The organism is Porphyrobacter sp. MBR-155, assembly GCF_040547625.1.
GTDB lineage: Bacteria > Pseudomonadota > Alphaproteobacteria > Sphingomonadales > Sphingomonadaceae > Erythrobacter.
On the sequence record NZ_JBEPQB010000012.1, the window covers coordinates 1 to 113550 of the forward strand.

The following is a 113550-nucleotide window of genomic DNA, read 5'->3' on the forward strand; positions in this document are numbered from 1 at the left end:
GAAAGTGATACCATCGCGCATCCTCCCTGAATCGCACGTCGGCAAGCCTCTGGGAATCCCTAAATGGACTCTTTCGTTCCGGTCAATCCACTAGGCCCACTTTTATGGAAAGTTTCATGGTATCTTCACTCCAATCTGGGTGAAGATATAATCGATAAATTCTCTTTGCTTCGCGCCGCGCCCACGAAATTCATTTAGTTCTTCTTTATTATGAAGGAGAGCCTTTATAGCAGCGCTAAGGGTCTGTTCGTTGAAGCCATTCGGTTTTAACGCATTGAGAAATGCATTGGCTTTGTAGGCACCTGACTTGAAAAGGAAGGCATCCAACTCTGGGATTATTATTGTCTTCCCTTCAAACATTTCTCGTCTGCCACCTGAACGTAGAGAGCCATGCGCTATCGTCGGCGACGCAGGCGGACGCACTGAAGGCGGATGGCCTGGCGCTGCTGAAACTGCAGCCGGGTCCGGTTTGACAGATTGAACAGGCTCGCCGCCGCCTTGAGCTGGCGCTGCTGGCAATGTCGGTGAGCCGTCAGTCTGTAACGAGGAACCCAGGCGCGCCGATTGATCGCCGATTGGGCGGGGATGAGCCGGCGGGAACGCAGAACCGGCCGGCGACGGCGCCCCTGGCTCGGCCCTGCGAGGCTGACTTTCGGCCTTAGCAGCCCGGACGTCTGACTGGCCCGATGATGATGAAACCGGCTGACTTGCCTTCTGACCGTTCTTGGCCGCCCTGACTTCTCCATCGATTTTGGAGCACCAAGATGCAGCGAGATCGCTGGTCCAGACATCACTGACTAGTGGCTGCGATTGTACCCACTCGACCACCGGCGAGCGGCCACGCTCATGAAGAACCCAAGGTCGATCGATAAGCCAGAACAGCCATTTCCGGAGCAACTCTTCTTGGGCTGACGTGAGGTTACAAAATTTTGAAACCTTACCGACGATGCGCCTTAGCGATGGCCTTTGCCCGCTCCGTTGACTTCGTTTCATCAACCTAACGGCAGTGTCAATCGCGCCGCAAGTCAAGCCGACCAGACTGGGCTCGCAAGGGTCAATTCGGCTGTTGCCGTTTCTATCAGCCAGATACTTATCGTATCTGGCCTCGCGCCCTCGAGCAGTAAGTGGGCGACGTGACTTGCGCTTGTTATAGCGACTAATGTTTTCAGTGACTACTGCAACCGGACTATTATCGGAGTTTTGGCTGGCGTTTACATCATCACTCATAAACTATGCTCCTATTCTTTCAGGAATAGGTAGATCACAAACTTGCCTGAACATTAAGTGAACGCACCGAAAACTCGTCTGTAAAAATCACTGTACACGCGGTATCGTTGTTTATTGATTCGAATATCAATGCAATGATGGATTTTAGGTGCAAACTTCTTTGAGTAGGTTTGCTCGTTGACCAGACGGTATGGCATTTTTTTCGGCATGAGTGTATTGCATCGAATTGATCTAGATCGGCAATACGCAGTCCCTTCTATTCCCTCACGATGTCACATTAGATTTGAACTCATATTTTTAAAAATGAAAAGTTCTTTTTTGAAGAGATTTGGGATTTTTCGACAGCCTACCTACAAGCTGGTAGATGGACCAACATCTCAAACAGCCACCAAAAGAACGCCTGCTTGATCAGTTCTATACTGACTCTAACGTAGCAGGCGTTCTATATGATTTTCTAAGGAGTAAATTCGACCTCAATGAGTTTCAGTTCATCGAGCCGAGCGCTGGGACGGGGTCTTTCTCGAGGTTGCTTCCACCGGGCAGCCTTGCCTACGATCTTGATCCAAAAGCGCCCGGAATTATCGAGGCAGATTTTTTGAAGGCGGAACTTCCTGAGACCGGAAAGCTCGGAGTCGTTGGAAACCCGCCTTTTGGTAAAAACAGCAGCCTGGCGATCCGATTCTTTAATCATGCTGCGCTGAAAGCAGAGCTGATTGCATTCATCGTGCCTGCAACCTTCCAGAAGATGTCTGTCCAGCGGCGCCTGGACCCTCACTTACATCTCGTGGCCGAAGCGCCCGTTCCGCATAATGCGTTCTGGTTTTGCGGGAAACGCAAACACGTCCCGACGGTTTTCCAGATATGGGCCAGAAGGGACGTAAAGCGAAATACGCAGCGCCCGCCTACGCGCCACCCGGACTTCGATTTCGTCAAGAACCCCTCCGATGCCGACTTCGTAATTCAGCGCGTTGGAGGCGACGCTGGCAAAATCCACCGCGACTTTGGGATGAGCTCACAATCTCACCTGTTTATCAGGCCCAAGGTCTCAGGCGTTGAAGTGACAATGCATTCGCTGGATCTTGCCAGCACGGCGAAGATGACGGCCGGAAACCCAAGCATAGCGAAATCAGAAATTGTACGTTTGTACACCGCCGCCCTCGCGTCGGGCATGCAATGGTAGCGCCCTTGGGCTGCGGGAGGCCAGATATCGGCATGCAGGGATTCGATATTCTCTTAACATAATTCCATTGATGCTTCAGGCGCCAGTAAGAGAAGCGAACAGATCATTTTCTGATTGCTTTACCTTCGAGCTGAGACCCTTGTGCCATTACATGGTGATTCCTTATGATCCTGATCCAAATAGAGTTACTACTTTCGGAACTTTGATTGACCACTTGATAAATTTTTTATGAGGTCTATTATAATCTATTATTTCTAGCGGTGATATGTGAATTTGTCGAACATCAACTGGAGAATCTTATGATCAAACAGGCCACGGGTAATTGCTTCTGGCGATATGATGAAGCAGATGAGTATCGAATTTACTTCGTCGGAAGATGCGATGATGGAAGTGAAGAATTATTCTACACAATCCGGACGTTTGAATTGGAGAAATTTCTCTCCGCCGCCGTCGTGATCGGCGAGCAGCAACACTTATGGGGAGATTGGCGGGCGTTAGCCGAGCAGGGCGAACATGAAGCTCTTGATAGAATTATCGCTTCTCTTGGGCCTGCTGCTTATCTTGAAAGTGTAGTTGACGTGGCCGCCGTTAAGCATCCGAGCCAAAAGAATGCTGTGATTTTGTCTGTACACCTAGCCCCAACGAGGCGGGTCCGTTTAATCAAGCATACATTTGGATCTGCGCAGTTGCAGACAGGTTTTCTGCAATGGTGGGACCGAGTCGATCCCGGAAAGCACCTCGGCCTTTGCCTCATAGGGCTTCTCGAAGGCAAGAACGTGATGGCGGAAAAGATGAACGCCATTGCCGACGCTCAACTCGCCTTTGGTCGCAAGCTCATGGAAGTCGTAATAGAGGCTATCGAAGAGGGGCGTGACGAAGCCTTCATTCCTGCACAATGGGGGCCTGACTGAAGGCAGCGATAGTCTCGATGCGGCGACATACCTTTTTCTGGCGAATATCCGCTTGTGCGGGAGAACATGGGTCCGCGGTTTAGCGAGGCGTCGGTAGTTGGAGTTGGCCTCAAACGGCACGACCAACCCATCGCTGAAAAGTTTGATTAATATTCGCTGTTACTGGGCCGTTCTGACAAAAGTCTTCAGCCATAGCGAGGGGCTGCAAGGATAAGAAAGCTCTCGAAAGAGAATGATCTTGCCGTAGCATGAGTCGAGCTGACGCTGTTGCTTGAGCTTACTGATCATGCAATCGACGGAAATGGCGATAGTCGGGACGCTCTGGCACCTTTCAGTTCGAGCGTGGTTGGATAATCGGGCAGGACGCCACGTATGAGCAGGCCCTCTCAGAGGGCGATCGGCATCATTCCCTTTGTCCGCCAGCGGTGCCATGGGCGCGGCGAAAAGGGTCTGCACGAGCAAGTCGGGTACGATGTAATCGGAGGCCTCGCTGCTGATCAGGATAGACCCAAGAGGCAGTCGTTAATAGTGTGCTTTGCGCGCCTGCGGCTCCGCAGCGTGAGGGAATCTTGCTCGCAAGGCCGCCGCGCTGAAAAAATCAAAGCCGCCGTCCACTAGCAGGGCAATTATGGCAACCTCTTGAATGCGGACGCCATCTGTGACGATAAGCGACTCATCGCCTCAACATCGCCAAAGGTTAGAATGACAGTAATCGCGCCGTGGTCGCCCTACCTTGAACAAGCCTTGACCGCATCAGCGGGTCGCATAGCCTTGGCCAAAGCCTTCGGCGACCTGGTCCGTGTCGAACAAGGGTTCAATCCGCACGAGCTTCCTGAGATTTTTGCGGCGCCTGAAGACGAGGGCGAGAACGACGCCTGCCGCCATCTGGTAACTATGGATGCCGCATTTTTGACGGCGCAGTTCTTACGGGAAAGGGTCGCTACCTTCGCGCGGCCGTTAGGCGGCGGCGAAGTTGTCCCGATCATGGCAAGCATGTGGGAGATCGACGATCCTTTGCCGAGGATGGCCACCGGTGCTTTCAACCTTCACGATTGGGCCAATCACGAGGCGCCGCTTACACACCGCATCTTGGTCGACAGCGCTGATTTTGACGATTGGCTCGCTGGTTTGGACCCGCCCGGCCGCCTGAGCGATCGCGACCTGGAAGCGGCCCTTGATCCACAGCTACGCGCCGCACGGGCGGTGGCTGCTCGCCGGGTGAAGGATGCTCTTGAACCTAAGGGGCGAAGCATCGAAAACGATGCGGGCGTCAGCTTATCGCAGTCCCTCTCGATCAGCGATGAGCTGCTTACACGCCCTGAGGTTGAAGCACTGGTGAAGCTTGGACGAAGTTCGATTTACGCCAAAATCAGAGATGACGGCTTTCCGGACAACATCATGCTTGGCGGTAAGGCCGTCTGGCGCAAAAGCGAAGTGATGGCGTGGGTCGAAGAGAAAGCTGCCCAGGGCCGGAGATCGAGAAGCTAGCGCGGTTTGCGGCGGGGGCTGTCGAGTATCTCATTGGCGGGCAGCGCATCCTCCATGATCATGTTCGCCCATCGTTGTGCCAGCTCGCGCCGACGTTCCATGTATCGCGCCCGGTTGTAACGCAGTTCGGTGGCGCTCATGCCAGCGGGCGTATGCGCCAGCATCAAATCGATGATCAGGCGATCGGCAAGCAACCGCACGTCAGCGCCCAGTTCGCGTTCGGCCTGTTCATTCATGATGGTCGAAAAGCTAGAGCGCCAGCCATGCGGAACATGCTTACCCTTGTAGCCTTCGCGGTTGTAGAGGTAACCGATCGCATTCTCCGTCATCGCCGAGGTGCCTGCACGGGCATTGGGAAAGACGTAGGGTGCACGGCCAGTAAGCAGGCGAACGACACGCAGTGTTTGGACAGCTTGCGACGATAGTGGGATTTTGTGGTCGAACGCCTCGTCGCTGCGCAGGTGCAGCTCCTGTTTGATCTTGTCGGCAGGAACCGTCCAAAGCGCCTCACTGATATCGGCTGACGGGTTCCCCCAATCAACGCCCCTGACCTCGCCCCATTCCAAGTGTCGCACCATGCCGGGGCGCTGGGCTGTAAGCGCGAGGAACCGACCTGCAAGCCTAGTGACAGGGGAAGCGCCCGCCCGGTCGACATCTCCGAGCATTCGTTTGATGGCGTCCACGTCCAGCAGCGCCGGATAGCGCTTGGAGGGCGGCAGGGGTGCTAGCGCGTCATTGATGTCGTTGGCCGGGTTCTCGAGGCCAGCCCCATGCGCATTCACATAGCGATAGATGGAAGCGACCCGCTGTTTCACCCGCCGAGCCGTCTCGATTGAGCCCCGCCCCTCGATCTTCTTCAACACCGAAAGCAGCAGTGGTTTATCGATAACGTCCATCGGCATCGTGCCCAAGTGCGGGAAAATGTCCCGTTCAAGGCTGGTGATCACGTCATTGGCGTGAACCGGTTTCCACTTTGGCTTCTGGACTGTGTGCCATTCACGGGCGGCCTGCTCAAAGGTCTGAAAGGTCCCGCTGCCGCCCACAAGCTTCGCACGCTTGGCAGCAATGCGAGGATCACGGCCTTCCCGCAGCAGCTTGCGGGCATCGTTGCGCTTTTCCCGAGCCTCGGCGAGCGAAACCTCAGGATAGACACCGATGGTAAGCAGCTGTTCCTTGCCCTCCTGTCGGTACTTGAAGCGCCATGACTTGTGATTCTTTGGCGAAATGTGCAGAAAGAGCCCGCCTCTGTCGGATACCTTATAGGCCTTGTCCTTTGGTGCTGCAGCGCGAACCGCCTTGTCCGTAAGCATCCAATACCCCCAATTGCTAAAGTTGTTACCCCCAATTTACCCCGACATGTATCTGGCTAGAGGGGGATTGGGCTGGAAAAGCTTGGACGCCAAAACCATGTATTGTAAAGGGCTTGCGATGGAACTTGGCGGGGATTGGACCGGATTGGAAAGCCCGGTGGCGGAGCGGGTGGGATTCGAACCCACGATAGGCTTTTGACCTATACACACTTTCCAGGCGTGCGCCTTCGACCACTCGGCCACCGCTCCGATTGCCCACTAGGACAAGAGCACGCGCCACTAGCCGCGAATGGATTGCTTCGCAAGGCGCGTAGTGGCACCACTATGCTTATGCGAACATTGCTTCTTGCTGCGACCGCAGCCTTCGCCCTTGCCCTGCCCGCTTCCGCTCAGGAAGAGCCGAAGGGAGCTCGTGCCCCGTCCGAGATCGTCGCCGCTGCGCCAGCCGCCGACTGGGTGGCGATTGCGGCGGAGGATCTGCTGGTGATGACCCTCTCGCCAGATAGCGAGGGCAAGCCACGGCAGGTGGTGATCCAGTTGATGCCTGCGCCATTCAGCCAGGGCTGGGTGCATAATATCCGCCTGTTCGCGCGCGCCGGGTGGTATGACGGGATCTCGGTCAACCGGGTCCAGGACAATTACGTCACCCAATGGGGCGATCCCAATTACGACAACCCCGAAGCGACGGGTGAGGCGAAGCCCTTGCCGAAGGGGCTGAAGGTGATGGGGGAGAGCGATTATGCGGCCGATCTTGGCTGGTTCTTCTTGCGAGGTTCCCCAACAAATTTTGACCTCTATGCACCTGCACCCGAAGCGATGCCGTTTCCATTTGTTGCGAAGGCCATCTCATATGATGCTGATCCATATGGGCAGATGACCGCGATCTGGAAGGGTTGGCCAATTTCTGTGGACGCCGTCGACAATGGCAGACATGGCCTTCAAGGAACTGCTTGGCCCGTCCACTGCTACGGCATGGTCGGCGTGGGGCGGAACTACTCGCCGGACACGGGCTCTGGCGCAGAGCTTTATACCGTGATCGGCCATGCGCCGCGCCACCTTGATCGCAACATCGCGCTGGTGGGCCGGGTGATCGAGGGGATGCAGCACCTCTCCAGCCTGCCGCGCGGGTCGGGGGCGCTGGGGTTCTACACCGCCGAGGAAGCCGCCAAGCGCACGCCGATCCTGACGGTGCGGGTGGCGAGTGATCTCGCCCCGTCCGAGCAACCAAGCTTCGAATACCTCTCGACGGATAGCGGCACCTTCGCGACCTACGCCAAAGCCATCGCCAACCGCCGCGATCCGTTCTTTATCGTGCCTGCTGGCGGCGCGGACATCTGCAACATCCGCGTGCCGGTGCGGCGGATGGTTGACGGCGGCTGAGCCCTTCTTCTCCTCCCCCCTTGAGGGGGAGGCCGGGTGGGGGTGTACGGCGGTTGTCGCTGGCGTGGTGCACCCACCCCCAACCCCTCCCTCAAGGGAGGGGGGCAGACAACCAATTACACCCGCTGCATCAACTCGATCCGGTTGCCGAAGGGGTCTTCGGTAAAGAACCGCAGATAGCCTGCCACCGGCTTGTCATCGCGGGTCACGCAGCCCGCCGCCGTCAGCCGCGCGCGCAAACCCGCAAGGTCATCCACCAGCAGCGCGGGGTGCGCCTTTTTGGCTGGGCGAAAATCGGGGTCGACGCCGATATGCACTTGCACCGCGCCGCTCGTGAACCAGCAGCCGCTCGCCGAAAGGTTGGCTGGCTTGGGCACTTCGGCCATGCCCAGCAGCCCGGAATAAAACGCGCGCGCCTGCGGCTCGCCCCCTTGCGGGATCGCGAGTTGTACGTGATCCAGCCCGATGATCGCCATCACTGCCGTTCCGCCTGCGCCACCGCATCGCTTGCCCTGAGGGCGGAGAGGATGCGGTTTAAATGCGCCACGTCCTGCACCTCGATTTCAATGTCATAGGTGGTGAAGGGATGATCCAGCTGGCTTTGCGCCAGACTAGTCACGTTGGCCTTGTTCTGCGCGAAAATCCCCGCCATTTCCGCCAGCGTTCCGGGCCGGTCGTACAGTGTCACTGACAATTGCCCCAACGCGCCGACCGAACGGCTGCCCCACGCCAGATCGATCCAGTCGCTATCCACCCCGCTGGCCAGCTCAAGGCAGTCGATGGCGTGGACCAGCACGGTTTCACCCTTGCGGCGGATACCGACGATGCGGTCCCCCGGCACCGGATGACAGCAATCCGCCAGTTCAAACGCGACACCGGGGGTCAGGCCGCGGATCGAGATCGCGCGTTCGCGCCGCGTCCAGTGTTCATCTGCCTCGATCCCGGCGGTGCAGCCGGGCACCAGCGCTTCCATCACCTCGCGGTCGGACAGCTTGGCCGCACCGATCGCATACATCAGGTCATCAGGCTCATCCATGCCGAGCCGTTCAATCGCGGCGCGGATGGCTTTTTTGCCGATCCGGGCCGGAACGCGGATCGCGATTTCATCGAACAGTTTCGATCCGATCGCCGCCACCTCGGCGCGTTCCTTCAGCCGCACCGAACGACGAATAGACGCGCGCGCCTTGCCGGTTACGACAAACCCCAGCCATGACAGTTGCGGCGCGGCGTGCGGGTTCTTGATGATCTCCACCACATCGCCATTATTGAGCGCAGTGCGCAGCGGCATATGCCGCCCGTTGATCTTCACCCCCGCCGTCGCCAGCCCCAGATTGGTGTGGACGGCGAAGGCAAAATCCACCGCGGTCGCGCCCTTGGGCAGCTGGAACAGCGCGCCTTTAGGGGTGAAGGCAAAGATACGATCCTGATAAACCGCCAGCCGCGTGTGTTCGAGCAGTTCTTCGGCATCATGGCTTTGTTCGACAATCTCGATCAGATCGCGCAGCCAGGCAACCTGCCCATCGGCCTTGCCATCCTGTTTATAGGCCCAGTGCGCCGCCAGCCCGAATTCGTTGCGGCGGTGCATTTCGCGGGTGCGGATCTGCACTTCGACCCGCATCGAATTTTCGTACATCAACGCGGTGTGGATGCTGCGATAGCCATTGGTTTTCGGGGTCGAGATGTAATCCTTGAACTTGCCCGGCAAGGCCTGCCAGGTGGTGTGCAGCACCCCCAATGCGCAGTAACAGTCCTCCTCGGTTTCGGTCAGCACGCGGAAGGCCATGATGTCCGTGACCTGTTCAAAGCTGACATGGCGTTCGGCCATTTTGTGCCAGATTGAAAAGGGGTGCTTTTCGCGGCCCGAAACCTCAACCTTCAACCCGGCTTCGGCAAGGCGTTGCTTGATCTTGAGCGCGATCGCATCAACCTGCCCGCCGTCCTGACTGCGCAATTGTTCCAGCCGGGTGTTGATGGTGGCGTAGCCTTCGGGCTCCAGTTCGCGAAACGCCAGCGCCTGCATTTCGCGCATATATTCATACATCCCCACGCGCTCGGCCAGCGGGGCGTAGATATCCATCGTCTCACGCGCGATGCGCTGGCGCTTTTCGGGCGATTTGATGAAATGCAGTGTGCGCATATTGTGCAGCCGGTCAGCCAGCTTGACCAGCAGCACGCGGATATCTTCGGACATGGCGAGCAGGAACTTGCGCAGGTTTTCCGCCGCGCGTTCATTCTCGGGCATCGCCTCGATCTTGGAGAGTTTGGTCACTCCGTCGACCAGCCGCGCGACTTCGGGCCCGAAATGCGCCTCGATATCCTCAATCGTGGCGAGCGTGTCTTCCACCGTATCATGCAGCAGCGCGGTGATGATGGTCGCCTGATCGAGCTTGAGGTCAGTCATTAACCCCGCCACTTCGACCGGGTGGCTGAAATAGGGATCGCCGCTCGCGCGTTTCTGGGTGCCGTGTTTCTGCACGGTATAGACATAGGCGCGGTTGAGCATCGCCTCATCGGCGTCAGGGTCGTAATCGAGGACCTTCTCAACGAGTTCGTATTGGCGCAGCATAGCGGACGGATATGGGCGCGGGGGCCAAACGGAGCAAGCGCGATATTGCAGTGCAATGCGAGAAGTGTTATAACGCACGTATGAACACGACGCTCAAGATTACGAAGATCGGCAACTCGGCTGCCGTGATCCTCACCAAAGAGGTGCTGGCGCAGCTGCGCGCCGAGGTGGGCGATACGATCCACCTGACCCAGTCGCCCGAAGGCTGGCATCTGACGCCCTATGATCCCGATTTCGAGCGGCAGATGGGCCTTGCCGAACAGATCATGCGCGAGGATCGCGATATCCTCAAGGTGCTGGCAAAGTAAGCGCCCCGCCTGATGACTGACCCCCGCGCCGAGCCGGTTTGGCTAGACAGCCGCATTGCCTATGCCGTCCACGACCGCCAGCTTGCCGAGCATGGCGGCGGCGTAGGCCTGCGCGATGCTGGCGCGCTGGAATCGGCGCTGGCCCGACCGATCAATCGCTGGAATTATGGTGAGGATGAACTGGCCCAGCTTGCCGCAGCCTACGCTTTCGGCATTGCCCGCAACCATCCTTTCGTTGACGGCAACAAACGCACGGCATGGATCATGGCGCGCCTGTTCCTGCTCGCTAACGCGGTCGAAATCACATTCGACAAGGTCGAAGCGACCAACACAGTGATCGCCCTTGCTGCAGGGGAACTCAGCGAAGACGAACTCGCCGATTGGTTCCGGCAGCGGGTGGTGGTGGTTGGGTGAGATGATGCTATGAAGCCAAGCACTCTTCAGTTGGAGCGAGACAGACCGTGAATATAGTCAGCAGCGAACCCTCCCGCTTGTCGATCAGGGAGCCGATCCCGGAGATTTTCGAGGCTTGGTATCTGCTATCTGCCGCAGCCGACGCGCATCTTAACGGTGATGTGGTCGCCGCAGCGACGCTGTTTGCCAAGGCCGATATGCCCGCTGTTTACGACTGGGCTTGGGCGGACTGGCAGAGGCCCAGCCTGAACATTCGCATTCCGAAGCCGGAAAATGACATCAGCAAGTTGCCGAAGTCAGAACTCGATCCCGTCCGTGCGCCGAAAAAAGCGACCAAACAGGCAGTGCTTGCGCGTGACGGGTATCGTTGCCGATACTGCGGCATCCCGGTAATCGATGCCGACATCCGCAAGCTCGTTAACGGACTTTATCCCGAGGCTGTCCCGTGGACGAGCAGCGCGCCGGAGCAACAACACGCGGCATTCTCATGCTTTTGGCTCCAGTACGATCATGTGATCCCACACAGTCACGGCGGGCGCTCGGACGAGAATAATGTCGTCATCTGCTGTGCGCTCTGCAACTTCGGCAAGCTGAACTATACCCTCAAGCAACTCGACATTGCCGATCCGCGACAAAGGCCGCCGGTGCCGACGCGCTGGGATGGTCTGGAGCGTTTGCGCGGCTCCGCCTAACTCCACGTCGCGCGTTATGACCACGTGGCTCTGGGCGGCAGGCTCATCAGGATTGCGTCGATGTTGCCGCCGGTTTTCAGGCCGAAGATCGTGCCGCGATCATAGACCAGATTGAATTCGGCATAGCGGCCCCGGTATTCGAGCTGACGGGCCTCATCCTCCGGCGTGAACTTGCTCCCCATGCGTTTGCGCACCAGCGCCGGGAAGATGGCGAGGAACGCCTTGCCAACATCCTGTGTGAAGGCAAAATTGCGATCGAACGCCGCATCATCGGCGCATTCGAGGTGGTCGTAGAAAATCCCGCCGACCCCGCGATGCACCTGCCGATGGGGGATGAAGAAATATTCGTCCGCCCACTTTTTATACCGTTCGTAATAGGTCGGGTTATGCGGATCGCAGGCGGCCTGCATCGCGGCGTGGAATTCCGCCGTGTCTGCTGCGTAAGGGATCGGCGGGTTCAAATCCGCGCCGCCGCCGAACCATGCCTTGGTTGTAGTCAGGAACCGGGTGTTCATGTGGACGGCAGGCACGTGCGGGTTGGCCATGTGCGCCACCAGACTGATGCCGGTGGCGACAAACCCCGGTTCTTCCGCACTCGCGCCGTTGATTGAACCGGCAAACTCTTTGGCAAAGCTGCCGCGCACGGTCGAGACATTGACCCCGACCTTTTCGAACACGCGGCCTTTCATCAACCCCTGCACCCCGCCGCCGGGATCGGGGTTGCCGTCTTCTTCGCGGCTCCAGGGCGTGTAGGTGAAGCTGGCGTCCGATCCGGCCTCGCGTTCGATCGCCTCGAACTCGGCGCAGATCGAATCGCGCAAGCTTTCGAACCACGCCCGCGCGCGCGCTGTCTTGTCAGACCAATCCATAAATCCCGTTCACCCAGAGCGTGTCGAAGGGCCGTCCTTCTCCCGAGAGGGCGGGTTAGACAAAAAGACATTGCTTCGACAAGCGTAGCATGAACGGTTTTTGTTGCGGGCCGAAAGAAAGTCAGCAAAGGAAATCCATGGTTCCCGCTATGTTCGCGCCCTTCCCGTTCGCCGGTCACGAAATGTTGCTCGGCCCCGCGCGCGCTCTATACTGGCCAGCCGAGCGCACGCTGCTGGTGGCTGACCTGCATCTGGAAAAGGCGAGCTGGTTTGCGAAAACCGGACAGATGCTGCCCCCCTATGACAGCCGCGATACGCTCGAACGGCTGGCGGACGCGGTGCGGATAACGGGCGCGCGGCGGGTGATAACGCTGGGGGACAATTTCCACGATGATGCGGGCGCATTGCGGCTGGACGCGCATTGCACCGGAATGCTGGAGGCGCTGACCCGCGCGCTCGAATGGGTCTGGATCACCGGCAACCATGACGAACAGTTGCCCAAAGGCTTTGGCGGGACGATTGTGGACGAACTGGAGGTTGGCGGGATCAAGCTGCGCCACGAAGCCCGCGCGGGCGAGACTGCGCCTGAATTGTCCGGCCACTACCACCCCAAACTGCGGGTGAATGTCCGCAATCGCCATATTGCCCGCCCTTGCGCGGTCGTGGGCCGCAGCACCACCGGGGCCGAGCGGATGATCCTCCCTGCCTTCGGCACGCTCACCGGAGGGATGGACGCCGCCGCACCCGAAATCCGCGCCGCGCTGCAACCCGCGAACCGGATCGAGGCGCTGATGCCCGCCAAGGGCCGGATTGCGCGGTTTGCGCTGTGGCAGGCGGGGGCATGATAGAGTTCGCACCGCTCCGCTACGGCCTCGGCACGCTCACCATTTGGCATGGGGTCATCTTCGTTGCGATATTGAGCCCCGTTATCATCGCGCGTGTCAGCGGCACCGCCGGGGAATCGACGCTCGAAGCATCAGTGCCCGGGCTGATGCTGGCCAGCTTCATGACTGTCTGGATGTACTTCCTTGCTGCGCCAACTGTCGGTCAAATCTATGGCGACAAGTACCCGTTTGCGATGGTCTGGCCGTCAGCGCTGGTGCTCGGGTGCATGATGGCGGTTGGCTTTTTCACTTTCGTACTGGTCAGCGACGGCAAGCCGTTAACGTTGGAACTCGCCGGGTTAAGCCTTTTCTCTGTTGTAATGTTCTCGGCGCTTCTCACCTTGTTCGTCTGCATCGCGCATTATGTGATGCCGCGGGCAGCAGGCTTCGGCCTGTTCGCCTTCCCCAAGCTCTCGTGGGGCGTGCAGCTTTAGGCACCGCAAGACTCCACCTAGCGCTCGCCTTCGTTTCGCACTAAGGAGCGCGCTGATACGTAAGCAACCACAGGAGAACACCCCATATCACGTCCACCCCGGCGCTCGATGGCCCCGCCCGTAAAAAGCGGCCCTCGGTTTGATACCATGATCAATGTCCCCAAGGTCCGCGTCATCGATGACGAAGGCGAAAACCTTGGCGTGATGTTCACCCGCGAAGCGATTGAGCAGGCCAACGAGAAAGGTCTGAACCTCGTCGAAGTGTCCCCCAACGCGGACCCGCCGGTGTGCAAATACCTTGATGTCGGTAAATTCCGCTATGAAGCGCAGAAGAAAGCCAATCTGGCGCGCAAGACGCAGAAGACGCAGGATATCAAGGAAGTGAAGATGCGCCCGAACATCGACACGCATGATTATGACGTGAAGATGCGCAACGTCACCAAGTTCATCGAAAACGGCGACAAGGTGAAGATCACCCTGCGGTTTCGCGGGCGTGAAATGGCGCACCAGCATCTTGGCATGGATCTGCTGAAAAAGGTGCAGGAAGACGTGGCCGAAGTCGCCAAGGTCGAAGCCTTCCCGCGACTGGAAGGTCGCCAGATGCTGATGGTGCTGGCGCCGAAATAGGCCGCAGCAAGTTACGACAACACAGCAAGGGCGCGGAACCGAAAAGTTCCGCGCCCTTCTTGTTTGGCGACCCTCCGTGGTCACTGAGGCAATGCCCCCAAAGCAAATGACATCCCGCAAATTCGAACCAAATCTTAATGAAACTCAATGATTAAGGGGTAAGGTTTGAAAGGGGATGGGATCGTGAAAATTATCCAGCGCATTGGCTATGCCTTGCTCTTTATCGCGCTCGCCTATGTCGCCTTGCACAAGTTCGTGAATGCCCCTGTGTCGAGCGACCATTCGCCAGACGACGTGCTGGAAGCACTGGCCACGCTCGACATCCGCAAACAGCCTGGCGAGCCGGGAACCACGGCTGAGGCCGCAGGGGGCATATTGCCGGAATTCCGGATGGTACGTTCGCGCGACTTCGTGGAATGGAAGGTGATGAGTGGCGACCTCGTGACCATGACCATGACCGCGCGGGTCGAACCGGGCTGGCTCCGGGGGTCATGGGTCAAGGCTGAGGTCGCGCGCGGAGACGCACCGGATTCACGTACGTCCCCCGCATTCCGCTCTGAAGGCATTACGCTTGGACTGTTCAAGAACGCGATTGGGGACACGCTTGATTTGATTGGCTCCCCAGGGTGGGGCGACCATTGCGATGCGGTTCACGCTGACATGCTGGCCGAAGACGGCGGCTTTATTGAGAACCCCTTGGGCATCTTTTCGATTGACGGGCACCTCAAGGAACAGGGCTGCGACATGGCCGCCCGCGAGGACACGTTTCAGCAGGTGTCGAATACCATGGGTAAAGCGGACGGTGCGATGGATAGTTCAGCACCACGATCGCCGCGTCCTGATGATGACGCCGTAGGCGAGAGCGGGTTTAAAGTTGTCTCTCCCTACTAGGGTCAGGGCAGGCTGCGTGTGTAAGATTTAACGCAGTCCGCTCTGGTGCGCTTACCATACTCGGTGCTAGCTGGAGCGCGTGGATCGGAACGCCAAGCCATGACCGCACGCCGGATCGGCCTTTTGCTCGGGCCTGCTGCATTCGCGCTCACCGCGCTGCTGCTGCCGCCTGCGGGGATGGCGCCGGGGGCGTGGCTGGTTGCCGGTCTGGTGGTGTGGATGGCTGCCTGGTGGATGACCGAGGCGGTGCCGCTGGCTGTCACCGCGCTGCTGCCGTTCGTGGTGTTGCCCTTGTCGGGCGTCGCCGATGCTCAGGCCACGGCCAGCACCTATTATTCGCCGATCCTGTTCCTGCTGTTGGGCGGGGCGTTCATCGCGCTGGCGATTGAACGCACCGGGCTGCACCGCCGGTTGAGCCTTGCGATCCTGCGCGCGGTAGGCGGGCGCGGCGGCGCGGGGACATTGCTGCTGGCCTTCATGATTTCCGCAGCGCTGCTGTCGATGCTGATTTCCAACACCTCGACCGCGCTGATCATGATGCCGATGGCGCTGGCGGTGTTGCAGGGGGGCGGGAGCGTCGCCTCTAACGATGCGCCGCCGCCGCAGGACGGCATCGCGGGCGCACTGCCGATGGGCATTGCTTTTGCGGCCAGCATCGGCGGGCTTGGCACGATCGTCGGATCGCCCACCAATGCGATTGCGGTGGGCCTGCTGGATAGCATTGCTGGGGTGCGGATCAGCTTTATCGAATGGTCGATGTACGGCGTGCCGGTGGTTGTGCTGGGCATTCCGCTGGCCGCGTGGATCATCGGCCGGGTGCAGCGCGTGGCCGACCACCCGTTCGACATCGCCGCCGCCCGCGCCGCGATTGACAGTCACGCCGCATGGGCCGCGCCGGAAAAACGGCTGGTGCCGCTGGTGTTTGTCACCTTCATCGGGTGGGTCACGCAGCCGTTGGTCGCGCCGCTGCTGCCCGCCGGATCATGGACCGATGGCACCATCGCGGTGATCGCCAGCCTTGCGCTGTTCCTGATCCCCGATGGCACGGGCCGCCCGCTGCTGGTGTGGAAAGAGGCCGACCGCGCGCCGTGGAGCGTGATCTTCATGTTCGGCGGCGGGTTGGCGTTGGCGGGCGGAATGCAGGCATCGGGGCTGGCTGATTGGGTCGGGCAGGCGCTGCTGCCGCTCGAACATTGGCCGCTGTTGCTGGTCGCGCTGGCGGTGGTTGCATTGGTGATCGTGGTGACCGAATTTGCCAGCAATGTCGCGACCGCCACCGGGATCGTGCCAGTGGTCGCCGCGCTGGTGGTAGCGTTGGGGGCTGATCCGGTGCTGCTCGCCCTGCCCGCCGCGCTGGCGGCCAGCTGGGGCTTCATGCTGCCCGCAGGCACTGGCCCCAACGCGATCGCCTGGGCCACGGGACGCATCAGGATCGAACGGATGGTGACAGCGGGCGCACTGCTGGATCTGGCAGGCATCGTGCTGATCGTGGGTGTGGTGTGGGGAATTGCAGCGCTTGTCTGAATATTGATTCGCCTGTCTGAAACCACCGCCGCTGCGCTTGCAACGCTGGTCGGCGCGCGATATTCGGTTGGCGATTGAGCACTGGCTGCGGAGAGGCGTTCCTGCGGAGGTTAGGAACGGGTGCCCTGCCCATTGCGACCAGCTCCCGCCTTCCTGGGAGCGTATGTCTAGGAAGGGCAATCTGCACATGACCGACGCTGTCGATGCGACCAATATCCCCACCCCGCGCCGCAAACCCAAACCCGGCATCAAGTCCATCGGCGGGCGCGCGTTAAAGCCATCCACCCTGATGATGGGCCACGGTTATGATCCGGTGCTGTCCGAAGGATCGCTGAAAGCCCCGATCTTCCTTACCTCGACCTTCGCGTTTGAAAGCGCCGCTGCGGGCAAGCGCCATTTCGAAGGCATCACCGGCCTGCGTGAAGGCGGCGCGGAAGGCCTAGTCTATTCGCGGTTCAACGGCCCCAATCAGGAAATCCTCGAAGGCCGGCTCGCCATTTGGGATGGGGCCGAAGACGCGCTCGCCTTCAGCAGCGGGATGACGGCGATCTGCATCCTGTTGATGGCCTATGCCAGCCAGAACGACGTGATCGTGCATTCCGGGCCGCTCTATGCCGCATCCGAAGGCTTTGTCGCCAAGGTGCTGAGCCGGTTTGGCGTCACCTATATTGATTTTCCCGCCGGGGCGACCCGCGCTGAACTGGACACGGTGCTGGCCAAGGCCAAGGCGCAGGCCGAAGCGCAAGGCGGCAAGGTGGCGATGATCTACCTTGAAAGCCCCGCCAATCCCACCAACGCGCTCGTCGACATCGAAGCCGTCGCCGCTGCGCGCGACCACGCACTTACAGGCACGCCCATTGCGATCGACAACACCTTCCTCGGCCCGTTGTGGCAGCGCCCGCTGGATCATGGCGCGGATATTGTCGCCTATTCGCTGACCAAATATGTCGGCGGCCATTCGGATCTGGTTGCGGGCAGTTTAGCTGGCGCGAAACGGTGGATGGACCCGGTGCGCGCGCTGCGCAACACGATGGGCGGGATCGTTGATCCCAACACCGCATGGATGTTGATGCGCAGCCTTGAAACGGTTGAACTGAGGATGCAGCGCGCGGGCGAAAACGCGACGAAAGTGTGCGATTTCCTGAAATCTCACCCCAAGGTCGAAGGGCTGGGCTATCTCGGCCTGATCAATGATGCGCGCCAGCAGGATATCTATGATCGTCACTGCCTTGGCGCCGGATCCACGTTCTCGGTGTTCATCAAGGGCGGAGAGGCGGAAAGTTTCGCCTTCCTCGATCATCTGACAATCGCCAAACTTGCCGTCAGCCTTGGCGGGACGGAAACGCTGGCGAGCCACCCGGCGTCGATGACCCACCTGTCGGTTCCGGCGGCGCGCAAGGCGATGCTGGGGATTACCGACAATCTCGTGCGGATCAGCGTGGGGATCGAGGATGCCGATGATCTGATCGCCGATTTTGCGCAGGCGCTGGAATATGTGTGAGCTTTCTCGCCCCGCTTGATAGAGTGCAAGCGAGGCGAGGGAGAAACCACCATGACCGACACACGCAAGCCCGTATTCCTGGTCCTTGGCGCAGGGGCCGGGATCGGGGGCCATGCCGCTGCGCATTTTGCCGCCGGGGGATACCACGCGGTATTGGCGCGGCGTTCTGATGAGGCCGGGCTGGCGCGGTTGGTTGGCGCAATCGAAGCCGCGGGCGGCAGCGCCAACGGCACCCTGCTCAACGCGGCGGACGATGGCACGATCGAGGAACTGGTGGCGCGCACCGAAGCCGATATCGGCCCGATTGCCTGCGCGCTCTACAATCTCGGCGCGCAGATTGGCACCCGCGCCCTGCCCGATACCCCGCACCGCACGTTTGAACTGGGTTGGCGGCTGGGCACCTATGGCGTGTTCCGGCTGGCCCACGCGCTGCTGCCGGCGATGGTCGAGCGGGCGAAAACAGGCGCGCATGGCACGCTGCTGGTCACGTCATCAACTGCGGCAGTGCGCGGCAATGCCGGACAACACAGCCACGCCGCCGCAATGGGCGGGCGGCGGATGCTGTGCCAGACATTGAACGCCGAATTTGCCCCGCACGGTGTCCATGTCGCGCACGTGGTGGTCGATGGCGCGGTTGATGCCCCTGACACATTGGGCAAGCTGCTGGGTGACAATTTCGCTGGCTTCAAGGCGGCGAAAGGTTCCGATGGCATCATCAATCCCGCATCCCTGGCGCAAACGTACTGGCACCTCGCCCACCAGCCACGCGATTGCTGGACGCACGAAATCGACGTGCGCCCGTGGAGTGATGTGGCGTGGTGGAACGACAACCCCGATCCGCAAATCGACAGCCGGGGCAAGGGGTTTGCGGGGCCGCAGGATACGCCATGAAGGCTTGCAAACAGGCTTTTATTCCGTAGGTTGGTCTGGTTCGAAATATCGGGGGATGTGACGATGGGGCTGGAATGTTGCGGACACCAACACGCTGATGGCACGCCGGAGGCGGCGTGGATCAACCCCTGCCTGTGCGGCGCGCCCAAAACGCAGGCGGCCTTTGACCGGATTGAAGCTGATCTCTCGCGGCGGCAGGCATTGGGCGGCACGGCGGCGGTGCTGGGGATGTTCGCCGGGTTCGGGCTAGCCCCCAGCTTCGCTCGCGCGCAGACGCCGGGGCGGCCCACGGTTCTGACCAATTGCAGCTATTTTGATGGCACCACCTTGCGGATGCAACAGGGCCGCGAAATCGTGGTCGAAGGTGGCAAGATCAGCGCGATCGTCAATGCCGGAACCGGGCCGCAAGACGCAGACCGGATCGACTGCGGCGGGCGCAGCGTTACGCCGGGGCTGATTGATAGCCACTGGCACGCCACCCTTGTCAGCGTCAGCCAACTGGCCGCTCTAACGCAGGATATCGCCTTCATCCACCTGATCGCCGGGCAGGAAGCAGGCGCAACCCTGATGCGCGGCTTCACGACTGTGCGCGACACCGGCGGACCGGCATTCGGGTTGAAACAGGCGGTGGATCGCGGCGTGCTGGCTGGCCCGCGCATCTTCCCGTCGGGTGCGATGATTTCGCAAACATCGGGCCATGGCGATTTCCGCCTGCTCAACGCCCTGCCCCGCATGGACGGCGATCCCGCAGATTACACTGAACGCACCGGGGTTGCCGCGATTGCCGATGGTGAAGCCGAGGTGCTGCGCCGAACGCGCGAACAATTGATGAAGGGCGCATCGCAGATCAAGATCATGGCGGGCGGCGGGGTCACTTCGCTGTATGACCCGCTCGACACCGCGCAATTCCTTGAAGAGGAAATGCGTGCCGCCGTGCGCGCGGCGGCGGATTGGGGCACCTATGTCTGTTCGCACGTCTACACGCCAGAAGGCATCCAGCGGGCGCTGCGGGCCGGGGTCAGGTCGATCGAGCACGGCCAGTTGGCCGACATCGCCACCATCCGCATGATGAAGGCTGAAGGGGCATGGTGGTCAATCCAGCCCTTCCTGTCCGATGAAGATTCCAATCCCAGAGCCGACCCGGTCCAGCAGGCCAAGGGCGAACAGGTCGCGCGCGGCACAGTGCAGGCGTTCGAGCAAGGCCGCGCCGAGGGGGTGAAGATGGCGTTTGGCACCGACATCCTGATGAACCCCGGTGGTTCAGCCAGTCAGGGGCGGCAACTGGCCAAGCTGACCCGCTTCATGGCCCCGTTAGAGGCCCTGCGCATGGCAACCGGCGCGGCGGGCGAGTTACTGGCAATGTCGGGCGAGCGCGCGCCCTATCCGGGCAAGCTTGGGGTGATCGAGCCGGGCGCGCTGGCAGATCTGCTGGTGTGGGACGGCAATCCATCAGCCAGCCTCGATTTTATCGGTGATCCGGCGAGCAACCTGAAACTGGTGATGAAGGGCGGGCGGGTGTTCAAGGAGAACTTGGCGTGATCCGGGCATCAATCGCCGCGCTGGCCGTGTTGGCAATACTGCCCGCTCCGCTGGCAGCGCAGGAGCCTGCCGCCCAATCGACCGATGATGACTGGTCTGGGCAAGTCACCATTTATGGCTGGGGCGCCGGGATCGGCGGGGATTTCACTCCCTTTTCCGGCGGGCCGGCATTGGAGTTCAACAAATCACTGGGTGAGGTGCTGGAAGATCTCGATGCCGCAATCTTCGCCACAGCACTGGCGCGCAAAGGCGATTTGGTGCTGCTGACCGATTTCAGTTACACCAAGAGTTCCAAAGACGGCCTTGTGCCGCCGGGCATTCCCGCCGCAGGAAAAGTTGCGATTCGCTCGCTCTCATTGCTCGGCGGCAAGCGGTTTCAGGCGAGCGATACGACCACCATCGACGTGCTCGGCGGCGTGCGTGTGTGGAGCCTTGATGGCAGGGTGGACGTCCCGCTTGCCGGGATCGCGCTGGCGCCGGACGATACCTTCGTCGATCCCGTCACCGCAATCCGGCTGAACAGCCAGATCGCGCCGCGCCTGTCATTGCTGGCCTATGGTGATGTCGGCGGGTTCGCAGTGGGCTCCGACCTCACATGGCAAGGCGTTGCGACCCTGAATTACCGCGCGGGAAAATCGCTCTACCTGTCAGCAGGCTACCGCCACCTTTACCTTGATCGGCCATCAGGCGGGACACGGTTTGAAGGCTATCTCAGCGGGCCATTGGCGGGTGCCACGCTGACATTCTGAAGCAACGCGCTATCCCCGCCATTCACGCCGTTCTTCGGCGGCGCGCAGCACTTCGTAGGATACCTGTATCGCCTGAAACTGCTTGGCCGCTTCGGCATCGCCGGGCTTTACATCGGGGTGAACTTCCTTGGCGCAGGCGCGGTAAGCTTTTTTGATCGCGGTAAAATCGGCGTCCGCTTCAAGCCCCAGCAATTCAAGCGCGCGCATTTCATCGGTGCTGCGCGAACCATCGCCCGATCCGGCCCAGCCGTAATACGCGCTTTCAGCGTAACCGGCGTTTTCGCGCTGTTCAGCACGGGTGCGTTCGTCCTTTTCGGCCTGCTCCAGCCCTTCGAAATAATCCCAGCCGGAATTATATTCTGCGGCGTGTTTCTGGCAGAAATACCACCGTTCGCGGCTGTTGGGGGCTTTGGGCGCAGGGCAATTGCCCGGCTCGGCGCAGCCGTGGCGGTCGCAGATGCGCACCTGCGTGGCTTCCTGCGAGGAGCCGTAGGCCCGCCAGCGCGGAAAGCCCCAGTCGAGCGAACGCTTGGCGCGGCTCATCGCGGGGCACCGGGGCGGCGGCGGTAAATGTTGTTGGTCGATGGCATTGGGCAGTCAATCTAGGCGAGGTGGCGGGGATTGGGAAGCGGTGAGACAAGAAAAACCAGTTGCAATGTGAAATGCTGCAATGCAATAGGCTGCAATACGATGGTTCGCCATTCGATCAGGAAAGACTTCAGGATGAGCCCGCAATTGACCCTTTCCAGCCTGTTTTCAGTGCTTGCGCTGGCGGGCCTCTGCGTGGTGACAAGTGCGCGCGATCTTGCCGGGATCGACGCCCCGGCTGCGGCTGCGGCTGCGCCCTATGCGGTGCAGGCCGAGCTTGCACCCGGCCTGCATTCACTCTGATCCTCAGTTAATGATGACCGAGGCGGCGCGGCGGTTCTGCGCCCACGCACCTTCATTCGATGCCAGCGCCACCGGGCGTTCCTTGCCGTAACTCACCACTGAAATGCGGTTCGCATTGACGCCAAGGCTGACGAGGAAGTTCTTCGCCGCAGTCGCGCGGCGTTCACCCAGCGCAAGGTTGTATTCGCGCGTGCCGCGTTCGTCGGCATGGCCTTCGATCGTGAAGGTCACTTGCGGATACTGCGCGAAATACTGCGCCTGTGCCTGCAAAGCGGCGGCATCTTGCGAATCGACGTTGTAGCGATCCGTATCGAAATAGATCGTGGTGGATGATCCAACCGCAACGGCGAAATGCTGCTGCGATCCGACCTGCGGGCCACTGGGCTGCACTGCCGGTGCAGGCTGGGTCACGGTGGGCGCCGGTTCGGGCGGCGGAGGCAGTTGTTCGGGCGCTTTCTTGGCGCAGGCGGCAAGGCTGGTGGCGGATGCCAGCAGCAGGATCGTGGCAAGTTTCGTGTTCATCGCTTGGTTCCTTTCATCGTAACAGGCTTATTCAAGGCCGGATCGGGCCCCAGGCGGGGTCGGAGGCGTCAACCGGGGTCGGCAGGCGGCGTTCGTTCTGGCCGGTCAGATCGACCTGCCAGATGCCCGAACGCCCGGTGTTGCGTTCGGTGCGGAAGAACTGGATGATGCGGCCATTGGGTGCCCAGGTCGGGGCTTCATCCTGCCAGCCGCGGGTCAACACCCGCATATTGCCGCCGCCGGTATTCATCACCGCGATGTTGAAGTCCCCGGCGATCCGGGTGAAGGCGATCTGGTCGCCGCGCGGGCTCCATTCGGGCGTGGCGCAGCGTCCGCCGAAAAAGCTGATGCGTTTCTGGTTGGTGCCATCCGCGTTCATCACATAGCATTGCTGGCTGCCCGAACGGTCGCTTTCAAACACGATTTTACTGCCATCGGGCGAATAGGATCCGCCCACGTCGATGCCGGGATTATCAGTCAGCTTGACGCTCGCCCCGCCGGTCGCAGGCACGCGGTAGATGTCGGTATTGCCCGCCACCGCCATCGAATAGAGGATGAAGCGGCCATCGGGCGACCAGCGCGGGGCGATGGTGGGATTGCGGTTTTCAGATACCAGCGTCTGCTTGCCGCTGCCGATGTCATAGACATAGATGCGCGGATTGCCGTCGACATAGGACAGATACAGAATCTTCGAATAGTCGGGTGAATAGCGCGGAGTAAGCGCGGTGGCGCTGCCAAGCGTCAGAAAACGGTGGTTGGCCCCGTCGCTATCCATGATCGCCAACCGCTTGACCCGGCGATCTTTCGGCCCGGTTTCCGCGATATAGGCGATGCGGCTGTCAAAGAACGGGCTTTCGCCGGTCAGGCGCGAGAAGATCAGGTCGCTGCACTTGTGCGCGGCGCGCCGCCAATCCGCCGGGCCGACCACCCAGCCTTCGCGCACCAGTTCATCCTGCAAGGCGACATCATAGAGGTAGCAGCCGACCACCAGCTTGCCATCATCGCGCGCGCGGACATAGCCGTGCACCAGCATTTCCGCGCTGCGCCCGCTCCATGTGGAGAAGGCCGGGGCGGTGATCTGGTTGAAGGCGGGCTGCGGCAGGCTGTCGGGGCCGACCGGCTTGAACAGCCCGTTATTGCGCAGGTTGGCAGTGATGACGCGGGCAACTTCGCGCCCCAGCGCGCCGGTGCCGCCCTCGTTGGCGGGGGTGGGGCGTTCGCGGTCGGTGGCGAAGGCCGGGATGGCGATGCCGATGTCCGACCATGCGTTTTCATCGGTGACGGTGAAGGAAATGCCTTCCTCCGCCTGCGCTGCAGAAGCATCGGTGGCGGTGGTTTCCACCCGGCCATCCTCGCTGATCGGCGCGCCAAGATCCTGCGCCATCCCCGTAGCGGGCATCGCGGCGGTCAGCAAAAGGGCGGCAAGCAATACGGGTTTCATCGTGATGTGTTCCTATCAAACCGAGCGCCCCGGACAGCCTTCCAAGCCTCGTAATATTCTTCCGGCAGGTCAAACGGCGCGGCCAGTTGCACTGCGCGAATGGCATTTTCCGCATGGCGCGCTGCCTGTGTGCGGTTGGCATCGTTGATCCCGCTCTGGTTGCGCACACGCGGGCGGCCTTTCAGGCTACCATCCGGGTTCAGGTCAAAGTCGACCAAAGTTACAAGTTGGTCAACCTCCAAACCCTGCGGCGCGGTCCAATGCGGCTTGACCTGACGCGCCAGCGCCTGCCCGATAGAGGCCTTGGCGCTCGCCCCGATCTGCGAAGCGGGGATGCGGGTTTCTGTCGTGGTGGTGGACGAACCGGCCCCGCCGAGGAAATCATCGCCAATCCGGCTCCCCCCCCCCGCTTCCGCCGGTTTGGCGGGCGCAGCGCTGGGCTTGGGCGCGGGGGTGCGGGTGGTGCGTTTCGGCTGGGGCGGCGGAGTAGCCGCGGCACGCTCGGCGCGTTCGGGCTGCACAGGATCGGGCGCAGGCGCGGGGGTATCGGACAGCGTCGGCGCAATCGCGGCGCGGCTTTCCGCCACGGGATCGGGCGCACTCGCCTCCAGCCCCACTTCGGTCGCAAGGCTCACCATCATGCGTTCGGGAAACACCGACACTTCGCTGCGCACCGCCTGCATCAACAGCACGGCCACCAGCACGCCGTGCAGCACCAATGCTGCGGCAAGGCCGACCTTCTCCTCGCTCCGGAACGCCATTTCACCCACCATGGTTCTGCAGTTATGGGGCCGAAACTGAACCATCCGTGACCAGCGAGATCGAAGTGAAGCCCGCGCGGCCCAATTCACCCATCACCGCCATCACCCGGCCATAATCAAGGCTGCGATCCCCGCGCAGCACAATCAGCGGCGGCTCCCCGCCCCGATCCAGCGTCTCAAGCGCGGCGGGAAGCCCGCCGGTCGGCACGGCGGTATCTTCTATATAGATGACCCCTGCGCGGTCGATCGAGATGGTGATCTGATCGGGGGTTTCCTCCACCGGCACGGCGCGACTTTCCGGCAGTTCCACCGGCACGCCGACGGCGGGCAGCGTGACCGTCACCATGAAGATGATCAGCAGCACCAGCATCACGTCCACTAGCGGCGTGACGTTGATTTCAGCCATCGCGCTGCGCCGCGTGCGCTTGCCCCGGCGGGAAGAGGATAGATTTATGGCCATTTTTGTTTTTCGCACGCCCCTCCGGGCGCGCGATCCTCGCTAGACGCGCAGCAAAGCTGCGCCCGCTGCGGGCGGGCAGTCGCCCTTGCGGCGGCGCTGCCGCCGATTGACACCAATCTTTTCATAACCGATCCAACTCGCGGCTCAGCCCGGTGTGCAGCTTGTCAGCAAAGCGTTGCAGCTTCGCTTCATACTGGTTCACCGACGCGCCAAAGCGGTTATAGGCAATCACCGCCGGGATCGCCGCGAATAGCCCGATGGCGGTAGCAAACAGCGCTTCGGCAATGCCGGGGGCGACCACGGCGAGGCTGGCGCTTTGCTGCGCGCCGATCTGGAAAAAGCTGTTCATGATCCCCCACACCGTGCCGAACAGGCCGACAAACGGCGCGACCGATCCGACCGTGGCGAGGAAATTGAGCCGTCCGGCGAGCTCATCGGCCTCCTCGGCGATCTGGCTTTCCATCACTGCGCTGACCCGCTGGCGGGTGGCGTCGCGATCAAACGGCTGCTTGGCGGTCGACCGCTTCCATTCGTCCAGCCCAGCGCCCGCCACACGCGCGGCGGGGACTTCCCTGCGCGCCTGTTTGGTCAGCAGGCCTTCGCGGTCGCGGTGCTCCCAGAACTCGGCTTCGTATGCGCGCGATTTGCGGGTCAGGCCGCCAAGCCGCAGGCTGAACGAGACGATGATCATCCACACCCAGATGCTGGCGAGGATCAGGCCCACCATCACCGCTTGCACGATGATATCGGCCTGCAGAAACAGTTCGACCGGATCAAGCCGGGTGGCAGCAGGGGCAGCGGCAACGGCGCTAAGCAGGGCAAGCGTCACGGGTTCAGATTTCCTCGTTCATGAATGTCTGGAAGGCAGCGCGCCAAGCGGCAGGCTGACGGCGCGGGCGACCGTCAAAGGTAATAAAGCCGACCCGCAGGTGGGCTTCGCACAAGGTATCATCTCCCCGCCTTGCAATCTGGTGCATCCGGCACGACGCCGCACCAAGTTCGGTGCAGCGGGTTTCGATCACCACATCATCGTCCAGCTTTGCGGGGCGCAGATATTTCAGGTTGACCTCGGACAGGGCATAGGCGCCCTCCCCACCTTCAATCGCGGCGCGCTGATCTATGCCGAGCACGCGCAACAGGTCAGAGCGCGCCCGTTCGAACCAGCGCAGGTAATTGGCGTGGTAGGTGATCCCCGACAGATCCGTATCCTCATAATAGACGCGCACCGCATAAAGATGCCGCGCACCATCAAGGATGCCGCCGGGGGGAGTGGGAGAGATCATCGCGGCTCGCATTAGCGCAGCCGGGAATCGCTGCAAAGCCGGGTGTTGCGATTTGTCGATGAATGGCAGTGGAACGGGGCTTAGCCCGCACTCGCCGCCGCGCAATCATCGGTTGCAATGCGAAGAAAATGCAGCCCGGATGGGCTGCATTAAACACAAATCATACGCCCCAATGGCTCGCCGCCAAAGATATGGACATGCAGGTGCGGCACTTCCTGCCCGCCATGCGCGCCGATATTGGCGAGCAGTCGGTAACCGGGTTCGACCAGCCCCTTGGCCCGCGCCACTGCACCCACCGCGCGCACAAACCCGGCGATTTCAGCATCCGAGGCCGTGGTCGAAAAATCGTCCCAGCTGACATAGCGGCCCTTGGGCACCACCAGCGTGTGCACCTCTGCCTGCGGGTTGATATCCTCAAACGCGAAAGCCCACTCGTCCTCGTAGACTTTGTTTGACGGGATGTCCCCACGCAGGATTTTCGCAAAGATATTGGCATCATCATAAGGCAGGGTCGGATCAATCGGCATTATTCGCTCCGTGATGCTTTTTCGGTGATGCCAGAGGTGCCTTCGCGGCGTTCGAGTTCGGCCAGCACCGCGGCCAGCTTGACCTCGCGCGCACCAAGCATGACAAGCAGGTGGAACAACAGGTCGGCCGCTTCCTCGACCAGATCGACCTCGTCCCCCGCAAGCGCGGCGATTACCGCCTCGGTCGCTTCCTCACCGAGTTTCTGGGCGATTTTGGAGAGGCCTTTGTCGTGGAGCTTGGCCACATAGCTTTCGTCCGGCGAAGCATGGCGACGCTCAGCGATAGCGGCTTCTAGGCGGGATAAGATGTCCATTGGCATGTCCATAGTGGACACGCGCGCGCAATTGAAGTCCCATCCCTTTGGTGAAGGGAGATTAACCGCGTGCTGGCAAGCCAGTCGCCCGCAGCGCCGCGTGGGCCTCGGCGATGGTGTGGGTGCCGAAATGGAAGATGCTCGCCGCCAGCACCGCGCTGGCATGGCCCTTGGTCACGCCGTCAACGAGGTGTTCAAGGCTCCCCACCCCGCCGCTGGCGATCACCGGGACGCTGACCGCATCGGCGATGGTGCGGGTGAGGTCGAGGTCATAGCCGCGCTGCGTGCCGTCCCCGTCCATCGAGGTGACGAGCAATTCGCCTGCCCCCAGCGCCGCGACCTGCATCGCGTATTCAACCGCATCAATCCCCGTGGGCTTGCGCCCGCCGTGGGTGAAGATTTCCCAATTCCCGCGCGGGGTGCGCCGCGCATCGACGCTGGCGACAACGCATTGGCTGCCGAACTTCGCGGCGATTTCGCCCACCAGTTCGGGCCGGGCAACGGCCGCAGAGTTGACCGCCACCTTGTCCGCGCCGGCCAGCAGCAGCGCGCGCGCATCTTCCGCCGAACGTACCCCGCCGCCCACGGTCAGCGGCATGAAGCACACCTCTGCTGTGCGCCGCACCATGTCTAACAACGTCCCGCGCCCTTCGTGGCTGGCGGAAATGTCTAAGAAACACAGTTCATCCGCACCCGCTGCGTCATAGGCGCGCGCCTGCTCCACCGGATCGCCCGCGTCCTTCAGATCGACGAAATTGACGCCCTTGACCACGCGGCCATTGGCGACATCAAGGCAGGGGATGACGCGGATGCGGACAGTCATTCACGGCTCCCCATCGCAATCGCCGCCGCCAGATCGAGCCGCCCTTCATACAGCGCCCGCCCGGTAATCACCCCCTCGATCCCCTCATGCGCGTGGAGCGCCAGCATATGGATGTCGTCCAGCCCCTTGACCCCGCCGCTGGCGATCACCGGAATGTCCACGCGGCGGGCGAGATCGACGGTCGCGTCGATGTTCACACCCTTGAGCAAGCCGTCGCGGCCAATGTCGGTGAACAATAGCGAGGCAACCCCCGCATCCTCAAACCGGCGGGCGAGATCCACGACCGGCACGTCCGAGACCTCCGCCCAGCCCTCGGTCGCTACATGGCCGTCTTTCGCGTCCACCGCGACGACGATGCCGCCTTCCCATTCGCGGGCCATGTCTTTCACAAATTCGGGGTTCTTGAGCGCGGCGGAGCCCATCACCACCCGCGCCACGCCGAGGTTGAACCAGCCTTCAACCGCCGCCGCATCGCGGATGCCGCCGCCCAGCTGCACATAGCCGGGGAAGGCTTCGACAATCGCCTCGACCGCCGCGCGGTTGCGGCTTTCGCCCGCAAAGCTGCCGTCAAGATCGACCACGTGCAGGTGCTCGGCCCCGGCATCGGCGAAGATCAACGCCTGCGCGGCCGGATCATCGCCATAAATCGTGGCGCGCTCCATGTCCCCTTCGGCAAGGCGGACGACCTGACCGCCTTTGAGGTCGATGGCGGGGAAGACGATCATGCCAAACTCCTCATGGATACCACTCCAAAAAGCGCCGGAGCACCGCCAGCCCGTAGCTCTGGCTCTTTTCCGGGTGAAACTGCACGCCCAGCACATTACCACGCGCCACCGCCGCCACCAGCCCCTCGCCGTGGTCGGTCATCGCCGCGACATCCGCACCGTTATCGGCAGCGAAGTGGTAGGAGTGGAGGAAATAGGCTTCCCCCTCCGCAATCACCGGGTGATTTCTGGCATGGGGCAGGATCGCAACGTCGTTCCAACCCATGTGCGGCACCTTGATGCTTGCGTCGGTCGGTTCGATCAGCCGCACCTCACCCGCGATCCAGCCAAGACCGGGGGTTTCGCCATGCTCCAGGCCGCGATCTGCGAGAAGCTGCATCCCCACGCAGATGCCAAGGAACGGCGCGCCGCCGACATGGACGCGCTCAGTCATCGCCTCGACCATGTGCGGGATGGCGCGCAGCCCTTCGGCGCAGGCTTTAAAACTGCCGACGCCGGGCAGCACGATCCGGTCAGCCGCGCGCACCACGAACGGATCGGCGGTGACGGTGACGTCCGCTCCCGCCGCCTTCAGCGCATTGTGAACCGAATGGAGGTTGCCCGCGCCGTAATCAATCAGCGCGATAACCTCAGGCATTTTTGTTTTCCGCACGCCCCTCCGGGCGCGCGATCCTCGCTACGCGCGCAGCACAGCTGCGCCCGCTGCGGACGGGCGCCAGAACGCTTTGGCGGCCTTGCGGCTGCTGCGCAGCCGAATTACCCACCCAATTGCCCCTTGGTGCTCGGCACGCTCTCGCCCTTGCGCGGGTCGCGTTCCACCGCCTGCCGCATCGCGCGGGCAAAGCCTTTGTAGATACTTTCGCAGATGTGGTGGTTGTTGCTGCCGTAAAGCAGTTCGATATGCAGCGTGATCCCCGCCGCCTGCGATACCGAATGGAACCAGTGTTCGATCAGTTCGGTATCCCACTCGCCCAACTTTTCCTGGGTGAAGCGCGCGTTCCATACCAGAAACGGGCGCCCGGAAATGTCCAGCGCCACCCGCGCCAGCGTCTCGTCCATCGGCGAATAGGCCGCGCCGTAACGCCCGATCCCGGCCTTGTCGCCCAGCGCCTGCGCGATGGCCTGACCCAGCGCAATCGCCGAATCTTCGGTGGTGTGGTGCTGATCGACGTGGAGATCGCCTTCGACTTTCATCGTCACATCGATCAGCGAATGGCGGCTGAACTGTTCGACCATATGATCGAGAAAGCCGATTCCCGTGGACACATCATAGGCGCCCGATCCATCAAGATCGACGTGGATCGCGATGCGGGTTTCGGTGGTGTTGCGCTCTATCGAGCCGGTGCGGGCGAGGATGTTGGCCATATTCCGGCGCTATAGCCCTCTCGCGGCCCATGACAAGCACCTGCCAAACCCGTGGGATCATGCTGCAAAGGGCTTGACCAAGCCCGCGCGTCCCGCCACGAATCCGCCCACCATGAACAGCGACACGCCCGACAGCCTGATCCCCTATGACGAAATCGTGCAGGAAGCCCTGCGCGCGGTGGTGGGCCGGGTGCTCGGATCAATCGTTGGCGGTGGCGGCGCACTGCCGGGAACTCACCATTTCTACATCACCTTCAAGACCGGCGCGCCGGGCGTTTCGATCCCGCCACGCCTGCGCGAACGCTTCCCCGATGAAATGACCATCGTGCTGCAGAACAAGTTCTGGGATCTTGAAGTGGGCGAAGACGGCTTTTCAGTCAGCCTCACCTTCAATCAGGTGCCGTCAAAACTGGTCATCCCGTTCGCCGCGATCACTGCGTTTGTCGATCCGGCGGTTGATTTCGGCCTCCAGTTTCAGGCCGCAGCCGAAGAATTCGCCCCGGAAACGCACGAGGATGCCGAAAACGACGGCACCGATCCCGATGGTGACGGCGATGGCGACGGATCAAACGTCGTGTCGGTCGATTTCGGGCGCAAGAAGTAGCGCCGATGGCGTGGGCCAAGCGGACAGGTGCACAGGTGAAGCGCAGCGCGAGTGCGCCCGTCCCGGCTGCGGCTGAAACCCCTGCCCCCGCAGATACGTCCACAGATGCACCGCCAGCCACCATTGCGGACAAATCACCGCCGTCCAGCCTGGTCGCTGGTACCAACCTGATGATCGCCGATATCGTGCTGCGCTCAGCGGGCAGCCTGCTGCGCAAACGGGCGGAAAAAGGCCTGTTGGCGGCCAGTTCCGATGGTGATTATGACAAGGCCGAGGCTGATCGCCTGATCGATGGCCGCTCGCTGGCTGCCAGCGTGGCATTGTGGGGGGCGAGCCGCATCGCCACCCGCTCGCCCTTGGGCCTTGTGGTGGTGGCCGGAGGCCTCGCCGCCAAACTGCTGTATGACCGGGGCAAACGGCTCGAAACCAACCGCCGCGCGCGCAAACGAACGGGCAACAACGGCTGAGCGCTCTTGATTTGTGCCCTCCTCTTGGGGCAACGGGCGCTATGGGCGATACCTCACACAATTCAGCCGACCAGCTTCACCGCCGCGGCCTGATGTTCATTCTGTCCTCACCGTCGGGTGCGGGCAAGACCACCTTGTCGCGGATGCTGCTCGCCAAGGACGGCGAGATCAAGCTGTCGGTATCAGCCACCACCCGCCCCCCGCGCCCGGGCGAGGTTGACGGCGTGCATTACCACTTCGTTTCAGACGATCTGTTCCAGCAGATGATTGACGAGGACGATTTCTACGAATGGGCCGAGGTGTTCGGCTATCGTTATGGAACGCCCAAGGGAATCATCCGCGCCGCCTTGAAAGACGGGCAGGATTTCCTGTTCGATATTGACTGGCAGGGCACCCAGCAGCTTTACCAGAAAGATCAGCAGGATGTGGTGCGGGTATTCATCCTGCCTCCGTCAATCAATGAACTCCACCGCCGCCTGCACAGCCGCGCCACCGACAGTGCCGAAGTGATCACCGCCCGCATGGAACGCGCGCGGGCCGAAATCAGTCACTGGGACGGGTATGATTACGTGATCATCAATGATGATATTGAGGTCTGCTTTGCCAAAGTCCGCGCCATCCTTGAGGCCGAGCGGATGAAGCGTCAGCGTCAGACCGGGCTGATCCCGTTTGTGCGTGGGCTGATGGGATAACCAAGCATGACATCTGCCACCGCCCACCCCGATGATCCGCACGTCGTCCACCGCAGCGGCTGGTTGAGGGCGGCTGTGCTGGGGGCGAATGACGGGATTATTTCGGTATCCTCGCTGATCATCGGTGTGGCCGCCGCAACGCCGCAGCCGCAGGCTGTTCTGGTTGCCGGGGTGGCAGGCCTATTGGCAGGCGCGCTGTCGATGGCGGCGGGCGAATATATCTCGGTTTCATCGCAGCGGGATTCCGAACAGGCGGATATCCGGCGCGAACAGCACGCGCTGGTGCACACGCCCGAGGCCGAGCAGGAAGAGCTTGCCGCGATCTATCAGAGCCGCGGGTTGAGCGCGCAAACCGCCGCCGCCGTCGCGCGCGAGCTGACCGCGCACGATCCGCTGGCCGCCCATGTGCGTGACGAACTGGGCTTGAGCGAAGCGCTCACCGCGCGCCCGTTGCAGGCCGCGCTTGCTTCTGGTGCGACGTTCAGCGTGGCGGCGGCGGTGCCGCTGATCGCGGCCTTTCTCGCCCCGGCGGCAGTGATTATCCCGGTGGTGGTGGTGATTTCCGTGATCGCGCTTGCGATCCTCGGCGCGCTTGGCGCGAAGGCGGGCGCTGCGCCGATCATCCCGGCCATGCTGCGGGTGATGGGCTGGGGCATTCTGGCGATGGCGGTCACAGCTGCGGTTGGCAGGTTGTTCGGGATCAGTGTTTGACTGGTTAGCCTGCTGGATTGGCTCCGACATTCCCCGCGCGCTGATGTTATACCAAAGCGCGATGAGCCTGACTCATCGCGCTTTGGTATAAGCCCGTGCGGCGCTTGAGAAATTCCAGCGCGTGATGCGTCAGCATCTTAGCGCGCTGGTATAAGCGCATCAGTAGAGCCAATGAATCGCCATGCATGCCGCAATGCCGACCGTGATATTCATCGGGACGCCGATCTTCACGAAGTCCATGAAGCGGTAGTTGGCCGCGCCGTAAACGAGTGTGTTGGTCTGATAACCAATCGGCGTAGCAAAGCTCGCGCTGGCCCCGAACATCACGGCGACCACCAAGGGGCGCGGGTCGATTCCGGCAATCGGGGCCAGGCTAATCGCAATCGGCGTCATGATCACCGCCACCGCGTTGTTGGTTACGGTTTCGGTGAGCAGGCTGGTGACGGCATAGATCGCGATCAACAGAATCAACGGTGTCATTGTCGTCAACAGGGGTTCAAGACTGGACACGATCAGTTCGACCGTCCCGGCATTTTCCAACCCCTTGCCGACAGCCAGCATCCCGAAGATCAATACCAGCGTATTACCGTCAATCGCGCCCCAGGCTTCTTCCGGTTCAAGGCAGCGGAACAACAGGACGATGCCGACCCCTGCCAAAGCGAGCGCTTCGATCGGCCATCCGAATGTCGCGGCCAGCAAAACAACCCCTGCCAAGGTGGCAATGGCGATAGGGGCCTTGGTCCGCCGAAACGCACGGACTTTCGCCTTGCTGACATCGGTCAGGCCGACATTTGCCTGCAGCGCCTGCGCGGCATCGTTGCCCGCTGCGATAAGCAACCGGTCGCCTGCCCGCACGCGCACATTGGCAAGATCGGGGCCAGCAACATGGCGGGGCCGGACAAGGCCAAGCACGCGAACCCTGAGCCGGGACAGCAGCGGGATATCGGCCAGTCTGCGCCCGATCATGGGGTGGGAAGGAGAAATTACCGCCTCCACCAGCCGCAGGTCTCGGGGTCGGTTTGGGCCAGCCGTTGTTACTCCGCCGCCAACACCCATCAGACCGACCTTGAAATCATCCGCTTCGGCAAGCGATGCAAGCTCGGTCGGGCTGGCGGTCACGATCAGTTGATCCCCCGCCGCAAGCAGCCAATCATCGAAACCATGCCGATTGATCGCCTTGCCCCGCTGGACGCCGATAAGACGCACGCCAGGGCGGCGAAAAACGGTGATGTCACCGATCCTGCGCCCGACCAGCAGGCTTTCCGGTGCCAGCACCAGGTGCGACAGAAACGCATCGCTCTCACCCTGATCGTCAATGGCGTGGGCGGCCCGGTCGGGCAGCAGAAACCTTCCTGTCAGGGTCAGCACTCCAAGCCCGGCCGCCGCGGCGCACAGGCCGACCACAGTGATCTCAAAAATCCCGAACGCCGCCAGCCCCTGTTGCTGGGCCACACCATCGACCAGCAGATTGGTTGACGTGCCGATCAACGTCAGCGTCCCCCCAAGGATCGATATATAGGACAAGGGGATCAGCAGCCGGGTGGCAGCAAGGCCGAGCACGCGGGCGAGGCGCTGAACGATCGGGATCATCACAACCACAACCGGCGTGTTGTTCATGAACGCAGAAGCCACGATGGTTCCGGCGCCAATCTCCGCCACCGCCAGCCGGGGTTTGCGCAAGGTGCGCCGGATGATCCAGCCCGAAACCTCCTCCAGAGCGCCAGTGCGCAGCAACGCGCCTGACAGCACAAACATCGCGGCAATCGTGATCGGTGCCGAATTGCTGAACACGCCCAGCAGTTCGCGCGGGGGCAGAAAGCCGAATAGCATCATCAACAGTCCGCCCGTGACCGCAATGATCACCGGCGGCCTGCGCTCAGTCGCGAAGGCCGCAAAAATGCCGATTAGCAGGGCAAGGCCGATATAGGGGCCAAAAGGGGTGACATAGTCCGCCAAAAGGGATTGCATCGCCAATCCCTACAACACCAGTTCAGCATGCGCCATCGGCTGCTGTTGCAGGCCGGCAATCCCGATCATCGCGCGCCCAATTGCCGACAAGAATGCACCCCTTGGCTGCCACCACAATGGGCTACCGCTACAGGATCGGTCACGCCTGGTAAATGCTGTAGAGCGGCTCGGGATCAAGGCCATCGCAACTGCGGCCAGAAAGCGTGTGGTCGCACCCTGCATGCCAGATCAGGTGGTGCGGTTCTTCTCCAGTTCCTTGAGCAGTTCTTCCAATTGCTGTTCGAAAATCGCGCCGCTATCACCGCCGCCGTAACTGATGGCACCGCTCGAAAAGCTGGTGCCGAAGGTCGCACCGATGCTGTGGGTCTGCAGGATGCCCGAGGCAAAATCGCGCTGGGTGAGCGTATCAAGGGGATGCATAAACGCGCCCCACACCAGATCCTGCGCCACTGCATAACGCGCATCGAGCGCGGTATCGAAATTGGCCTGCATCAACCGCTGCATCGCCCCTTCGGGCAGTTCGGCAATCAGCGCGATCGGGGTGATGATCCGCATCCGCGCCGCCGCCGTATCGGTGACGACGATCATCATGTGTTCTTCCAGCGTGAATTGCCAATTATTGCCGGTGCGCGTCGCCTTGGCATCGAGCGCCTTGATCACTTCATCCATCTGTTCCAGCGCGGCGGCGATTTCCGGCGCGATTTCGGCTGGCGGAGCGGCATCCTCACCCTCATCCGGAATGGCGAAATCCTCTTCGTCAGCAGGCGAAGCCGGCGCGGCCTCCTGCGCATAGGCACCGGCGGGCACCATCAGCGCAAGCGCGCAAGCGGAGGTGATCATCCTAGGCAGAAAATTGAACATCATGGCGCGGCCCTTCAGATGTTGAGTCGCGCCAATCTAGGCCTGGGTAACTGCTGCGGCAATCAGGAGAATTTTCCCGATTGCGCGATGCCAGCTTGCGGTGGTCAGGCGATCAGCCCTTGCCGCCCGGATCGGCGAAGTGGTTCGGCAGCAGCGCATTGACCACGCCGCCATCCACCGTCAGCGTGTCACCCACCACGTAATCGCCTGCGCGGCTGCACAGGTAGATCGCGGCCGCCGCCATATCCTCGGCAGTGCCGATCCGCTTGGCCGGGATGCCTGCCGCGCTGGCATCGGGCGCGTCCTTGGCGGCCTTGTTCATTTCTGACGGGAAGGCGCCCGGCGCGATCGAGGTGACGATGATGTTATCATGGATCAGCCGCGCCGCCATGCGCCGGGTCAGCTGGATCACCGCCGCCTTGGATGCCTGATAGGCGTAGGTTTCCCACGGGTTGATCCGCTGCCCATCAATTGATGACACGTGGATCACCTTGGCCGGATGCCCGGCCTTGCCGCCTTCGACCAGCAGATCGTGCAGTTTCTGGGTGAGGAAGAACGGGGTTTTGACGTTCAGATCCATCGTCCGGTGCCAGCCAGCCTCGGTAAATTCGAGGAACGGCTGCCCCCACGCTGCGCCGGCATTGTTGATGAGGATATCGAGCCGGGTCTCACGGCGATGCAATTCATCAGCCAGCGCGACCATGCCGTCCATCTGCGAAAGGTCGGCAGGAATGCCGATCACGCGATCCGCACCGAATTCGTCAATCGTGGCCTGCATCTGTTCAACCTTGCGGGCCGAGATGTAAACCCGCGCGCATCCGGCGGCGAGCAGGCCTTCGACAAACATCTTGCCGATCCCGCGCGAACCACCCGTGACCAGCGCGATGCGCCCTTCGAGGCTGAAAAGTGATTGAATGTCCATTTCGACTATTCTCTCCGTCATCCCGGACTTGACCCGGGATCCCGCTAACTTCGGACCCGCCGCGAGACAAAAGCGGGGCCCCGGATCAAGTCCGGGGCGACGATAAAAAGTCTAGTATCCGCTCAAGGTCGCCACGCGATTAGCGTGGAAAAAAGCATCGCCCAGAAATTCGGCCAAGGCGCGGTCGCGCTTCATATAAAGGCCGATGTCGTATTCGTCGGTCATACCAATGCCGCCGTGCATTTGCACCCCCTCCTGCACCGCGAGCCGCGCGGTCTTGGCAACCTTGGCCTTGGCAACGCTGGTCATCAGGTCGGCGCTTTCCGCACCGGCATCGAGCAATTGCTGCGCCTTGATCGTCACCGCGCGGGCGATTTCGACCTCGGAATAGAGATGGCTGGCGCGGTGTTGCAGCGCCTGAAACTCACCGATCAGCCGCCCGAACTGCTTGCGCTGTTTCAGGTAATCGACCGTCATGTCCATCGCCCCGCTGGCAACGCCCACGCCTTCTGCCGCAGCGCCAACCCGGCCCGCCAGCAGCATCGCATTGAGCACTTCGCGCCCGCCGTCGACCTCACCAATCACCGCATCGCCATCAAGCTCGACGTTGTCGAATTTGGTGTGGGTTGCCATCGACGAATCGACCAGCCGCACCGCGTCATGGCTCATCCTGCTGGCGTCTTTGGGCACCGCGAACAGCGTGATCCCATCGTCGTCATCGTCCGCACCAGACGTGCGCGCGGCGACCACGATCATGTCGGCGCTGCCGCCATAGACGACGAAGCTTTTGGAACCTGACAGCCGGAATCCGTTGCCCGAACGTTCGGCGCGGGTGGTGATGCGACCGGGGCGGTGCTTGGCGGTTTCGTCAATCGCCACCGCGAACACGCTGTCACCTGCGATCAGGCCGGGGAGGTAGCGGCCCTTCACGTCCGCCGATCCGTGCTTGAGCGCGGTTGCGGCGAGCACCGAGGACGTGAGAAACGGCGAGGGGGTAAGGTTGCGGCCGATTTCCTCAAGCACGATCCCGGCTTCGACATGGCCCATGCCCAGCCCGCCATCACCCTCGCCCACCAGCATCCCGGTAAAGCCCATTTCGGCCATCTGCTTCCAGAGGCCGTGGCCGAAGCCATCCTTGCAATTGCGGTCGCGCCAGTGGCGCAGTTGCTTGGCGATGTTGCCTTCTTCGGCCATGAAGCCGCGCGCGGTATCGGCCAGCATGGCCTGATCGTCGTTATGATACAGGGGCATTGGTTTTCCCTCTCTATGGTGCCCGTCACCCCGGCGCCAAGGTTTTTGGGGCAGGGGTGACGCTCAATGTTTCAAATTACGCGCCCGGCAGATCGAGAATACGCTTGGCGATCACGTTTAGCATCACCTCGCTGGTGCCGCCCTCGATCGAGTTCGCCTTGGTGCGCAGCCAGCCGCGCGAAGGCTTACCGCCGCCGGTTTCCTCGCTGTCCCATTCAAGGCTGCGCGAACCGCCCGCCGCCATCATCAATTCGTGGCGGCGCTTGTTCAGTTCCGTCCCGACATATTTCATCATATTGGGCTGCGCCGGGTGCGCCTTGCCAACCTTGATTTCATCGAGGAACTTCTCGCCCATCGCGGTGTAGGCCAGCGCATCGACATCGAACATCGCCAGTTCGGCGCGCAGCACGGGGTCAATGTCATCGCCGGTGCGGGCTGCCGCGCGCTTCATCACCGCGCCAATCGCAGCCGTGCGGTCGCCGCCGCCCGCGCCCGAAATCATCTCGCGTTCGTGGCCGAGCAGATATTTGGCCACATCCCACCCGCGATTGATCTGGCCGACATAGGCCGGACAATCATCGCCATAGGATTTGGGCACTGAAACATTGTCGAAAAAGGTTTCGCAGAACGGCGAATTGCCGCTGATCAACAGGATCGGCTTGGTGCTCACCCCTTCGCTCGCCATATCGAACAGCATGAAGGTGATGCCCTGATATTTGTCGGCCTTGTCGGTGCGCACGAGGCAGAAAATCCAGTCGGCGTGATCGGCGTAGGATGTCCAGATCTTCTGGCCGTTGACCACCCAGCTGTCGCCCTTATCCTCGCCAAAGGTCTGCAAGCTGACAAGGTCGCTGCCCGAACCCGGTTCCGAATAGCCCTGACACCAGCGAATCTCGCCGCGCGCGATTTCATTGAGGAACCGCTGTTTCTGCCCTTCGGTGCCAAAATGCAGCAGCGCGGGGCCAAGCATCCAGATGCCGAATGACGACAAGGGCGGGCGGGCGTTGATGCGGCTCATTTCTTCGCACAGCACCTTGGCTTCGGCCGGGTTCAGCCCTGCCCCGCCGTATGCTTGCGGCCATGCAGGCACGGTGTAGCCCTTGGCCAGACAGGCTTCGAACCATGCTTTTTGCGCGTCATTCTTGAACTTGGCACGGCGTCCGCCCCAATAGGCGTCATCTTCATCGCGGACGGGCTGGCGCATTTCAGCCGGGCAGTTCGCCTCCAGCCATGCACGGGTTTCGCTGCGGAATGTTTCCAGATCAGCCATGAGCCGATTCTCCTCTCGATAAGCTCCCACTTGACGCTTACGTTATCGGCATTCGCACGGCGCCTGCAAGCACTGATCGCCCGAACTGCGATGCCGTAGCGTCAGGCTTGCATGATTGACGGCCCGCACAATCGGTCTAGGTTCGAAACTGAAAACGGGAGAGAGAATTTGGCCGGATTCGGCGGGCTGAAAGCCAGCGCAGGCGGCTGCCTATGAGCGGCGGCGCTGGTTTAATAACAGGCAAATTGCCAATGCGCCTTAAGCTGATTCAGGGCTTTGGCGCGGTCGCATTCGGCGTGAAAGACAATGGTTTTTCGTTTTTCCTGCTGATTTTCTACAATCAGGTGCTGGGCATGGATGCAGCGCTGGTCAGCGTTGCTTTGCTGATTGCGCTGCTGGTCGATGCGGTGGTCGATCCGATCCTCGGCAACCTGTCGGATCGCACTTATACGAAGTGGGGCAGGCGTTTGCCGTGGCTCTATGCCGCCCCGATCCCGCTGGCCTTTTGCTGGGTGCTGATGTGGAGCCCGCCCAGCGGCGAAGCCCCCAGTTTTGCCGGATTGCTCGGTATCGCGATTGCCGTGCGCCTGCTGCTGTCAGCGTGCGAGGTGCCGTCAATCAGCCTGGTGCCGGAAATCACCGCCGATTACGATGAACGCACCACCTTGTTCCGATACCGCGCGATGGGCGGGTGGATCGGCGGGCTGGGCATGATGGTGCTGGCCTACACGGTCTTCATGCCCGGCGCCGAAGGGCTGTTGCAGCAGGACGGCTATTTCGTGTTTGGCATATTCGGCGCGATATTGATGGCGGTGTCGGTGATCGGGTCGGCTTTGGGCCAGCACAAACTGGTGGCTCGCCTGCCCGCAACCAAGCCTGCCCCGTTCACCATCAAGGGCGCGTTCAGCGAGATTACCGAGGCTTTTTCCGAACGCGCGTTCCTGATTTTCGCGGTTGGCGGGCTTGCCGCCTATGTCCATCAAGGCATGACCTTTTCGATCACCAATTACCTCAACCTGTTCGTGTGGCAGCTCACTCGCGCGCAGTTGATCCTCTATCCGCTGGTGCTGTTTGCATCAGTGGTGCTGATGTTCGTGATGATCGGCCCGCTGCACCGCCGCTTTGGCAAAGCGAAAAGCGCAGGCCTTGCGATGATTGTCGGCACCTCGATTGGCATTACGCCGTTCGCGTTGCTGTTGCTTGGCTTCTGGCCGCAACCCGGCAGCACAGCTTCAACCGGGCTGTTTTACGGTTTCGTGCTGATTGCCAATTCGCTCGGGATCATCTCGCTGGTATCGGCAACCTCGATGATTGCCGAAATTGTCGAGGCGTTTGAGGAACGCACCAACCGCCGGGCGGAAGGATCGTTCTATTCGGGTAACTGGCTGGTGCAGAAATGTGCGACGGGCGCGGGGATTTTTATGTCGGGGCAGATCATCTCCTTGTCTCAGCTTGCAACCGATGCCTCCCCCGGCACCGTGCCACAGGGGGTTATCGCCGATCTGGTAATCTATTACTGCGGTGCGATGCTGTTGCTGGCGGTAATTGCCGCATGGTGGCTGGCGCGCTTTCCGATCAGCCGCGAAGATCACGAAGCGCGGGTCAACCGGCTGGCCGAACGCCGAATGCGGGAAAATCGCGATGCCGTAGCGGCAGCGCCCGATGCGCCGCTCGCGCAGGAGGGAATCTTGCCCGCGCCCCAGAAATGAGAGCTTGGCGGGCGCACGAGGCTCTGCCACGGTTGTCCGCAGAGTCGATTGCAATTCAGGACGAGAGAGGAACATCCCCATGGATTTCGAACCCACCGAACGTCAGCTTTATTGGCGCAATCGCGTGCGCGATTTCATCGCCGCGCATGTGCGCCCGAACGTGGCGGTCTATGACCAGCAAGACCGCGAAGGCGATCGCTGGAAGGTGCTTCCGATCGTCGAGGAAACCAAGGCCAAGGCCAAGGAAGCCGGCATCTGGAACCTGTTCATGCCGCCGCGCAATGACAGCCATCACCATGTCGACGACAGCTTCGAATTTGAAGACCCCGGCCTCACCAACCTCGAATATGCGCTCTGCGCCGAGGAAATGGGACGCATCGGCTGGGCCAGCGAAGTGTTCAACTGTTCCGCGCCCGATACCGGCAATATGGAAGTGTTCCACCGCTATGGAACGCGCGAGCAGAAAGAGACGTGGCTGCGTCCGCTGATGAACGGGGAAGTCCGTTCGGCCTTCCTGATGACCGAACCTTTCACTGCGTCATCTGATGCGACCAACATCGAAACCCGGATCGAACGCGATGGCGACGAATACGTCATCAACGGGCGCAAGTGGTGGTCATCGGGCCTTGGCGATCCGCGCTGCAAGGTCGCGATTGTGATGGGCAAAACCGATCTTTCTGCCCAGCGCCACGCCCAGCAATCGATGGTGCTGATGCCAATTGACACCCCCGGCGTGAACATCCTGCGTCACCTGCCGGTGTTCGGTTACGATGATGCCCCGCACGGCCACATGGAAGTCGAGATGAAGGACGTGCGCGTCCCCGTCACCAATATGTTGCTGGGCGAAGGGCGCGGGTTTGAAATCGCGCAAGGCCGCCTTGGGCCGGGCCGCATCCACCACTGCATGCGCACCATCGGCGTCGCGGAAGAAGCGCTGGAGAAAATGTGCCGCCGCCTGCAGGAACGCGAAGCCTTCGGCAAGCCGGTTTACAAGCATTCAGTGTGGGAAGAACGCGTCGCGCGTGCCCGCATCGATATCGACATGACCCGCCTGCTTTGCCTGAAAGCCGCCGACATGATGGACAAGGTCGGCAACAAGGCGGCAAAGCAGGAAATCGCGATGATCAAAGTGCAGGCCCCCACCATGGCGCTGCGGATTATCGACGATGCGATCCAAGCGCATGGCGGCGGCGGCGTGTCGGAAGATTACGGTCTTGCGCGCAGCTACGCCAATCAACGCACGCTGCGGCTGGCCGATGGGCCGGACGAAGTCCACGCGCGCTCGATTGCGCATATGGAGTTCGCCAAGCACGCTCCGCAGCCCGGCCCCACGGCCAATGCGCTGCGCGGCGACCATGGGCGGGCCACCACTGACGGCGCGAGCTTCAGTTCGGGCGATATGGGTGTGGCGCGCTAGGCCAGTCAGGAAATCCGTTTGTGCTGAGCCTGTCGAAGCACTGCTTTTCTTCGAGCAACGGGTCATGAAGAAGAACAGCCCTCGGCAGGCTCAGGGCGAACGGAGATTTGGATCAATGGCAAAAGCCGCGATTCTTGAACAACCGGGCCAAGGCCTGACCATCGGCGAAGTCACCTTTGCCGACCCACTTCCGCATGAAGTGCTGATCGACACCAAGGCCTGCGGGCTGTGCCATTCCGATCTGCACTTCATCGATGGGCATTACCCCCACGCGCTTCCCGCTATACCGGGGCATGAAGCGGCGGGGATCGTGCGCGCGGTCGGATCGGAAGTGAAGACGGTGAAGCCCGGCGATCATGTCGTCAGCTGCCTGTCCGCCTTTTGCGGGCACTGCGAGTTCTGCGTAACGGGCCGCATGGCGCTGTGCATGGGCGCTGACACCCGCCGTGCCAAGGGTGAACCGCCGCGTATGCTGCGCGCCGATGGCTCACCCGTGGCACAGATGCTCAACCTGTCGGCGCTGTCCGAACAGATGCTGATTCACGAACACGCCTGCGTTGCGATCGACAAGGATATGCCGTTTGATCGCGCCGCCGTGCTCGGCTGCGCGGTGACGACCGGGGCGGGGACGATTTTCAACGCTTGCAAGGTGACGCCGGGTGAAACCGTGCTGGTGGTGGGCTGCGGGGGCGTGGGTCTGGCCGCGATCAACGCCGCCAAAATCGCTGGCGCAGGCAAGATCATCGCCGCCGATCCGCTGCCGGAAAAGCGCGCGCTGGCTGAAGTGCTGGGCGCGACCCATACCATCGACGCGCTGGCCGAGGATGCGGCCAAGCAGATCATCGCCATTTCGAATGGCGGGGTCGATTGGGGGATCGAAGCGGTGGGCAGACAAGCCTCGGCCGATCTTGCAGTGGCATCGTTGCGGCGCGGGGGAACAGCAGTGATCCTCGGCATGATGCCATTGGATTGCAAGGTTGGCCTGTCGGCGATGGATTTGCTCGGCGGCAAAAAGCTGATGGGCGCGCTGATGGGGATGAACCACTTCCCCATCGATCTGCCGCGCCTCGTCGATTTTTACCTGCGCGGGCTGCTCGATCTCGATACGATTATCGCCGAACGCATCCCGCTCGATGCGGTCAACGAAGGCTTCAACAAGATGCGCGCGGGGCATTCAGCGCGCAGCGTGGTGGTGTTTGACTGATGCCAGAAACGAACAACATCGATTACGACAAGGAAATGGTCGGCACGGTCGCAGTGACCGAGAAAGACGCGCTCGATCTCGCCGCGCTGACGCGCTGGTTCGAAGCCAATGTCGAAGGCTTTGCCGGCCCGATCAGCTACACCAAGTTCAAGGGCGGGCAATCGAACCCGACCTACCGGATCGACACGCCCAGCGCATCCTACGTGTTGCGCCGTCAACCGTTCGGCAAGTTGCTGCCATCGGCTCACGCGGTTGACCGTGAATATACCGCGATGACCGGGCTGTATCCCACCGGCTTTCCCGTCCCGCGCACCTATGGTCTGTGCGAAGATCCGGACGTGATCGGATCGAAGTTCTTCGTGATGAGCATGGCCGATGGGCGCAGCCTGTGGAATGGCGCGCTGCCGGGGATCGAACCTGCCGAACGCCGCGAACTTTATCACGCGCTGATCGACACGATGGCCGATCTGCACCTTAATCAACCCGACGCCATCGGGCTTGGCGATTATGGCAAGCCAACCGATTACTGCGCGCGCCAGATCGCCCGCTGGACCAAGCAATACAAGCTGTCTGAAACCGAGCATATGCCCGAAATGGAGCGGCTGATCGAATGGCTGCCGCAAACCATCCCGCCGCAGCACGGTTCATCCGTGGTGCATGGTGATTACCGGCTCGACAACGTAATCTTCCACAAGACGGAAGCCCGCATCATCGCGGTGCTCGATTGGGAGCTGTCGACGCTGGGCGATCCGATTGCCGATTTCAGCTACCTGATGCTCAACTGGTTCCAGCCCGCTGACGGGCGTGCGGGGCTGCTGGGGCTGGATCTGGCGGCGCTGGGCATCCCCACGGTCGAAGAAGCGGTCGAACGCTACGTCGCGCGCACCGGCTATCCCGTTCCGCCGATGGATTGGTATTTTGCCTATAACCTGTTCCGGCTTGCCGGGATCATGCAGGGGATCAAGAAGCGCGTGATCGATGGCACCGCGTCGTCTGCCCATGCGCAGGCGATGAGCGACCGCGTGCGCCCATTGACCGAGCGGGCTTACGAATTCGCCCGCGCCGCCGGAATGCCAGCGTAACGCTTGCCGTGTTCCCACAGTGCGGCTAGCAGCACCGACTTGCTGATTTCGCACCGGAGAACACCATGAGTGACACCCTGATCGCCGCCATCGAAGACGCGTGGGAAAGCCGCGCTGACGTCACACCCGGCAGCGATGTGCGCCATGCCGTCAGTGATGCACTCGCGCTGCTCGATAGCGGCGAGGCGCGCGTGGCAGAGCCTGACGGAAGTGGCGGCTGGAAGGTCAACCAATGGCTGAAAAAGGCCGTGCTGCTCAGCTTCCGGCTGAACGAAAACCGCGTGATGGAAGGCGGCGCAGCGGGTGAGGCGGCGTTTGACAAGGTGCCGCTGAAGTTTGCTGGCTGGGGCGAAAACCGTTTTAGCGAAGCGGGTTTTCGCGTCGTGCCCGGCGCAGTGGTGCGGCGCGGCAGCTTTATCGGCAAGGGCGCGGTGCTGATGCCGAGCTTCGTCAATATCGGCGCTTACGTTGGCGAAAACACCATGATCGATACCTGGGCGACTGTCGGATCATGCGCGCAGATCGGCGCGAATGTGCATATTTCCGGCGGCGCAGGGATTGGCGGTGTGCTTGAACCCTTGCAGGCCGAACCCGTCATCATCGGCGATGGCGCGTTCATCGGTGCGCGCGCCGAAGTCGCCGAAGGTGTGCGGGTGGGCGAAGGCGCCGTGCTGTCGATGGGCGTCTATCTTGGCGCATCAACCAAGATCGTCGACCGTGCCACGGGTGAAGTCCACATGGGCGCGGTTCCGCCCTATGCGGTGGTCGTCCCCGGATCGCTGCCGGGCAAGCCGCTACCCGATGGATCACCCGGCCCAAGCCTCTATTGTGCGGTGATCGTCAAAACGGTGGACGCGCAGACCCGTTCAAAGACCGGAATCAACGAACTGCTCAGAGACTGAGGGACGACCGCGCCCGGCAGGTTTGAGAACGCGCCCGGCGCGGTATCGCGGTAATCATTGTAATATGTTGCCGTTGGCTTACCTTACGGAAACCAATAGGAGAGTCGCATGTCCGAACAAGACGACACCGTCCACATCGAAACCGACGCCGCGCGCGGGTCAGTATCCCACACTGGCCTTCGCTATGTGCTGGGCTTCAGCCTTGCCTTCGCCGTGATCGCGATGAGCGCGGTGTGGATCATTCCGGCGATCTGGGGCTGATCACTGCGCCTTCGCGGGCGATGTGATCAGCGTCTCGATCGGAGCCATGTCCGCGACGCTCGCGGCAAAAGCTTCGGCCGCGCGCATCACCCGCAGCGCATTGCGGCTGGCGATCATCTCCAGTTCGGCTTGCGAATAGCCGCGCCGGGCCAGTTCAGCGAACAGCAGCGGATAGCCGCGCACGTCCTCGAAACCGACCGGGCCTGATGGCATCCCGTCAAAATCCCCGCCAATGCCAATCGACTCCACTCCCGCAATCTCGCGGATATGGTCGATATGGTCGGCCATGTGCGCAATCGTGGTGGCGGGTTCGGGGTTGGCTTTATCCCATGCGTCCATCGTCGCCGTTACCGTGTCGGGCTGCCCCTGAAACAGCGCCTTCAGCCGCGCCTCTTCGGCCGAACGGGTGGCAAACCACTGGCGGCGTTGTTCATTGAGGAACCCCGGCAACGCCACCACCATGACGATCCCGCCATTATAGGGCAGCCGCCGCAGAACGGAATCGGGCACATTGCGCGGATGACCATTGATCGCGCGCGCGCCCGAGTGGCTGAAAATCACCGGGGCCTGCGCCACGTCGAGCGCATCGAGCATTGTCGCCTCGCTGACATGGGAAAGATCGACCAGCATCCCCAGCCGGTTCATCTCGCGCACCACATCCTTGCCGAAATCGCTCAGACCCCCGTGCACCGGGGTATCGGTCGCCGCGTCGGCCCACGGGGTGTTGCTGTTGTGGGTGAGCGTCATATAGCGCGCGCCCAGCGCATAAAGCTGGCGCAGCACCGCCAGGCTCGATCCGATCGAATGGCCGCCTTCCATGCCCAGCAGCGAAGCGACTTTGCCATCGGCCATTGCGCGTTCGACCTGATCGGCGGTCTCGGCATAACGCAGCCCATCGGGGTAGCGCGCGATCAACCGCTTGGTGACATCGATCTGCTCGATCACCTGCTGCACCGCCTCGGCCTCATCGGGGTTGGAGGGGACATAGACCGACCAGAACTGCGCCCCGACCTTGCCTTGGGCAAGCCGCGCCAGATCGGTCTGCATCACGCTCGCTTGGGGATGGCTCTCGCCAGTGTGAGAGGTGTCCGCAAAATCAAATCCGTTGATCTGGTTCGCCACCCGCGCGCGCAGCTGGTTGGGGACGTCATTATGCCCATCAAACACCGGCGCGGCCTCCAGCGCGGCATTGGCGGTGGCGACCGCCGGGTCAGCCTCCTGCGCAGCAAGCGGGCTGACCAGCGCCAGCGCAGCGGCCAGAGCGATGAAAGACGGCGCACAGATTTGCATGGAGGAGGCTCCCGAAGGTAAACGCCCGCTGATCGGGGCAAAGACATTGGCAAGGGTGATAGCGCGGCTAAGCTGATCGAACAATTGCGCTGGAATTACCGGTGCGCCGCACAGGCCCAACCACCGCCAAAACACGACGGCGCGCGACCCATAACAGGCCGCGCGCCGCCGATATTGCGCAAGTGGCAAGGCACCGCGATGGTGCCCGGCACGCTTACTTGAGGTGCTTGGACACCGCAGCCGTCATCTGGAACATCGAGATCTGGTCTTTGCCGATCACCGCGCCCAGCTTGGCATCGGGATTGATCTGACGCTTGTCCTTGGTGTCCTGAAGGCTGTTCGCCTTGATGTATTCCCACACCTTCGATGTCACCTGAGCGCGGGTCATCGGACCCTTGCCGATGACCGCTTCGAGATCACCGGAAAGTGTCACGGGTTTCTGCAGTGCGTTGGTCGAGCCAGCCATATTCTACTCCCTTGTCATAGTGGCAGTTTAGTCAATCTCATCATCTTCCCAGCCCGCATCATCACTCCCGCCCCCGGTAAAGGTAGCGTGGAGCACTGCGCAGGCGGTAATCGTCCCTTGCAGCGATGCGAGCAGTTCCGCCCTCCCCGCGCCAGGCATCAGCACAAGCGGCAGGTCGGTAGCGAACAGTTGAAACAGATAGTGGCGCGTCTCACCCTCGGGCGGGTCGGGCAACAGCCATTCGGAATTGCCAAACGCGTTCTTGCCAGTGCGCGGCGGCACTTCGCCTTCAAGCAGCTTGCCGCGCTGCGCAGCGAGGCCCCAGACTAGCCAGTGGCACGCTGGTTCAGCGCCCCCCTTGGCCAAAGCGCCCGAAGCATCTTCAACGACCAGCACCAATTCGTGCGATCCGGGCGGCGGCGCGCTCCATTCCAGCGGCGGGGCGACGGCGTCTTCTTCCCACGCGGTGAAGCTGGCGTCCATTTCCTCGCCCGCGCCAAACGCCGGGCTGGTCAGCGCAAATCCGCCGCGCGCCATCGTCTGCGCCGATCCCAGCACCGCCACCGCAAGGCCGGGATGACGCGCGGGCGCAGGCACGTGCGCCGTGAGCCAGGCCGGAAAATCAGTCATGATTCTGTCGTTCCATCCCCCTCGTGCTAGTCCAGCCAGCGCCGAGAAACGAGACTTGGCAAGGCGGTTTTCGCCGGTTTTTGCGGAAAACTCAGCAAATGCAGGCAAAAAGGTCACGGTTTCAGCCCTATTGCACAGTTTGGATGCGCCGATCCTTGCTCTTGCACCGGTGACATTGCATCTCTTCGATGTAGAAAACAGGGCTTAGCCCGCCTCTGATCCTTTACGATTCCGGAGTTATCACTCGCCATGCATGTCGGTCGCACCGCATTGAGCTTCGTTCTCGCCGCCAGTCTTGCTGCCTGTGGCGGCGGCGGATCGTCAAGCCCACCGCCCAATACCGGCGGCGGGCCGACCCCTGCGCCCACACCAACTCCGACACCTTCAGCCTGTTCGCTGCGTGCCCAGCAGGATTTTGCCGATCAGGTGCTCAATGAATGGTATCTGTTCCCCGATCTGCTGGCCACGGTCAATCAGACCAGCGTCAACAGCCTGCAAGCCTACCTTGATGCGCGGGTCGCCCCGGCGCGGGCGCAGAACCGTGATCGCGGGTTCACCTTTGCAACCTCGATTGCCGAAGAAAACGCGCTGATCAATTCCGGCTCCAGCGCGGGCTTCGGCATCCGTCTGGCGTTTGATAATGCTGCACGCCGGGTATTCGTGGCGGAAGCTTTTGAAGGTGCCAACGGCCTTGCCGCCGGATTGGATCGCGGTAGCGAGATTACCGCGATCGGCACCACCAGCGCCAACCTGCAAACCGTATCCAGCCTGATGGCAAGCGGAGGCGCGCAGGCGGTGGTCGATGCACTTGGCCCGTCCACCGCAGGTACAACACGGGTGCTGCGCTTTGTCCAACCCGGCGGCGCAACCATCGAAAGCAGCATCACCAAGACCGATTTTTCGCTCGATCCGGTATCAGACCGCTTTGGCACGCTGATCCTCAATGATGGCGGCAAACAGGTGGGCTATCTCAACCTGCGCACCTTCATTGTTGCTGACGCCGCAGAACAGTTGCGCCAGGCCTATGGCCAATTCGCCGCGCAGGGCGTGACCGAATTGATCATTGACCTGCGCTATAATGGCGGCGGGCTGGTGAGTGTGGCCGATACGATGGGCGATCTGATGGGTGAAGGACGCATCGGACAGGTGTGGAGCCGCACCATCTTGCGCCCATCCAAGGCAGCCGAGAACGAAACACGATTGTTTCGCAGCGAAGTCAACGCGATTGCCCCCAGCCGTGTCGCCTTCATCGCCACCGGTGCGACCGCATCGGCAAGCGAGTTGGTCACCAACAGCATGATCCCCTATCTGAACGATAACATCGCGCTGATCGGTGCCAATTCGTTTGGTAAGCCGGTCGGCCAGTTCGGGTTTGATCTTGCCGCATGTGATCTGCGGGTGCGCGCGGTCACCTTCCAAACGGTCAACGCCAATGACCAGGGCGAATATTTTTCGGGTCTGGCTAGCGTAATGCCGAATACTTGCAGCGCGGGCGATGACCTCTCACGCGCGCTTGGTGATCCGCAGGAAGCCTCAATTGCGACCGCACTCGATTTTCTGGCCGGGCGCTCATGCGCAGCGCCGATTACCGGCGGGCAAATCGCAATTGCGGGCGGCGTGAATCAAACCCAGCGCGCGCGCGCCGGACTCGATCTGCCAGAGCACCAGATGCTGCAGCCCCAACGGCCCAATGCCGCGCAGTTCGAGATTCCGGGACTGTTCTAGGATCAGGGCGTATCAACCCCGCCGTTTACGGCGCGGCATCGCCCGTAAATGGCTGCCGGTCAGTATAGCCGCACCCGCGCAGGGTTTCGTCACCCAAGGCGATAGTGGCGACATAGGGATAGGTGCGGTCGCTCATCCCGTCACTGCACGCACCGGGCGTAAGCGTGATAGTGACTGCGGCCCCTTCCATCGTGCCCGAAAAGCCCAGCCCGTTGTTTCCAGCGAACCGCTCAACCGCAAAGTCATAGCCTTCGGGATGATCGGGGTTGGCATAATTTGCTTGCCCCCCTGATATCCGGACGCCCCAGAACGGTTCGGTTCCGGTAAGCGTGATCACCTCATCAGGTGCCACTGCGGCAAAGGTTTCGCCCGCGGGGTCGATGGTCTGTTTGGCCGGGCTGCAAGCGGTCAGGCCCATCAGCAGCGCAGCTGTGACCGGAAATGAAACCTGGTGGATTGTCATGGCACCGCCTCCCCTGCGAACGTTTAGCGAGAATAGACCCCCTCGCCCCGTTTGCAAGCCGCATCGGGCGCTGGATGACTGCCTCTACGCCAGCAGGCCACAATCCCGCGTTCTGACATGCCCGTCACTGCATCGCTGCCTGCAGCGCCGCGCAATCAGCCGACTGCCCGAAGTGGCTGGTGACAAAGAACCGATGAAGACGTTCAGGACATACGCCATTGGCTACTTCCCTATGGCGTTGGCCCGAAGCCACCTGAACGACACTCATGGTCGATATGCGGTGCATAGAAACTAAGATCAATCACCCCTGGCGCAACGGTCAGACCGAGCGGATGAACCGGACTATCAAGGAAACAACCGTCAAACGCTTAATACCAGCGCGCTAAGATGCTGACGCATCACGCGCTGAAAATGCTCAGGCGCCGCACGGGCTTATACCAGTTCGGCGTCGGGCACGATATCGACCCGCCAGCCAAGCCCCAACCGCCCGGCCAGCAGCTTTATATCCTTTTCGGTCGACTGGCCGCACAGCGCGGCGTGGCTGTGCGCCAGTTTCAAAACCAGCGCGGTGTCTTCCACCACCAGCCGGCTGACTTCGAGCGAGCGGCGCGACTGCGCGCCCAGCCGCCGGGCGATCCGCAGCGCCAGACCCCAGCGCACCGCTTCCTCCAGCGCCTCCTCGCTTGCGAGCGCGCGCACCCGGGCGGGTAGATTCAGCTGGTTGCCATTGGCGGAAATCGCAGCGGCGAGCATCGCGCGTTCCATGGCATTGATCCCCACCCAACGTTTGTGCAGCGCCCAGTTGATGGCTTGCGGCTGGCGGATGTTCGGTTCGATCTGCATTGCGGCGAGTGCCAGCATGGTTGCTGCCAGCCGCAGCCGTTCGCTGCCATGTTCGCGCGCGGGCGCCGCGTCGAGCGTCCAGGCTGCCAGCCGCGTCGCCAGCGTCGGAGCCGATCCGCGCTGGCTGGCAAACACCGCGATCCCGGCGAGCAGCGGGTCTTGCGCCTTGGTATGCGCTGGCAGGCGATCATAAATCAGCCCTTCGCGCAGACCCCATGATGAAAACACCACCTTTGCGGGTGCCAGCCGCGCCAGCAATGCCTGCAACAGCACGGCGGCATCGGGCAGCTTTTCAGCGCGCATCGCCGAAATCCGTTCGCGGCCTTTGATTACCTGGCTTTCGGTCGAGGCTAGGCCCTTTGCAAGTTCGTTCGCGGCATCGGAGTCGAGTTCGAACCCGTGCGGATCGCTGAGCGGGTATCCGCGCGCCGCCATCGCATAGACCGCCATCGCCCGCCACGTTCCGCCGACCAGATAGAGCGCGCCGTTCGCATCAGGCGCATTGCCCGATAGATCCCACCCGGCCTTGCGGATCGCCTTGTCGAGCGACTTGTCCATCTCTGCCCGCCCGCCCTTGCGGTGATCGGGCAGGCGCAGGGTGCCGAGCGGCAGCGTGCTGGCGCTGTCGGTCTGCCCGCCAGCAACGCGCACCAGTTCAAGGCTACCCCCGCCAAGATCCGCCACGATCCCGCGTGCTTGCGGGAACGCGCCGATCACCCCGTGGGCGCTGAGCAAGGCTTCCTGCTCGCCCGTGATGACGCGCGGCTGAAGGCCGATAGCCTGCAACTGCGCGACGAATTCAGGGCCATTGGCTGCATCGCGCACCGCCGCTGTGGCCACCGTTTCAATATCGGTGATGCCCAGATCGACCAGCAACAATGCAAACCGCCTCAGCCCGCGCATCGCCAACGCCATCGCTTCGTCGGCCAGCCTGCCCGCGCTGGCGATGTCACGCCCCAGTTTGGCGGTCACCTTTTCGTTGAGCAACACGGTGGGCGCGCGCATCGTGCCGCCATAGACGACCAGACGCACGGTGTTCGAACCGATGTCGATGATCGCACGTTCGGGCCTGCTTCCGGCAATCACGCTGCCAAGCTCACCCCGACGTTTTGGATAGGTCACTAGGCCGCCCCCCGGCGCATGGTCAGCTTGGGCACCGCGCCCGCTTCAAGCGCCCCGCCGCGCCCCGATAGCGACGGGTTGGTCATGAAATAGCGGTGGCAGTTGAATGGTTTTGCTCCGTCTTCCTTGGCTGCCGTAACCCGCGAATAATTGCCATCGGGGTGCAACCACCAGCTTTGTTCGGTATCAAGCATATTGGCCAGCAGCACCTGTTGCAGCACCTGATCATGCACGGTGCGGTTGAGGATAGGGATCAGCGCCTCAACCCGGCGATCCAGATTGCGGCTCATCATGTCCGCCGATGAGATGAACACCGCCGCCTGCGTGCTCGGCAGGGCGTGACCATTGGCAAAGGCATAGATACGGCTGTGTTCAAGGAAGCGGCCGATTATCGATTTGACCCGAATATTTTCCGAAAGGCCCGCCACCCCAGGGCGCAAACAACAGATGCCGCGCGTGATCAGTTCCACCTGCACCCCGGCATTGCTGGCGGCATAGAGCCGATCGATCACGCCTTCATCGGTCAGCTGGTTGCACTTGAACCAGATCGCCGCTGGCTTGCCTGCCTGCGCATGGGCGATCTCGATATCGATCCGGCGATAGATTTCGGCGCGCAGATCGATCGGCGCGATGTGGATGCGTTCGAGCGCATGGGGTTCGACATAGCCGGTGACGAAATTGAACATCTTGGCCGCATCGCGCCCCAGTTTGGGGTCGGCGGTGAAGAAGCTCAGATCAGTGTAAACCTTGGCGGTGACAGGGTGATAATTGCCGGTGCCAAAATGGCAGTAAGTGCGGAAACTTTCGCCCTCGCGGCGCACCACCATCGCCACCTTGGCGTGGGTTTTCCAGTCGGTGAAACCGTAGATCACCTGCACCCCGGCGCGTTCAAGCTTGCTCGCCCATTTGAGGTTCTGTTCTTCGTCAAACCGGGCCTTCAATTCGACCACGGCCGTGACCGATTTGCCCGCCTCTGCCGCCTCGATCAGGGCATTGATTACCGCGCTTTGTGATCCCGCGCGGTAAAGCGTCTGCTTGATCGCCACCACATCGGGATCGGCGGCGGCCTGCCGGATGAAATCAACTACCACTTCAAAACTTTCGTAGGGGTGGTGGATGATGATGTCCTTTTCGCGGATCGCGGAAAAGGCATCGCCGTCATGTTCGCGGATGCGTTCGGGAAAGCGCGGCGAATAGGCGTCGAACTTCAGGTCAGGCCGGTCTTCGCGGACGATTTCGGCCAGCCCGTCGATCCCGATCATCCCATCGGTCTTGATTACCGCGGCTTCATTGATGCCCAATTGTTCAAGCAGCAGCGCCTCGGCGGCAGGATCGAAATCTTCCTCCAGTTCCAACTGGATCACCTGCCCGCGGCGGCGGCGCTGGATTGCGCTGCGGAAGGTGCGCACCAGATCCTCGGCCTCTTCCTCGATTTCGATGTCGCTGTCGCGCAGCACGCGGAACAACCCGTCGCCTTCGATCGTGAAGCCGGGGAACAGCGCGCCGGCATAGCGCTGGATCAGCCGCGCGATCGAAATATACAGCACCCCGCTTTCGCCCGTCACCCTATGCGGCACCCGCACAAACCGCGGCAGCGCGCTGGGGATCAGCACCATTTCGATCAATTGTTCGTTTGTCTCGTCGCGGGTCAGCGTGAACAGCAGGCCCATGCCTTCGTTCTGCACGAAGGGGAACGGATGCGCCGGGTCGAGCGCCTGCGGCGTGATGATCGGCAGGATTTCTTCAAGGAAGAACGCTTTCAGCCACTTGTAGGCGGCAGGGCTGATGCGCTGTTCATCGGCAATGTGGATTTCAGCCCCGGCCAATCCATCGCGCACCGAACGCCAGATCGCTTGCTGGCGCTGCGACAATTCAGCCAGCTTTTGCCGGATCGCGGCGAGTTGCTGCGAAGGGCTACGCCCATCAAGCGACGGTGTTTCCAGCCCGCGCTGCACCTGCCCGACCAGCCCGGCCACGCGGATCATCATGAATTCATCAAGATTGCTGCCCGAAATCGACAGGAAGCGCAGGCGTTCCAGCAGCGGATATTGTTCGTTGCAGGCCTCTGCCAGCACGCGTTGGTTGAATTGCAGCCACGATAGCTCGCGGTTGAAATAGGGCGATTCGTCAGGGCCAAGTTCAACCATCTGCACGGTGCTTGTGCTGGCGGAAACATCCTCAGTGGCAATCGGTGACGTGCTCATCGCTTCCCTGTTCTGCCTCGCGCCGCTTGATCGATCACGACACTCGCAACCCCATGTTCGCTAGGCTGCAAGGTGTAAATCAGGAAGATGTGCTTGTCACACCAATGTCAATTTGACAGCTTGTGCTGACGGGCCACCTCTGGCGGCGCAGACCGGACATCATACCAGATCCCGGCTATCAGCAATCTGCGTGATCCCGCGTTTGCCATTGGCATCGCGGCCCAGTTGCACGATCACGTCGATCACGCTGGCGGCATAGGCGATGGTGTCTGTGCGGGTCAGCCCGATCCCGGTCTGCATCACCATCAGCGACAATTGTTCGAGCGCGCCGCGCAAGCTATTGGCGTGGATGGTCGAAAAACTGCCCGGATGCCCGGTGTTGATCGCGCGCAGAAAACTGACACTTTCCGCGCCGCGCAATTCGCCCAGCACGATCCGGTCGGGCCGCAGGCGCAAGGCGGCTTGCAGCAATTCATTGGCGGTGACTTTGGCCTCGCCCAGCTCGCCTTTGATCGCGACCAGGCCGACCGCGTTTTCTCCCGGAAACTTCAACTCGGGCGTGTCTTCGACCATCACCACCCGTTCAGCGCGCGGGATTTCGCCGAGCATGGCGTTGAGAAAGGTGGTCTTGCCGGTGCTGGTGCCGCCCGAAATCAGGATCGTGCGCCGCGCCCGGATCGCTGCGCGCAGAAACGCAATCGGCTGCGATTGCGGGTCGGGCAGGTCGACATGGCCCTCGCCCACCAGCGGGCCGGTGTCATAGGCATCAAGCGGCAAGTCGAGCCTGCGATGGCGGCGGATTGCCATTACCCAATGCTTGCGGCTGGCAGGCGGGCCGCAGAACTGCACCCGCGCGCCGTCTGGCAGGGTGGCACCCAGCAGCGGGTGTTCGCGGTTGATCCCTTGGTGCGAAACGCGCGCGACCTGTTCGGCGAGGCGCTGCACGAGCCGGTCATCAATTTCGGGGGTATCAATCCGCTGCATCCCCGGATTCGACGCATCCTCGATCCACACTTCGCCGGGTCGGTTGACCATGATTTCGGTCACAGTGTCACGATCAAGCCAGCGGCGGAACGGCGCGAGATAGGCGTCAAGATAGACGCTGCGTTCGGCACTCAACGCGGCGCTGTCAGGCTCCTCACCCATGCCCAGTCGGTGGATATCCGCGCTCATTGCTCCACTCAGTTGCCGACCGTGCTGAAATCGAGATCGCGCGCGGTGAACACCCGGATCGGTTCGCCCATGCGCACGCGGATGGTCGGGCTGATCTCGCCGTTGGCCTGCACCGCCGAACTCGCCGCGCCTTGCGCGCCGCCCGCAACGATCACGCCGCCGACGCCGCCGGTCGCAACCGCGCCCAGCCCGCCGATCACTGACAGCAGCAGGCCCGATCCAAAGCGTTTGAAGAAGTGGCTGTTGACGTCACCTTCCAGCCCGGTCGTCCCGTCAAACCCGATCGCGGGTGATGCAAGGTTGACCGAAGCGCCATCCGGCCGGATCAGCCGCGTCCAGATCACATAGGCGCGCCGCTGCCCTTGCTGCACGCCCGCCTGATACTGCCCGATCAACCGCGACGAACGCGGCACGAGAATGCGCTTGCCATCAAAACTTCGCACATCCTGGCTCACCACCGCGCGGACAAAGCCCGGAACATCGGTGTTGATCGCGGTTTCAAGGATCGCGGGGATCAGCGTGCCTTCGGTCACTGTGGTCGAAGGATTGGTCATCGGCCGCGCCTGTGCAGGCGCGCCGCCCACCCCGCCGATACGGCTGGCAAAGGCGGCCGCACCGCCGGTGCCTGCCACATCACCCGCCGCGCTGCCTGCCGGTGCGCCCAACGGAGCCTCGGCAAGGCGCGAGGCGCTGGCGGCGCGGCTGGCGTCGAACACCAATTGCGGGCTGGCATAGGGATTGATCGCCGCGCCCGGCATCATCGCGGGGTTATTGGCCAGAACGGGCGCTGGCGCGGGATCGGGCTGCGGTTGGGCTGGTTGCAGCGCAGGATCGGCCACGGGCTGCACCGTCGCAGGCGCAGCGGCCTGCGGCGGGGCCACGGCGGGATTGCCGATCCCCTGCGGTTCTGGCGTGCGTGCCGAATTCATCGCCCAGAACGTGGTCGCGCCCAAAAGCGCGACCAGAGCCACCCCAACCGCTAGCCCAAGGCTGTCACCTTTCGCCTTGCGGTCGGTAACAGCCGGGAACGCCGCGCGGCTGGCGAGATCGATGATTTCCGCCGATTCGCGCTCCCGCGGATCAACCGCTTCGCTACCTGCTCCATCGCCCTTTTTCGGCGGTAAACGCATGGCCAGACGCATTATTCGGTCTCCTTGGCGAAGTGAATGTGGTTCGAAATCATCACGATCCCCGCTTGCCCGACAGCCCGGCGCTGCGCGCCGACGGAGCGGCAGGGCCGGTATTGGTGAGCGTGGCGGTATCGCGGCCCGAACGCAGGATGATCTGCGGCGGCACCCCGTCAACCACCACCGTATCCCCGCGCACGGTGAAGTTGACCGGGCCTTCATCGCCATCGTCATTGGTCACGAGAATGGCCGGGATTGCAGTGCCCGTGGGCCAGCTCAGGAACACTGCATCACCATCGTCAAAGGCGCGGCTGGGCAGCAGTTCAACCGCGCCCGCGCTCGCCCATTCGAAGTTCAGACTAGCCGGATCGGACACCGCATAGGGATCATTGGCAGCCGCCAGCTCCAGCGGGTTGGCCGCCGCACGCAAGGCCTCCGCCTCAGCCTCGGCCGCCATAGCAAGCCGCGCTTCTTCCTCGGCCTTTTCCAGCTCGGGATAGCGGAATTGCAGCACGTAAAGCGGGGCATTGCGCGGGGATGCGACCAGATCGAACAGGTAGGTGCGCCGGTCGGTCACCACCGTCATATTGGTGCGCGCGGCGGGTTCCAAAGGTTTGACGAACAGGATCGTCTGCGCCTTGTTTGGCTGCACCTGCCACGCCGCGCTGTCCCCGATGGCGACGTTTTCGATCACTTCATCGGGGGCGAATTTGATGGTGGTCTGCACCTTCACCTTGCCGTCGATCCGCACCACGGCGGCCTCATCATAGACCAGCGTTTGCAGTCGGGCGTCCTGCGCCGCAGCGGGGGCAGTCAGCGCGAAGGCGAGCGCGGGAAGAATCACGGCTCGGATCATTGGTAGGTCTCCGGTGGGGTGGTCATGGCGGGCTTGGCTCCGCCTTTGGTATTGCTGGCCGAACGGAAGCGGTTGCCGATGCCGCGGGTGCGCGAAGTGGCGGGGTTGAGCGGCACCACCTGTCCGCCACCAGACGTGGCAAAGACGTGTGTTTCACGTGAAACATTGCCCGCAGGCCCGGTATCATTGCCGGCAAGCGCGGGCGAAGGGGTGCCTAGGTCGACCCTGCGCGGGGCAAGGCCGGGATTGCCAGACGCGATATTCGTGCTGCGCGGCGTGGTCACGGCCATCACGGGTGGGGGCGCGGAGCGCGGGGCATCATTGCTGCGGCCACGCTGCTTGTCCGGAACCAGCCCGAACACCTGCCAGCCTGAAACCATCGTGCCCGCCACCTTCAACGCCATGAACATCAACGCCATGTGCACCGCGCCGACCAGAAAGAACGCCATCGCCGCCTGCTGATCGATCTGCCCCGGCACCGCCACCAGCGCGGCGAGGATCGGCACCGCGAGTTCGAGCATGATCGACCCGCCCAGCACCGCGAACAGCGGTGCCAGCGCCATCATCGTCAGCCCCTTGAGCCAGCCGGTGAACAGCCCGCGCGTGCCTTCGAACAAGGCCAGCACCACGAAAATCGGCCCCACCGCGAGCAGCAGCGCCAGCGCAATCCGCGCCGCCACCAGCAGGCCCACGGTGCCGAGCAGCAGCAGCATCGCGCCAAACCACATCATGCCCGGCGGCGAAAAGGCATTGATATCCTTGGTATCCCCGCTCGCCTGCTGGATCGCGAGGAACACCACGTCGAGTTTCTGCGCGAACACCGTCGTGGCGCTTTCACCTCGCACGCCGGTCAAGATGCCTGCGATCTGGTCCGGCCCGCCGATGAAGATGTTGTAGAAAATCGTCGAAAACGCCACAAAACTGGTGGCAAAACCCATTACCAGCCCCAGTGTGATCACCTTGGGCAGCAGCGCGCGCACCCCAAGGTTTGATCGCCCCAGCATCAGCGAAATCGCAAAGAAGCTGACATACAGCACCAACATCAGCGTCAACGCGAAGGTCAGCTGGCCTTCGGTGCCAAACAGCCGGTTGAACGCCTGTTCGGATACCCCGCTGGCGATGCAGTCCACCGCCGAAAGCGCGGCGGCCACCCCGGTGCCCATCGACTGGGCGGCCAGATCGCACGCGGTGGTCATTCCGCGGCCTGCCAGACAGGCTGGCCGTCTTCGTCCACCACGCCATCGGGCCACTCGCGCCCGGTGAGCGCGGGATACCAAGCGGCCGGCTCATCCCCCACCGCTTCGCGCAGCAGATCGAGCCTGCGCACCGCGCTTTCGCGGCCTGACAGGATGGTGAGCACCTCCGGCGCGCCCGACAGGTCGAGGCGGACAACCACGGATGCATCGGGCTGACGCACAAGGAAGCAGCGCGAGTGCGCGGGTAGCGAGCGGATCAGCGCGAATTCGTGGCTCGTCAACCCGAACCCGTCGCAGTAATCCTCTGGCCGCGCGCGGCTGTTGGGCATGAACACCATCGTCGCGGTCTGTTCGACCAGCGCGGTCGAAATCCGGCTGTCGAGCGCATCACGCGCGCTTTGCGTGGCAAACCCGACCAGCGCGTTGCGTTTGCGCAGCGTCTTCAGCCAATCGCGAATGCGCGCGGCGAACACCTCGTCATCCAGCGCCTTCCAACCTTCATCGATCAGGATCATAGTCGGCTGACCATCGAGCCGTTCATCAATCCGGTGGAACAGATACATCATGGTCGGCGTGCGCAGACGCGGGTTTTCGAGCAGCGCGGTCATGTCAAAGCCGAGCACGCGCTGCGAGAGGTCGAGCCGGTCGCGTTCGTTGTCGAACAGCCAGCTATGTTCGCCTTCCCCGATCCACGCCGCCAGCCGATCCGCCAGATCGCCCGGTGTCGGGCGACGCGCGCCCGCGAGCAGTTCCTTGAAGTGGCGCAGCCGCCGCAGCGATGGATCATTGGCGTAGGTCGCATCAACCGCGGCGCTGATGGTCGAAAATTCCTCTGGCCCATCGGCCTTCAACAACACCGCGAGCCAATCGCGCAGGAACGCACGGTTGGCAGGCGTATCGGGCAGGATGAGCGGGTTGAACCCGGTGGGCATCCCCGGCGCGATCCGGTCATAGCGCCCGCCGATCCCGCGAATGAACAGCTCCGCCCCGCGATCCTTGTCAAACAGGATGGTGCGCGGTTTGAACTTCTGCGCTTGGGCCGCAAGGAAGTTCATCACCACGGTCTTGCCCGAGCCGGATGGCCCAATGACCGAGAAATTGCCCAAGTCCCCGTGGTGGAAATTGAAGAAGAACGGGGTGGCGCTGGTGGTTTCCAGCAGCGTCACCGCATCGCCCCAGTGGTTGCCTGCGGCCTGCCCCAGCGCAAAGCCGTGGAACGACCCGAAGCCCGCCATATTGGCCGAGGATATCAGCGCGCGGCGCACGATATATTCCTCGTTACCGGGGAACTGCGCCCAGAACGCGGGTTCAAGATTGGTATCCTCACGCACCGCAATCGCGCCGGTATCGGCCAGCGCCGCGGCGCAGGACGCCATGGCGTCATCGAGCCGGGGGAGCGAGCGTTCGCGCACCAGCACGGTCAGGTGATGATCGCCAAACCCGACCGCACCATTGCCCAGCGCATCGCGCGCCGCCATCATGTCGGCGCGTTCGGCAGCGGCTTCTTCATCCACCGAGCGCGAACGGCGCAGCGCAAGGTCGATGCGTTCTTTCGCCGTGGTGCGTTCGTTGGGGGCGTAGCTTTCCGTCACCACCATTTCGAACGGCAGCCGCAGCAGATTGTCGAGCAGACCGGGCGAGGTCGCCTCGGGATAGTCTTTCAGCCCGAGGATCGCGGCGAAATCGGGCGCGGCTGACCCGCGCAGCTCCATCGCATCAAGGCCAAAACTAGCTCGGCGATAGGGCAGCATATGGCCGATATCGGTTTCCGGTGCAGGACGGCGCACCGGGCGCATTTCGCCATTATACAGCGCGCTGAGCAGCTCCAGCATCTCGGAGTTCGTGCCTGCCGAGCCGGGTGCCTGATAATCCCCCAGCACCGCCGCGCCGTAATTTTGCAGCGAGGCGACCAGCCCGGTGATCGCGGCCTTGAGGCTGCGGATGTCCTTAGGGTCGGCCTCAAGCTCATCCTGACGGCTGCGCGAGAACAGTTTGGAGAGGCGTTCGGGCAACCCGGTTTTGCCGCGCGCGGGGCGGCGGATCAGGGTGACGAACTGATCGTTGATGAACAGCGATCCGCCCGCCAACCGCTGCTTCCAGCGCGCGTCGATATGGCGCGACAGGGCATCGGGGAATTCGGCGTCCAGCTCCACCTCAACCCGGCGGCGGATGACGTGGTGATACATTACAAACCGCGCATCGAGGGTGGAGCGCAGCATCACCTCACGCGTGGCGGCGTGGGCGTTCAGCGCGTCGGAATCCTCGGTTTCAAACAGCAACCCCGGCACCTGAATCGCGCTCATCACCGATCCATCGCGCAGCAAAACGGTGTTTTCATCCACCAGCCGCGCATAGGGCAGCCGGTCGCCCACGCGCGCTTCCTTCGCGCTCCACGCGGCGGCTCCGATCCACTTCTTCATGTCCGGGCGTCCTTACGGCGCATAGGAATTGCATCCCCAGCGTTTGAAATTGGGCACGCGCGGGCATTTGCTGACCTTGGTGATCCACAGGTCGAAAACGCGCGGTTCGCGCAGCGAAGCGAAATAGCCGATCACGTGCATCACAATCGGCACGGGAATGACCCAGAAGCTGTCGAGGATCAGGAACGCGATCGTCGTCACCATCAGGTTGATGACGAAGAAATTCATCGTCACTCCCGCAAACATCTGCGGGCGGGTGAGCGCGCGATGCACCGGGTTGCGGGTGAGATCGCTCATCGTAGCATTACCCCGCCGCCGACTGGATGCCGGCGACAATCGTGGTCGCGCCGAACAGGATGAACACGCCGATGATGACCGTTGCGCCGAAGCGCCAATTCATCCGCCCGGTCAGCATCATGAAGCCGATCGCGGCGACCGCCATCACCGCAACCGTGGTCGCCACCGTGCCGAGCAGCGTGCCCTGCAACCACAACAGCGCCGAATTGATCGGGCCGGAACCCGCCGGATCAGCGGTTTGGGCAAAGGCAGCCGATGGGGTGAGCGCCAGCATCAGCAGCGCGGCAAGGTGGGCAGGAAGGCGACACAGCGACATCATTTATTTATCCATACCTTCAGATACATGGCGATCATCCGCCGGTTATTGTGCTGCCGGGCGCGCATGGTTGGCAAGCCGCCCCATGATCGCCGCAACATATTGCTTTGTCTCGCGGATATCGGGAACGCCGTTCGCGCGCTCAACCCGCCCCGGCCCGGCATTATAGGCGGCGAGCGCCTTTTCCAGATCGCCGTCGAACCGATCGAGCTGTTCACGCAGGTATCGCGCCCCGCCTTCGAGATTGGCGAAGGGATCATCGGCATTCACGCCCAGATAACGCGCCGTCCCCGGCATCAACTGCGCAAGGCCGCGCGCGCCAACCGGCGACACTGCGTTTTCTCGCCAGCGGCTTTCCTGCCACACCACCGCTTCGAGCAGGCTGGGCGAAAGGTCGAACCGCGCGGCCAAGGCGTTGATTGCGGCGGCATAGCGCGGCGGCACGCCTGCGGCATGGCGCGCAGGGTCGGCGATGGCGGAGGCGGGGAGCATCAGACCCCCCGGAAAATTGGCATCAAGTTCCGGCGGTGCAGCAGGTGCGCCCGCCAGCGGCCCGGCCACCCAACGCGCGCCATCGGGGCCAAGCTCAAGCACGTCGGCGCGTGCGCCGGTCGCAAGACCCAGCAGCGTGGCAGCAATCGTGACGCGGCTAATCGCGGCGAGAATCATGTCCCGGCCCTCCAGAATGTCCCCTTTGTCTAACCTAAATGACAGTCAGGTGACAGCCTCGCGTCTGTGGGTGCTGCGCGCCGGTCTTCCGACAGCAAAACGGGCGAGCCGCCAGAGGCAGCCCGCCCGGATGCGGCGACATGGTGCGACCCGAAGGCCGCCGGCCGATTATTCGCGATAGGTCAGTTGTTCGCTGCGCATATTGGCCGGACGAAACTCGCCGCGGTCGAGCATCCTGATCGCCTTGCGCGCCAACCGCCGCGAATCGGTGGTGGTGCCATCGGCGGTATCGAGTTCAATCACCTCACGGCTGGCGAGTGCCGCTTCGAATGCGGTACGGGCCTTGGCCTCGTTACCGGCTTGGGCATAGGCGATCCCCAGGTTGATCAGAAGCGCAGGGTCATTGGGATCAGCAGCGCTGGCTTTCTCCAGCACCATCAACGCCTGATCCACCCGTCCGGCGGACAGCGGCTGCGCGGCGAGTTCACTTGCCGCAACCGGCGGCTGCAATTGCGCCGCAGACGGTTCTGCCAGCGGTGCGGCGGCGATCAATGCAATGGCGAAGGCGGTCATGGACATGGGCGAAACTCCCTCTTCAACTGACGAGCATGGTGACTCGAATTGATGAAAGATGCAACAAAACTGCAACATTGTAATATTTCTGTAATTTGATTCTCCAAACATATGTTTTTAAAGTATATTAATATGAATTATGCGGCCCCCGCAGTCGCCATCGCGTAATTCTTTTTTGTCATATTTGTCTTTCTTCAGTCATAATAGCGTAACTGCCACATAGCTGTAATGCTGAAAGAATTCTGTCACGCACCAACCCTAGCGAGCCTCAGGCGCACACCGTTCGTCGCGCTTGATTCGATTCTCGACCATTTAGGGGACCGCTCGCTGTGAAAAATATTCAACGCTCTTTCGTTCTGGGTTGCAGCCTGATTGCATTGGCTGGCTGCGGCGCGGATGAAATCGTCTCGCCGGGCACCAGCGGCGATATCATCATCAACAACCCGGCGCCGCCCGCACCGACGCCGACGCCCACCCCAACGCCCACGCCTACGCAGTCACTTGTGACCCCGGCGGCAGGTTGCCCGACCATTGCGTCGACCGGCGGCCTGACCGACGCTGGCACGATCAGCGGCCCGACTGGCGAATATCGCGTTTGCCGTCTGCCCGCGACCTTCAACGCCAATGACAATCTGCCGTTCGTGAACGGTCTGCTTTACCAGATCGACAGCCGCGTGAACGTTGGCGCTGACCGGGGTTTCAGCAGCACCGGAGCCGGCGTCACGCTTTCCATTGAGCCGGGTGTAATCTTGTTTGCACAGGCCAATTCGTTCTTTGTCGTCAATCGCGGCAACACCATCCGGTCGAACGGTACGGCAGATCGCCCGATCATCTGGACCAGTCGTGATAACGTGATCGGCCTGGCCAATGATAACAGCCAGCAACAGTGGGGCGGCGTCGTGCTGCTGGGCCGCGCACCGGTTGCGGATTGCAACACCGGCGTGTTCAACACCGATGCGGTGCCAAATGCCAACCCGCAATGCGAACAGCAGCTTGAAGGCACATCGGTGGCCACCCCTTATGGCGGGGCCAACAACGCTGATAGTTCGGGCTCATTCACCTTCAACCAGATCCGCTTTTCGGGCTTTGAACTTGCACCGGGCAACGAGCTTCAATCGCTCACCACCGGCGGCGTTGGTTCGGGCACCACAATCGAAAACCTGATGTCGTTCAACAGTTCAGATGACGGTGTCGAGTTCTTCGGCGGCACGGTCAACGTCACCAATATTGCTGTGATCGGGGCGTCGGATGATGGCCTTGACGTCGATACCGGCGCGCAGGCGAACCTTGAAAACGTGGTTGTGGTGCAACGCGCCAGCACCGGCGACTCGTTGATCGAACTCGATTCGCCCAACAGCGCGTCACTGCCGATCATCGCGCGCCCGCTCACGCGGATGCGAGTCAACAACTTCACCTTTGTGCAGCGTTCAACCACGTCCCCCCAGATGATCCGCGCACGCGGCGGAGCGGCGCTCGGCCTCACGAACGGCGTGATGGATAAGGTCGATGGTGACGGATCGTTCTGCTTCCGGATCGACGAACAGGAAACGCTCGACGCGCTGCTTGGTATCAATTCGGTCGTGTGTGATGGCGGCACCACGCGTCAGGCCCGCGGTGATCGTTCCGCCGGTGCAAACGCCACCACCGATGCCGAAGTGCTGGCAGGCGTAACGGCGGGAACCAATGTCAACCTGGCATTCACCATCACGCTGACCGGCGGGATCGTGAATGGTGCCAATGAAAATGCGGTGACCGCGTTCGACGCAACCGGCCTTGCTGCGATCTTCACCGCCCGGCCGGGCATCGGCGCGATCCAGACCGGAGCGGATTTCAACGCGTTCCGCAACTGGACCTGCAACTCGTCGATCCAGGATTTCGGCAGTTCGACGGGCGCTTGCACGACACTGCCCGTCTTCAGCTGATCGGCTGCTTCGAAATGGGGGGGCGCAACCGATGGCGGGCGCCCCTCCCCTTTCTTTTCCGGCTGATGACAACCGGTGATTTCCCAAGGCCTATTCATGAAGGGGTCTAACATTATGACGACTGGCACGCGCCTGGCAGGGCTGCTGCTTCTGACTTCGTCGCTCACCTTTCCCGGCGTTCTGCACGCCCAAGCTGTTCCGGTTGAAACGGATCCCCCGGCGCAAGATGTGCTGGACGACCAAACCAGCAGTGATGACGAATTCGAGCAACCCGACATTTCGGTGCCCGGTGGCGGCATCATTGTGACCGGGCGGCGCAGCCGCAATCCTGAACGCTCATCCACCCAGGTCTTGAGCGTGCTGTCCGAAGCCGACATTGCCCGCACCGGTGAAGGCGACATCGCAGGCGCTTTGGGCCGGGTTAGCGGCCTGTCACTGGTTGGCGACGGACGGGTATTTGTGCGCGGGTTGGGTGATCGCTATTCGCTCGCCTTGCTCAACGGCCTGCCGCTGCCCAGCCCCGAACCGCTGAGCCGCGTCGTTCCGCTCGATATTTTCCCGACCAGTGTGATCTCATCGTCGCTGGTGCAGAAAACTTATTCGGCCAACTTCCCCGGTGAATTCGGCGGTGGGGTGATCAACCTGACCACCAAGGCGATTCCGACCGAAAACTTTCTCGACGTCAGCATCGGTAGCAGCGGCGACACCGAAACGACTTTCGAAAACGGGTTGACCCATTTCGGTTCGAACCTCGACACCTTCGGGTTCGACAATGGCAACCGCGATATTCCGACGAATTTGCAGGCGTTTTTCGACAGCGGACGGCGTGTTGGTGATCTGACGCGCGAAGAAAGCGGGGCGATTGCCGGACAGCTGTTCCCGCTCAATCTCGTGACCTTGCAGAAGAACAACCACCTGCCCGCCAATTTCAGCGCCAATCTTACGGGCGGCCTGTCGTTTGAATTGGGCGGCGATACCTATCTCGGCGTGATTGCCACAGCTGGCATCACCAACACCTGGCGTAACCGTTCGGTGTTGAGTCAGGCTGGCAATGCTGATCTGACGCAGGTGTTTGAAACCTCCAACACCTTCATTACCGATAACAAGATTCTGGTGAATGGTCTGCTAGGTTTCGGCTTGGACATTGGCGAACACACGGTTCGATGGACCAGCCTGTATATCCGCGACACTCTCAAGACCTCGCGGTTGGGCACCGGCAACGACATAAATCTGGGCGATAGCGGGTTTGATTTCCAACGCCAGCAGACCGCGTGGTTTGAACGTCAGCTGATCGACACCCAGTTGGTGGCCGAGCTGGATTTTGGTGCATTGGATGTTGACCTGCGCGGCGGCTATGCGCGTTCTGAACGCGAAGCGCCGTTCAATGCCGAATTTGAATTCGTGCGCAGCAACAACCCCGGTGATCCGTTCGGTGATAAGTTTCTGGTTGATATCGGCGGGCGGCTCGGCGACACTAATCGTGCATCGGTTGCTTTCGACGCCCTCAAGGAAGATCAGTATTTTGGCGGGATCGACCTGTCCTATGATCTGTTCGACACGCTAACCGCGACAGTCGGCTATGCTTACACAGACACCGACCGCCGATCATCCAGCCGCCAGTTTTTGCCGCTGATATCTTGCGGGCCGATCTGCGATTTCCTGCCCCCTGAATCCCAGCAGGACGCCATCACCGCGCTGGGCCTGCGCCGTCCGGGCGACATCATCAATGGTTCGACGCTGGCCGGTTTCAATATTCAACTGACCGAACAGACCCCCTTCCCGGTGTTCGACGCCGCGCTTGAGGTCAATGCCGGCTATGGGCAGTTGCGCTGGCTGCCGACCGATCGGATCACGGTCGATGTCGGTGTGCGCTACGAAGACGGCGAGCAAACCGTCGCCCTGGATCAATCAGTATTCCTCGAACCGATAGTGGGGTCCACCCCGACTGACATCAACAATGATTATTTCCTGCCCGGTGGAACCGTGACGTGGGAAGCGATCGACGATTTGCAGCTGCGCCTTTCCGCTTCGCGAACAATCGCCCGCCCGCAGTTCCGCGAGCTGGTGGAACAGACCTATTTCGACCCCGAATCAAACCGCCGGTATCGCGGGAACCCGTTCCTGCAAGATAGCGAATTGACGAACCTGGAAGCGCGCGCCGAATATTACCTTGGCGGCAGCGACCGGATCAGCCTGGCCGGGTTCTACAAGGACATTGATAACCCAATCGAAAACTTCCTGATCAATGCCTCGGGCGAATTGCTGACAAGTTTTGCAAACGCGCCATCAGCCGAGCTTTACGGGGCGGAGCTGGATATTTCCTATGGCGTGCCGCTTGATGGTTGGGGGGGATTGTTCGAAACGAAGCAGTTCCTGATCTTCGCCAATTATACCTTCACCGAATCCAGCATTTCGGTGGCTGACGGTGATATTGCCCCGGTGCCGGGCAATACCGAACAAGACGCAACCCAATTGTTCGACAATGGTTCGCCGCTGGTGGGCCAGTCGGATCACATCGCCAATCTGTCATTCGGGATCGAGGATACCGATAAGGTGCAGCAGGTCACCATGCTGGTGAATTACGCGAGCAAGCGCGTGACGCTGCGCGGTGGGCCTTTGCCTGACGTGGTGGAAAATCCTGGCATCACCTTTGATCTGGTGGCCCGGTCAGAGTTGCAATTGGGCGGGCTGCCGCTGGAACTCAGCTTCAAAGTGCGCAACATCTTTGGCCGCGACAATTTCGAATTTCAGGAACTGGATGGCAACCGCATCGAAATCAACACTTTCGATGTGGGAACCGCGTTCAGCCTAGGGGTAAAAGCCAGCTTTTGATGATGGCCGCAGCGCCTCCGCGCTGCGGCGGCCTTCCCGACAGGACAAGAGATCAGGACGTTATCGGCGCGAAGCGCCGCAAGGCCGACCGGCCGCCCGCAGCTACGCGGCCTTCAGGCCGTGTGAGCGAGGATTTCGCACGGCGGATGCCGTGCGGAAACAAATATCATTATCAACCTAAATCGAACACATACCCCAGTGATCGCACGGTGCGCAGCGGGTTACCACCGCCCGCCGCCTTGATCGACCGCCGCAGCCGTCCGATCCACACATCGACGGTGCGTTCGTCAATCGGCGGTTCGCGCTTGCCCAGCCCGTTGATCAGATCATCGCGGGTCAGCACGCGGTTGGGGTTTTCGGCAAAGAAGCGCAGCAGCCGGAATTCATTGGGCCGCAGCACAATCGGCTCACCATCCCAGCGCGCCTGCAACGCCGCCATGTCGATGGTGAGCGCGCCCAGTTCGAACCGGCGGGTGGCGCTGCGTTCGCTGGCGCGCGATTGCAGCGCCAGCACCCGGTCAAGCACGGCGGTGCGGGTCAGCGGGCCGACAACATAATCATCCGCCCCTGCCCGTAGCGCGCGGCGGCGGTCTTCGGGATCATCTTCTTCCAGCACCATCGTGACATGCGCGTCTGCCGTGCGCGGATCGGCGCGCAACCGGCGGCATAGTTCGAGGCCCGCAAGGTCGGGCAGCACCCAGTCGATAAAGGCCCACATCGGCCCTTCGACCAGCCGCCGCGGGCCTTCCGGCCCCAGCCGGTCAAAGGTGAAACGGCGATGATCATGGACGAAATCCTCAAGGCTTTCGCCCAGCTCACTCGTCAGAAAGATATTGACGACATCCATGTTCAGACTGCCCCGGTTTATCGTCGGAGTGGCTGATCGATGTGACGCGTTTGTGACGGGATTGCAGCAATGCGTAAGCAAGTGTCACATTAGGGCAGGCGAGCGCGAAAGTGGCAAGCGCGGGGCGTCGATTGCGGGAATGGCGCAAAACCATCCACCAGCAAACTCACATCGGGAACCGAGGCACTACATCCACCCCCATCGTCATCCCAGCGAAAGCTGGGATCTAGGGCGGCAAACATTGCCCAATAACGCTCTGGGCCCCAGCTTTCGCTGGGGTGACGAGGAAGGCTTAAAGGCAGGCACAACCCCGCCCCGCTCATGCTGAGCCTGTCGAAGCATCACAGACGGGATCGCGTGTCCTTCGACATGCTCAGGACGAGCGGGGTTTGCACTTACCCCACAAACGCCCGTTCGATCACGAACTGCCCCGGCATCGAATTGCTGCCTTCGGTAAAGCCGCGCGCTTCCAGATCGGCGGCGTGGTCCTTGATCATCGCCATCGACCCGCACAGCATCACGCGGTCTTCATCGGGCACGAACCGCTGCGGGCCTTTGGACTGTTCGAACAGGCGCCCATCATCGATCAGCGCCTGAATCCGGCCCTGTGTGCGGAACGGTTCGCGGGTTACGGTGGGGACGTAGATCATCCGCGCGCGGTCTTCATCCTCAAGCAGCGGATCGCCTTCGAGCTTCGATTCCAGCAGATCGTGATAGGCCAATTCGGCAACATTGCGCACCGAATGCACCACGATCACTTCCTCGAACATCGCGTAAACCTCGGGATCGCGCACCAGGCTCATGAACGGGGCGAGGCCGGTGCCGGTCGACAGCATGAACAGGCGTTTGCCCGGCAGCAGCGCGTCTGTCACCAGCGTGCCGGTCGGCTTTTTACCCAGGTAGATCGGATCGCCGACCTTGATGTGCTGCAAGCGCGATGTCAGCGGGCCGTCCTGCACCTTGATCGACAGGAACTCCAACTCCTCGGCATAGCTGGGGCTGGCGACCGAATAGGCGCGCAGCAGCGGTTTGCCATTATCGCCCGGCAGCCCGATCATCACGAACTCGCCCGACCGGAAGCGGAAGGACGCTGGCCGCGTCATCTTCAGCGTGAACAGCGAATCGGTCCAGTGATGGACATAGGTGATGGTTTCGATCGAGAGCGCCGCGCTTTCGGTGAACTGGTCGCGGTCGATGATGGGCTGGTTCAAAACGGGTCTCAAATACAGGTCAGCGCCGCACAGCACGCGGCCGGAATAGGCGCGCAAATGGACGACAAGCGCGGCGTCTTCAAGACAGTTTAGCGATATTGGCTAAAAGCGGGCCTTGATCGAACGCAATCAATTCCAGCCTGCGCGGTCGAACAACTTCACCGCCTCGGCCTGATTGCGCCCGATTTCCGCGGCGTTGAGCGTGTCCGGTTTGAACGACCCCAGCGTTTCGACCGCCGAATTGGCCTTGAGACCGATGGCGGCGGGGTATTCATTATTGCCATCGGCAAAATACCGCTGCGCGCTTTCTGACGTAAGGTATTCGAGGAACTTCACCGCGTTTTCGCGATTGGGCGCGTATTTCACCACCCCGGCACCGCTGATATTGACGTGGGTTCCGGCGCCATCCTGATCGGGGAAGATCACGCCGATTTGATCGAAAATCGCCTTTTGCGCCGCATCGCCCCCGGCAAACCGCGCGAGGTAATAGGTGTTGACCAGCGAGATGCGGCACTGCCCCGCGGCGACAGCTTCGATCATCGCCGTATCATTGTCCTGCGGTGCCTGCTTGAAATTGGCGACCACGCCCTTGGCCCATGTCTCCGCCTGGTCAGCGCCCTTGTGGGCAACGATGCTCGACAACAGCGAGATGTTGTAGATGTTTGACGATGACCGCATGCAGATGTCGCCCTTGAACGCCGGATTGGCGAGATCGGCGTAAGTGGCAAGGCCTTCGGGCTTGCCCGCCGCCTTGTTGTAAATGATGATCCGTGCGCGAGTCGACAGGCCGAACCACAGCCCGTCGGGGTGGCGCAGGTGTGCAGGCAGGCGTTCGGTCAGCACGGCCGATTCGACCGGGGCGAGCACGCCCGCTTCCTCGGCCCGCCACAACCGCCCGGCATCAACCGTGATGAGGATATCGGCGGGGCTGAATTCGCCTTCGGACCGGATGCGTTCGATCAGCGCATCGGCATCGGCTTCAATCCGGTTGACCTTGATCCCGGTATTACAGGTAAAATCCTCGTAGAGCGCCAGATCGGTATCATAGTGGCGCGAGGAATAGAGATTTACCTCACCGGTCGACGCCGCGCACGCGCCTGCGGGTTTCTCCTCGCAGGCGGACAGTCCGGCGATGCTGGCGCAGGCAATGGCGGAGAGGAGCAGTTTCTTCATGGTGAATGGCTTTCGATTGCAAGTTGCGAATGACTTGCAATATAAACTTGGCCAAGGCAAGTCCTAATTCTGCGCGAATGCACGCACGCTTTCGGGCTGCGGCACCGCGCGATAGGCCTCACCGGGGTTGACCGGGGCGGTGGTTTCCACCGTGATCGGCGCGCCGCCTGCGCCGCTCAGCAATACCCGTGTGACCGGCCCCAAAAGGTGCACATCGCGCACCGTGCAGCCTGCGCTGTCCGCTACCAGAACCAGCCGATCCGCCTGCACCAGCAGATCGACCGCGCCCGAATCTGGCCCCGCATCGGGCACCGCGCCCAGCACGCATTCCAGCGGCCACGGCCCGAACGCGGTGATAAAGCTGTCCCCGCGCCGTTCACCTGCGATCACCTGTGCTCCGCTGAAAATCGCGCCAACCGCTGCGGTTTGCGGCGCATGGTGGAGATCGCGAGGCGTGCCGAATTGCACGATCCGCCCGGCCTCCATCACCGCGATGTGATCGGCAATATCCAGCGCCTCGGCCGGGTCATGCGTTACCAACACCACCGTTGCCCCCGCCTCGCGCAGCAGGATGCGGCAATCACGGCGCAGCTTGCGGCGTAACACGATATCGACGCTGGCGAAGGGTTCATCCATCAACAACACCCGCGGCCCGGGCGCCATCGCGCGGGCGAGCGCGGCGCGTTGTTGCTGCCCGCCCGAAAGTTCGTGCGGATAGCGCGCGCCCATGCCCGCCAGCCCGACGCTGGCGAGCCAGCCTTCCACCTCAGTGCGCCGCGCGCGCGGCAGGCCAAAGCCGACATTGGCGGCGATGGTCATGTGCGGGAACAGCGCGCCATCCTGAAACACCAGCCCCACGGGCCGCGCTTCGGGCGGGGGGCTGTGTTGGGAATCGGCCAGCACCTCGCCGCCCAGCATGATGCTGCCGCGCTGCACCGTCAGCAATCCGGCGGCAAGGCCAAGCAGTGTTGACTTCCCGCAACCTGACGCGCCAAGCAGGCAGGTGATCTCTCCCGTCGGCGCGGAAAAACTGATGTCCTCCAGCGCCCGCACCTGACCGTAAGCATGGGCAATATGTCGAAAATCAAGGCTCAATGGCTGATCCTGCCCCTGGGTTGTAAAGCGGGCCATGGGGGTTCCCGGTGAGCCGCCTTAGGCAATTTGCGGGAGTCGGCGCAAGCGGGGCCGGTTGGAACGCCAGCTGGACTTGGGCCGCGCTCGCCATCGCGGCGCTGGCGGGGCTGCCGATTGCCGCGATCCTGTGGGCATCGCTGGCGGGTGCCAATGCCGGGCCAAGCGGGACGATTGCCGACCTCGCCAGCACGGTGCTGCCAACCTATATTGCCAACACCGCATTGCTGATGGCGCTGGCGGGCGTGTTTGCCGCTGTCACCGGCACCGGCTGCGCATGGCTGATCGCGGCGACCCGGTTTCCGGGTCGCAGGGTGCTCGGCTGGGCATTGGTGCTGCCGCTGGCGGTGCCGGCCTATATCGCGGCCTATATCTATGCCGATTTGCTCGATTATGCCGGGCCGGTGCAGGCGGGATTGCGCGGGCTGACCGGATGGGGGCCGCAGGACTATAGCTTCCCCGATATCCGATCGCTGGGCGGGGGGGCATTTGTTCTGGGGATTGTGCTTTACCCCTACGTCTATTTGCTCGCCCGAACTGCCTTTGCCACACAAAGCCTCAGCCAGTTCCGCGCCGCGCGCAGCCTTGGCGCCCCGCCTGCCGCCGCGTTCTGGCGCGTCGCCCTGCCTGCCGCGCGCCCGGCGATTGCAGGCGGACTGGCGCTGGTGTTGATGGAGGTGCTGGCCGATTTTGGCGTGGCCGAATATTTCGCCATCCCCACCTTCAGCACCGGGATTTTCCGCAGCTGGCTGGCGATGGGGGACAAACAGGCGGCGCTCAAACTCGCCGCGGTCATGCTGTTATTCGTGATCGCGCTGATCGCTTTGGAGGCCGCCACCCGGCGCGGACGCAGCGATAGCCGCGACGGGCTTGCCGCGCGCGGCGGGGCAGAGCCGCTGGTGGCGCTGTCCCCACTAGGCAAGGCGCTGGCGCTGATCGCCTGCCTTATCCCGGTGCTGCTGGGGTTTGTCCTGCCCGCCGGATACCTCGCGGCGCTGGCGTTGAGCGATGTGGCACAAGGCGCGGCGGGCGATCTTGCCACCTATGCGCGCGGCAGCCTGTGGCTGGGGCTGGCGGCGGCGAGCGTGTGTCTGGTCGCCGCGCTGCTGCTCGCCTTTGCGCGGGCGCGATCACCCTCGCCGCTTACCGTCGGCGCAATCCGGCTGGCGACGCTGGGCTATGCGCTGCCGGGGGCTTTGCTGGCGGTCGGCCTGCTCGCACCGCTGGGTGCCTTCGACCAGAGCCTCACCCGGTTCGCGCGCGACACGTTCGGCTGGAGCGGTGGATTATTGTTGACCGGCACCAGCGCGATTTTGATCTATGCCCTGTCGGTGCGGTTCCTGACCGTCGCCTATAACACCGTCAGCGGCGGGCTGGCGCGCATCCCGCCCAGCCTTGATGCTGCTGCGCGCAGCCTTGGCGCCCGGCCCGCCCGCGTGCTGGCGCGCATCTATGCGCCTTTGCTTGCCCCCAGCCTTGCGGGCGCGGCGGCGCTGGTGTTCATCGATACCTTGCGCGAATTGCCCGCCACGCTGATCCTGCGGCCCTTCAATCTGGAAACGCTGGCAACCCGCACCTATCGCCTCGCCAGCGATGAACGGCTGATCGAGGCATCTATCCCAGCGCTGATCCTGCTCGCGGTAGGACTATTGCCGGTGCTATTGCTCAACCGATTGTCGCGGCGTTGAATGCCAAATGCAGGCGAGCAACCCTGCGGCGGTGCCCAATGAAGAGTGCTATTCCCCCACCGGAATGAACCGCACCGCCACCCCGCCCGATGATGCCAGCCAAACGGCGAAATCCTCACCCCCGGTCACCAGCTTTTCCTCGATCACGATGGCGTAAGGGTTGGTGTCCCAATGCGCACCTGCCCCGTCGCGATAGATTTGCGCGCGGTATTGCTTGCCGGGGTCAAGGAAGCTCAACGGCACCGACAGATCGCGCGCATTTTCATCGGTGACCGCGCCAAGGAACCATTCCTTGGACTTGCGCCCCTGCCGCGCGATGGCGACATATTCGCCCACTTCGCCGGCCAGCGCGACGCTTTCCTCCCAGTCGGCCTCGACATCCTTGATGAACTGGAACGCGTCCATCCGCGCCGCGTAATTTTCGGGCAGGTCAGCCGCCATCTGGAGCGGCGAATAAAGCACCACATACAGCGCCAGCTGTTTCGCCAGCGTGGTTTGCGGGCGGTTTGACGGGTCGCCGCGCGGGATATCGGCGCGCACCGGCGGGCGTTCATTCGGGCGCAGGTCAAAGATGCCGGGGGTAAAATCCATCGGCCCCGCCAACATCCGGGTAAACGCCAGCATCGCCTCATGCGAAGGTGGGTTGGGTGGGGTTCCCCAGGCGTTGAACTCCATCCCGCGCGCGCCTTCGCGGGTCATCCAGTTGGGGTAGGTGCGGCGCAGGCCCGTGTCCTTGACCGGCTCGTGCGCGTTGATCGTAATTTGCCGCTTGGCCGCCGCTTCGACCACGCGCAGGTGGTGGCCGACCATGAACTGGCTGTCGTGCCATTCGTAGCGGCGGATGCCGTTTTCATCCACCCGCACAACATCGCCCGCATCGGCGACATAGCCGGTCTTGACCGCGCGCACGCCTGCCGATTGGTAGAGGTCAAACGCGGCCTCCATCTGGCTTTCGTAATTGGCGATATTGGCTGATGTTTCGTGGTGCCCGATCAACCGCACGCCCTTGGACTGGGCATAGCGGCCCAGCTCGGCAAGGTCGAAATCGGGCATTGGTTCGGTAAAGCGGAACAGATCGCCATTGTTGAACCAATCACCGTCCCAGCCGATATTCCAGCCTTCAACCAGCACGCCGGAAAAGCCGTGTTCGGCGGCGAAATCGATATATCGCTTGGTTTCCGCCGTGGTCGCACCGTGGATGCCATCGCGGCCCCAGCTGCGTTCGTTGATATGCATCGCCCACCAGATGCCGATATATTTGCCGGGCTCTACCCACGACACATCGCCAAGCTTGTTCGGCTCGTTGAGGTTGAGGATAATGTCCGAATTGATCAGGCCCACCGCATCGCGCGCGACCTGAATGGTGCGCCACGGGGAAGTGAAGGGTGCGCGGGTCTTGACCTTCGCCCCGCCCGACCAATTGCGCAGCCGCGCTTCGAAGTTGCCAGCGCGCAAGGCACCCAGCGACATCGCGGAATAATCGACCAGCGCGGCTTCGTGGATGGCAAAGTGGATGCCCGCCGGATTGCGGAAGGTCGCGGGCGTATGGGCGTCATCAACCTTGCCTGCCGGGCCGGTGCGGGTGAGGTATTCGTAACGGTTGAATTCGTCGCTCGGCGTGTACCACATCGTGGTTTGCTCTCCGACGCCGAATTGGGTCAGTTCATCGACAATGGCGATATCGCCGGTCAGCGCGGCCTGCTCGGCCAGTTCATACCGAAAGCCGATTCCGCTATCGAAAGCGCGGAACCGCACCGTGATCTGCCGCGCCGGGCCGGTGGTCGCCGCGAAGGTCACGGCGAGTTCATTATGCTGATCCCGCACCACGCGGCGCTCACCCCAGGGCTGTTCCCATGCCGTATCCTTGGCCGCGCGGGCCGAGGCGGTGATCGCAAGATCGCGTTCAAACCCGTGATGTTCGGCAAACAGCATCCCGAGGCGCGAGGGCGCGATGACCCCCTCACCGTCATAGTTGACCGCATAGGTCGCAAGGCCCGCATCATCGCTGATGGTGACAGTGATCTTGCCATCGGGTGAGGCCAGCGTCAGCGTTTCGGCACAAAGCGGCGCGCCCATGCCAAGCATCAGCGCCGCCAGCGTAGCCAGTTTCGTCCATATCTGCATCATACCCTGCCTCATTTAGTTTCGCTGAAAATCCGGTAGCCCCACGGCGCGAGGTCGATTGTCTCACCGCCCGCAAACGCCGCCGCTTCGCCGCTGAGTGCATCGACATAGCGGCCATGATGGCGCGCGTGATCGAACCGCGCGGCCTGCGCGCGCGGGGAAAGGTTGAACACCGCGAACACTCGCTCGCCCGCCGCACCGCGGGTGAAAGCGAAAACGTCGTTAGCCGCGTTGCTCGGCACTTCGACCATGCCTGCGCCGAACCGCCCATTGTGGAGCGCGGGCATTTCGGTCTTGAGCGCGATCAGGCGGCGAAACAGGCTATCATATCGCCCCGGCCGCCAGGTGATCGGGTCTTTCTCAAAGAAGGCCAGTTGGCGATCCAGATCGGCCTCTTGCCCATTGTAGATCAGCGGCAGGCCGATGCCCACAAACGACAGCGCAATCGCGGCTTCGTAGGCCGGGCCGTAAATGTCAGCCGCCACCGCGTCCCACGAATTCTGATCGTGGTTATCGGTATAGGTCATGCGCATCGCGGCGTGCGGCCAGCTTTCGGCCTGTTCGGCGTAATAGCTGCGGATCGCGCTCGCCCCGCTTCCGTCCTTGGCAAGGCGCTGCATCGCCTCTTTCCATTTCCACGCATAGGTCGCGTCAAACGCGCGGGCGTGCAGATCGCGCTGTTCCCATTCGGCCAGCATGAACACCGGCTTGACCTTGTCGAGTTCGGCGCGCGCGGTCTCCCAGAAATCGAGCGGGACGTATCCGGCCACGTCGGCGCGGTAGCCATCGATCCCGAATTCGCGCACCCAATAGACCAGGCTTTCAGTCATGTATTGGCGCAAGGCAGGCTGGCTGAAATCGAAATCGGCGACGTCCGACCAATCGGTGCCCACCGGCGACATCAACGCGCCTTCGGGGCTGCGGGTGTACCATTCGGGGTGCGTCTGCGTGAGCGGATTGTCGAACGCCGAGTGGTTGGCGACCCAATCGAGGATCACCTTCATCCCCAGCCGGTGCGCTTCATCGACAAAGGCCCGAAACTCCGCCTCGGTGCCGAATTCGGGATTGACCGCGCGGTAATCGCGCACGGCATAGGGGCTGCCCAGCGTGCCCTTGCGGTGCAGCTCACCAATCGGATGAATCGGCATCAGCCAGATGATGTCCACGCCCATATCGGCTAGGCGCGGAAGGTGTTTCTGCGCTGCGGCAAAGGTGCCCTCGGCGGTGAATTGGCGGGTGTTGAGTTGATACAGCACCGCATCGCGCGTCCAATCGGCGTTGTCGATTGCGACCAGCGGTTGCGGCGCGTAATCGGGCTGCGCCAGTGCGGGGGCGGCGGTGAGCGCACCGGACATGAGGGCGGCGATCAGGCCGAATGCAAGGCGCATCATGCTGCCTCCATCGGCACCACCCCTCGGGGCGCGGACCCTTCATCGGTGACAAACAATGTCGCAATCGCCGCCAGCACAAAACTGACCGCCGCGATCACCATCGCGTAGATCGGCTCTCCCCCGAACAGGTTGGTGACGAGGAAGCCCAGCACCGTCGCCGCGAGCAGTTGCGGCACCACGATGAAGATGTTGAACACCCCCATGTAAATGCCCATTTTTTCCGCCGGAACGCAGCCCGCCAAAATCGCGTAAGGCAGCGACACGATCGACGCCCAGGCAATCCCCACCCCGATCATCGCCACCCAAAGCAGCGCCGGATCGCGGATCAGCAGCATCGCGGCAAAGCCCGCCGCGCCCAGCAGCAGATTGATCGCGTGCAGTCGCCGCCGATCAATCCGCGCGGCGATCCAGATAAAGCCGAGCGCGGCGGCCGCCGCCAGCCCGTTGCGCACCGATCCCAGCAGGCTCCACCAATCGGCGGCATCCTGATAACCGCGCGTTGCCGGATCGGGCGCGGCAAAGTGATATTCGGCGACTGCGGGGGTGCCGTAAATCCACATCGCAAACATCGCGAACCAGCTGAAAAACTGCACTACGGCGAGTTGCTGCATGGTCTTGGGCATGGCGAACAGATCGCTCACCACCTCCATGAACCCGCTGTCATTGCGCCCGCCCGAACGCAGCACGCTGGCGACCAGTTGCACCGCGCCGAACCCGGCGATCAGCGCAGCGAGCACATAAAGCTCCTGCGCGATGTCGATCCCGCCCAGAAACGCCGGGCGCGCGCCGCTGCGGGCCAGCGCGACAAACGCGGCCACCCCCGCCCCGGCGATGATCCAGATGATCGCGCCCTTGCGGAATTGCGCCGCGCTGCGCAGCGTGGCCGCAGGCGCAGCGGTTTCAAGCCCCAGTTCGCGCCTTCGCGCCGCCTCAAACCCGGCCATTTGTTCGGGCGAATATTCGCGGGTGGTAAACACCGTCCACGCCACCGCCGCCAGCAGCGCCGCCCCGCCAATATAGAACGCCCATTGCACCGTCTGCGGGATCTCTCCGGCGGGCGCGACATTACTGAGGCCGAGCCAATTGGTCATCACCCACGGCAGCGCGCCCGCCACCACCGCGCCCACCCCGATAAAAAAGCTCTGCATGGCATAGCCGACCGTGCGCTGGCGATCGGGCAGGTTGTCACCAACGAAAGCGCGAAACGGCTCCATCGTGATGTTGAGCGAGGCGTCCATGATCCACAGCATCCCCGCCGCCACCCATAGCGCGGGCGAATTGGGCATCACGAACAGCGCAAAGGTGGCGAGCAGCGCGCCCGCGAGGAAATAGGGCCGCCGCCGCCCGAACTGCCCGCCGAAGCCAACCCAGGTCTTGTCAGACAAATGCCCGATAATCGGCTGCACGATCAGCCCGGTCATCGGCGCGGCGATCCACAGGATCGCCAGATCGCCCACTTCGGCGCCCAAAGTCTGGAAAATGCGGCTGACATTGCCGTTTTGCAGATCGAACCCGATCTGAATGCCCAGAAAGCCGAAGCTCATATTCCAGATTTGCGCCGGGTTGAGCGCGGGCTTGCGGCCAGCTTGCGTCATGGTCAATTATCCTCTTCCCCGCGCGCCGCCGCCTGAGGCGTGACGCGGCTGCGCGCCGACGGTAATGTCGCGGGTCTTGCGCCCGGCGATCAGACTTGGCCAGCAGGGGTGTAGTTTGAACGTTCTGCAAAAAATTGCAATAAACTTTCAAAATTTCTCCGGAGAAAACTCGTTTATAGGAAGATGTCTGAAATATTTCATAGTTTTTTCAGTTATTTAATTCTATTTCAGACTCCCGCTAAGCAATGCCACAAAGATTTGCAAAATTTTGCTCATGATGGCAAAACATTTCGCCAAGGGAGATGGATTATGACGCGGATTTTCGTGGGACTTGTCGCTGCGTTTTGCGCAAGCACCGCCGTGGCCGAAGGGCCAATCGCCCCAACACACGCGCCGCTCGCGCCCATCAGTGACCGCCTGCCAGAGGACGAGATCATCTATTTCGTTCTGCCCGACCGATTCGAAAACGGGGATAAAACCAATGATCGCGGCGGCATCCGTGGCGGGCCACTCGATCACGGCTTCGATCCCACGCACAAGGGCTTCTATCATGGCGGCGATCTGAAGGGGCTAACACAGCAGCTCGATTACATTCAGGGCATGGGCATCACCGCGATCTGGTTTGCGCCAGTGTTCAAAAACAAGCCGGTTCAGGGTCGTCCGGGCGAAGAAAGCGCTGGCTATCACGGCTATTGGGTGACTGATTTCACCAGTGTCGATCCGCATTTTGGCACCAACGCCGAATTCAAGGCCTTCGTCGATGCCGCCCATGCGCGCGGGATGAAGGTCTATATGGACATCATCACCAATCACACCGCTGACGTGATCGACTATGTCGAAGGTGAACAGGCAGGCTATGCTTACCGCAGCAAGGGGGATTACCCCTTTTCCCGGCGCGGCGGGCCGGATGGCGCGCCGATCAATCCGGGCTTTGCCGGGGACGACAACCCCGATCCTGCCAATTGGGCAGGCCTGACCGATCCGACCTTCGCCTACACCCCGTTCGTGCGTGAGGCGGAGCGCGATGTGAAGGTGCCCGCCTGGCTCAATGACGTGACCCTCTACCACAACCGCGGCAATTCGCATTGGATCGGCGAAAGCAGCGTTTATGGCGATTTTTCGGGCCTTGATGATCTCGCCACTGAAAACCCGCGCGTGGTTGCAGGAATGATCGACATCTTCGGCCAGTGGATCGACGATTACGGGATCGACGGCTTTCGCATCGACACCGCCAAACACGTGAACCCCGAATTCTGGCAGGCTTTCGTTCCCGCCATGCTGGCGCGTGCAAAGGCCAAGGGGATCGACCATTTCCACATCTTTGGCGAGATTGCCTACGAAGAACCCACCGCCACGCTCGCCGCGCAGGTCATGGCCGAAAGCCACCTGCCCTATGCGCTCGACATGGGCTTTGCCAAAGCCGCGCAGCAGATCGCCAGCGGCGCGGCCAGCCCGCGGGTGATGGCGGAATTCCTGCAACAAGACGCGATCTATCCCGGCGGCGCGGCCACCGCACTGGGTCTGCCGACCTTTCTGGGCAATCACGATTTCGGGCGGTTTTCGATGTTCGTGCGCGACATGAGCGGATCGGATGACGAAACCGAGCTGCTGGCGCGGGTCAAATTGGGCCATGCCATGCTGTTCCTGCTGCGCGGGGTGCCGACCGTCTATTACGGCGACGAACAAGGCTTCATCAGCGACGGCAATGATCAGCTGGCGCGCGAGAATATGTTCGCCAGCAAGGTCGCCGTCTATAATGACAACGTGCTTGTCGGCACCGCCGCGACCACCGCTGCGGCCAATTTCGACACCGCCCATCCGCTCTACCAGTTGATCGGCACGCTGGCACAGGCGCGCAAGGCCAGTCCGGCGCTGCGCCGGGGGCTGTCGCAGGTGCGCGCGTTCGATCATGAAGCGCCGGGTCTGCTGGCGGTGGAGCGCCGCGATCCGGCCAGCGGTGAGCGTGTTTTAATCGTGTTCAATACCAGCGCAGCAGGGCTTTCGCGCAATGTCGAGGTAAGCTACCGCGCGCGCGGCGTCACGCCGTTGCTGGGCCAATGCCCTGCACAATTGGCCGCGCCGGGGACGGTGCACATTACCCTGCCACCGTTTGGATTTGCCGCCTGCATTCTGGAGAACAACGACTAATGGCAACCGCGATTGGCGCTGCTGCCGCAGCCATTCACCACGATCCGCAATGGTGGCGCGGCGCGGTGATTTATCAGATCTATCCGCGCAGCTTCCGCGACACCACGGGTGACGGGATCGGCGATCTTGCAGGCATCGTCGAAGGGCTGGATTATATCGCCGATCTGGGCGTAGACGGCATCTGGATTTCGCCGTTCTTCACCTCGCCGATGCGTGATTTCGGTTATGACGTGGCCGATTATTGCGGGATTGATCCGAGCTTTGGCAGCTTTGCCGATTTCGACCAGATCATCGAAAAGGCCCACGCGCTCGGCCTGAAGGTGATCATTGATCAGGTCTATTCGCACACCTCGGATGAACACGCGTGGTTTGCGGAAAGCCGCGCGGATCGCACCAATCCCAAGGCCGATTGGTATGTCTGGGCCGATCCCAAACCCGATGGTTCGCCGCCGTCAAACTGGCAATCAGTGTTTGGAGGATCGGCGTGGCAGTGGGATGGCCCGCGAAAACAGTATTACCTGCACAATTTCCTCACCAGCCAACCCGATCTGAACGTTCATAATATCGAAGTTCAGGACGCGCTGCTTAATGTGGCGCGGTTCTGGCTGGCGCACGGGGTTGACGGGTTCCGTCTCGACGCGCTCAATTTTTCGATGCATGATCCCGAATTGCGCGACAATCCGCCGTCAGGTCTGCCGATCAGCCAAGTGACGCGCCCGTTCGATATGCAGGTTAAACGTTACAACCAGTCACACCCTGATATTGCGGCATTCCTCGAACGCATCCGGGCGACGATCGATGAATATCCGGGCCGCTTCACCGTCGCCGAAGTCGGCGGGCCGGAGCCGCTGGCAGAAATGAAGGCCTTTACCCAAGGCGGAAAACGGCTGGATTCGGCCTATAATTTCGATTTCCTCTACGCCCCGCGCCTGACCGCGCCCTTGGTGCGTGCGACCCTTTCGCAATGGAGCGGGGAGCCGGGCGAAGGCTGGCCTTCGTGGGCGTTCTCCAACCACGATGCCCCGCGCGCTGTCACCCGCTGGGCCAGCGATGGCGATTACGCTCGCGCCGCACGGCTCAACCTGCTGCTGTTGCTGGCGCTGCGCGGCAATCCGATCATCTATCAGGGCGAGGAACTGGGCCTGCCGCAGGGCAAGGTCGCATTCGAAGACCTGCAAGATCCCGAAGCCATCGCCAACTGGCCGCACACCCTGGGCCGCGACGGCGCGCGCACGCCGATGCCGTGGCAGGCAACCGCACCGCAGGCAGGCTTTTCCCGCGCAAACCGCACCTGGCTCAAACCCGATCCGGCGCATGCGGGCTTTGCGGTTGACACGCAGACGTCAGACCCCGGCTCAACCCTCGCTTACGCACATCGGATCCTGCGCTTGCGGCGGGAGTTTCCGGCTTTGGTCAGCGGAGATATTACGCTGCTCGATACGCCTGAGGATATCGTCGCTTTCATCCGGCAACAGGGTGAAAACACCGTATTATGCGCCTTTAACCTGGGCGATGTGCCTTGCGTCTGGTCGCCGCCCGCCAATTGGCAAAACGCACGCCTGCTTGCCACGCAAAGCGCAGTGGGCGATGGTGGTGCCATGCCGGATATGCTCGCCCCCGGCATGGGTTACTGGGCGGCGATGACAGGCGAATAACCAAGCATGGCGGATAATCCGACCCTGACCAAACGCAGCGCCACGCTGGAAGATATCGCGCGCGAGGCAGGCGTATCGATCTCGACCGTCAGCCGCGCGTTGAATGATAGCCCTTCGGTCAAACGGCGCACCAAGCAGCAGATCTGGCAGATCGCCCGCGCGCATGATTACGAGTTCCGCGCTACCATGCCGAGCGGGCCGATTGGCGCGGATGCGACCATTGCGGTGGTCGTTCCCGCTCCGCAGGCGCGGACGAGCCGGGTGGCCGACCCGTTCTTCCTCGAACTGCTGGCCGGCGTTGCCGAAGCCGCGCGCGAACGCAATGCTGACCTCTTGATCAGCCATCTTAGCCCGCGCGCGGGCGCCGATCTTGATTACGCGATGAGCACCAGCCGCGCGACCGGGGTGATCTTTATCGGACAAAGCTCGCTCCACCACGAATTCAACGCGCTGGCCGCGCGCGACAACCGGTTTGTGGTGTGGGGGGCAGAGTTTCCCGATGCGCAATATTGCGCGATTGGATCGGACAATGTCGCTGGCGGCAGACGCGCGACCGCGCACCTTGCCCGGCTGGGCCACAAGCGCATCCTGTTCCTTGGCGATACCGAAGCGCCCGAGGCCGAGCAGCGCTATCGCGGTTACAAGCAGGCGCTGGAACGCGCAGGCCTGCCGTTTGATGACGCGCTGATCCTGCCCGCCCATTTCGAAGTCCATTCCGGCGAGGCCGCGATCCGCAGCGCGATTGCCGGCGGGTTGCAATTTGACGCGGTATTCGCCGCCAGCGACCTCATCGCAATCGGTGCAATCCGCGCGCTGACGCGGTCGGGAATGCGGGTGCCCGAAGACGTCTCGGTAGTCGGCTACGACAATATCCCGGCCGCGCGGCTTGTCACCCCGCAGCTGACCACCATCGATCAGGACGCCAATCTTGCCGGGCGGATGCTGGTGTCGAAACTGATGGACAAGGGCAATGGACCGGCGATTTCGCAGCGGCTGGAAACCAGCCTGCTGATCCGCGAAAGCTGCGGCGGGTAAAGTGGATAAGCCCAGCCCCCTGAAAAGCATCGTAATCGTCGGCGGTGGCAGTGCCGGGTGGATGACCGCGGCGGCGCTGGCCGATGCGGTTGGCAGTGAATGCGCGATCACCCTGATCGAATCCGACGCCATCGGCACCATCGGCGTGGGTGAGGCAACCATCCCGCCAATCCGCAACTTCAACCACCGCCTCGGCATCGACGAGGCGACCTTCGTTCGTGAGACGCAGGGATCGTTCAAACTCGGGATCGAGTTCGTCGACTGGGGGCGGCAAGGGCATTCCTACTTCCACCCCTTCGGCCAATATGGCGCTGAATTCGACCAGGTTCCGTTCTATCACCACTGGATGCGCGAATATCTTGAAGGCCGCGTTGCTGGCCCGATTGACGATTTTGCGATGTGCTGGGCGATGGCCAAAGCGGGAAAGTTTACCCACCCCTCCGCCGACCGACGCCTGATCCAATCGACCTTCGATTACGCCTATCACTTTGACGCGACACGCTATGCCGCCTTCCTGCGCCGCTTTGCCGAGGCGCGCGGGGTGACGCGGGTTGAAGGGCGCGTGGTCGATGTCAGCTTGCGCGGCGAGGATGGCTTCATCGACAGCGTGACGCTGGAAAATGGCACCGCCATCGCGGGCGAATTCTTCATCGATTGCAGCGGCTTTCGCGGGCTTTTGATCGAGGACGCTTTGGAAGCCGGATACGATAGCTGGCAGCACTGGCTGCCGTGTGACCGCGCGGTGGCTGTGCCCTGCGAAAGCGGCGACTTCACCCCCTATACCCGTTCCACCGCGAAGGCTGCGGGCTGGCAATGGCGCATCCCGTTGCAGCACCGCACCGGCAATGGCTATGTCCATTGCAGCCAGTTTATTTCCGAGGATGAAGCCAGCGCCGAATTGCTCGCCACGCTGGATGGCAGGCCGCTGGCCGACCCGCGTCCCTTGCGCTTTGTCGCGGGCAGACGGCGCGCATTCTGGAAGCGCAATTGCGTCGCCATCGGGCTGTCCGCCGGGTTCATGGAGCCGCTGGAATCGACCAGCCTGCACCTCATCCAATATGGCATTCTGCGGCTGATCGCGCTGCTGCCCGATAGCGCGATGTCGCCGCTTTTAGCGCGCGAATACAATGCGCAAACCACGGCGGAATATGAACGCATCCGCGACTTCCTGATCCTGCATTACAAAGCCAGCGAGCGCGACGATTCCGAGCTGTGGCGTTACTGCGCGGCGATGCCGATCCCCGACAGCCTGCAATACAAGATCGACCATTTTCGCGATTATGGCCTGCTGGTTTCGGACGAGCGTGAGCTGTTCACCAATCCCAGCTGGATCGCGGTATATCTGGGGCAAGGGATCGTGCCGGGCCGCGCGCCCGCGCTCGCCGCGATGCGCAGCGGGGTTCCGGTGGCCGAGCGGCTGGCGCAAATCCGCTCTGCTATGGACGAGGCGGTGGCGGCGATGCCGAGCCACGGCGAATTCATCGCCCGCCACTGCGCCGCGCCGCTACCCACAGCCTGACCATTTGGGCGAATGTTTCACGTGAAACATCGACCTAGAGGGGGTCTAGAGGGGGTCTAACCGGGGCTAGAACGCCTTCTCAAACTTCGCCGAAAAACTCCTCAGCCGCCATAAACGAAAGGGCCCGCCATTGCTGGCGAGCCCCTCTTTTTACCCCGGAGCGACCCGAGGGTGTCTGCGTCAGAAGTTCTTGCGGATCGTGAAGTTGAACGTCCGCCCGTAAAGTTCGTGGCGGCTCGCAAATGTGCCGGTCTTCTGACCGTTTGCATCGAACAGGTCGTTTTCGGTCACGAACGGCGCATCGGTCAGGTTGAACACCTCGGCCAGAATACCGACCCCGTCGAGGAAGCTGCCCGGCTTTTCGAAGGTATAACCAATCTGTGCATCGAAAATGGTTTCGTTGCGGGCATTGGCACCCGACAGCGACCCGTCAAAGTTCTGCACTTCCGACAGGAACCCATCGCGATAGCGCGCTGCCAGCTTGGCGCGGAAGCCATGCTTTTCGTAGAAGATATCGCCCGACCAGGTGACTTCCGAATGGCCGGGAATAGCCAGCGGGTTGAAGTTCTCGTTTTCCACCTCGGCATCGGCATAGGTGATCGAGTAGAACCCGCCAAACCCGTCAAGCGCATCGACCAGGTCGCCAAAATCTAGGCGCACCGTGCCTTCAACCCCGGTGATTGTGCCATCGGCAAAGTTGACCGGGCCGTTGAAGATGCCGGTGGCGACTTCGGGGTTGGTCTGCAGGATACCGCCCGCCCCGAAATTTTGGATCGACTGGGTCAGATCGGTCAACTCGCTGAAATCGATGATCCAGTCCGACAGCTCCTTGTGGAAGCCTGCGACAATGATCGCCGTACCAGGCGAGAAATATTTTTCGACAGAGATATCATAGGAGGTCGATTTGTAAGGCCGCAGCGCCGGGTTGCCGCCGCCCAGATTGAAACACACCAGCGAAGGCGGATTGAACCCGACCACCGTATCAGGGCGCTGGTCGCCCGTTGTGTCGATGCAGCTCTGGGTGTTGAAGCCAATGTTCTGGTTCGCGGTCATCTGATCGAGCCGCGCGCGGGTAATGGTCTTGGCCGCCGCGATCCGGACAAACAGATCGGGCATGACTTCGAAGGCCAGGTTGGCGCTCGGCAGCCAGTTGTCATAGCTTTCGCTGACAGTGTTCACCAACCCGCCGCCAATCGTGCCGGTCGATGACTGATCCGTATCGGCATAGCGCAGACCGACATTGCCGCGCACCGGAACCGAACCGAGATCACCGTCGATGTCAGCCTGGATGTAGAAATTGTGAACTTCTTCATCCACCTTCCACTCGGTATCAAAGGTCGCCTTTTCCACCAGATAGGTGCCATCGGTCAGGAAGCTCGACGGATCATAGGCGATGATATCCATGCCCAGACTTTTGGTTTTGGTCGTGCCGAGGATCGCCGAGGCTGGAATGGGCAAACCGCCCGTGCCAAACGCCGGAGTGGCGCGCAGGAAGGCTTCGTTGGAATCGAAGTCCTTCTTACGGTCGGTATAAAGCCAGCCAACAGTGATACGGTCAATGATCCCGCCGTCAAACTGCCAATAGCTTTCCGCCCGCAACTGGTTCAGTTCGTCGTTGATCTTCGGTTCTTTGATAAAGCCGACCTGGCCCCACCCACCCGGATCAGTGAGCAGCACAGTGCCTGGATCAGTGTAGTCGAGCAGGCTGTCGATGGTGTATTGGCCATTCTCGAGGAAGTTGAAGGTCAGCGTATCGGACGCACCGCTGCCGTTGGGCCCGGTGCCAGCCATGGATTCAAAATCGATGTCGTTGCGATCAAGCTTCGAATAGCCATAATCGAGCACGAAGCCGAGGTTGTCGGTCGCGTTCCATTCCAGGTTACCGCCGATGGCGAAGATTTCGGACTTCGAACCTTCGGTATCGGTGCGCAGGATTGGGAAGACGTTGGAAAAGGTTGCCGAATCGGCAAATGGGCCGCTGCCGGTGACGCTTTCAACCACCGCGCCGCCATTGGTGCTCCATGCGGCAATCGGCGTTTCGGTGCCGCGGAAAATGCCCGAATCGTCGGTATCGGTGTAGAAGCCGTCGATCGATAGCGAAAACCGGTCGGTCGGTTCGAACTGCAACGCGCCCGTGATCGAGGTGCGCTCAAACTCGCGGCTCACCGCGCCCTGACGCGGGTTGTCGCGCGGGAAATTCACGCCTTCGGGGGTGCGCTCAACCTGAAATTCGTTGGTCTTGAGTTCGCGCGACACGAATTGGGTTGGAATTGATTGGATGGTTGCACCCAACGACCAGCCGAGCGTGCCCGCCGCGTTCTGATCAATGTAGGACGCGAAGAAGCGGTAGCCGTCATCACCGAAATCCGGGTTGAGCGAACCATTATCATTGATGGTGTAGGTGCCCGAGACGCTGATCTGACGCTTTTTGGAATCGAGCGGCTTGATCGTCCGCAGATCCACCGAGCCCGCGATGCCGATGGCCGCCAACTGCGCATCGCCGGTCTTATAGACCACGCCCTGCGCAATCAGTTCGGACGGGAACTGATCGAATTCGATCCCGCGGTTGTTGCCCGCCGACACCACTTCGCGGCCATTGAGCAGCGCGAGGCTGAAATCGGGGCCGAGGCCACGGATCGAGATCTGCTGCGAACGTCCGCGCACGCGCTGGGCGGTCACGCCCGGCAGACGCGCCAGTGTATCGGCGATGGAAAGGTCAGGCAGCTGGCCAATGTCTTCAGCGGAAATGACTTCGACAATCGAGGTCGCCCTGCGCTTGGCATCGAGCGAGCTCTGGATCGAGCTGCGGATGCCGGTGACGACAATCGCCTCACCATCCACAGCGCCATCAACAGCAACCGGCTCTTCGGCGTCCTGCGCCAGCGCCGGTGCGCCGGTCGCGGCCAGCGCCAGAAAGGTCGCCGCCCCGCACAGCAGGCGCGCGTTTACGTTGATCCCGTTCATTTTCATCAGAGTCCTCTCCCCGCAAGCGACATTGAACGTGCGCTTTTGCAGTTTTTTTCATAACGCAACTCAGCTTGCAGGTAAATCACCAATCGGCATTCGTTCGCCAGACTTTTGAAAAACTGATATAATTGTTTATATACAACATTATAATTCAGGAAATCTGATCGTAATTCGGGCAAAAGCTTGGCGCAAGGCAGCAAATTGTTGCCTGTTGGCCACAGTTTTTTGCAGGAACGCCCGCCGCCGCCCGCCATGCCTCAGAAAAGCCCGCGCGCTGCGGTGACTGCGCCCTCTAATTTTCGCATTTTATTTGTTCTTAATCAATTAATTGCTGATGCAGCTTGGACATCAACAGGGGATTTGATAGGCTGATCCACATGGCCAGCCCCCCTCCTTCACAGCACCAGATTGCAGCGGAAGGCTGGGCCATCTCACTCGCGCAGGCTCGTGTTGAACATTTTTCCACATATAATCATTTGCTTGTTTCGGTAGATGATCTTCTGGAAACCCCCGAAAAGGTCATTTCCAAACCATTTTTGCAAGATTTTGCACAAATCACGCCGCAATATCCGGGGCTGCGTGCACCGCTTGATCCGGCAATTTGCGCGAGCTGGCTGACCCAGCTTGCGCCGCGACTCGATCAATGGTTCGGCCCTCAGCCCCGGGGTTGGGAAATGCAGGCGTGGTATTCGATCGTCACCACACCGCCCGTCAAACTGCTGCCGATCCAGCGTCTTCCGCACGTCGATGGCACCGATCCAAACCAGATCGCGATGATGCTCTATCTCCACCGCACCAGGCACGGCGGCACGGCGTTTTTCCGCCACCGATCAACCGGGCTGGAGGCGTTGTCGGCCACGGATTTCCCGCGCTATGCCAAGGCGTTGCAGGAAGATGTCGCGCGCACCGGCCTGCCGCCCGCCGCCTATACCACCGATGGCGCGCCGCATTTCGAACGGACGCACGCGGTGCCCGGCACCTTCAATCAGGCAGTGTTCTATCGCGGCAACATCCTGCATAGCGGAGTGATCGATAACGCGGCGGCGCTGGTTGCTGATCCGCGCGCCGGGCGGTTGACGATCAACGCTTTCTTCCGCCCGGCGGCGGAATAGGCACAGGCACAGGCGGGGCAAACACATGGCAGAGCGCGGCGTTGAAAAACTGGTGATCGTCGGCGGAGGCACCGCGGGCTGGATCACCGCTGCGGCCTTTGCCCGGTTGCTGGGGCAGCGACTCACCATCGAACTGGTCGAATCGGACGCGATCGGCACCATCGGCGTGGGCGAGGCGACGATCCCGCAGATCATCCGACTGAACACCATCCTTGGGCTGGACGAACACGAATTCCTGCAGCGCGCGTCAGGCACCTACAAACTCGGGATCGAATTTGTCGATTGGGGGCGGATCGGCAGTCGTTATCTGCACACCTTTGGCGATACCGGGCTGAACCTCGGCAATGTTGCCTTTCACCATTACTGGCGGCGCAGCGTCATGGGCGAAGCCGCGCCCGACGCGCGCGGGCTGTGGCACTATTCGCTGCATCAGCTGGCGGCCGATCAGGCGCGGTTCGGTAAGCTCGATCGGGTCGGCAACACCGCCATGGCAGGGCTGGCCTATGCCTATCACTTCGATGCCACCCGCTATGCCCTGCACCTGCGCGACTATGCCGAGGCGCGCGGGGTAACGCGCACCGAAGGCATGGTCGAAAGCGTTGAGCGCGACGGGACGAGCGGCGATATCACCGCGATCACTCTTGATGATGGCAGGCGGGTTGCAGGCGATTTCTTTGTCGATTGCACCGGCTTTCGCGCGCTGTTGCTGGGCGGCGCTTTGGGGGTGGGCTATCAGGACTGGTCGCACTGGCTGCCGTGCGACCGGGCGCTGGCGGTGCCAAGCGAGCGGCTGCCCACTTTGGTGCCCTTCACCCGCGCCACCGCCAAATCGGCGGGCTGGCAATGGCGCATCCCCTTGCAGCATCGCACCGGCAACGGGCACGTCTATGCCAGCGGGTTTACGGATGATGATACGGCGGCCGACACGCTGCTGGCGGGGCTGGATACCAAACCGCTGGGCGACCCGCGCCCGATCCGCTTCACCACCGGGCGGCGCGAGGCATTATGGGCGCAGAATTGCGTCAGCATCGGGCTGTCGAGCGGGTTTCTGGAGCCCTTGGAATCGACCAGCATCCACCTGATCCAATCCCATGTCAGCCGTTTGATCCAGCTGTTCCCGCGCGGCAAAAACGCCGCTGCTGAACGCGCCGAATTCAACCGCCGCTGCATGGCCGAATTTGACCAGATCCGCGATTTCCTGATCCTGCATTACCACCGCACCGATCGTGAGGACACCGAGTTCTGGCGTTATTGCAAGCATATGGCGGTGCCCGACAGCGTCACGCACAAGCTGGAACTGTTCGCCGCATCGGGCCGGGTCGGGCGCGATGCCGATGATCTGTTCCGCGAGGCAAGCTGGGTTCAGGTAATGCTGGGCCAAGGCATCATGCCCGCCGATTACGACCCGATGGCCGATCAGATCGCCCCGGCGCAGCTGGACGAATTCCTCGCCAATCTGCGCAATGTGATCGAACGCAGCGTTGCGGGCCTGCCCAGCCATGCGGACTATCTGCAACGCCATTGCCCCGCCGATTCCGGCAGCACCCCCGCCTGATCGCCGCCAACGAAAAAGGGCGGCGTGGTTGCCCACACCGCCCCTTTGTCTCTGGCCCGAAGGCGAAAACTTACTTAGACTGGCTTTCGAGATAAGCGACCAGATTGGCGCGGTCCTGCGCGTTCTTGATGCCCGGAAACACCATCTTGGTGCCCGGCATGAATGCCTTGGGGCTTGCCAGATATTCGAACAGCGTCTCGGTCGTCCAGGTCACGCCGCTGTTCTTGTTGGCGTCGGAGTAATTGTAACCGGCCACCGAACCTGCTGTGCTGCCGACAATATTATGCAGCGACGGGCCGACGCGGTTTACGCCTTCTTCGAGCACATGGCACGAACGGCACAGCGCGAAGGTCTTTTCACCGGCGGCGGCATCGGTGGTCATGCTGGCGAAATCCACCGTCGCCGCAACTTCAGCGGTCGCGGCAGCAGCAACCGAAGGCGCAGCTGTTGCAGCCGGGGCTTGATCAGCGGCGCCATCGCCGCAAGCCGCAAGAGTGGTCAGGCTGGCCAGCGCCGCAGCGCCCAACAGGAAATCGCGTTTCATCGATAATTATCCTTTGAACTACGGGTTCTTTGTGTCCGCCAACGCGCCATAACCGAGTATTTCGGGCATGGAAAGCGCGGGTTCGCGGATCATGATTGCCAAAGATTGATATACGCAGCGTGCGCGTTAAAAGGTGTCCATGATGAAAAATCTGCCTTGGCACACCAAGATCGTCCTCGCCCTGCTGGCGTTCCTTCCGTTGTATTTCGCGGTTGCCGCGCTTGGCACGAAAATCGGGGTGTGGAGCTGGCAGACCGGGCTGGTGTCATTGTCATTTGGAGGAGGCGTGATCCTGCTGGGGGTCGTCGCGCTGGCCGCGCTGATATCGCTGATTATCGCCCTGCGCACCAAACCGCGCCGCAACGGGTTGTTGGCGGTCGCGATTATCGGTCTGCTGGTGCCGGGAGCGGTGTTCGTAATGTTCAGCGCTGCGAGAAGCGCGGCAGGCGACAACCCGATCCACGATATCGCCACCGATACCGCCAATCCGCCCGCGTTCTCAGCCGAAACGATGGCCGCGCGTGAGGCTGCGGGTGCCAATCCGCTGAGCGATTACCAGACCCCGCTGGGCCAGTTGGAACTTTACCAGAGCGTGCCGCCTGAACTCGCGATCAAATCACACGCGCAGATCATCACCGACCGCAAGGATCGCCCCGCTCCGCTGCCACTTGGCGGCGCGAGCAAGGCCGAAGGCGTGGCCGCGGTAAAAGCCGCGATGGACGCGATGGGGCTGAAAGACATCCGCAGCGATGCCGAGGCCGGAATGGTTGAAGGCGTGGCGGGAACCTTCTGGTTCGGATTCAAGGATGATGTGGTCGCCCGCGTTGGCGATGCGCAGATCGATTTTCGCTCGGTCAGCCGGGTGGGCCGCAGCGATATGGGCGCAAATACCGCGCGGATCATCGAACTGCGCAGCCGCACCGAGGCGCGGCTGGGATCGGCCAGCCGGTAGATATCGCTAGGCTCAGGACGGACGGACGTGCGGTTTTAAAATCGGGGCGTCGCGTCAGTCGCGAAACGCCGCCGCCGCCAGCGCGCTGCGTTGAAACACGGTCAGCACGCATAGCGCGGCATAGCCATAGGCGAGCACCGGGAACCACGCCGGAAACAGGCACATCGCGATGAACAGCGCGATGGTTTCGGTACCTTCGGCCAGCCCAGTGGAATAGAAAAAGCTCTTGCGCCCGTGCGCAGTGGTTTCCTCGCCGCGCTTGGCCGCGATCACCGCAAAGGCGAGGAAACTGACCCCGGTCAGCACGAAACTCGCCACCAGCACCAACGCTGGCAGGGTATTTTCCGCCGCCAACACCCCGAAGCCGAGCGGGATCGACACGTAGAACGCAAAGTCGGCGACGATGTCGAAATAACCGCCCAGATCGCTTGGCCCGCGCACCCGCGCCACTGCGCCGTCCAGCCCATCGGCCACGCGGTTGGCAAGGATCAGCCCCAGCCCCCAGCCGATATGGCCAAAGGCAATCGCCGCCGCGCCCGCCAGCCCCAGCACCAGCCCGGTAAAGGTCAGCCCGTTGGCAGTCACCCCAACCCCCGCAAGCATGCGCCCCGCCCAATTAAGCGGCGGGTCGATCAACGGGCGCAGTTTGGCGTCAAGCATCGGCTATACGCCCCAACTCACCAGCCCGATCCACGCCCCTGTCATCGCGGTGGCGAGGTTGCCGGCCAGCCAGCTTTTCATCCCCAGCCCCGCTGCTTCGGCGCGGCGTTCGGGGCACAGGGTGCCGATGGTCGATACCAGCAGGCCGACGCTGGCGAGGTTCGCCACGCCGCACAGCGCATAGGTGACGATCAGCAGACTGCGCGCGCCAAAGGTGCCATCGGGCAGCGCGGCGAGTTCAAGATAGGCGACATATTCGTTGAGGATCGCCTTGGTGCCCATCAACCCGCCCGCCGCCTGCGCCTCACCCCACGGCACGCCCAGCAGCCACATGAACGGCGCGAACACCCAGCCCATCACGCGTTTGAGACTGATCGCCTCGCCATCGATCAAGGGCAGCAGCGCCAACACCTGATCGGTCAGCGCCACCAGCGCAAACACCACGATGATCACCGCAATCACCGCGAGGAACAGCGCCATGCCGTCCATCGTGCCTTTGACAATCGCGTCGATGCTGGATTCGTAACGCAGGCCGGGTTCATCCTTCTCCACCGCCGTCTTGGCGTCCTCCGGCGTTCCCGGCACCATCAGCCGCGCAATCAGCAACGCGGCGGGGAGCGAGATCAACGAGGCGGAGATCATGTGACCCACCGCATCGGGCACGGTTTCGCGCAAGGTGGTGGCATAAAGGATCAAGATCGCGCCGCTGATGGTCGCCATCGTCAGCACCATGACCTGAAACAGTTCCGCGCGGGTCATCCGGTCGAAATAGGCGCGCGTGACCAGCGGCGCTTCCACCACGCCAAGGAAGATGCTCGCCCCGCCCGACAGGCCGACGACGCCGCTGACGCCCAGCGAGCGGCGGAGCAGGAACGACAGGCCGTTCACCAGCCAGCGCAGCACCCCCCAATGCCACAGCAGCGCGGCGAGCGCGGAAAACACGATTACCAGCGGCAGAATCTGGAACGCGATGATCAGCGGCGGCTGCGCGCCGTCTGCCAGCGCGAAAGGTAGCGGCGCCCCGCCGAGATAGCCGAACATGTAGGATGAGCCCTTGAGCGTCGCCTGTTCAATCGCGCTGACCGCAGAATTGGCAAGGCCCACCGCCTGCCACACCACTGGCACCCGCACGATCAGTACCGCCAGCAGCCCTTGCAACGCCAGCGCGCCCAGCATCCAGCGCCAGCCGGGATGGGCGCGGCGATCTTCGCTGAAACCCCACGCGAGCGCGACAAGCACCGCGAGGCCGATCAGACCTCGCAGTTGGTCAAACAGTTCCAAATTCTGCTCCTGTCTGCGGCGGTGTCAGCGCTTTTTGCCGAACAGATTATCGAGCGCCAGCGTATCGGAATCGCGCAACGCAATCAGCGCCAGCGCCGCGCCCGCCACCGTCAGCGAAGGGAAGAACAGCAGGTTTGCGTCTTCGGGCTTGGCAAACAGGTATTGGCCATAGGGATCAAGGAAGTGCCGCCAGATCGGCAGCACACCGCCAACCAGAATCACCGCTGATCCGATCAGGCTATATTTGCGAAACAGGCCCAACACCACCAGCAGGCCCAGCACCACTTCAAACCCGGCAAAGGCGAGCTGCAGCGTGCTGTCAGCACCAATCCCGCCGTAGTATTTGTTGGCCAGATGGGGGCCCATACCCTCTTTCAAGAGACGCGCCCCGCCCCACAGCACCAGCAGCATTCCGGTTCCCACCCGCATGATCAGCAGGGAAATCTTGGTAAGCATCTCTCGTTCTCCCGATGTGCAGAGCGATCAGCCGCGTCGCCATGCGTGGTAGCGTTCAACCCATTTCAGCACGCCTTCCGGCTTGTTCGCGCGTTTCCAGTTTCCTGCCGCAAACTTGTTGGCTTCGGCCATGGTCGGATAGGAATGGATCGTGCCGAGGATCTTGTTTAGCCCGATCCCGTGCTTCATCGCCAGCACATATTCGGCCAGCAACTCGCCCGCGTGTGCGCCGACAATGGTCGCGCCCAGCACCTTGTCCTTGCCCGGCGCGGTCAGCACTTTGACAAAACCCTTGGTTTCGCTTTCGGCAATCGCCCGGTCGAGATCGTCGAGGTCATAACGGGTCACGTCAACCGCGATGCCCTGCTCTGCCGCCTCACGTTCGTTGATGCCAACCCGCGCGATTTCAGGATCGAGGAAAGTCACTGCCGGGATCACGCGGTAATCGGCCTTGAACTTCTTGAAGGTGCCGAACAGCGCGTTGACGCTGGCATACCATGCCTGATGGCTGGCGGTGTGGGTGAACTGATACGGCCCCGCCACATCGCCCGCGGCAAAAATATTGGGGAACCTGGTCGCCAGAAATTCATCGGTAGTGACGGTGCGGTTGGTATCGACCCCGATATCCTCCAGCCCGAACCCGGTCAGCCGCGCCTTGCGTCCGATCGCGACGATCAGCGCATCATAGGCGATGCGCACTTCCTGCCCGCCATGTTCGGCGATCAGCGCGCCGTCTTCGACCCGCACCGCCTTGTGATCGGTAAGCACAGTGACGCCCGATTCCTCCAGCACGCTGCGCGCAAGGCTGGACACGTCCGCATCTTCGCGGCCCAGCAAATCGGGCATCATTTCAACCTGCGTGACATTGGAACCGAGCCGCGCGAGCGCCTGCGACAATTCACACCCAATCGGCCCGCCGCCAAGGATGATGACCCGCGCGGGCGCTTTATCCAGCTTGGCAAAGGTATCCCACAGCGTTTCGCTGGTGAGGTAGCCGCTGTCTTCGATCCCCGTGATCGGCGGCACCACCGGCTCCGCGCCCGATGCAATGATGATGCTGCGGGTGGTAAGCCGCTGGGTGCCGCCATCATTCCTCGCAATTTCAACCGTCCACGGATCGATGATCTTGGCATAACCCTTGACCACATCGACGCCGAGTTCAGTGTAGCGTTCGACAGAATCGTGCGGTTCAATCGTCTTGATCGTGTCCAGCACCCGCGCCATCACCGCCTTGAACGGCACCTTGGGTTCGCTCGCTTCCAGCCCGTATTTGTCGGCATTTCGCATCATCGCGGCGACCTTGGCGCTTTTGATCAGCGCCTTAGACGGCACGCAGCCAGTGTTGAGGCAATCGCCGCCCATGTCCTTGGCCTCGACCAGCGTGACGCTCGCCTTCACCTGCGCGGCGATATAGGCCGAGACAAGCCCCGCCGAACCGCCGCCGATCACCACCAGATTGCGGTCAAACTTTTTGGGCTTGGTGAACCCGGCATAGACCTTGCGCCGTTTGATCACCCCGATAATCCCCTTGGCCAGCCACGGCACGATGCCCAGCAGCGCAAAACTCGCGAGCACGCCGGGCGAGGCAATGCCCGACAAGCTGTCAATCTGCGCAAGCTGCGTGCCCGCGTTCACGTAAACAATGGTGCCGAGTAGCATCCCCAGCTGGCTCACCCAAGCATAAGTCCAGGTGCGGATGCGGGTCAGGCCCATCACCAGATTGACGACAAAGAACGGGAACACCGGGATCATCCGCAAGGAAAACAGGTAGAACGGCCCGTCCCGCTCCAGTCCGGCGTTGATCGCCTTCAACCGCTCACCAAAGCGCGCCTCGATAGTGTCGCGCAGGACATAGCGCGATGACAGGAACGCCAGCGTCGCCCCGATGGTTGACGCGAAGGAGACAAGCACCGTGCCCCCTGGCAATCCGAACAGCGCGCCCGCCGCCAGCGTCAGGATCGCTGCACCGGGAAACGAAGCGGCTGTCACCACCACATAGGCGAGGAAGAACCCGGCGATCACCGCGACAGGATTGCGCTGCTGAAACGCGGCTACATCGGCGGCGAGCGCCTTGATCCCGTCGAGCGTGAGATACTGGCCAAGATCAAAAATGAAATAGGCGGCCACCAGCGCAGCCAGCGCGGCAAGAATTGCAAATTTTTTCAAAACGAACTCCTTGCCCCCCAATTCGCCGCCATTGCGGCGCAAGTTACGCCTGTTTCGCAAGTGCAGCATATTTCGCAATCCAGCGCTTGTCGATCCAGTGCTTCAGGCGCAGCACGAAAGCCCCTTCGGCTGAGAGCGGGCCGTAGCTGGCAATTGCCGATCCGTCGCCGGTATTCATCAGATATAGGCTGTTGGCGCGCGGGCGATAGGCGGCGCGCGGCTCCGCTCCCGCCAGCGCGCTGCGCAGATTGGCGGCCAGCACGGGGCCGGCAAACACCGCATGCACGCCCGAATGGGCCAGCGGACGGTCGATCCGTGCGGCGATGTCTCCTGCGGCAAAGATGTGCGGGTGCGAGGGGGATTGCTGATGCTGGTCAACGCTGATGAAGCCCGCGCCGTCCACCGCCAGTCCGCTGTCTTTCGCCCAGCCCGGCGCCGCACTGCCTATCGCGGTGATGATCGCATCGGCCGGTTCGAGCGATACCGCGCCCGCCATGATCGCGCCGTTTTCCAGATGGGCATCATCGCGGTGCACCGCAATTTTCTGCCGCGCCAGCGCATGCGCAACCCTGCGCTGCACAGCGGGCGCAAAGCCGGGGAGCAGGCCGTCGCGCCCAGTTACCAGCGCCACTTGCGGCGCGGTGCCAGCATCCTTGCGGTTGCAAATGGCAAAGGCCAGTTCCACGCCCCCCGCACCGCCGCCCGCCACCACCACATGGCCAAGCGCAGGCAGCAGCGCGAGGCGATCAACAAAGCCGCCAATCGGGCGCACGTCGATCAGGCGCGGATCATCGCCCAGCAGCGCCGCGCCGCGCCCTTCGCCGCCGGTGTCGAATGATGCGATGTCAAAGGCAATTTCCCCTCCCCCCGCCGTGCGCACGCGCCGGGCATCGGGATCAAGCCCGGTGCAGGAATCGAGCACCAGTTCAACCCCGGCACGCTGCGCCAGCGCGGCCAGATCGACCAGCGCCTCATCGCGGCTATGCTGCCCTACGATCCAGCCCGGCACCATGCCCGAATAGCGCAATGTCGGCTGCGGGGTCAGCAATAGAGTGCGCGTGTCCGCAGGCACGCCGCGCGCGGTCCAGTCCGCCAGCACCGCAACATGCGCGTGCCCGCCGCCAACCAGCAGGAGTGTCTGGGTCAATGCGCTGTCCTTTGCTGCGGTTGTGCAGGTCGCCCCAACCCCATCGCGCGCGGTTCGATTGCGCGCAAGGATTTACCAGTGCGCCGCGATGCCGAAGCATTACGCGCTGGAATGCGAGGCTGCGAACAATCCTTCACCGCCGATAGCTCATAATTTATGTATTTAGATGTTATTTATCAATATATTGAATATAGCGCACGCTTCTCACGTTACGCCAAAAGTGAAATAGCGGTGCACCGCCGCTGATGCCGCTTGCCATGGGTTTGGGTCACGGATATTTCACACCTCTACGGCTTGGGGGAATCGCGTGAAGTCAGCCATTTTTGCGGCCATCGGCTGCACGGTCCTTGCCTTCGGAGCGCCGCTAAATGCGGCACAGGATGAACCAGCTGATACAGATCAGCCGACCGCCGTGGCCGTTTGCGAATTGCACGTCTGGCCTGCCGGTGCGGTGCGCTCAACCTATAATGGCTGGTTCCACGGCGGGATCGTCGATGGCGCGATCCAGGGGCGCGATGGGTATCGCAAATTGCCCGAATCCATTTTGTCGTCAAAAGACCAGGTCGACATTTTGCACGGGCTGGACGTTGCTGCGATCCTGCAATTGCAAGGCTACGCGGTTGTGGTGCACGATCAACCTTTGCCCAGCCGCGTGATCCGGACGACCGCTGGCCGACTGATGCCAGCTTCGCCGCCTTGCTATGCCGAACTGGTCACCGACGATGTATTCTTTCAGGATGACGTCTTTGCCGGTCAATACTTCAAGGCGATTTTCCGCTTTCGTAAGTTTGACGGCAGCGACGCATCGACCCGCAGTTTTGGCACATATGTGCAGCACAAGCTGGAACGGTTTCCGCCTCAGGAACCCGAACAGCTTGATGCCGCACTTGAGGAAATCCGGCTCGCCTATGGCAAGACCGTGAACGGGTTTGGTGAGGCGCTGAACCGCCCGCCCAAAAAGAAGAAGAAATAGGGTTTCAAAGCATAATTTACAGACGCGTGCTGCGGCACGGATTGAAAGGTAAACCTGATGAAATTTCCGATATTGCTGGCTGCCGGATTGGTTTTGGCCGCCTCGGCACCCGCCATTGCTCAGGCGCAGGACGCGCCCGCAGATTATACCCCCAGTGCCAAGGGCCTGTTGCCCGAAGTGGCGGCGGATGGCTGCGAATTGCATGTCTGGCCGGCAGAACGGATGCAATCGCTGACATCGGGTCTGCTCGGGCCGGGCCTGCTCAATTCCGCGATCAACTCGGGCAAGGATGCCAACAACAAGACCTTGTTGGCGAGCGCGCTGGACAGCCCGTCGCAGCTTGACGCATTGCAGGATCTCGACCTGCGCACGCTGCTGAAACTTACGCCGGGCACCACCATCATCCGGCACGAAACCCCGCTCGAACGCAAGACCATGAACAAGGTCAAGGAACGCCGCGCCGATTCCACCTCGGCATGCTATTCGGAACTGATCGTGGCCGATGTATTCTATCAGAAGGCGGCGATCTATGGCCGCTCGCTGCGGACGCTGTTCATGGTGCGCCAGTTCGGCAATGACCAGAAAATCGACAAGGAATACAAGGCATGGGGCGGCAACGGATTGAGCCTGTTTCCACCCAAGGAAGGCGAAGACGCGATCGCTGCGCTCGATGAACTGGTCAGCGTCTACAAGGCCAATTTCGAAGAATTTGCCAAGAACGCGCGCACAAGGCTGGCGGCGAAGTAAACCTCGCTGGCGTAATCCCGCAGGGCCGTCGGAGCGATCCGGCGGCCCTTTGGGTTACAGCTTCCCCCGCAGCGCCTGATACGCCGCAGCCGCCACGGTGTTGGCGAGGTTGAGCGAGCGGATCACGTCTGACCGCATCGGCAGGTGGAACAGTCGGTCGGGGTTCTGGTCAATGATGGGCTGCGGGATGCCCTTGGTTTCCTGCCCGAACACCAGCATCGCATCGTCGGGATAGTCGGGTTCATAGAAACTGCGGCTGCCGAATTCCTCGAACAGGAACAGCTGATCGGGACGCGGGGTGCGCGCCGCGAGGAACGCCTCCCAATTGGCATATTCGGTCAGGTTGACGTGGGGCCAATAATCCAGCCCTGCACGCTTCACCTGTTTGTCGGAAATGTCGAAGCCAAGCGGGTGGATCAGGATCAACTCCATCCCCAACGCCACACAGGTACGCCCCACCGCCCCGGTGTTGCCGGGGATTTCGGGCTGGATCAGGATGATGGAGAGGCCCATCAGGCCGCCCCCGCGGTCAGCCCAGCTTGTCCTTCAGCAACTGGTTCACCACACCCGGATTGGCCTTGCCCTGCATCGCCTTCATCGTCTGGCCGACGAAGAAGCCGAACAGCGCTTCCTTGCCGCCGCGGTACTGTTCGACCTTGTCAGAGTTGGCGGCGATAATCGCGTCCACGGCGGCTTCGATCGCGCCGGTGTCGCTGACCTGTTTCAGCCCTTCGGCGTCCGCAACTTCCGCCGGGTCGCGGCCAGTCTTGAGCGCGATTTCAAAGATTTCCTTGGCCTGCCCGCCGCTGATTTCGCCCTTGTCCTGCATTGCAAGGATGCTCGCCTGCGCGGCAGCCGTGGCATTTGCGGGGTCAGCTTCATCGCCCAGCGCCTTCATCACCCCCGGCGCGACCGACAGCGACCAGTTGGCGACCTGCGTGGCGACCGCCGCCTCGCCCTTGCCAATCACTTTGGCGGTTTCAGCCAGCAGCGTTTCAAACCGCGCGAAGGTTTCCACCTCGGCGGTCAACTCGCGCGCGTTATAGGGCGTGAGGCCAAGCACCTCGACATAGCGCCGCCGCTTGGCATCGGGCAGTTCGGGGAGCGAGGCGCGGCAATCGGCGAGGAAATCCTCCTCCAGCACCAGCGGCAGCAAATCGGGATCGGGGAAGTAGCGATAATCGTGCGCGTCTTCCTTGCTACGCATGGTGCGCGTGGTGCCGGTGCCGGGGTCGAACAGCCGGGTTTCCTGCACGATCCGCCCGCCGCTTTCGATCACATCGACCTGACGGCTGGCTTCGTATTCGATCACCTGCATGACAAACCGCACCGAATTGACATTCTTCGTCTCGGTCCGCGTGCCGAATTCCTCGCCCGGACGGCGCACGGAGACATTGACGTCGGCGCGCATCGATCCTTCTTCCATATTGCCATCGCAGCTGCCGACATAGCGCAGGATTGCGCGCAGTTTGCGCACGTATGCCCCGGCCTCGGCGGGTGAGCGCATATCGGGCTTCGACACAATTTCCATCAGCGCCACGCCGCAGCGGTTGAGGTCAACATAGGACATGGTCGGGTGCTGATCATGCATCAGCTTGCCCGCGTCCTGCTCCACGTGAATGCGCTCAATCCCGATGATCTTGTCCTCCGGGATGCCCGCCTTTTCGTCCGCATCGATCAGCAGCTGCCCTTCGCCCACGATCGGGTGGTAAAGCTGGCTGATCTGGTAGCCCTGCGGCAAGTCGGCGTAGAAATAATTCTTGCGGTCAAACCGGCTCCACGCGTTGATCTGCGCATCAATCGCCATTCCGGTGCGCACCGCCTGCCGGATGCATTCGCGGTTGGGCACCGGCAGCATCCCCGGCATCGCGGCATCGACGAGCGACACCTGCGCATTAGGCTCCGCCCCGAAGGTGGTCGACGCGCCGGAAAACAGCTTGGAATGCGAAGTCACCTGCGCGTGGACTTCAAGGCCGATCACGACCTCCCATTCGCCGGTGGCACCCTGAATGCGGTAGTTACTCATCGTTCAACCCCAACAAATAAACCTCGGTCGCTTTCAACTCATTGCGAGCGATGTCATCGAATCTACCATCGCCAGTGATCGAGATTGATTCCAGAAACAGTATGCTCATATCTTTGTATTCTGGATATTTTTTTAGCTCTCGCAGGTAAACGACCATAGCTGGACCATTAAATGTCCCATCAGCCGATTTCAGCATCCCGTTCAATCTGATGCAGAGTTCAGAATATTCATGAACGTACGACTGCCTTGCCAACTCCTTCTTGGCTTTCCTGCGCGTCTGCTCAACGACAATGCCTGTCAGAATGACCATAATCCAGAAAGGGATGACCATCCCAAAAATGATCAATCCGATGGTCGTCCATTCAAAGCCTGTCACTGGCAACCCTCGCGCGAAGCACCATCCGTCATTTCGTTTCCTCGTCACTCTCGGGGCGTTCGCGCGTATCGAACCGCGCCTCGCCGTGATCGACGTTCTTTCTTACCCAATTGGCGACCATGAAGGTCAGCGGCACCGCGAGGGCGATGCCGATGCCGGCAAGCCACAGCGGCAGATCGGCGTTCACCACCACTTCTCTGGCTTCGCGCTGAAGCCCGAGCGCTGCTGGATCGCTAGCCCAGCATTGAGCACGCCCTGTTCGTCAAACGGGCGGCCTACCAGTTGCAGGCCCAGAGGCAGGCCATCGGCGTTGATCGTTGCAGGCACGCTCATTGCGGGCAGACCTGCAAGGCTGGCGGGCACGGCGAAAACATCATTCAGATACATCGCCAGCGGGTCATCGACATTCTCGCCGAGCGGGAAGCTCGCCGTGGGCGTGGTCGGGGCGTGGATCACGTCGCACTCTTGGAACGCGCGCTCGAAATCGCGCGCCACCAGCGCCCGCACCTTCTGCGCCTGCGTATAATAGGCATCGTAGAAGCCCGCTGACAGCACATAGGTGCCGATCAGGATGCGGCGTTTGACCTCGTCCCCGAACCCGGCGGCGCGGGTGGCGGCGTACATATCCTGCAAGCCGGAGCCATCCGGCAAATCGCGCAAGCCGTAACGCACCCCGTCATAACGCGCGAGGTTGGAGGAGGCTTCGGCAGGGGCGATGATGTAGTAGGCGGGCAGCGCATATTTGGTGTGCGGCAGCGACACGTCGACGATTTCCGCGCCCGCATCGCGCAGCCACGCCTTGCCCTGCTCCCACGAATCGAGGATCGCCTGATCGGTGCCCTCCATCCGGTATTCGCGCGGTATGCCGACTTTCTTGCCGCGCAGGTCAGCGTTCAGCGCGCCCTCCCAATCGGGCACGTCCATCTGGAGGCTGGTCGAATCCTTCGGATCGAACCCCGCCATCGCGCCGAGCATGATCGCGCAATCTTCAACGCTGCGCGCCATCGATCCGGCCTGATCGAGGCTGGAGGCGAAGGCGACGATGCCCCAGCGGCTGCACCGCCCATAAGTCGGTTTGATCCCGCAGATGCCGGTGAAGGCCGCCGGTTGCCGGATTGACCCGCCGGTGTCGGTGCCGGTTGCGGCAGGCGCAATCCGCGCCGCGACTGCCGAGGAGGAACCGCCCGAAGAACCGCCGGGGCTCATCGGCTGGTTGCTGCCGGACTTGCGCCACGGTGAGGCGACATTGCCGAAATAGCTGGTTTCGTTGGACGAACCCATCGCGAACTGATCGAGGTTCAATTTGCCGAGCATCCCCGCGCCTGCGTCCCACAGCTTCTGCGAAACGGTCGATTCGTAACGCGGGATGAAGCCTTCGAGGATGTGGCTGGCAGCCGTGGTCTGCACGCCGTGGGTGGCGAACAGGTCTTTCATCCCGATTGGCACACCCGCCATTGCACCCAGCGGTTCGCCAGCCGCGCGCGCGGCGTCGACCTTGTCGGCGGCGGCGAGTGCATGATCGGGGGTGGTCACGATGAAGGCGTTGAGCGCGGCAGCATCGGCCACGGCCGCGTTGAAACTTTCCGCGACTTCGCGCGCGGTGAAGCTGCCATCGCGCACGCCATCGCGAATGTCTTTGACGCCGAATTGGGTAAGGTCAGTCATACTATCAGCGAGTCCCCGCGAAGGCGGGGATCTCATACCTCCCGCGCATCGCCAAATTGCTGGAGACCCCCGCCTGCGCGGGGGCGCACACTTGCATTCAAAAAATCACTCGATCACTTTCGGCACGCCAAAGAACCCGTGTTCTGCCGCCGGGGCATTGGCGAGCACATCATCGCGCCTCCCGCCGCCGGTCAGCGGATCGGCATCGACCACATCATCGCGCAGCCGCAAGGTGTTGGGGATCACCGCCGCCATCGGCTCGATCCCGGACACGTCGACTTCGCCCAATTGTTCGACCCATTGGAGGATGCCGTTCAATTCGGGCACCATGCGTTCGAGCGCGGCATCATCCATGCTGATGCGCGCCAAAGAGGCGATTTTGGCGACGTTTGCCTTGTCCACCGACACGCGCGTTCCCCTTACTGGCCCGGCGCGGGCTGCGGTGCGGCTTGGGGGCCATCCTGCGGCGCGCCCATCTGGCCCTGCCCCATTTGACTTTGCCCCATCCGGCTCTGCATCGCCTGTTGCAGAATGCTCAGGTTCCGTTCGAAGGTCTGCTGACTCATGATGTCGATCACCTCGATTTCGAATTCGAGATCGGCGTTCGGCGGGATCGGCGCGCCCGGCGGCGGCTCTGCCCCGTACGCCTTGTCGGCGGGGATGAAGAGCGTGTATTTTCCGCCCTTCTGCATCTGCTGCAACCCTTCAAAAAAGCCGGGAATGGTCGCGCCTTCCTCAATCGGGAACGGGGTGCCTTCGGGGAAGATGCCTTCGACGGGGAGCGGAATATCGCGCGATTCGTCAAACACCGTGCCATCGGCGGCAAGTTTGCCCTTGTATTTCAGGAACACCACATCGCCGACCACTGGCGTCGGGCCGGTGCCCGCCACCTGGGTGTCAATATCTACGCCGCGCGGCACAGCGGCCCAGGCGAGGCCCGCCCCCACTGCAATCGCCAGTACCACGCCGATCCACAGCTTGGTCAGCGATCCCTTGGCGACGGGTTTGATCGGAACACGGGTTATTTCGGTCATGGCTTGATCCTGAGTGGCGGCGCATCATGCGCTGCGTTGTGACGGCAAAAGGGCGCGGATTTATGCCGCGCCCTGATGGCTTATTGGAAAGGGGGATTCAAGCGGTTCTGCGAAGCAAAGCGCGCTTGCGGACGGGATAATTAGCTCCCGTCACGCTCCAACCGCTTGCGCTCCATCTTGCGGGCGCGGCGCACGGCGGCGGCCTTTTCACGGGCGCGCTTTTCGCTCGGCTTTTCGTAATGGCGACGCAGCTTCATTTCGCGATAGACGCCTTCGCGCTGCAGCTTCTTCTTGAGCGCGCGCAAGGCCTGATCAACATTATTATCGCGAACCATGATTTGCATAAAAGCCAACTACCTCAATCTTGAAACGCCAGAGCCCGCCCGATTCTCGCGGGGATACGCGGTCAATTTCCACTGAAAGGCGGGCGATTCCCACGCGGGACCGCCCTGATTACGGCGCTCCGATAGTCCAACACTACCCGAAACGCAAGCCGCCAGCGACGCATCAGCGCAGAATCGCGGTTTTGCCAGCCCTGCTAGGCAGAGCGCGCGCGCATCGCTAAGAGCCTTGGCGATGAACCCTTCTGCACTTTCTCCACTCGCCGCATCGGCGCTGGTTGCCTCTGGCGGCGCCGTTGGCGCACTGGCGCGGTATCAGGCTGGTCGGCTGATGACCCACACGCTCGGCCCGCGCACAGTCGATGCCTTCCCGTGGGCGACACTCACTGTCAATCTAGCGGGGTGTCTGTTGATGGGGATAGTGTTCGGCTGGCTGGCACGGCACGGCGGAGCAGGCGAACACCTGCGGCTGCTGCTCGGCGTTGGTATGCTGGGCGGGTTCACCACCTTCAGCGCGTTCAGCCTTGAACTGCTGTTGCTGACCGAACGCGGCACGCCGGGGCTGGCGTTTGCCTATGCGGCGGTGTCGGTGATGGCGGGCCTTGCCGCCTTGTGGCTGGGCCTCACCATGATGCGCGGTGCGGCATGACCATTGAGCAAGCTCAGGGCGAGAGCGACAACGTGCGCCAGTTCACCGTCAGCGAGGATGACGACGGCATCCGGCTCGATCGCTGGTTCAAACGCAACCTGCCGCTGATCGGGTTCGCCACCGTATCGCGCTGGGCGCGCACTGGGCAGATCCGGGTCGATGGCAAGCGGGTGAAGCCCGAAGATCGGCTGGCTGAAGGGCAAGTTCTGCGCGTCCCGCCGGGGGGTGAGGAACAACCAACCGCGCGCAAGGCTGCACCGCGCACCCGCACGCTCAGCCCCGAACAGATCGCCGAAGCACATGACATGGTGATTCGCGAAACGGCGTCTGCAATCGTGCTCAACAAGCCGCCGGGCCTCGCCACGCAGGGCGGCAGCAAGATGACCAAACACGTCGACGGACTGCTCGATGCGTTTGTCACCGACGAGAAAACGCCGCGCCCGCGGCTTGTCCACCGGCTCGACAAGGATACCTCGGGCGTGCTGCTGATCGCGCGCACGCCGGGGGCGGCGGCGAGTTTCTCCAAACGCTTTGCCAGCCGTTCGGCGCGCAAGGTCTATTGGGCGCTGGTGGTCGGGAACCCGGCGCTGGCCGAAGGGGTGATCGACGCCCCGCTCGCCAAACAACCGGGCACCGGCGGCGAGAAAATGCACGTTGACGAAGAAAACGGCGCGGCGGCGAAAACCCGTTACCGCGTGGTCGATCATGCGGGCGAACGCGCGGCATGGGTGGAGCTGGAACCGCTCACCGGGCGCACGCATCAGCTGCGCGTCCACATGGCGGCGATTGGCCATCCGATCGTGGGTGACGGCAAGTATGGCGGGCCGGATTCGTTCCTGACCGGCGCGGTCAGCCGCAAGATGCACCTCCACGCGCGCCGGTTGATCATCTCGGAACCGAGCACCAAGGCCGCGAGTGGCGGCAAGTTGGACGTCATCGCCGAACTTCCGCCGCATTTTGCCATGAGCATGGACGTGCTAGGCTTCGATCAGAGCCTGTCCGACGCATCGCCCTTGCGCGAAGAAGCGCCCGAACGGTCGGGTGAGGAGAAGAAACAGGCCGCCCGCCGCCATTTCAAACAGGCGCGCAAGGAAGCCCGTGCGCCCCGCCGCGCGCGCGGTGATGTGGCGACCAAGGGCAAGAAGGCACCCGGCAAACCCGCCGCCAAGCCCGCACCCAGAAAGGCCAAGCCCGCCCCTAAAGGCCCGCGCAAGTGAGCGCCACGCGTCTGGCCGTGTTCGATTGCGATGGCACGCTGGTCGATGGGCAGGCGGACGTGTGCTGGGCGATGGAGCGCGCCTTTACCCGCGCTGGCCTGCCCGCGCCTGATAGCCAGTTGGTGCGGCGGATTGTCGGGTTGAGCCTGCCGGTTGCGGTGCGCGAACTTTCGCCCGATCTGGCGGAGGATCAGGCCCGCGCCGTCACCGAATATTACCGTTCCAGCTACCGCGCGCGGCGCGAAGAAGGCCTGCTCGACGAACCGCTTTATGATGGCATGGCCGAACTGCTCGCCAATCTGCACGGCGCGGGCTGGAGCCTCGCGGTTGCCACCGGCAAATCCGACCGTGGGTTGAATGCCTGCCTGAAAACGCACGGGATCGCCGATCTGTTCGTGTCGCTCCAGACCGCTGACCGTCACCCCTCCAAACCGCACCCGGCGATGCTGGAGGCTGCCTTGTTCGAGGCTGGTGCAGCGCCGCATCAGGCGGTGATGATCGGCGATACCAGTTTCGATATGGCGATGGCACGGGGCGCCGGGGTGCGCGCGGTGGGCGTGGCATGGGGCTATCACGCTCCGCATGAATTGCTGGAACACGGCGCGTTGAGCGTGGCCAGCAATATCCGCGAGCTGGCCGAAGCGCTGGAGGCGGCGCTGCCATGAACCTGTCCCCGCGCGAAGCTGCCGAGGCGCAGGCCCAGCGGCGCTACATCATCATGAACGTCGCGCGCATTGGCGGCATCGCGCTGTTGCTGCTGGGCGTGGCGATTACACGGGATGTGCTTCCGGTGAAGTTGCCGTGGGAGCTGGGCGCGGGGCTGGCGGTGGTGGGGCTGCTGGAGTTTTTCTTCCTGCCGCCAATCATCGCCAAACGCTGGAAAGCCGGAGATAACAAGCGCTCATGATCCGCAGGTTCTACACCGATGTAACGCTTGGTGAAGTGCCCGGCGGTTGGCAGGTGCTGCTGGATGGGCGCGGGGTCAAAACCGTGGGCGGCGCGGCGCAGATCGTGCCCACGCAAGGGCTAGGCGAAGCGCTGGCGGCGGAATGGCGGCGGCAGGGCGACAAAATCGATCCCGCCAGCCTGCCGCTGCGCGATATGGCCGATTACGCGATTGATGTGGTGGCGGCCGATCGGGCAGCGATTGCCGATGGCCTGATCGCCTACGCCGAAACCGATACGCTGTGTTACCGCGCCGATCCTGACGCGCCGCTTTATGCCCACCAACAGGCGGTATGGGAGCCGCTGCTCGCGCGGTTTGAGGCGGATCATGGCATCGCGCTGGTGCGGGTCAGCGGCATTCTCCACCGCCCGCAGCCTGCCCCGGCATTGGCGGTGCTGCGCGCGCGGCTGGAGACGCTGAACCCATTCGCGCTGGCCGGGGTGGAGGCAATGGCGAAGCTCGCCGCATCGCTGATCACCGCGCTCGCCGCGCTCGATACAGACGATGAGGACGCACCGCTGGCACTGTGGCAGGCGGCGTGCCTTGAAGAAGAATGGCAGGCCGACCTATGGGGCCGCGACGAAGAGGCCGAGGAACGCCGCGCCCGGCGTGAGGCCGATTTCCTGCGCGCCTGCGGGTTCGCCCGGCTGGCGCAGGCGTAGGCTTTACCCCTCGCCCCCAACCCAATCCGCGACATCGCTTGCCACGCTATTGGCGGCGCGGTTGATCGCTGCGCCGACGGCGCGGGCATCGGCCGGAACCCCGGTTTCACGCGCCTCAAACCGGCGGGTGCTGGTGGTGCCTGCATCGTCGATCCGGATCGCATCAAACCGCACCACCACTGCCGAAGCGCGCGCATCATAACCCATGTCGATCAGGCTGCCGCGCAGGCTCACCGTGGGAAGCGCCACGGTTTCATCATTATCGAGCACCAGCGCCCCGCCGCGCGCACGCAAGGTTTCGCCCAGCAGGCTGCGGAACAGGCGCGCGGGCTTTTCCACCCAGAATGCGTCTTTCAGATAGGCCAGTTCGGTATCCGACACCGCGACTGGCACGCGCAGCACATCCAGTTTGGCCGGAGTGTCGATAGCCAGCACCGCGATGACCGGGCGCTGCGCCCCGGAAACGCCATCTCCCGAAGCCGCGCGCGCGGTCGGGCTTAACGTCAGCAGGCTCTCCGGCGCGGCGCCTCCCAGGCTGATACAGCCGGGCAGCGCCAGCAATGCGGGCAGCATGATCAGGGCGGGCCATTTGCGCAGGCTCATCAAATCGGTCTTCCTCATGGCTTGTAATCCGGCAGTGATTCGCCCCCAAGCAGCGCGCCCGCGCCTTCGCTTTCGAGCTTTTCGGTGATCGCCCGCAAGGCGCGACTGGTGGCGCGCAGATCCTGCAAGGTTGCCTCGGCATTGGGCAGCGTGCTGGTGCGCAATTGCCGCGCGGCGGGGCGGGTGTCCTCCAGCGTGGCCGCCAGCGAGGTTAGCGCCTGATTCGCCGCATTCAGCGTCCCGCGCAGTTCCTCGGCCAGCGGTGAGCCTTCTTTCTTGACCAGCGCATCGGTGGTCAGCGTCAACTGTTCGACCGCGTCCAGCGCCTGATTGAATTCGGCCAGCGTGGTCTGAAACCCTTCAAGATTGGCGACCAGTGCCGGGGTGGCATTGGCGAGATCCTCAGTCAGGCGGTTGGAATTTCTGAGGATGCCCGAAATCTGCTCCTGATTTTCAGGGCCGAGAATGGTGTTGAGCTGTTCGGTCAGCGTCGCCAACCGTTCCAGCAGCACCGGGGCATTCGCGACAATCGCGCCAAACCCGCCGCGTCCGGGCGGGATCACCGGGCGGCCTTCGGGGCAGGCGGTGCTTTCACAGGTGATTGGCGGGGCATCCTTGCGCGCACCGTCCAGCAGGATGGTCGACACCCCGGTAAAGCTGGCCTCAATCGTGGCCTGTGTGCCGACCAGCATCGGCACATCTTCGCGCACCTTGATCCGCACACGCACGAATTCCGGATTGTCCTCTGCCAGTGCAATGTCGATCACCTGCCCCACCGGCACCCCGGCAAAACTGACCTGGCTGCCATTCGCCAGCCCCGACACCGATTGGCCGTAGAAGATGTCATATTCGTTGTGCGCACCCTGCCCCAATCGCGCGATCCACACGATAAACGCCGCCAGCGCTACCAGCAGCAGCAGCGTGACCGCACCGACCCAGAGATGGTTCGCTCTTGTTTCCATATCCGTTTCCTATGAACGCCGCAGGGCGTCCCTGTCCAATATTCTATCCATCAGAGCGCGCCCGGCTGCGATCATGTGATCCCTGCGCCGCGCGCCCACGCGGGCCGTTGAAATATTCCTCGATCCACGGGTGGCCGGTGGCGATGACTTCGGGGATGGTGCCGACCGCGATGATTTTTTTCTCACCGATCACCGCCACCCGGTCGCAAATCTCATACAGCGTATCGAGATCGTGGGTGATCAGGAACACGGTAAGGCCCAGCGTTTCCTTCAATTCGCGGGTCAGCCGGTCAAATTTGGCCGCGCCGATGGGATCGAGCCCGGCGGTGGGTTCGTCCAGAAACAGCAATTCAGGGTCGAGCGCCAGCGCGCGCGCCAACCCGGCGCGTTTCTTCATCCCGCCCGACAATTCCGAAGGGTATTTGGACACCGCGTCATCAGGTAGGCCCGACAAGATCACCTTGTAACGGGCAATTTCGCACCGCAACTTCCAATCAAGATCGGGGTGAAACTTTTTCAGCGGCACTTCGACATTTTCGCCCACCGTCAGGGTGGAAAACAGCGCCCCGCCCTGGAACAACACGCCCCAGCGGCAGCGCACGCCGAAATCGCTGTCGGGATCGCGCCCGGTGATGGTTTTGCCGAGCACCTCGATCCGCCCCGCGCTCGGCTCCTGCAAGCCGATGATCGAGCGCATCAGCACCGATTTGCCGCTGCCCGACCCGCCGACCACGCCGAGAATTTCGCCCTTGCGCACGGTAAGATTGAGCCCATCGTGCACCACGAAATCGCCGAACTGGTTGACGAGGCCTTCGACCACAATCGGCGCGCCTTCATCGGTGGGGTGATCCGTCATCGCTTACCCCCAACCCACTTCGGTGAAGAACACCGCGAAAAACGCATCGATCACGATCACCGCAAAAATTGCCGACACCACCGCCATCGTCGTGCGGCGGCCGACTTCTTCGGAATTATCGCGCACTTGCAGCCCGTGATAGCACCCCGCCAGCGCCACGATCAGCCCGAATACCGGCGCCTTGATCAGCCCGACCCACAGATCATGTTCGGGCACCACGTCGCGAATCCGTTCAAGAAACGTCCAGAACGGCATGCCCAGCGCCAGATCGCCCACCACCGCCCCGCCGACAATCGCCACCACCGAGGCATAGAACCCCAGCAGCACCATCATGAAGGTGGATGCGAGGATGCGCGGGATAACCAGCGCTTCGATCGGGGAAATGCCGATGGTGCGCATCGCGTCAATTTCCTCGGTCAGCTTCATCGTGCCAAGCTGCGCGGCAAAGGCGCTGCCCGAACGGCCCGCCACCATGATCGCAGTCATCAATACGCCCAGTTCGCGCAGGGTAATGCGCCCGACCAGATTCACCGTCAGCGCCTCGGCCCCGAATTGCTGCAATTGCACCGAGCCTTGTTGCGCGATCACGATTCCGATCAGAAAGCTCATCAACCCGATGATCGGCAGCGCCGACACGCCGACCAGCTCCATCTGGTGCACCAGCGCGCGCAGCGGAAAGCGCGAAGGGTGGCGGATCAGGCTGCCGACCCCGATCAGGATCTGCCCGAAAAACCCAATCACACCGTAAATACCTGAGCAACTCGCAAAAAATTGCTTACCGACGCTGATCGGCACCCGTTCCCATATCGGCGGGCGCACCGGGCCGGTATCACCGCTCGCATCAATCCCGTGCACGGCATTGAGCAACCGATTGGCCGCATCGCTTGCGCCGGTAATGTCCGCGCCATGTTCGCGCACCACGCGGCACACCACCCACGCGCCAACCGTGTCGATTTCGTCCACGCCCGACAGATCAACCGTGCGGATCGTGCCGGCAAGGCTAGAAAGTTCGCGTTCAAGCGGGGCGATGGCGGCCAGCGTCAGCTGCCCTGACAGCAGTAGCCGGGTGCCATTGCCGGCCCCGTCTTCCCCTGTCTCTTCCAACGTATAGTGCGCGGCGTCCTGCATCGGATTGCAGCTATGGGGAGATTTTCAGCGCGGGACAAGGCTCTCGCGCTGTTCGCCCGCGCGCCGCGATGCCGATGCTTCACGATGATTGCATCGCAGCATCGGTGCTGGCATGGCGCGGGCCATCATGACCAACACAATTGCCACCACTTTGCCCACCACTTTCGACCCCGCCGATATCGAGGCGCGCTGGTATGCGCATTGGGAGGACAACGGGTTGTTCCGTCCGCACCGCCCCGACGCCGAGGCCTTCACCATCGTCAATCCGCCGCCCAATGTGACGGGCAGCCTGCATATCGGCCACGCGCTCGACAACACGTTGCAGGACGTGGTGGTGCGATATGAACGCCTGCGCGGCAAGGACGCGCTGTGGGTGGTCGGCACCGATCACGCCGGGATCGCCACGCAGATGGTGGTGGAGCGCCAGCTGGAGGCGCAGCAGGACAAGCGCACCAATTATACCCGCGAGGATTTCGTCGCCAAGGTTTGGGAATGGAAAGCCGAATCCGGCGGCACCATCACCCACCAATTGCGCCGTCTGGGCTGTTCGATGGACTGGAGCCGTGAACAGTTCACGATGGACCCGCACTTCACCAAGGCGGTGATCAAAACCTTCGTCAACCTCTATAATGACGGGCTGATCTACCGCGATAAACGGTTGGTGAACTGGGATCCGAAGCTGAAGACCGCGATCAGCGATCTGGAAGTCGAAACCCGCGAAATTCAGGGGCATTTCTGGCGGTTCCGCTATCCGTTGGCGGATGGCGTGAGGACGGATGATGGCGCGGATCACCTGATCGTTGCCACCACCCGGCCCGAAACGATGCTGGCCGATATGGCGGTGGCGGTGAACCCGGCGGACGAACGCTATGCCAGCGTGGTTGGCAAGCATATCATCCTGCCGATCACCGGGCGGCGGATTCCGATCATCGCCGATGAACACGCCGATCCGGCGCTGGGGTCAGGCTGCGTGAAGATCACGCCGGGGCATGATTTCAACGACTTCGAAGTGGGCAAGCGCGCCGGATTTACGGCTGGCGCAATGCTCAATATGCTCGATGCCGAA

General features: G+C 62.1%; 112 protein-coding genes, 1 tRNA gene and 1 pseudogene (1 of these 114 only partly in view). 48 read left to right on the forward strand and 66 right to left on the reverse strand.

Going from position 1 to position 113550, the window contains the following annotated elements; translation table 11 throughout:
• Positions 1-114: 114 nt before the first annotated feature.
• Positions 115-1227 carry a hypothetical protein gene (locus ABIE62_RS12555; protein WP_354326506.1) on the reverse strand — a complete coding sequence of 371 codons (1113 nt, stop codon included), beginning with the start codon at positions 1225-1227 and terminating at the stop codon, positions 115-117.
• A 364-nt stretch (positions 1228-1591) separates the two neighbouring features.
• Between ABIE62_RS12555 and ABIE62_RS12560 the strand changes: the two genes are divergently transcribed.
• The 3 genes from ABIE62_RS12560 to ABIE62_RS12570 all read left to right on the forward strand — a co-directional run bounded on the left by ABIE62_RS12560 (position 1592) and on the right by ABIE62_RS12570 (position 4806).
• Positions 1592-2407: an SAM-dependent methyltransferase gene (locus ABIE62_RS12560; protein WP_354326508.1), complete on the forward strand. Its 816-nt coding sequence runs from the start codon at positions 1592-1594 to the stop codon at positions 2405-2407.
• Positions 2408-2706: 299 nt separating this feature from the next.
• A complete protein-coding gene (locus ABIE62_RS12565; protein WP_354326510.1) occupies positions 2707-3318 on the forward strand; it encodes a hypothetical protein in 612 nt (203 codons plus the stop codon).
• Positions 3319-4089: 771 nt separating this feature from the next.
• Complete coding sequence (locus tag ABIE62_RS12570; RefSeq protein ID WP_354326512.1) at positions 4090-4806, forward strand: helix-turn-helix transcriptional regulator; 717 nt, start codon at positions 4090-4092, stop codon at positions 4804-4806.
• Here the strand turns inward: ABIE62_RS12570 and ABIE62_RS12575 are convergent.
• Positions 4803-6116 carry a tyrosine-type recombinase/integrase gene (locus ABIE62_RS12575; protein ID WP_354326514.1) on the reverse strand — a complete coding sequence of 438 codons (1314 nt, stop codon included), beginning with the start codon at positions 6114-6116 and terminating at the stop codon, positions 4803-4805. The two genes, ABIE62_RS12570 and ABIE62_RS12575, sit on opposite strands and share 4 nt — an antisense overlap.
• A 158-nt stretch (positions 6117-6274) precedes the next feature.
• A tRNA-Ser gene (locus ABIE62_RS12580) sits at positions 6275-6365 on the reverse strand.
• 81 nt (positions 6366-6446) lie between these two features.
• On the opposite strand from ABIE62_RS12580, the gene ABIE62_RS12585 reads away from it, so the two are divergent.
• A complete protein-coding gene (locus ABIE62_RS12585; RefSeq protein ID WP_354326516.1) occupies positions 6447-7496 on the forward strand; it encodes a peptidylprolyl isomerase in 1050 nt (349 codons plus the stop codon).
• Positions 7497-7612: 116 nt separating this feature from the next.
• On the opposite strand, the gene ABIE62_RS12590 is transcribed toward ABIE62_RS12585, so the two are convergent.
• Both ABIE62_RS12590 and ABIE62_RS12595 read right to left on the reverse strand, forming a co-directional pair.
• Complete coding sequence (locus ABIE62_RS12590) at positions 7613-7972, reverse strand: VOC family protein (protein WP_354326703.1); 360 nt, start codon at positions 7970-7972, stop codon at positions 7613-7615.
• Positions 7972-10062 carry a RelA/SpoT family protein gene (locus ABIE62_RS12595; RefSeq protein ID WP_354326519.1) on the reverse strand — a complete coding sequence of 697 codons (2091 nt, stop codon included), beginning with the start codon at positions 10060-10062 and terminating at the stop codon, positions 7972-7974. Before ABIE62_RS12595 ends, ABIE62_RS12590 begins: the two co-directional genes overlap by 1 nt.
• 80 nt (positions 10063-10142) lie before the next feature.
• Between ABIE62_RS12595 and ABIE62_RS12600 the strand changes: the two genes are divergently transcribed.
• The 3 genes from ABIE62_RS12600 to ABIE62_RS12610 are packed head-to-tail and all read left to right on the forward strand — an operon-like array spanning position 10143 to position 11476.
• Complete coding sequence (locus ABIE62_RS12600) at positions 10143-10370, forward strand: AbrB/MazE/SpoVT family DNA-binding domain-containing protein (RefSeq protein ID WP_354326520.1); 228 nt, start codon at positions 10143-10145, stop codon at positions 10368-10370.
• A 12-nt stretch (positions 10371-10382) separates the two neighbouring features.
• The gene (locus tag ABIE62_RS12605) at positions 10383-10784 is read left to right on the forward strand and encodes a type II toxin-antitoxin system death-on-curing family toxin (protein ID WP_354326523.1); all 402 of its coding nucleotides are present in this window, start codon (positions 10383-10385) and stop codon (positions 10782-10784) included.
• A 47-nt stretch (positions 10785-10831) separates the two neighbouring features.
• Positions 10832-11476 carry an HNH endonuclease gene (locus ABIE62_RS12610; protein ID WP_354326524.1) on the forward strand — a complete coding sequence of 215 codons (645 nt, stop codon included), beginning with the start codon at positions 10832-10834 and terminating at the stop codon, positions 11474-11476.
• A gap of 14 nt (positions 11477-11490) precedes the next feature.
• Here ABIE62_RS12610 and hemF read toward each other — a convergent pair whose 3' ends face one another.
• Entirely contained in the window at positions 11491-12345 is an 855-nt protein-coding gene (gene hemF / locus ABIE62_RS12615; protein ID WP_354326526.1) for an oxygen-dependent coproporphyrinogen oxidase, read from the reverse strand.
• 137 nt (positions 12346-12482) lie between these two features.
• Here hemF and pdeM point away from each other — a divergent pair, with 137 nt between their 5' ends.
• The 9 genes from pdeM to ABIE62_RS12660 all read left to right on the forward strand — a co-directional run bounded on the left by pdeM (position 12483) and on the right by ABIE62_RS12660 (position 21385).
• On the forward strand, positions 12483-13190 hold the full coding sequence (pdeM, locus tag ABIE62_RS12620) for a ligase-associated DNA damage response endonuclease PdeM (RefSeq protein WP_454184820.1): 708 nt from the start codon (positions 12483-12485) through the stop codon (positions 13188-13190).
• Positions 13187-13663, forward strand: coding sequence for a hypothetical protein (locus ABIE62_RS12625; RefSeq protein ID WP_354326527.1), 477 nt, complete (start codon positions 13187-13189; stop codon positions 13661-13663). Before pdeM ends, ABIE62_RS12625 begins: the two co-directional genes overlap by 4 nt.
• 108 nt (positions 13664-13771) lie before the next feature.
• Positions 13772-14290, forward strand: coding sequence for a translation initiation factor IF-3 (gene infC / locus ABIE62_RS12630; protein ID WP_354326529.1), 519 nt, complete (start codon positions 13772-13774; stop codon positions 14288-14290).
• Positions 14291-14473: 183 nt separating this feature from the next.
• Positions 14474-15181, forward strand: a complete 708-nt coding sequence (locus tag ABIE62_RS12635) for a hypothetical protein (protein ID WP_354326531.1) — start codon at positions 14474-14476, stop codon at positions 15179-15181.
• 99 nt (positions 15182-15280) lie between these two features.
• On the forward strand, positions 15281-16705 hold the full coding sequence (locus ABIE62_RS12640; protein ID WP_354326532.1) for an SLC13 family permease: 1425 nt from the start codon (positions 15281-15283) through the stop codon (positions 16703-16705).
• Positions 16706-16892: 187 nt separating this feature from the next.
• On the forward strand, positions 16893-18206 hold the full coding sequence (locus ABIE62_RS12645; RefSeq protein ID WP_354326533.1) for a cystathionine gamma-synthase family protein: 1314 nt from the start codon (positions 16893-16895) through the stop codon (positions 18204-18206).
• A 51-nt stretch (positions 18207-18257) separates the two neighbouring features.
• Positions 18258-19097, forward strand: coding sequence for an SDR family NAD(P)-dependent oxidoreductase (locus ABIE62_RS12650; RefSeq protein ID WP_354326534.1), 840 nt, complete (start codon positions 18258-18260; stop codon positions 19095-19097).
• Between the two features lie 30 nt (positions 19098-19127).
• Positions 19128-20636 carry a metal-dependent hydrolase family protein gene (locus tag ABIE62_RS12655; protein ID WP_354326536.1) on the forward strand — a complete coding sequence of 503 codons (1509 nt, stop codon included), beginning with the start codon at positions 19128-19130 and terminating at the stop codon, positions 20634-20636.
• The gene (locus ABIE62_RS12660) at positions 20633-21385 is read left to right on the forward strand and encodes a hypothetical protein (protein WP_354326538.1); all 753 of its coding nucleotides are present in this window, start codon (positions 20633-20635) and stop codon (positions 21383-21385) included. Before ABIE62_RS12655 ends, ABIE62_RS12660 begins: the two co-directional genes overlap by 4 nt.
• 9 nt (positions 21386-21394) lie before the next feature.
• Here the strand turns inward: ABIE62_RS12660 and ABIE62_RS12665 are convergent, their stop codons facing one another.
• Positions 21395-21928 carry a J domain-containing protein gene (locus tag ABIE62_RS12665; RefSeq protein ID WP_354326539.1) on the reverse strand — a complete coding sequence of 178 codons (534 nt, stop codon included), beginning with the start codon at positions 21926-21928 and terminating at the stop codon, positions 21395-21397.
• 180 nt (positions 21929-22108) lie between these two features.
• Here ABIE62_RS12665 and ABIE62_RS12670 point away from each other — a divergent pair, with 180 nt between their 5' ends.
• Positions 22109-22276: a hypothetical protein gene (locus ABIE62_RS12670; protein ID WP_354326541.1), complete on the forward strand. Its 168-nt coding sequence runs from the start codon at positions 22109-22111 to the stop codon at positions 22274-22276.
• Between the two features lie 3 nt (positions 22277-22279).
• Here the strand turns inward: ABIE62_RS12670 and pal are convergent, their stop codons facing one another.
• The 12 genes from pal to hisB form a co-directional block, all read right to left on the reverse strand.
• The gene (gene pal, locus ABIE62_RS12675) at positions 22280-22798 is read right to left on the reverse strand and encodes a peptidoglycan-associated lipoprotein Pal (RefSeq protein WP_354326543.1); all 519 of its coding nucleotides are present in this window, start codon (positions 22796-22798) and stop codon (positions 22280-22282) included.
• Positions 22799-22829: 31 nt separating this feature from the next.
• A complete protein-coding gene (gene tolB / locus ABIE62_RS12680) occupies positions 22830-24239 on the reverse strand; it encodes a Tol-Pal system beta propeller repeat protein TolB (RefSeq protein ID WP_354326545.1) in 1410 nt (469 codons plus the stop codon).
• Complete coding sequence (gene tolA, locus ABIE62_RS12685) at positions 24236-25000, reverse strand: cell envelope integrity protein TolA (RefSeq protein WP_354326546.1); 765 nt, start codon at positions 24998-25000, stop codon at positions 24236-24238. The genes tolB and tolA overlap by 4 nt, the downstream gene beginning before the upstream one ends.
• Before the next feature lie 22 nt (positions 25001-25022).
• Positions 25023-25460: an ExbD/TolR family protein gene (locus tag ABIE62_RS12690; protein ID WP_354326547.1), complete on the reverse strand. Its 438-nt coding sequence runs from the start codon at positions 25458-25460 to the stop codon at positions 25023-25025.
• A 121-nt stretch (positions 25461-25581) separates the two neighbouring features.
• Positions 25582-26289 (reverse strand): protein TolQ, encoded by a 708-nt coding sequence (gene tolQ, locus ABIE62_RS12695; protein ID WP_354326548.1) that lies wholly within the window; start codon positions 26287-26289, stop codon positions 25582-25584.
• Positions 26290-26293: 4 nt separating this feature from the next.
• A complete protein-coding gene (locus ABIE62_RS12700) occupies positions 26294-26743 on the reverse strand; it encodes a YbgC/FadM family acyl-CoA thioesterase (RefSeq protein ID WP_354326549.1) in 450 nt (149 codons plus the stop codon).
• A 149-nt stretch (positions 26744-26892) separates the two neighbouring features.
• Positions 26893-27270, reverse strand: coding sequence for a histidine triad nucleotide-binding protein (locus ABIE62_RS12705; protein ID WP_354326550.1), 378 nt, complete (start codon positions 27268-27270; stop codon positions 26893-26895).
• The gene (locus ABIE62_RS12710; RefSeq protein WP_354326552.1) at positions 27270-27584 is read right to left on the reverse strand and encodes a phosphoribosyl-ATP diphosphatase; all 315 of its coding nucleotides are present in this window, start codon (positions 27582-27584) and stop codon (positions 27270-27272) included. The genes ABIE62_RS12705 and ABIE62_RS12710 overlap by 1 nt, the downstream gene beginning before the upstream one ends.
• Positions 27585-27645: 61 nt before the next feature.
• Complete coding sequence (gene hisF / locus ABIE62_RS12715; RefSeq protein WP_354326554.1) at positions 27646-28407, reverse strand: imidazole glycerol phosphate synthase subunit HisF; 762 nt, start codon at positions 28405-28407, stop codon at positions 27646-27648.
• The gene (hisA, locus tag ABIE62_RS12720) at positions 28404-29132 is read right to left on the reverse strand and encodes a 1-(5-phosphoribosyl)-5-[(5-phosphoribosylamino)methylideneamino]imidazole-4-carboxamide isomerase (RefSeq protein ID WP_354326555.1); all 729 of its coding nucleotides are present in this window, start codon (positions 29130-29132) and stop codon (positions 28404-28406) included. Before hisA ends, hisF begins: the two co-directional genes overlap by 4 nt.
• Positions 29133-29142: 10 nt before the next feature.
• Positions 29143-29769, reverse strand: coding sequence for an imidazole glycerol phosphate synthase subunit HisH (gene hisH, locus ABIE62_RS12725; RefSeq protein WP_354326557.1), 627 nt, complete (start codon positions 29767-29769; stop codon positions 29143-29145).
• A gap of 119 nt (positions 29770-29888) precedes the next feature.
• Entirely contained in the window at positions 29889-30497 is a 609-nt protein-coding gene (gene hisB, locus ABIE62_RS12730) for an imidazoleglycerol-phosphate dehydratase HisB (RefSeq protein ID WP_354326559.1), read from the reverse strand.
• A gap of 112 nt (positions 30498-30609) precedes the next feature.
• On the opposite strand from hisB, the gene ABIE62_RS12735 reads away from it, so the two are divergent.
• The 4 genes from ABIE62_RS12735 to ABIE62_RS12750 are packed head-to-tail and all read left to right on the forward strand — an operon-like array spanning position 30610 to position 32971.
• On the forward strand, positions 30610-31101 hold the full coding sequence (locus tag ABIE62_RS12735; protein ID WP_354326561.1) for an SspB family protein: 492 nt from the start codon (positions 30610-30612) through the stop codon (positions 31099-31101).
• A 5-nt stretch (positions 31102-31106) separates the two neighbouring features.
• Positions 31107-31568: a hypothetical protein gene (locus ABIE62_RS12740; protein WP_354326563.1), complete on the forward strand. Its 462-nt coding sequence runs from the start codon at positions 31107-31109 to the stop codon at positions 31566-31568.
• A gap of 41 nt (positions 31569-31609) precedes the next feature.
• Positions 31610-32260 carry a guanylate kinase gene (gene gmk, locus ABIE62_RS12745; RefSeq protein WP_354326565.1) on the forward strand — a complete coding sequence of 217 codons (651 nt, stop codon included), beginning with the start codon at positions 31610-31612 and terminating at the stop codon, positions 32258-32260.
• Between the two features lie 6 nt (positions 32261-32266).
• Positions 32267-32971 (forward strand): VIT1/CCC1 transporter family protein, encoded by a 705-nt coding sequence (locus ABIE62_RS12750; RefSeq protein ID WP_354326566.1) that lies wholly within the window; start codon positions 32267-32269, stop codon positions 32969-32971.
• A 159-nt stretch (positions 32972-33130) separates the two neighbouring features.
• On the opposite strand, the gene ABIE62_RS12755 is transcribed toward ABIE62_RS12750, so the two are convergent.
• The 5 genes from ABIE62_RS12755 to ABIE62_RS12775 all read right to left on the reverse strand — a co-directional run bounded on the left by ABIE62_RS12755 (position 33131) and on the right by ABIE62_RS12775 (position 39243).
• The gene (locus tag ABIE62_RS12755; protein WP_354326568.1) at positions 33131-34939 is read right to left on the reverse strand and encodes an SLC13 family permease; all 1809 of its coding nucleotides are present in this window, start codon (positions 34937-34939) and stop codon (positions 33131-33133) included.
• A gap of 228 nt (positions 34940-35167) precedes the next feature.
• Positions 35168-35803, reverse strand: coding sequence for a hypothetical protein (locus ABIE62_RS12760; protein ID WP_354326570.1), 636 nt, complete (start codon positions 35801-35803; stop codon positions 35168-35170).
• Between the two features lie 109 nt (positions 35804-35912).
• Positions 35913-36722 (reverse strand): SDR family oxidoreductase, encoded by an 810-nt coding sequence (locus ABIE62_RS12765; protein WP_354326572.1) that lies wholly within the window; start codon positions 36720-36722, stop codon positions 35913-35915.
• 111 nt (positions 36723-36833) lie between these two features.
• A complete protein-coding gene (locus tag ABIE62_RS12770; protein ID WP_354326574.1) occupies positions 36834-37973 on the reverse strand; it encodes an acyl-CoA dehydrogenase family protein in 1140 nt (379 codons plus the stop codon).
• A 76-nt stretch (positions 37974-38049) separates the two neighbouring features.
• Positions 38050-39243, reverse strand: a complete 1194-nt coding sequence (locus tag ABIE62_RS12775) for an acyl-CoA dehydrogenase family protein (protein WP_354326576.1) — start codon at positions 39241-39243, stop codon at positions 38050-38052.
• A 251-nt stretch (positions 39244-39494) separates the two neighbouring features.
• On the opposite strand from ABIE62_RS12775, the gene ABIE62_RS12780 reads away from it, so the two are divergent.
• The 6 genes from ABIE62_RS12780 (at position 39495) to ABIE62_RS12805 (ending at position 45818) form a co-directional block, all read left to right on the forward strand.
• The gene (locus tag ABIE62_RS12780; RefSeq protein WP_354326578.1) at positions 39495-40952 is read left to right on the forward strand and encodes an MFS transporter; all 1458 of its coding nucleotides are present in this window, start codon (positions 39495-39497) and stop codon (positions 40950-40952) included.
• 79 nt (positions 40953-41031) lie between these two features.
• Positions 41032-42369: an acyl-CoA dehydrogenase family protein gene (locus ABIE62_RS12785; protein WP_354326580.1), complete on the forward strand. Its 1338-nt coding sequence runs from the start codon at positions 41032-41034 to the stop codon at positions 42367-42369.
• Positions 42370-42484: 115 nt separating this feature from the next.
• On the forward strand, positions 42485-43573 hold the full coding sequence (locus tag ABIE62_RS12790; protein WP_354326581.1) for a Zn-dependent alcohol dehydrogenase: 1089 nt from the start codon (positions 42485-42487) through the stop codon (positions 43571-43573).
• Positions 43573-44655, forward strand: a complete 1083-nt coding sequence (locus ABIE62_RS12795) for a phosphotransferase family protein (protein ID WP_354326583.1) — start codon at positions 43573-43575, stop codon at positions 44653-44655. The genes ABIE62_RS12790 and ABIE62_RS12795 overlap by 1 nt, the downstream gene beginning before the upstream one ends.
• Before the next feature lie 65 nt (positions 44656-44720).
• Positions 44721-45557 (forward strand): 2,3,4,5-tetrahydropyridine-2,6-dicarboxylate N-succinyltransferase, encoded by an 837-nt coding sequence (dapD, locus tag ABIE62_RS12800; RefSeq protein ID WP_354326585.1) that lies wholly within the window; start codon positions 44721-44723, stop codon positions 45555-45557.
• 108 nt (positions 45558-45665) lie between these two features.
• Complete coding sequence (locus tag ABIE62_RS12805; RefSeq protein ID WP_354326587.1) at positions 45666-45818, forward strand: hypothetical protein; 153 nt, start codon at positions 45666-45668, stop codon at positions 45816-45818.
• Here ABIE62_RS12805 and ABIE62_RS12810 read toward each other — a convergent pair whose 3' ends face one another.
• The 3 genes from ABIE62_RS12810 to ABIE62_RS12820 form a co-directional block, all read right to left on the reverse strand.
• The gene (locus tag ABIE62_RS12810; protein ID WP_354326589.1) at positions 45819-47108 is read right to left on the reverse strand and encodes a dipeptidase; all 1290 of its coding nucleotides are present in this window, start codon (positions 47106-47108) and stop codon (positions 45819-45821) included.
• A 214-nt stretch (positions 47109-47322) separates the two neighbouring features.
• Complete coding sequence (locus ABIE62_RS12815; protein ID WP_354326591.1) at positions 47323-47574, reverse strand: SWIB/MDM2 domain-containing protein; 252 nt, start codon at positions 47572-47574, stop codon at positions 47323-47325.
• A 27-nt stretch (positions 47575-47601) separates the two neighbouring features.
• On the reverse strand, positions 47602-48204 hold the full coding sequence (locus ABIE62_RS12820) for a YbhB/YbcL family Raf kinase inhibitor-like protein (protein ID WP_354326593.1): 603 nt from the start codon (positions 48202-48204) through the stop codon (positions 47602-47604).
• On the opposite strand from ABIE62_RS12820, the gene ABIE62_RS12825 reads away from it, so the two are divergent.
• Positions 48203-48412, forward strand: a complete 210-nt coding sequence (locus ABIE62_RS12825; RefSeq protein WP_354326595.1) for a hypothetical protein — start codon at positions 48203-48205, stop codon at positions 48410-48412. The genes ABIE62_RS12820 and ABIE62_RS12825 overlap by 2 nt on opposite strands.
• 41 nt (positions 48413-48453) lie before the next feature.
• On the forward strand, positions 48454-49929 hold the full coding sequence (locus ABIE62_RS12830; RefSeq protein ID WP_354326597.1) for a S41 family peptidase: 1476 nt from the start codon (positions 48454-48456) through the stop codon (positions 49927-49929).
• A 25-nt stretch (positions 49930-49954) separates the two neighbouring features.
• Here the strand turns inward: ABIE62_RS12830 and ABIE62_RS12835 are convergent, their stop codons facing one another.
• On the reverse strand, positions 49955-50392 hold the full coding sequence (locus ABIE62_RS12835) for a COG3650 family protein (protein WP_354326598.1): 438 nt from the start codon (positions 50390-50392) through the stop codon (positions 49955-49957).
• Positions 50393-50462: 70 nt separating this feature from the next.
• On the opposite strand from ABIE62_RS12835, the pseudogene ABIE62_RS12840 reads away from it, so the two are divergent.
• A pseudogene (locus ABIE62_RS12840) lies at positions 50463-50760 on the forward strand (hypothetical protein); the annotation flags it as partial.
• Positions 50761-50824: 64 nt separating this feature from the next.
• Here ABIE62_RS12840 and ABIE62_RS12845 read toward each other — a convergent pair.
• The 11 genes from ABIE62_RS12845 to ABIE62_RS12895 form a co-directional block, all read right to left on the reverse strand.
• The gene (locus tag ABIE62_RS12845; protein WP_354326600.1) at positions 50825-52357 is read right to left on the reverse strand and encodes a Ppx/GppA phosphatase family protein; all 1533 of its coding nucleotides are present in this window, start codon (positions 52355-52357) and stop codon (positions 50825-50827) included.
• Positions 52357-54561, reverse strand: coding sequence for an RNA degradosome polyphosphate kinase (locus ABIE62_RS12850; RefSeq protein ID WP_454184819.1), 2205 nt, complete (start codon positions 54559-54561; stop codon positions 52357-52359). The genes ABIE62_RS12845 and ABIE62_RS12850 overlap by 1 nt, the downstream gene beginning before the upstream one ends.
• Positions 54562-54720: 159 nt before the next feature.
• Positions 54721-55734 carry a P-type DNA transfer ATPase VirB11 gene (virB11, locus tag ABIE62_RS12855; RefSeq protein WP_354326601.1) on the reverse strand — a complete coding sequence of 338 codons (1014 nt, stop codon included), beginning with the start codon at positions 55732-55734 and terminating at the stop codon, positions 54721-54723.
• Positions 55735-55742: 8 nt separating this feature from the next.
• Positions 55743-56876: a TrbI/VirB10 family protein gene (locus ABIE62_RS12860; RefSeq protein WP_354326603.1), complete on the reverse strand. Its 1134-nt coding sequence runs from the start codon at positions 56874-56876 to the stop codon at positions 55743-55745.
• Between the two features lie 40 nt (positions 56877-56916).
• Positions 56917-57717 carry a TrbG/VirB9 family P-type conjugative transfer protein gene (locus ABIE62_RS12865; RefSeq protein WP_354326605.1) on the reverse strand — a complete coding sequence of 267 codons (801 nt, stop codon included), beginning with the start codon at positions 57715-57717 and terminating at the stop codon, positions 56917-56919.
• The gene (locus tag ABIE62_RS12870) at positions 57714-58913 is read right to left on the reverse strand and encodes a TrbL/VirB6 family protein (protein ID WP_354326607.1); all 1200 of its coding nucleotides are present in this window, start codon (positions 58911-58913) and stop codon (positions 57714-57716) included. Before ABIE62_RS12870 ends, ABIE62_RS12865 begins: the two co-directional genes overlap by 4 nt.
• Positions 58910-61333, reverse strand: a complete 2424-nt coding sequence (locus ABIE62_RS12875; protein WP_354326609.1) for a VirB4 family type IV secretion/conjugal transfer ATPase — start codon at positions 61331-61333, stop codon at positions 58910-58912. Before ABIE62_RS12875 ends, ABIE62_RS12870 begins: the two co-directional genes overlap by 4 nt.
• 12 nt (positions 61334-61345) lie before the next feature.
• Complete coding sequence (locus ABIE62_RS12880) at positions 61346-61630, reverse strand: VirB3 family type IV secretion system protein (RefSeq protein WP_354326611.1); 285 nt, start codon at positions 61628-61630, stop codon at positions 61346-61348.
• A gap of 7 nt (positions 61631-61637) precedes the next feature.
• Complete coding sequence (locus ABIE62_RS12885; RefSeq protein WP_354326613.1) at positions 61638-61949, reverse strand: TrbC/VirB2 family type IV secretion system protein; 312 nt, start codon at positions 61947-61949, stop codon at positions 61638-61640.
• Between the two features lie 42 nt (positions 61950-61991).
• Positions 61992-62615 carry a lytic transglycosylase domain-containing protein gene (locus tag ABIE62_RS12890; RefSeq protein ID WP_354326615.1) on the reverse strand — a complete coding sequence of 208 codons (624 nt, stop codon included), beginning with the start codon at positions 62613-62615 and terminating at the stop codon, positions 61992-61994.
• Between the two features lie 168 nt (positions 62616-62783).
• Positions 62784-63194, reverse strand: coding sequence for a tetratricopeptide repeat protein (locus ABIE62_RS12895; protein ID WP_354326616.1), 411 nt, complete (start codon positions 63192-63194; stop codon positions 62784-62786).
• A gap of 323 nt (positions 63195-63517) precedes the next feature.
• Here ABIE62_RS12895 and ABIE62_RS12900 point away from each other — a divergent pair, with 323 nt between their 5' ends.
• On the forward strand, positions 63518-65110 hold the full coding sequence (locus ABIE62_RS12900) for a beta-helix domain-containing protein (protein WP_354326618.1): 1593 nt from the start codon (positions 63518-63520) through the stop codon (positions 65108-65110).
• Positions 65111-65224: 114 nt separating this feature from the next.
• Positions 65225-67942 carry a TonB-dependent receptor domain-containing protein gene (locus ABIE62_RS12905; protein WP_354326620.1) on the forward strand — a complete coding sequence of 906 codons (2718 nt, stop codon included), beginning with the start codon at positions 65225-65227 and terminating at the stop codon, positions 67940-67942.
• 172 nt (positions 67943-68114) lie between these two features.
• On the opposite strand, the gene ABIE62_RS12910 is transcribed toward ABIE62_RS12905, so the two are convergent.
• From ABIE62_RS12910 to ABIE62_RS12925, 4 genes are all read right to left on the reverse strand, one after another.
• The gene (locus ABIE62_RS12910; protein WP_354326621.1) at positions 68115-68789 is read right to left on the reverse strand and encodes a response regulator transcription factor; all 675 of its coding nucleotides are present in this window, start codon (positions 68787-68789) and stop codon (positions 68115-68117) included.
• Positions 68790-69184: 395 nt separating this feature from the next.
• A complete protein-coding gene (locus tag ABIE62_RS12915) occupies positions 69185-70000 on the reverse strand; it encodes a ferredoxin--NADP reductase (RefSeq protein WP_354326622.1) in 816 nt (271 codons plus the stop codon).
• Positions 70001-70129: 129 nt separating this feature from the next.
• Positions 70130-71173 (reverse strand): Fe(3+) ABC transporter substrate-binding protein, encoded by a 1044-nt coding sequence (locus ABIE62_RS12920; protein ID WP_354326624.1) that lies wholly within the window; start codon positions 71171-71173, stop codon positions 70130-70132.
• Between the two features lie 63 nt (positions 71174-71236).
• Positions 71237-72304 carry an ABC transporter ATP-binding protein gene (locus ABIE62_RS12925; RefSeq protein ID WP_354326626.1) on the reverse strand — a complete coding sequence of 356 codons (1068 nt, stop codon included), beginning with the start codon at positions 72302-72304 and terminating at the stop codon, positions 71237-71239.
• A gap of 11 nt (positions 72305-72315) precedes the next feature.
• On the opposite strand from ABIE62_RS12925, the gene ABIE62_RS12930 reads away from it, so the two are divergent.
• Positions 72316-73992, forward strand: coding sequence for an ABC transporter permease (locus ABIE62_RS12930; RefSeq protein ID WP_354326628.1), 1677 nt, complete (start codon positions 72316-72318; stop codon positions 73990-73992).
• A 48-nt stretch (positions 73993-74040) separates the two neighbouring features.
• Here the strand turns inward: ABIE62_RS12930 and ABIE62_RS12935 are convergent, their stop codons facing one another.
• Genes ABIE62_RS12935 through ABIE62_RS12945 form a run of 3 tightly spaced genes read right to left on the reverse strand, consistent with a single transcriptional unit; the run spans position 74041 to position 79102 of the window.
• Positions 74041-76119 carry a glycoside hydrolase family 97 protein gene (locus ABIE62_RS12935; RefSeq protein ID WP_354326630.1) on the reverse strand — a complete coding sequence of 693 codons (2079 nt, stop codon included), beginning with the start codon at positions 76117-76119 and terminating at the stop codon, positions 74041-74043.
• An 8-nt stretch (positions 76120-76127) separates the two neighbouring features.
• Complete coding sequence (locus tag ABIE62_RS12940; RefSeq protein WP_354326632.1) at positions 76128-77507, reverse strand: alpha-amylase family glycosyl hydrolase; 1380 nt, start codon at positions 77505-77507, stop codon at positions 76128-76130.
• A complete protein-coding gene (locus ABIE62_RS12945; protein WP_354326634.1) occupies positions 77504-79102 on the reverse strand; it encodes an MFS transporter in 1599 nt (532 codons plus the stop codon). The genes ABIE62_RS12940 and ABIE62_RS12945 overlap by 4 nt, the downstream gene beginning before the upstream one ends.
• Positions 79103-79411: 309 nt before the next feature.
• Here ABIE62_RS12945 and ABIE62_RS12950 point away from each other — a divergent pair, with 309 nt between their 5' ends.
• Genes ABIE62_RS12950 through ABIE62_RS12965 form a run of 4 tightly spaced genes read left to right on the forward strand, consistent with a single transcriptional unit; the run spans position 79412 to position 85459 of the window.
• Positions 79412-81250, forward strand: a complete 1839-nt coding sequence (locus ABIE62_RS12950) for an alpha-amylase family glycosyl hydrolase (RefSeq protein ID WP_354326636.1) — start codon at positions 79412-79414, stop codon at positions 81248-81250.
• Complete coding sequence (locus tag ABIE62_RS12955; RefSeq protein ID WP_354326638.1) at positions 81250-82905, forward strand: alpha-glucosidase; 1656 nt, start codon at positions 81250-81252, stop codon at positions 82903-82905. The genes ABIE62_RS12950 and ABIE62_RS12955 overlap by 1 nt, the downstream gene beginning before the upstream one ends.
• 6 nt (positions 82906-82911) lie before the next feature.
• Positions 82912-83940 (forward strand): LacI family DNA-binding transcriptional regulator, encoded by a 1029-nt coding sequence (locus ABIE62_RS12960; RefSeq protein WP_354326640.1) that lies wholly within the window; start codon positions 82912-82914, stop codon positions 83938-83940.
• A gap of 1 nt (position 83941) precedes the next feature.
• The gene (locus tag ABIE62_RS12965; protein WP_354326643.1) at positions 83942-85459 is read left to right on the forward strand and encodes a tryptophan halogenase family protein; all 1518 of its coding nucleotides are present in this window, start codon (positions 83942-83944) and stop codon (positions 85457-85459) included.
• Between the two features lie 180 nt (positions 85460-85639).
• Here ABIE62_RS12965 and ABIE62_RS12970 read toward each other — a convergent pair whose 3' ends face one another.
• Both ABIE62_RS12970 and ABIE62_RS12975 read right to left on the reverse strand, forming a co-directional pair.
• Positions 85640-88429 carry a TonB-dependent receptor gene (locus ABIE62_RS12970; protein WP_354326645.1) on the reverse strand — a complete coding sequence of 930 codons (2790 nt, stop codon included), beginning with the start codon at positions 88427-88429 and terminating at the stop codon, positions 85640-85642.
• The gene (locus tag ABIE62_RS12975; protein ID WP_354326647.1) at positions 88429-88680 is read right to left on the reverse strand and encodes a hypothetical protein; all 252 of its coding nucleotides are present in this window, start codon (positions 88678-88680) and stop codon (positions 88429-88431) included. Before ABIE62_RS12975 ends, ABIE62_RS12970 begins: the two co-directional genes overlap by 1 nt.
• 123 nt (positions 88681-88803) lie before the next feature.
• Between ABIE62_RS12975 and ABIE62_RS12980 the strand changes: the two genes are divergently transcribed.
• On the forward strand, positions 88804-89538 hold the full coding sequence (locus tag ABIE62_RS12980) for a DUF6445 family protein (protein ID WP_354326649.1): 735 nt from the start codon (positions 88804-88806) through the stop codon (positions 89536-89538).
• A 25-nt stretch (positions 89539-89563) separates the two neighbouring features.
• Entirely contained in the window at positions 89564-91093 is a 1530-nt protein-coding gene (locus tag ABIE62_RS12985; protein ID WP_354326651.1) for a tryptophan halogenase family protein, read from the forward strand.
• 70 nt (positions 91094-91163) lie between these two features.
• Here ABIE62_RS12985 and ABIE62_RS12990 read toward each other — a convergent pair whose 3' ends face one another.
• Entirely contained in the window at positions 91164-91637 is a 474-nt protein-coding gene (locus ABIE62_RS12990) for a c-type cytochrome (protein ID WP_354326655.1), read from the reverse strand.
• 139 nt (positions 91638-91776) lie between these two features.
• On the opposite strand from ABIE62_RS12990, the gene ABIE62_RS12995 reads away from it, so the two are divergent.
• Positions 91777-92589 carry a DUF1499 domain-containing protein gene (locus tag ABIE62_RS12995; protein WP_354326657.1) on the forward strand — a complete coding sequence of 271 codons (813 nt, stop codon included), beginning with the start codon at positions 91777-91779 and terminating at the stop codon, positions 92587-92589.
• A gap of 54 nt (positions 92590-92643) precedes the next feature.
• On the opposite strand, the gene ABIE62_RS13000 is transcribed toward ABIE62_RS12995, so the two are convergent.
• From ABIE62_RS13000 to ABIE62_RS13020, 5 genes are read right to left on the reverse strand one after another with little or no spacing between them, the layout of a single operon-like run.
• On the reverse strand, positions 92644-93249 hold the full coding sequence (locus ABIE62_RS13000) for a CDP-alcohol phosphatidyltransferase family protein (protein WP_354326658.1): 606 nt from the start codon (positions 93247-93249) through the stop codon (positions 92644-92646).
• Between the two features lie 3 nt (positions 93250-93252).
• Complete coding sequence (locus ABIE62_RS13005; protein ID WP_354326660.1) at positions 93253-94530, reverse strand: NupC/NupG family nucleoside CNT transporter; 1278 nt, start codon at positions 94528-94530, stop codon at positions 93253-93255.
• Positions 94531-94554: 24 nt separating this feature from the next.
• Positions 94555-94986 (reverse strand): hypothetical protein, encoded by a 432-nt coding sequence (locus tag ABIE62_RS13010; RefSeq protein ID WP_354326662.1) that lies wholly within the window; start codon positions 94984-94986, stop codon positions 94555-94557.
• A gap of 27 nt (positions 94987-95013) precedes the next feature.
• Positions 95014-97152: a dihydrolipoyl dehydrogenase family protein gene (locus ABIE62_RS13015; protein WP_354326664.1), complete on the reverse strand. Its 2139-nt coding sequence runs from the start codon at positions 97150-97152 to the stop codon at positions 95014-95016.
• A gap of 43 nt (positions 97153-97195) precedes the next feature.
• Positions 97196-98299, reverse strand: coding sequence for an FAD-dependent oxidoreductase (locus tag ABIE62_RS13020; RefSeq protein WP_354326666.1), 1104 nt, complete (start codon positions 98297-98299; stop codon positions 97196-97198).
• A gap of 307 nt (positions 98300-98606) precedes the next feature.
• Between ABIE62_RS13020 and ABIE62_RS13025 the strand changes: the two genes are divergently transcribed.
• Complete coding sequence (locus ABIE62_RS13025) at positions 98607-99272, forward strand: hypothetical protein (protein WP_354326667.1); 666 nt, start codon at positions 98607-98609, stop codon at positions 99270-99272.
• A 57-nt stretch (positions 99273-99329) separates the two neighbouring features.
• Positions 99330-100019 (forward strand): hypothetical protein, encoded by a 690-nt coding sequence (locus ABIE62_RS13030; protein WP_354326669.1) that lies wholly within the window; start codon positions 99330-99332, stop codon positions 100017-100019.
• A gap of 54 nt (positions 100020-100073) precedes the next feature.
• Here the strand turns inward: ABIE62_RS13030 and ABIE62_RS13035 are convergent, their stop codons facing one another.
• From ABIE62_RS13035 to rpsU, 8 genes are all read right to left on the reverse strand, one after another.
• The gene (locus ABIE62_RS13035) at positions 100074-100532 is read right to left on the reverse strand and encodes a tRNA (cytidine(34)-2'-O)-methyltransferase (protein ID WP_354326670.1); all 459 of its coding nucleotides are present in this window, start codon (positions 100530-100532) and stop codon (positions 100074-100076) included.
• A 16-nt stretch (positions 100533-100548) separates the two neighbouring features.
• Positions 100549-102045, reverse strand: coding sequence for an Asp-tRNA(Asn)/Glu-tRNA(Gln) amidotransferase subunit GatB (gene gatB / locus ABIE62_RS13040; RefSeq protein WP_354326671.1), 1497 nt, complete (start codon positions 102043-102045; stop codon positions 100549-100551).
• On the reverse strand, positions 102038-102421 hold the full coding sequence (locus tag ABIE62_RS13045; protein ID WP_354326673.1) for a hypothetical protein: 384 nt from the start codon (positions 102419-102421) through the stop codon (positions 102038-102040). Before ABIE62_RS13045 ends, gatB begins: the two co-directional genes overlap by 8 nt.
• Before the next feature lie 28 nt (positions 102422-102449).
• On the reverse strand, positions 102450-102608 hold the full coding sequence (locus ABIE62_RS13050; RefSeq protein ID WP_354326675.1) for a glutamyl-tRNA amidotransferase: 159 nt from the start codon (positions 102606-102608) through the stop codon (positions 102450-102452).
• Positions 102605-104086 carry an Asp-tRNA(Asn)/Glu-tRNA(Gln) amidotransferase subunit GatA gene (gatA, locus tag ABIE62_RS13055; RefSeq protein WP_354326677.1) on the reverse strand — a complete coding sequence of 494 codons (1482 nt, stop codon included), beginning with the start codon at positions 104084-104086 and terminating at the stop codon, positions 102605-102607. The genes ABIE62_RS13050 and gatA overlap by 4 nt, the downstream gene beginning before the upstream one ends.
• A gap of 105 nt (positions 104087-104191) precedes the next feature.
• Positions 104192-104494 (reverse strand): Asp-tRNA(Asn)/Glu-tRNA(Gln) amidotransferase subunit GatC, encoded by a 303-nt coding sequence (gene gatC, locus ABIE62_RS13060; RefSeq protein ID WP_354326678.1) that lies wholly within the window; start codon positions 104492-104494, stop codon positions 104192-104194.
• An 11-nt stretch (positions 104495-104505) separates the two neighbouring features.
• The gene (locus ABIE62_RS13065) at positions 104506-105120 is read right to left on the reverse strand and encodes an FKBP-type peptidyl-prolyl cis-trans isomerase (RefSeq protein WP_354326679.1); all 615 of its coding nucleotides are present in this window, start codon (positions 105118-105120) and stop codon (positions 104506-104508) included.
• A gap of 140 nt (positions 105121-105260) precedes the next feature.
• Positions 105261-105464: a 30S ribosomal protein S21 gene (rpsU, locus tag ABIE62_RS13070; RefSeq protein ID WP_354326681.1), complete on the reverse strand. Its 204-nt coding sequence runs from the start codon at positions 105462-105464 to the stop codon at positions 105261-105263.
• A gap of 232 nt (positions 105465-105696) precedes the next feature.
• Here rpsU and crcB point away from each other — a divergent pair, with 232 nt between their 5' ends.
• From crcB to ABIE62_RS13095, 5 genes are read left to right on the forward strand one after another with little or no spacing between them, the layout of a single operon-like run.
• Positions 105697-106110, forward strand: a complete 414-nt coding sequence (gene crcB, locus ABIE62_RS13075; protein WP_354326683.1) for a fluoride efflux transporter CrcB — start codon at positions 105697-105699, stop codon at positions 106108-106110.
• Positions 106107-107327, forward strand: coding sequence for an RluA family pseudouridine synthase (locus ABIE62_RS13080; protein WP_354326684.1), 1221 nt, complete (start codon positions 106107-106109; stop codon positions 107325-107327). The genes crcB and ABIE62_RS13080 overlap by 4 nt, the downstream gene beginning before the upstream one ends.
• On the forward strand, positions 107324-107992 hold the full coding sequence (locus tag ABIE62_RS13085) for an HAD-IA family hydrolase (RefSeq protein ID WP_354326686.1): 669 nt from the start codon (positions 107324-107326) through the stop codon (positions 107990-107992). The genes ABIE62_RS13080 and ABIE62_RS13085 overlap by 4 nt, the downstream gene beginning before the upstream one ends.
• Positions 107989-108234 (forward strand): hypothetical protein, encoded by a 246-nt coding sequence (locus ABIE62_RS13090; RefSeq protein ID WP_354326688.1) that lies wholly within the window; start codon positions 107989-107991, stop codon positions 108232-108234. Before ABIE62_RS13085 ends, ABIE62_RS13090 begins: the two co-directional genes overlap by 4 nt.
• A complete protein-coding gene (locus tag ABIE62_RS13095; RefSeq protein ID WP_354326690.1) occupies positions 108231-108935 on the forward strand; it encodes an ATP12 family chaperone protein in 705 nt (234 codons plus the stop codon). The genes ABIE62_RS13090 and ABIE62_RS13095 overlap by 4 nt, the downstream gene beginning before the upstream one ends.
• Positions 108936-108938: 3 nt before the next feature.
• Here the strand turns inward: ABIE62_RS13095 and ABIE62_RS13100 are convergent, their stop codons facing one another.
• The 4 genes from ABIE62_RS13100 to ABIE62_RS13115 are packed head-to-tail and all read right to left on the reverse strand — an operon-like array spanning position 108939 to position 112484.
• On the reverse strand, positions 108939-109556 hold the full coding sequence (locus ABIE62_RS13100) for an ABC-type transport auxiliary lipoprotein family protein (protein WP_354326692.1): 618 nt from the start codon (positions 109554-109556) through the stop codon (positions 108939-108941).
• Complete coding sequence (locus ABIE62_RS13105) at positions 109553-110500, reverse strand: MlaD family protein (RefSeq protein WP_354326693.1); 948 nt, start codon at positions 110498-110500, stop codon at positions 109553-109555. The genes ABIE62_RS13100 and ABIE62_RS13105 overlap by 4 nt, the downstream gene beginning before the upstream one ends.
• 43 nt (positions 110501-110543) lie before the next feature.
• Positions 110544-111356 (reverse strand): ABC transporter ATP-binding protein, encoded by an 813-nt coding sequence (locus ABIE62_RS13110; protein WP_354326695.1) that lies wholly within the window; start codon positions 111354-111356, stop codon positions 110544-110546.
• A gap of 3 nt (positions 111357-111359) precedes the next feature.
• Positions 111360-112484: an ABC transporter permease gene (locus tag ABIE62_RS13115; RefSeq protein ID WP_354326697.1), complete on the reverse strand. Its 1125-nt coding sequence runs from the start codon at positions 112482-112484 to the stop codon at positions 111360-111362.
• Positions 112485-112611: 127 nt separating this feature from the next.
• Here ABIE62_RS13115 and ABIE62_RS13120 point away from each other — a divergent pair, with 127 nt between their 5' ends.
• A protein-coding gene (locus tag ABIE62_RS13120) for a valine--tRNA ligase (protein ID WP_354326699.1) crosses the window boundary here: on the forward strand, positions 112612-113550 show its start. The gene runs 2094 nt beyond the window's last position; 939 of the gene's 3033 nt are visible here — the first part of the coding sequence; its start codon is at positions 112612-112614; the stop codon falls past the right edge of the window.

Bases quoted from the DNA above. Each gene is read 5' to 3' on its own strand.
- ABIE62_RS12555 (WP_354326506.1), bottom strand. From the start codon at position 1,227: ATGAGTGATGATGTAAACGCCAGCCAAAACTCCGATAATAGTCCGGTT.
- ABIE62_RS12560 (WP_354326508.1), top strand. From the start codon at position 1,592: ATGGACCAACATCTCAAACAGCCACCAAAAGAACGCCTGCTTGATCAG.
- ABIE62_RS12565 (WP_354326510.1), top strand. From the start codon at position 2,707: ATGATCAAACAGGCCACGGGTAATTGCTTCTGGCGATATGATGAAGCA.
- ABIE62_RS12575 (WP_354326514.1), bottom strand. From the start codon at position 6,116: ATGCTTACGGACAAGGCGGTTCGCGCTGCAGCACCAAAGGACAAGGCC.
- ABIE62_RS12585 (WP_354326516.1), top strand. From the start codon at position 6,447: ATGCGAACATTGCTTCTTGCTGCGACCGCAGCCTTCGCCCTTGCCCTG.
- ABIE62_RS12590 (WP_354326703.1), bottom strand. From the start codon at position 7,972: ATGGCGATCATCGGGCTGGATCACGTACAACTCGCGATCCCGCAAGGG.
- ABIE62_RS12595 (WP_354326519.1), bottom strand. From the start codon at position 10,062: ATGCTGCGCCAATACGAACTCGTTGAGAAGGTCCTCGATTACGACCCT.
- ABIE62_RS12600 (WP_354326520.1), top strand. From the start codon at position 10,143: ATGAACACGACGCTCAAGATTACGAAGATCGGCAACTCGGCTGCCGTG.
- ABIE62_RS12605 (WP_354326523.1), top strand. From the start codon at position 10,383: ATGACTGACCCCCGCGCCGAGCCGGTTTGGCTAGACAGCCGCATTGCC.
- hemF (WP_354326526.1), bottom strand. From the start codon at position 12,345: ATGGATTGGTCTGACAAGACAGCGCGCGCGCGGGCGTGGTTCGAAAGC.
- pdeM (WP_454184820.1), top strand. From the start codon at position 12,483: ATGGTTCCCGCTATGTTCGCGCCCTTCCCGTTCGCCGGTCACGAAATG.
- ABIE62_RS12625 (WP_354326527.1), top strand. From the start codon at position 13,187: ATGATAGAGTTCGCACCGCTCCGCTACGGCCTCGGCACGCTCACCATT.
- infC (WP_354326529.1), top strand. From the start codon at position 13,772: ATGGCCCCGCCCGTAAAAAGCGGCCCTCGGTTTGATACCATGATCAAT.
- ABIE62_RS12640 (WP_354326532.1), top strand. From the start codon at position 15,281: ATGACCGCACGCCGGATCGGCCTTTTGCTCGGGCCTGCTGCATTCGCG.
- ABIE62_RS12645 (WP_354326533.1), top strand. From the start codon at position 16,893: ATGACCGACGCTGTCGATGCGACCAATATCCCCACCCCGCGCCGCAAA.
- ABIE62_RS12650 (WP_354326534.1), top strand. From the start codon at position 18,258: ATGACCGACACACGCAAGCCCGTATTCCTGGTCCTTGGCGCAGGGGCC.
- ABIE62_RS12665 (WP_354326539.1), bottom strand. From the start codon at position 21,928: ATGAGCCGCGCCAAGCGTTCGCTCGACTGGGGCTTTCCGCGCTGGCGG.
- ABIE62_RS12670 (WP_354326541.1), top strand. From the start codon at position 22,109: ATGAGCCCGCAATTGACCCTTTCCAGCCTGTTTTCAGTGCTTGCGCTG.
- pal (WP_354326543.1), bottom strand. From the start codon at position 22,798: ATGAACACGAAACTTGCCACGATCCTGCTGCTGGCATCCGCCACCAGC.
- tolB (WP_354326545.1), bottom strand. From the start codon at position 24,239: ATGAAACCCGTATTGCTTGCCGCCCTTTTGCTGACCGCCGCGATGCCC.
- tolA (WP_354326546.1), bottom strand. From the start codon at position 25,000: ATGGCGTTCCGGAGCGAGGAGAAGGTCGGCCTTGCCGCAGCATTGGTG.
- ABIE62_RS12690 (WP_354326547.1), bottom strand. From the start codon at position 25,460: ATGGCCATAAATCTATCCTCTTCCCGCCGGGGCAAGCGCACGCGGCGC.
- ABIE62_RS12700 (WP_354326549.1), bottom strand. From the start codon at position 26,743: ATGATCTCTCCCACTCCCCCCGGCGGCATCCTTGATGGTGCGCGGCAT.
- ABIE62_RS12705 (WP_354326550.1), bottom strand. From the start codon at position 27,270: ATGCCGATTGATCCGACCCTGCCTTATGATGATGCCAATATCTTTGCG.
- ABIE62_RS12710 (WP_354326552.1), bottom strand. From the start codon at position 27,584: ATGGACATCTTATCCCGCCTAGAAGCCGCTATCGCTGAGCGTCGCCAT.
- hisF (WP_354326554.1), bottom strand. From the start codon at position 28,407: ATGACTGTCCGCATCCGCGTCATCCCCTGCCTTGATGTCGCCAATGGC.
- hisA (WP_354326555.1), bottom strand. From the start codon at position 29,132: ATGATCGTCTTCCCCGCCATCGACCTCAAAGGCGGTCAGGTCGTCCGC.
- hisH (WP_354326557.1), bottom strand. From the start codon at position 29,769: ATGCCTGAGGTTATCGCGCTGATTGATTACGGCGCGGGCAACCTCCAT.
- hisB (WP_354326559.1), bottom strand. From the start codon at position 30,497: ATGGCCAACATCCTCGCCCGCACCGGCTCGATAGAGCGCAACACCACC.
- ABIE62_RS12735 (WP_354326561.1), top strand. From the start codon at position 30,610: ATGAACAGCGACACGCCCGACAGCCTGATCCCCTATGACGAAATCGTG.
- ABIE62_RS12740 (WP_354326563.1), top strand. From the start codon at position 31,107: ATGGCGTGGGCCAAGCGGACAGGTGCACAGGTGAAGCGCAGCGCGAGT.
- gmk (WP_354326565.1), top strand. From the start codon at position 31,610: ATGGGCGATACCTCACACAATTCAGCCGACCAGCTTCACCGCCGCGGC.
- ABIE62_RS12750 (WP_354326566.1), top strand. From the start codon at position 32,267: ATGACATCTGCCACCGCCCACCCCGATGATCCGCACGTCGTCCACCGC.
- ABIE62_RS12755 (WP_354326568.1), bottom strand. From the start codon at position 34,939: ATGCAATCCCTTTTGGCGGACTATGTCACCCCTTTTGGCCCCTATATC.
- ABIE62_RS12760 (WP_354326570.1), bottom strand. From the start codon at position 35,803: ATGATGTTCAATTTTCTGCCTAGGATGATCACCTCCGCTTGCGCGCTT.
- ABIE62_RS12765 (WP_354326572.1), bottom strand. From the start codon at position 36,722: ATGGACATTCAATCACTTTTCAGCCTCGAAGGGCGCATCGCGCTGGTC.
- ABIE62_RS12770 (WP_354326574.1), bottom strand. From the start codon at position 37,973: ATGCCCCTGTATCATAACGACGATCAGGCCATGCTGGCCGATACCGCG.
- ABIE62_RS12775 (WP_354326576.1), bottom strand. From the start codon at position 39,243: ATGGCTGATCTGGAAACATTCCGCAGCGAAACCCGTGCATGGCTGGAG.
- ABIE62_RS12780 (WP_354326578.1), top strand. From the start codon at position 39,495: ATGCGCCTTAAGCTGATTCAGGGCTTTGGCGCGGTCGCATTCGGCGTG.
- ABIE62_RS12785 (WP_354326580.1), top strand. From the start codon at position 41,032: ATGGATTTCGAACCCACCGAACGTCAGCTTTATTGGCGCAATCGCGTG.
- ABIE62_RS12790 (WP_354326581.1), top strand. From the start codon at position 42,485: ATGGCAAAAGCCGCGATTCTTGAACAACCGGGCCAAGGCCTGACCATC.
- ABIE62_RS12795 (WP_354326583.1), top strand. From the start codon at position 43,573: ATGCCAGAAACGAACAACATCGATTACGACAAGGAAATGGTCGGCACG.
- dapD (WP_354326585.1), top strand. From the start codon at position 44,721: ATGAGTGACACCCTGATCGCCGCCATCGAAGACGCGTGGGAAAGCCGC.
- ABIE62_RS12805 (WP_354326587.1), top strand. From the start codon at position 45,666: ATGTCCGAACAAGACGACACCGTCCACATCGAAACCGACGCCGCGCGC.
- ABIE62_RS12810 (WP_354326589.1), bottom strand. From the start codon at position 47,108: ATGCAAATCTGTGCGCCGTCTTTCATCGCTCTGGCCGCTGCGCTGGCG.
- ABIE62_RS12815 (WP_354326591.1), bottom strand. From the start codon at position 47,574: ATGGCTGGCTCGACCAACGCACTGCAGAAACCCGTGACACTTTCCGGT.
- ABIE62_RS12825 (WP_354326595.1), top strand. From the start codon at position 48,203: ATGATTCTGTCGTTCCATCCCCCTCGTGCTAGTCCAGCCAGCGCCGAG.
- ABIE62_RS12820 (WP_354326593.1), bottom strand. From the start codon at position 48,204: ATGACTGATTTTCCGGCCTGGCTCACGGCGCACGTGCCTGCGCCCGCG.
- ABIE62_RS12830 (WP_354326597.1), top strand. From the start codon at position 48,454: ATGCATGTCGGTCGCACCGCATTGAGCTTCGTTCTCGCCGCCAGTCTT.
- ABIE62_RS12835 (WP_354326598.1), bottom strand. From the start codon at position 50,392: ATGACAATCCACCAGGTTTCATTTCCGGTCACAGCTGCGCTGCTGATG.
- ABIE62_RS12850 (WP_454184819.1), bottom strand. From the start codon at position 54,561: ATGAGCACGTCACCGATTGCCACTGAGGATGTTTCCGCCAGCACAAGC.
- virB11 (WP_354326601.1), bottom strand. From the start codon at position 55,734: ATGAGCGCGGATATCCACCGACTGGGCATGGGTGAGGAGCCTGACAGC.
- ABIE62_RS12860 (WP_354326603.1), bottom strand. From the start codon at position 56,876: ATGCGTCTGGCCATGCGTTTACCGCCGAAAAAGGGCGATGGAGCAGGT.
- ABIE62_RS12865 (WP_354326605.1), bottom strand. From the start codon at position 57,717: ATGATCCGAGCCGTGATTCTTCCCGCGCTCGCCTTCGCGCTGACTGCC.
- ABIE62_RS12870 (WP_354326607.1), bottom strand. From the start codon at position 58,913: ATGACCACCGCGTGCGATCTGGCCGCCCAGTCGATGGGCACCGGGGTG.
- ABIE62_RS12875 (WP_354326609.1), bottom strand. From the start codon at position 61,333: ATGAAGAAGTGGATCGGAGCCGCCGCGTGGAGCGCGAAGGAAGCGCGC.
- ABIE62_RS12880 (WP_354326611.1), bottom strand. From the start codon at position 61,630: ATGAGCGATCTCACCCGCAACCCGGTGCATCGCGCGCTCACCCGCCCG.
- ABIE62_RS12885 (WP_354326613.1), bottom strand. From the start codon at position 61,949: ATGATGTCGCTGTGTCGCCTTCCTGCCCACCTTGCCGCGCTGCTGATG.
- ABIE62_RS12890 (WP_354326615.1), bottom strand. From the start codon at position 62,615: ATGATTCTCGCCGCGATTAGCCGCGTCACGATTGCTGCCACGCTGCTG.
- ABIE62_RS12895 (WP_354326616.1), bottom strand. From the start codon at position 63,194: ATGTCCATGACCGCCTTCGCCATTGCATTGATCGCCGCCGCACCGCTG.
- ABIE62_RS12905 (WP_354326620.1), top strand. From the start codon at position 65,225: ATGACGACTGGCACGCGCCTGGCAGGGCTGCTGCTTCTGACTTCGTCG.
- ABIE62_RS12910 (WP_354326621.1), bottom strand. From the start codon at position 68,789: ATGGATGTCGTCAATATCTTTCTGACGAGTGAGCTGGGCGAAAGCCTT.
- ABIE62_RS12920 (WP_354326624.1), bottom strand. From the start codon at position 71,173: ATGAAGAAACTGCTCCTCTCCGCCATTGCCTGCGCCAGCATCGCCGGA.
- ABIE62_RS12925 (WP_354326626.1), bottom strand. From the start codon at position 72,304: ATGGCCCGCTTTACAACCCAGGGGCAGGATCAGCCATTGAGCCTTGAT.
- ABIE62_RS12935 (WP_354326630.1), bottom strand. From the start codon at position 76,119: ATGATGCAGATATGGACGAAACTGGCTACGCTGGCGGCGCTGATGCTT.
- ABIE62_RS12940 (WP_354326632.1), bottom strand. From the start codon at position 77,507: ATGATGCGCCTTGCATTCGGCCTGATCGCCGCCCTCATGTCCGGTGCG.
- ABIE62_RS12945 (WP_354326634.1), bottom strand. From the start codon at position 79,102: ATGACGCAAGCTGGCCGCAAGCCCGCGCTCAACCCGGCGCAAATCTGG.
- ABIE62_RS12950 (WP_354326636.1), top strand. From the start codon at position 79,412: ATGACGCGGATTTTCGTGGGACTTGTCGCTGCGTTTTGCGCAAGCACC.
- ABIE62_RS12955 (WP_354326638.1), top strand. From the start codon at position 81,250: ATGGCAACCGCGATTGGCGCTGCTGCCGCAGCCATTCACCACGATCCG.
- ABIE62_RS12960 (WP_354326640.1), top strand. From the start codon at position 82,912: ATGGCGGATAATCCGACCCTGACCAAACGCAGCGCCACGCTGGAAGAT.
- ABIE62_RS12970 (WP_354326645.1), bottom strand. From the start codon at position 88,429: ATGAAAATGAACGGGATCAACGTAAACGCGCGCCTGCTGTGCGGGGCG.
- ABIE62_RS12975 (WP_354326647.1), bottom strand. From the start codon at position 88,680: ATGGCGGGCGGCGGCGGGCGTTCCTGCAAAAAACTGTGGCCAACAGGC.
- ABIE62_RS12980 (WP_354326649.1), top strand. From the start codon at position 88,804: ATGGCCAGCCCCCCTCCTTCACAGCACCAGATTGCAGCGGAAGGCTGG.
- ABIE62_RS12985 (WP_354326651.1), top strand. From the start codon at position 89,564: ATGGCAGAGCGCGGCGTTGAAAAACTGGTGATCGTCGGCGGAGGCACC.
- ABIE62_RS12990 (WP_354326655.1), bottom strand. From the start codon at position 91,637: ATGAAACGCGATTTCCTGTTGGGCGCTGCGGCGCTGGCCAGCCTGACC.
- ABIE62_RS12995 (WP_354326657.1), top strand. From the start codon at position 91,777: ATGATGAAAAATCTGCCTTGGCACACCAAGATCGTCCTCGCCCTGCTG.
- ABIE62_RS13000 (WP_354326658.1), bottom strand. From the start codon at position 93,249: ATGCTTGACGCCAAACTGCGCCCGTTGATCGACCCGCCGCTTAATTGG.
- ABIE62_RS13010 (WP_354326662.1), bottom strand. From the start codon at position 94,986: ATGCTTACCAAGATTTCCCTGCTGATCATGCGGGTGGGAACCGGAATG.
- ABIE62_RS13030 (WP_354326669.1), top strand. From the start codon at position 99,330: ATGAAATTTCCGATATTGCTGGCTGCCGGATTGGTTTTGGCCGCCTCG.
- ABIE62_RS13035 (WP_354326670.1), bottom strand. From the start codon at position 100,532: ATGGGCCTCTCCATCATCCTGATCCAGCCCGAAATCCCCGGCAACACC.
- gatB (WP_354326671.1), bottom strand. From the start codon at position 102,045: ATGAGTAACTACCGCATTCAGGGTGCCACCGGCGAATGGGAGGTCGTG.
- gatA (WP_354326677.1), bottom strand. From the start codon at position 104,086: ATGACTGACCTTACCCAATTCGGCGTCAAAGACATTCGCGATGGCGTG.
- ABIE62_RS13065 (WP_354326679.1), bottom strand. From the start codon at position 105,120: ATGACCGAAATAACCCGTGTTCCGATCAAACCCGTCGCCAAGGGATCG.
- rpsU (WP_354326681.1), bottom strand. From the start codon at position 105,464: ATGCAAATCATGGTTCGCGATAATAATGTTGATCAGGCCTTGCGCGCG.
- crcB (WP_354326683.1), top strand. From the start codon at position 105,697: ATGAACCCTTCTGCACTTTCTCCACTCGCCGCATCGGCGCTGGTTGCC.
- ABIE62_RS13080 (WP_354326684.1), top strand. From the start codon at position 106,107: ATGACCATTGAGCAAGCTCAGGGCGAGAGCGACAACGTGCGCCAGTTC.
- ABIE62_RS13090 (WP_354326688.1), top strand. From the start codon at position 107,989: ATGAACCTGTCCCCGCGCGAAGCTGCCGAGGCGCAGGCCCAGCGGCGC.
- ABIE62_RS13095 (WP_354326690.1), top strand. From the start codon at position 108,231: ATGATCCGCAGGTTCTACACCGATGTAACGCTTGGTGAAGTGCCCGGC.
- ABIE62_RS13100 (WP_354326692.1), bottom strand. From the start codon at position 109,556: ATGAGGAAGACCGATTTGATGAGCCTGCGCAAATGGCCCGCCCTGATC.
- ABIE62_RS13105 (WP_354326693.1), bottom strand. From the start codon at position 110,500: ATGGAAACAAGAGCGAACCATCTCTGGGTCGGTGCGGTCACGCTGCTG.
- ABIE62_RS13110 (WP_354326695.1), bottom strand. From the start codon at position 111,356: ATGACGGATCACCCCACCGATGAAGGCGCGCCGATTGTGGTCGAAGGC.
- ABIE62_RS13115 (WP_354326697.1), bottom strand. From the start codon at position 112,484: ATGCAGGACGCCGCGCACTATACGTTGGAAGAGACAGGGGAAGACGGG.